Consider the following 115343-nt stretch of genomic DNA (forward strand, 5'->3'; position numbering starts at 1 on the left):
ATAAAACCCTCTACGAGTGGGTGGAGGATTTTCAGCGGCTCGGGCAGGTTGAAGTGATCGAAAAACGCCGCTGGACAGGCAAGCAACGACTGACCGAGCGTTACCGCATCGCTCAGCAAGTGCCGTTNCGCGACAGCGACGATGCCCTATTGGTGAATTGGTGCGAAATTGAGGTCATCGATGAACAAGGTCATATCGTTTACCGCAATGCGTTCGCCACGGATTACGCATTAGGCGCGCACAATGTGGCCGATATCGTCAGCGCCGGTCGTACGCGCTGGAAGATCGAAAACGAAAATAACAACACATTGAAAACCAAGGGATATAACTTCGCGCATAACTTCGGGCACGGTAAAAAGCACCTCGCGGCCTTGTTAGCCAGCCTGATCATTCTGGCTTTTCTGGTTCATACGTTGTTGCAATGGTTCGATCAATGCTATCGCTTGCTGCGTGAAGAATTGTCCAGCCGCAAGACGTTTTTTAACGATTTAAGGGCGCTCACCCGCTATTTTTGTTTTGATAGCTGGCAACATTTGATGGAATTTATGCTTGATGGCTTGAATATCCCCATTCCACACTGAGAGCTCTTATGGTTATCTGCTTAAATTGAGAATTGCTGAGTTAATACCGTATTGAAGAAATCCATGAGTGTACTGTTATAGAGGATATGAACCGGTCTCGGAAAATATTGAAAAGGTTTCTCGAATTGTGACAACACGGGTTTTTTTCAATCCGGTTATCTGTAATCATGCTGAGCAAGGAAAAATATAATAAAAAAAATTAACCGACCGAAGATCCAAGCGTTCTTAGGGTGGTTTAAAAATGTCGAATGGAATCGTTGGCTCTTAACAAAAACAGAATTGGGCACTATCGATCGATAACCCAAGGAGAGGTTAAAAATGAACATTCAATTTAAACAATGGTGGGGCGAGTTTCTTCGAGACGAAGAAGGTGCGAGCGGTATCGAATATGCGCTGATTGCCGCGATGGTTGCGGTTGCGTTGGTTGCATTCGTCCCCGGCATCAGCAGTGCCGTAAGATCAATTTTTGGAGAAATTCAAGACGTATTGACTACTAGTGCTGGTGCTGGTGGGTGAGCTAGTTCGTCGTTTTCGGCCGTGTTGAATTGATGCACGCAACCAGGTTTGGTCGTGGATTCACAGCATGAACCTATTAGCGGCGGCGTCGGTGCCGATTTGGATTTTAGGTGTGTGGGTTGTCGTTTGCGGCCTGTATGATCTTGTTCGACGCCGCCTACCCAATAAACTGACGCTCGGCGCACACTTGGCGGCGCTGGCCGCTTATGCGGTAATCGGGGAAGGTTGGCTGGGGTTGACTTTTATGTCGGCTTTGGCCGGCTGGGCCTTGGCGCTGGCCATGACCATGCCCGGCTATGTGTTCAAAAAACTCGGTGCGGGCGATGTCAAATTATTTGCCGCGATGGGCTTGCTCGGCGGCGTCGATGCGGTACTGATTACTTTTGTCGTGGCGGGGTTGCTGTCAGGCGTAACAGTCATCTTGTGGCTGACGGCCTACCGCTGGTCGTTTTTGTTGGTGCGCTTGGGTATTTCCCTTGCCGGGGTGCCGGAACCGAAAGGCAGATTCCTGCCGTTCGGTGCGGCACTGGCGGCAGGTTTCCTTGTGGCATTGTTTGCCGTCGCTTCCGGATTTTCGCTGTCGCTGCGCGGTTGAGCGGCTTCAACATAAAGGACTGGTCATGAGACAGGTAGCGAGTCCTATCGGAGATACCAACATCAAACCTCCTTCCGGCCGCTTGCGCGGCCAACGCGGCGCGGCGGCGATCGAGGCGGCGCTGCTGTTCGTCATTTTTTTCACGCTGTTTTACGCGATCGTCAGTTATTCGATTCCGATGATGATGATGCAGGTCTTCAATCACGCGGCGTCCGCCGGTGCCCGGGCGGGTGTTGCGGTGGAGCGGAGTTATTTCGACGATGAAGAAAATGCCGAAGCCGCCTATCTCACTGGCGTCGAAGCGAGGGTGCGCGATGTCGTCGAAGCGTTTCTGGATGATACCCTGCTGCCGTCCGCGCGCGCGAATGCCGATGTGAATCTCACATGGGACAATGATATCTTGATCGTGACCGTTAGATATGCCGGTTATCGAGCCAATCCGCTGGTGCCGATCTTGCGTTTTCCGGTCATCGGCGATGTGCCGAGAGTGCCCGACGATCTGATCGGCCGGGCCGCCGTGCAGGTTTTCTAAGCAAAAAATTCGCCACGCGCTTCCTGAGAACCCGAAGACGTAGGATGGGTAGAAGCGAAGCGGAAACCCATCATGGGACTATTCTCAGCACCCTTTTATATTTTCATGGCAATAAAGAGACCTGATTAGCAAGATGCTTCAGCTTGCTGAAGCCAATTGTCCGAGCAGTGGCCAGTCGTAGCCACTTCTGCGGGACGGGTTATTTAACCCGTCCCCAACGTTTCGGTTTGCCCTAAACATTTCGGCTAACTTCGGCCAAAGTCAAAACGTTTAGGACGGGGTTGCAAACCCCGTCCTGCTAGGGATATGCTGGTTTTTGGCCTTTAGCTGAAGAAACTTGCTAATCAGGTAAAGAGATACCTTTCGTATTTCGAATTTCGGCGATGCTTAAGGAGGCGCGGGAGCGATCGGTAAAGTTTTACCCGCATGGATGCTGACATAGAGCCTACATGGGCGTATTCACGGCGTCTTTTGTCGATCACCCCGGTGCCGAATTTTGATCTACGCTGGGTATAAAGTACGCGGGTTAATGTCGTAGAATAGGTGCCCGGCAAATTTTCCGTTTACAATGAGCCGTAAAAGCAAGCAGGAGTCGTCATGAACAGTACGGTGTTACGGGTATTGGCAATTTTATTGGCAATCGGAGCCGTTGCTATCGGTTATCTCGGCTATAAAGCCAGCCAGACTCCAGCGAAACCCGAACCGGCAGTTGTGGAGCAAGTTCAGCCGAAAGGCGAGGAAGTGGTTTTTGCGGCGAGGGATATTCCGGCCGGTCAGGTTATCGCCGAGGCGGATTTAACCACTGCAGTCGTGCCGACGCGTCCGGTGCGCTCTTTTGCATCGGCGGCCGAGTTAACCGGACGTAAAACCAGAGTCGATATTGCCGCCGGCGAAATGCTGCTCGGCAGTCATTTTCCAACGTATAGCCAATTGGCGCTGGCTCTGCGGCCCGGAGAGCGCGCGCTTGCCGTCAAAGTGGATGAGGTGATCGGTGCCGGAGGATTCATCGAACCCGGCGATCATGTCGATGTGTTGCTTTATTTGCGTAGCGACCGGGAAGTCGGCAACGATAGCTCGGCGCAAGTCGTATTGTCGGATGTGCGCGTGCTGGCTTTCGGCAATATGTTGAGCTTGCCGGAGCAAAGTGTGGATGAGGAGGATGCTCGGTCGAGCGGAAAGGATCAGGCCAAAGCTAAGGATGGCGCTAGTAAACCTGCATCGACGCGGCAAAAAAAGGACGTGGAACCCACCGGCAAAAAAAGTAAAACGGCCGTGCTGGCGATTGGTGAAACCGATACCTCGACGCTGATGCTGGCCGAATCCGGCGGTAGAATTCGGCTTGCCTTGCGAGGGCCCGAAGAAAGCGTTTCGCCGGTCGACGAAGAGGCTTTATTGCAAGCCGGTTTGTCGATTCCCCAACCGGAAGCCGCTTTGGATGAAAGGTATCAAGTGCTATTGAAAGATCTCGTTCGACGCGGGCGTCATGGTGAATACGAGGAGATGGGCAAAACGTATGAAAGCGAGGCAAAAGCCGATATAGTCATTCATAGGGGTAATACTCAAAGAGGCTACTCAACGCAAACTTTATCCTATCCGCCTTAGATTCAAATGTAGACCGAGGGAGGCGACGTAATTATTTATACCCATCGTAGATCAAAATTCGGCACCGAGGTGTTCGTCAAAGGACGCCGTGAATGTCGATTTTGCAGGAGCAAAAATCGACCAAACACCCCGGCGCCTCCTCGGGCACTGCCTAAATTTGAAGTACGAAAGGTATACGCCCCCTATCAATCCCACGCAGACCGCTCGCCGTTATACACAAGTATAAATATACCTATTCTGCAAAAAGTATCGACCGAGCGCTAAATGGTTGTGTTGTCCGGAAAGGCTATTGGTGTTTGAGCGTTAACGGCTCCGATAGTCGCGACGAAGGCGTCGCTCCCACAGAGAGCGGCGGACGCTCTGTGGGAGCGATCCCCTGATCGCGATTTCGAGGCCGAGAGAGTTAAGTCACAATAAATGGTATCGAGGTCTCATTGGCTAAGATTGCAAAAGGGTGATTTTTGACTTATGTATACCCATCGTAGATCAAAATTCGGCTCCGGAGTGTCCGTCAAAGGGCGCCCCATGACTATCGTTTGCAGGATAAAAAATCGACCTAACACCCCGGTGCTTCCTCAGACACTGCTGAAATTTGAAGTGCGAAAGGTATATAACGATGAGCGCAGAGCTTGGGAACGATAATTGCCGGGGGACTAAAAAATACGGAGGGAGAGACATGCTACCCTTAGCACGCTTGATCAATAATAATAACTAAATTTTAAAGAGCGAATTACCGATTACCAATGAATATATTGAAAGTTATATTAGCCGTGCTGCTTTTGGCGATAGGAGACGTTTCGGCTGCGGCTAAACTGAGCATCGATCTCGAGGTGGGCAAGCAGTGGCGCGCGCCTTCCGATAGAGCGATCAAGCGAGCCGCTATCGGTAATGACGAGATTGCCGATTTACAAGTCGAAGGCAATCTGTTGTTGGTGATGGGAAAAAAGCCCGGCAAAACGGATTTAATGGTGTGGTACGGTGATGACGCCGAACAACCGAGTCTGCAGGTCGAATTGTTGGTCGTGGCGTCGGCCGATTTGAAGCAACGCGCGGTTAGCCGGCTTGATAATGCCGATTTTCAAGTGCGGGAGGCCGGCGATAAACTTGGCTTATCGGGCGGTAGCCGCTCATTGGAAGATCACGCCCAAGTGCGCCAGGCTCTGGATACGAAAAGCGATGCAGCGATCGACGCCAGTGTGCTGGATTTCGAGACACAGGTGCAAATCGATATCAAGATCGTCGAAGTCAGCCGCAGACGCTTGCAGAACGCCGGCCTGTTTCTCGGCAAGAATACGGCCAACACGACGCTGGCCTTGTCCACGCCGGGCAATATGACCGGCGTTCAATCCGCCGGCGAAGGCGCTTTATCTTTGTTGAGCAGCGGTTTTTTTCCGCATGCCCAGGCCTTCAATTTTCTCTACGGGAATGCTACCGAAGGCATACTCGGTGTGGTATCCGTTCTCGAAAACAACGGTTTCGCTTATACATTGGCCGAGCCCTCGTTAATGGCGATGAGCGGGCAAAGCGCTAATTTTTTGGCGGGCGGTGAATTTCCTATTCCCGTTCCCCAAGGTGGCGCTCAGTCTGGCAGTAATACCATTGAATTCAAGGAGTTTGGGGTGCGTGTGTCGTTGACGCCGACTGTGCTGGATCGAAACCGTATCGCTTTAAAAGTCGCCCCCGAAGTCAGTGAGCTGGATTTTACCGCCGCTATTCAAAGCGGCGGCGTCGCGGTGCCGGCCTTGCGCGTCCGCCGAACCGATACCAGTATTTCGTTGGGCGACGGCGAGAGCTTCGTGATCAGCGGCTTGGTCAGCCAGAATACCATCGGCAGCGTCGATAAATTCCCATGGTTAGGTGATATTCCGGTTCTCGGCGCATTTTTTCGGTCCACACATATTGATCGCAACGATAGGGAGCTAATTATGGTGGTAACTCCGCATGTGGTGCAGCCGCTCGCGAAGGGCGCCGATTTGCCGCCGATGCCGGGCGAACGCTTCCGGAAATACGACCCTAATTTCTTCGAGGTATTTTTTAAAGAAACCGGAGAATTTAAAACTAAAACACCAGCACGCTCTGGATTTTCGGATTGACCTATGGCTGCTATTCGCAAACAAAGTTTCATTGCCGTTACCAACGATCAGGATCATATCCGCTGGCTGAATACGGTTTTCAAGGACGAAGGAGAGGTGGTTGTCGCCGATTCGCCATCCTTGGAGCGTGTGCGTCAAATTCTCGACTTGACCGGAGCTCAGGTCGTGTTCGTGTTATTGCATGCTCAATCTCACCGACAGGACGCGGCGCTAATAGAAGGCTTGGTGGCTTTTAAACCCATGCTCTCTGTTATCGCGATGGCGGAACAGGCCGATAACGAACTGATACTTTCGGCAATGCGCTCAGGCGCGCGCGATTTCATTTTGACCCTGAGCCGGCCCGGTGAAGTGATCAATTTGGTCAAGCGCTTGGCAAGTCGAGCGCCCGCACCCAATATCCCGACCGAATCGGTCGGCGCGATCACGGCGTTGGTTAGCGCCCGGCCCGGTTCCGACACGCCGATGCTCGCATTGCATCTGGCCTTGGCGATGCAGGGGGAGCGCACCGAACGCAATGCCTTGTTGATCGATCTCGGTAATCCGGCCGGAGACACCTTGACCTATCTCGGGCTAGCTTCGCCATACAGTTTCATCGACGCGGTGCGCAGTCTGCGCCGGCTGGATTCGATGCTGATCGATAGCGCGTTCGCCAAGCATGAAAGCGGGCTAAGTTTGTTGGCCTTACCGGAGGAACAAGGCGCGATGAGCGAGATTACTTCGGCCGATATCTATGTATTGCTCGGCATGTTACGCCGATATTTTCCTCGTATCGTGATCAATCTGGGCGGAGTGCCGCGGTCGGATTTTCTATATCTGTTGCTGAGCAATGCCGATAATACGCTGGTCGTGGTCGAACAGAGCGTCCCGAGTTGTAAGCAAAATATGCAGTTGGTGAAAAAAATGATCGAACATAAAATTCCGATGGATTCGGTCGAGTTGGTCGTCGACCGCTATTTGCCGCAATTGCCGCCCGATGCCGAGAGTCTGTCCCGAGGCTTTGGCTTGCCCTTGCAGGCTACCTTGCCGCCTTCGGGAATGGCGCGCCTGGCGATGATGAATTCCGGGGATAGTTTGTTTAAATGCGCGCCTCGCGACCCTTACACGTTGGCGATAAAAAAACTGGCGAAAAGAATCGTCAGTCGCGATAAAGTCGATGAGGTGCGAAAGCCCTATAAGGACAGGGGGTTTTTCAAGAACATATTGGCGCGGTTTGGCGCTAGCTAGGTAGGACTATCAGGCATGCCTTTCAAATATCCTCTCAATGACTACAGTTTAAAGCATACCGAGACCTATCAGGATCTCAAATACAGTTTGCATCGTTATTTGATCGATTGCGTCGAAGATGATGGCGTGCCGCTTAATGATTGGTCGCGCGAGCAAATTCGCGGATATGTTTTCGATCATGTGTCGCGTTACGCCGGACAACGGCAAATTGCCGTGACCAGTTACGATCTCGACGACCTGACCGAAGATATGATTAGCGAGCTAACCGGGTTCGGACCGCTCGAGTCGTTGCTGGTCGACGACAAGATCAGCGATATTATGGTCAATGGCGCGAAGAATATTTTTCTCGAGCGTAATGGCCTAGTTGAAAAGGCGGATTTGCGGTTTATCGACGACGATCATGTATTGCGCGTCATTCGCCGAATCATCGCGCCGCTCGGGCGTCGTCTGGACGAGTCGAGCCCTATGGTCGACGCCCGCCTGCCCGACGGCAGCCGGGTTAATGCGATCATTCCGCCATTGGCGATAGACGGCCCTTGTCTTTCGGTGCGTAAGTTTCGGAAAGACCCATTACGCGATTCGGATTTATTGGTATACGGTTCGATCAATGAAGCGATGCTGGAATTGCTGCGCAAGGCGGTGACTTACCGTTGCAATATTTTGATCAGCGGCGGTACCGGCACCGGTAAGACGACCCTGTTGAATATTCTGAGCCGGTTCATCGATGTCAATGAAAGGATAGTCACAATCGAGGACGCCGCTGAATTGCAGTTGGGCCACAGTCATGTGGTGCGCCTGGAAACGCGTCCGCCCAATGTGGAAGGCGAGGGCGAAGTCAAAGCGCGCGATTTGGTGCGCAATGCCTTGCGGATGCGTCCCGATCGCATCATTCTGGGCGAGGTTCGCGGCGAAGAGGTATTGGACGTGCTGCAAGCAATGAATACCGGGCACGACGGTTCGATGAGCACCGTGCATGCCAATAGCGCCAGGGATGCCCTTGTCCGGCTGGAAATGTTGTCGGCCTTGGCGAATTTTCAAGGTGGGATAGAAATTCTTCGGCAAATGATTGCCTGCGCAATCGATATCATCGTGCAAATTACCCGTTTTTCCGACGGCACGCGCCGTATCACATCGATAACCGAAGTTGGGGATTTGCGTGACGGGCAGATCATGCTCAACGAATTGTTCGGTTACGACCGGCTTCGTAAGTGTTTTACCGTGATCAACAGCCGCCCCTCCGGGCAGAAGTTCGAAGCCGATTCCGGCGCGGTTTACTCCGAGGGAGGAGGAAATTTTGCTTAGCCAGCAAATTATGATTTTCGCGCTGGCCGTCGCATTACTGGCCGGTGCATTGCTCATCTATTCGCGTAGTCAAAAGGAAGCACTCGTCGAGAAAGTGGGGCGGCGCATGGCCGAAGCCTCCGGAATGGAGGCGAAAGTGCTGTTGCCCCAGGAAAGCCGGCGCTTGCCATGGCTCGATCGCCTGTTTTGGCGAGCAGGAATGGAAGTTAAGCCTCGGCAGTTTGTTTCGGGTATCTTGTGTTTGTTGTTGATGGCTATCCTGACAGGCTTAGCGAAAGGTCTAGCGTTCGGCTTGGCGGTACCCTTGGCCGTTGTGGCGGTCGTCTATCTGTGGCTGGTATATAAAGCAAAAAAACGCATCCGGTTGATCTTGATGCAACTGCCTTTGTTTCTCGATCAAGTGCTTCGAGGGCTCGGCACCGGCCGAAGCATGGAAGGCTCGTTACGGCTGGCCGCCGAGGAAACGCCCGATCCGCTCAAGAGCATTATCGGCCGTATATTCCGCGCCAACGAATTGGGTGTCGATTTGGGCGAGGCGATTCAGGAAACCGCCAATCTGTACCGGATCGACGAGCTGTATCTACTGGCCTTGGCGATTAGGATCAATCGCAGTTACGGCAGCAGTGTGCGGGATTTGCTGCAAAGCGTGGCCAACATGATCAACGAACGCGAGGCGGTGCGGCGGGAGTTGCGGTCGTTGACCGGCGAAACCCGGGTAACCGCCTGGGTGCTGGGTTTGATGCCGCCGGGCATGGCCGCCTATATCATGATCATGAATCCGAAGTACTTGGAAACTATGTGGCAGGACCCGTCCGGGAAAATCATGCTGATCGTGGCGACGGGCATGCAAATAGCCGGAGCCGTTATCTTATGGCGTATGATTAAAAGCATATAGGAATCCTCGTTATGGCACTGTGGATGTATCTATCGATGGCTTTGCTGCTGGCGTTGTCGGGCGTGTTGCTGCTGTGGGCGGCAAATCGTTCCGGCAACGCATCGCCGGCTACGCAACGCCGGTTTAATGAATTGCTCAAGGCAGGAGTGCGTTCGGGAAGCTCCGAAGAAGGCTGGATAATGGCGTCGGCGGAACGCATGGGCGGTAAAACGCTGGGCAAAATATTCGTCGGATCGGACCAGGAAGAAATGACTCGGCTCTTGAAACAGGCCGGTTGGCACGCGCCGCGCAAACGCCTGGTGTTTTGGTCGGCAACCTGGTTAACACCGTTGGTCATGTTACTGCTTGCCGTGATTGTCGATGTCGTCGATGGTGACCTGGAAGGGCAGCAAAAAATGGCGTTGGTGTTCGTCGCCTTTGTGTTGGGCTTTCTCGCGCCGCGTTATCTCTTGCGCTACCGCGCCGCCGCGCGCCGTAATGCGTTGGCCCGGGAAATGCCTACCGCGATTTATTTATTGCGCATGCTGTTCGATGCGGGGCTTTCTACCGAACATACCATACGCGTGATGCACGAAGAAGGGCGGATTTTGATGCCCAATCTTTCGGAAGAATTAGTTGGTGTGCTGCAGCGCTTCGACGCCGGACACGATAGGGCCGAAGCCCTGAGCGAGATGGCCGCGCCGCTCGAGGTGAACGAGTTGAGCGATACGGTTGCGATCATCAAGCAAGTGACACGGTATGGCGGTAATATCCGCGAGTCGTTGGCAAACTTTGCGCAATTGATCGAAGAGCGTCAACAATCGGCGATGCGCGAATATGTCAATCGCTTGTCCGCTAAAATGTCGATCGTGATGATGATTTTTCTTTTTCCGGCCTTGCTGATTTTTCTGGCCGGGCCGGGATTTTTGGCTTTAGCGAGGGGGTTGATGAATGTTGCCGGGTGAACGTGTGCGCGTTGGCGTCTTGCTGAGTATTGTCGGAGCGGTGATGACCGGCTGCGGACTGTTGCCGCCCAAAGACGGTATCGACAGGGATCGGAATGATCAGGCTCAGGTTCTTGCGAGATCTTGCGGAGACGATCCCAAACCGGAGCAAAACGTCAAACTCGATTTGATCCGCCAGCTCATGGATGGCGGAAAACTTTACGCGGCATTGGCGCACTTGGACGAAACGCACTCGTCCTCGTTGCAGGCTGCTTACTTGCGTGCGGAAATTTTGCGCAGGACGGATCACGCGGACAAGGCCGAAACGTTTTACCGTAAGTTACTGAAAAGTTGCTTGGCGGGCAGGGGTTATCACGGGCTAGGGCTGATCGCCGGTAGAAAACAACGTATTAATGAGGCTATTTATTATTTACAAAAAGCCGCTGATGAATTGCCGGTCGATTTACGCGTACGCAACGATTTAGGTTATGCCTTGCTGCTGGGCGGCCGCTTCGATTCGGCTCGCGAAGAGTTTTTGACGGTTCTGGAGCTCGATGGCGGCGATCGTTTAGCCGCCAGTAACATGATCTTGCTGCTGTCGATGATGGGCAAGGAGCAGGAGTTACGGGTTTTTTCCGAGCATTTGCGCATGGACGCGGAAACGGTTGCACAGTTGCAGCTGCAAGCCGAGGGAATTAAGGCGTCTATGGAAGGTGAAAGGTGAAAGGTGAAAGGTGAAAGGGGAAAGGGGAAAGGGGAAAGGGGAAAGAGGAAAGGGGAAAGAGGAAAGAGGAAAGGGGAAAGAGGAAAGAGGAAAGGGGAAAGAGGAAAGAGGAAAGAGGAAAGAGGAAAGAGGAAAGAGGAAAGGGGAAAGGGGAAAGGGGAAAGAGGAAAGAGGAAAGAGGAAAGAGGAAAGAGGAAAGAGGAAAGAGGAAAGAGGAAAGAGGAAAGAGGAAAGAGGAAAGAGGCAAGAGGCAAGCGCGCCAAGATTTTTCGCGAAAGCTGAAATGGGGTCCGTCCGATTTCAGCAGCGAAAAATGACTTGGCGATTATTGCCTTCGGCGGCCCCGATTCGCCCTGCGTCCGTGCCACTACGCCACATCATCGTAAACTCGATGCGGCTCCGTAGCACTCCCACAAATGGCTTTACGCCGTGTCGCGATGCCTTGTATTTTGCCTCCGCCTGCGCTATTCGCGCAGACTCCGGCAAAACACCCGGCGCTACGGCTATCGGGGACTAAAAATCTTCACTTCGCTAGCGCTCCGTTTCCAAGATTTTCAGCGAAAGAGGAAAGAGGAAAGAGGAAAGAGACTTGGCAGGACAGGGTTTGTAACCCCGTCCTAAACGTTTCGACCGTGGCCAAAGCAAATAGAACGTATGGGGCGGATTGAATAACCCGCCCCGGTGTCGGTGAAGCCCCCTTGTGGGAGCGACGCCTTCGTCGCGATTTCGAAGCCGGGTGCGTTAGGTAGCAATAAAGGGTATCGAGGTCGCATTAGCTAAGATAGCAAGGGTAAGTATTCAGATCCCGTTGGCAAATAACGGTAATTCAGGTGTACTTGATGGCCTCCCCCTTAAAAAAGGCTATGTTCGCGTTAGCAGTTGAAACGATTCTCTTTCCTACTAAATAAACCACTTAGGAAATAGTCAATGATTGCTTTCCAATACACTGAGCGTGGAAGAGGGTACGATTACTCGCTTGACAGGACGCCGTGAATACGTCCATGTAGGCTTGACGGCAGCTATCCCTGCTGCCGACACCTGTCAATCGAGCAACCGTACCCTCCTTTCAGCCATTGGCGCGATATTGAAAAAAAAAGTTATTCAGAGTTGAATCCTTGGGGTTCATGTTGGCTTTAAGTTCAAAAGTATCAACTATTAACGCGAACATAGCCTTAAAAAAAGGGGACTGAATATTTACTGGCAAGGCGGTAATTACGATTTTTAGGACTCCTACGCTGGCGCGGTGGGACCGAGAGAAACTCAGATTATTAAAAGGGGGGAATGATGTCCATTAATTCGATCGCTGCGGGCTTGTCGCTGATATTTTTGTTTAACGCCGGCAGTGCACTTGCCGAATCTCCGAAGGAGCGTACGCTCGGAGAGGATACCCGGCGCTGGCTGGAACTGCAACGGAGCGGAAGCGTGGCTTCTTCGACGCGGCAGACGGTTTCGGGGCCGGTCGCGCACGAGATTCATAAGCGCTATGTCGAAAGCTTCACGCATACAATTCCCGAGTATTTCAAAATGAATCAAGACGGCATAAGCAGCGGTACTTCGAACTAACGATCATGAAGATGCTGTCATCACCCCGGATAATGAAAATGCTCAGGGTGGCGGGTCCGGTTACTCGCCAGACACCTGTCTCGCGAGCAACCGCACCCTTCTCGGAACCGACATTGTTTTTCATATCGAAAATTTAGATAAAGAGTCCCAATCTACGAACTTTCACAGTAATATTCGGCGCGAATGCCGTTGGAGCAAGAGTTGAGCAGTAACGCCATGCATTCGTTAAACAAACCTTGGGAAAGCCCCAGCCGCTGCGCACGATCGCTCGCTCGGCAACGAGGCGCCTTGGGTATTCTGGGTGCGATGGTATTGCTGCTGTCGATCTTGTTTACCGCGCTGGCGGTCGATACCGGGCGCTTGATGATGGAGCAGCGGCGCTTGCAGACCATAGCCGACATGGCGGCCTTGGATGCCTCCTCGCAATCCGGTTGGTGCGGCGACGGCAGTTTATCGACTGCGGAAGCGGCCGCGCAGGCCAGCGCGGCGCGTAATAATCATCCGGTGGCTGGCGACAGAACGTTAGTGGTTTTACTGGGTAATATTTCGCTGGGCGCGGGCGGCGTCAGGAATTTCGTGGCGGATAATCCGTCCACGGCGACGGCGGTGCGGGTGACTGCCGGCAATACCGTGCCGGCGAGTCTGTTCGCCGGCGGAATACTAGGCCGAGAGGCGACCTTACAAGCGACCGCGGTCGCGGAGCGCCGGGCATTGGCGGGGTTTTCCCTCGGCAGCGGATTGTTGTCGGTGAATAGTGAGAAATCGACGGTTCTCAATGCGTTACTTGGAGGGATTCTGGGATCTTCACTGGATCTGAGCGCAGTTTCTTATGAAAGCATCGCGAGTACTAATATTTCTCTTCTGAGTTTGGTGCAAGCGGCGGCCGGGGTTGGCACCGTCAATGAATTGTTGAAAGCGCCGGTATCTGTGGGCGATTTGCTGCAAATTTACGCGAATGCGGTGAGTGCTTCCGATGTCGCGGATGTGGAGGTGGCGGCGGCGATGCAGACATTGGCAAGTACTGCTATTTCCAATGCCGAACTGACTTTGGGAGACGTCTTGGCCGTGACCGCGCCGAATGTGGAGGAGGCTGCTTCGGCCGAGGTCAATTTGCTCGATCTGATTACCTCGACGGCCTTGATCGCCAATGGTAATAGTGCGCTAACGCTGCCGCTAAATTTCGGATTACCGGGAGGGCTTACGGTAAGCACCGTGCTGAATGTGATAGAGCCGCCGCAACTCGCCATCGGCCCGCCTGGAATGGATGTAGACGGCAATTGCCGCACCGAGGCGAAAACCGCGCAAGTCAGGCTGGGCTTAACGGCTCAGGGCTCGTTAGTCAAAAGCGTCGTGGGCGGATTGCTGGGTGAAGGGTTGCTGGGTAGTTTGTTGAACGGGTTGTTCAGTCTTTTGGGTGCGTTGTTGGGCTCGTCGGATTTGATCGATGTCGATGTTCTGATCAATTTAGCGGTCGAAATTGCCCAAGGCCGCGCCTGTCTGGAAAGCATTCAATGCATCGGGCTGGATAGCCCGAAGTCGCTGGTGACTATCGGCGTCGAGAAAGGCATTGCCAACCTCGATCTCGATGTTCTTGTGACGCTTAACCTAAAAGTGGTTAGGTTATTATTGTTCCCCAGTTATGAAGATATTCAGGTGCCGCTGAGTCTGTCATTAAATTTGAGCGATGCGATAGAGGAAAGTTTGCAATTTGAAGTCGGCCCCGGCGACCTGCCGCAGACTCAGCGGGCCGATAGCAATGTGGGACAAAGCTTGGCCAATGCGCTCGAAGACGAAAACTTGGTAAACGTTGCCGGTGTCGATCTGAACTCTTTAGGCATTGCCGCAGGTTTAGTTCGTATCATTTTGGCGGCCGTTGCGCCTGTGTTGGATGCACTGTTGAGTGTATTGGGGGTTGAGATCGGTTATGCGGATGTTAAGCTGATTGATCTGGATTCAGGCCGGCCTGACTTGTTGATATGAATTTTTTCCAGTTTCTACGGAAGATTGGGGGTGCCTTCGTGCTATGCAGGACGGGTTGAATAACCATACGCATCAAGCTAAACGCTACTCCCCGCCGCAGCTAAATCGCTATTGGCCGTACCTGCGCTTCAAACAAAGCGATGGGTTTCCGCTTCGCTACTACCCATCCTACAGAGTCACTGCCATTAAGTTAAGCCGTTCGTGGTGAGCCTGTCGAACCATGGACGGCTTAACTTATCGATCCAGGATTTTTCCATTCACCCTTCGACAGGCTCAGGGCGAACGGAAAAATCCTTAACTTAATGGCAGTGATCCTACAGAGTCGGAAGTTTAATGTAGGATGGGTAGAGCGGAGCGAAACCCATCATGGAACGTCATGAGAGCCATTATAACAAATCGCGGGTTTGGTTAATGGCTGCGTTATTACAACTCCGCCGTTTCAGGATCGTCTAGTTTCGGGTCATACCAGGTGACCCTGTTGCGTCCACTTTCTTTAGAGCGGTATAGAGCTTTGTCGGCTAGTTTTACCAAGTCTTCGGCCTTCATGTCTTCCCTCGCAAATGTTGTAAAACCTCCGAGGCTAATCGTGACATGGCCTAGCGTCGATTGTTCGTGAGCAATTTCGAGATCCTCGACGGCCTGACGCATCCGCTCGCCGACCGCATAGGCATCGTCACGCGCCGTTTTACTGAGCAGTACGACAAATTCTTCTCCGCCATAACGTGCTACCAGGTCGATGGCGCGCTTAACCGACTCGGCGAGCGCCCCCGCGACTTGCTCCAAACAGTCGTCTCCTTCTTGATGGCCGTAGTGGTCGTTGAATTTTTTGAAAAAATCGATATCCATAATGATCAAGGAAATCGGGGTCCCGTATCTAAGTGCGTGCGCCCATTCTTGTTGTAGAACGAAATCGAAGCGACGTCGATTCGCAAGGCCTGTCAATTTGTCTTGTCCGGCTTCGTTTTCCAAACCGAAGCGGGAAAGCAGGCCATCCATTAAATCGGAATGCAGTCGATAAGCGGAATAAAAGAGGCTGCCGCCCAGTATCAATACAGCGGGAATCGAGCTTAAGCCGGGCTCGTTGTCCATTACGATTAAAATACCAATTAATGGTAGCAAGATTCCGAATAAGAATGCCGCATAGACCGACGGCAAGGTGCTAAGCCTAGGCATTGCCGCAGCGGCGACAGCGCTCAGCATCATGAAGACGAATAAGCGGGTGTCTAACGATAGCAAGGGAAATAGGAGCGCGCTGACGCCAAGGCTTAATCCGGCAATGCCGGCCGCGACAATGTCGGGCACGATCGTGTCGCCCTTAATGGTATCGTCGGGAATATGGCGGAGCGCCTGGGTGCTTCTATACCAATGCCAAAAGCCGGCAAGCAAGGCAATAGCAAGCCAAGCCCCCCATATCGATAAGGGAAGTTCGAACCATAAGTATGCTGCAATAAGGCCGGTATGTGCACAGTGAACGGCAAGATCTCTTGTTGAATGCCGATAGAGATGCCGGATCAATTGTGTGGAAAGTCGATGAGGGTCGATCAAGTTCGTTTATTCCGTCGTAAAGCCATAGCGTAAAAGCAATTTTCGGGTAAGTATTCCGTCTCCCTCTTGGTAAAGGCGACTATTTAAATAAATTCCCCTCAATCCCCTTTTTTACAAGGGTGCGGTAAAAATCCAACTTGATTATACCTTTCGCACTTCAAATTTCGGCAGTGCCCGAGGAGGCGTCGGGGTGTGCGACAAAGGCTTTGCCAGCATGGAGCTGGCATAGAGCCTACATGGACGTATTCACGGCGTCCTTTGGCGGACACCCCGGCGCCGAATTTTGATCTACTACGGGTATAATAAGGGGCTGAACCATTACATTTTTAGAGTCGTAGGTTAACCATAAAACGCATTAAAGGAAATTAGCAAATATTGTACTCCGTTTATGCCGAGCAAAGTTGAGGCATGAATCGGCTACAATAATTTCACCGGGTGGACGGATCTCCAAAATACCGTTTATCTTTCGAATGATTTCAGGAAAACGGTGTTTGAAGCTTCGATTGATTATAAGGGGCGGTTGTTCGATAGACAGGTTTCGGCGGAAGGATTGATTTTGATCTTGCAAAGCCTGCATTCACGATATCCTCGCTACTACATAGTTTGGACATTCGCTCGGCTAACGTTCGGTAAACGACAGTTCGAGACATAACCCCAGCAATTCCCGGTTTGAGCAGTTTCGCCGATTTTAGGGTGTGGGGTATGCCTGTCGAGGAGCGCCGTAAACCCATCCATGGGGGCTTGGCGGCAGCTCGAACGCCAAGGATGGCGTGTAGTAGGGCACCAACAGTAGGCGCTTTAGGCGATGCAGGGCAGAAAAATGCTCCTGCATTTTCTGCATTCATTACATCCATGTAACTCAGCAATTGCCGAGGAGCAAAAATCCGCCCTGCTGCCGACATCCTCGCCAAGCATACCCCACACCCTTTTTGATCTCCAAATTGGGAATTGCTGACATAACCCGGAGCGAATGCCGCAAGTCTGCTTTATACTGTAGAACAAAACAACGATTCGAAAAGTGGCTAAAATTTGTCACCGTTATCGTAACGCCTTTAAGGTAATTAGTTAAGGCAATGATCTATAAGTATAAGTTAATTATGGTTTGTTTGTTGCTAGTTGATGAATTGAGATAAAAGGTTAAATATATGGCAGAAAAAAATCAAAAAGCGGAAGGCGAAAAGAAGTCGTCTAAGAAACTCATTATCATCATTTTGTCTGTCGTTTTGATATTGGCGGGGGCGGCGGGAGCGTATTTTTTTCTTGTCGACGATGATGCAGGAGATGTTTCCGAAGTTGAGGAAGCCGAATCAGAGCCAGCGGTTTCGACCGAGGTTTTTTATTACGATTTTAGTAAACCGCTGATAGTAAACTTTCCTGCGGGTTCGAGAATGCGGTTAATGCAGGTCTCGATATCGTTGCTGGTTGATAATCAAGAAGCCATAGAAGACTTAAAAAAACACGACCCTATGATTCGAAATAATATCTTAATGTTGATTAGCGCACAAAGCTCCGATGAGCTCAATTCTCGGGAGGGTAAGGAGACGCTTAGGCAGGCAGTGCGCGCGGAGGTGAGTGCGGTCTTGGAAAAAATGACCGGTAAACACCCTGTCAAGGAAGTGTTTTTTACTTCATTTGTGATGCAATAATTATGTCTACTGCAGACCTGCTTTCGCAAGAAGAAATCGATGCTTTGTTGCATGGTGTCGATGATGGCGAAATCGAAACCGAAACCGATGATGTAGAGGAATACTCCGGTGCGCGAACCTACGATTTTACCAGCCAGGAACGTATCGTTCGCGGCCGGATGCCGACGTTGGAGATGATCAATGAACGTTTCGCTCGCTATTTTCGAATCACCTTGTTTAATTTTTTGCGACGTTCGGCGGAGATTTCGATTTCAGGCATACAAGTACAAAAATTTTCCGAATATGTTCAGAGTCTGTTCGTGCCGACCAATCTGAACATTGTTAGATTTATGCCGTTGAAAGGCCGTGCTTTGATCGTAATGGAGCCGCGCTTGGTCTTTACCGCAGTGGATAATTTTTTTGGCGGTACCGGGCAGTTTTATAACAAAGTCGAAGGTCGTGAATTTACGCCGACCGAAATGCGGGTGATCCGTTTGTTTATCGATATGATTTTCAAGGATTTACAGGAAGCCTGGAGGCCGGTTTTGGCATTGCAGTTCGAATATTTGACTTCCGAGGTTAATCCGCAGTTTGCGAATGTCGTCAGTCCATCGGAGATTGTCGTGATTTCGACGATGCATGTCGAGCTCGATGGCGGCGGCGGGGATATCAATATCGTCATGCCTTACACGATGATTGAACCGATTCGGGAATTGCTCGATCAGGTGATCAGCGATCGGGGCGAGACGGACGGGCGTTGGCAGGAGTTACTGAGAAAAAGTGTGATGAATGTGGCCGTGACGCTCGATAGTTTGTTAATCGAAAAGAAAATGACGGTTAAGGACGTCATGCAATTGAAAAAAGGCGATGTGATACCGGTTGATATGCCGGATACTGTGCGGTTAAGAGCACAGACTGTTCCGGTATTTGAAGGTAAGATTGGCTTATCGGACGGTAATTACGCCATTAAAATTGTTAAAAAGGTAAACCCCGATTATGTTTGACGGTAAAAATTTCATGCCAATAACATACTGGAGCTATGAGTTTTGTAGCGGGTTAGGTAACTCGCTTAGGAATATGCACAAAATAACTTATACAAGTAGTAGGCTTTGTGGCGGTTTGGTGACTCGCTTGACAGGACGCCGTGAATACGTCCATGTAGGCTTGACGGCGGCGACTGATTGCCAAGGATGGCATGAATGCAGATTTTGCATTACGCCAGGGATGGCGTGTATTAGGGCAACGCAGGAGCAGTTGCCGAGGAGCAAAAATCTGCCCTGCCGCCGACACCTGTCAATCGAGCCACCAAACCCCCTTCCGACAGTTGTCTAAATTATTTCATGCTCGTTCCTTACCTTGCATTAAAAATAGGGAAGTTATTTATGACCGAATCCTTAGTGGTTTTCCACAGAAGGCGGCGAATGTCTTGTGGGAGCGATCCCCAGATCGCGATTTCGGGGTCGAGAATGCCAAATTACATTAAATGGCATCGAGGTCAAAAGGCTAAAATATGCTCTTACCCAAGCAGGAGCTCTCATCGTTATACATAAATTGTAGGGTACGCTGCGCGTACCAAAGCCGTGCCCTAATGGTTCGGTTGGCACATGAACATCGCGGGGTTACCATGGTACGCACAGCGTACCCTACGCAAATCACCTAGCGTTAGGTGACACTGCCATTAAGTTAAGCCGTTCGTGGTGAGCCTGTCGAACCATGGACGGCTTAACTTATCGACCCAGGATTTTTCCATTCACCCTTCGACAGGCTCAGGGCGAACGGAAAAATCCTTAACTTAATGGCAGTGAGCGTTAGGTGAGGGAGATCCGAGGGTGTTAAGTGACAATAAAGGGTATCGAGATTTCATTGGTTAAGATTGCAAAAGGGTATTTTTTGACTTATGTATAACGATGAGAGCTAGAGCTTGGGTAAGAGCGAAGATGGGATTTAGGAAATGGTTTTAAACAGAGATAGCGATAATGAGTGAACAAGACGATTCGGATATAGGTGACGATTGGGCGGCGGCGATGAACGAGCAGGCCGAATCCGAAGCAGAAACAAAAGGCGCCAAAAATAGCAATCATGTCGAGATGGCATCATTCGATCGATTCGATAATCAACCCCATGGAGCGGGTGAGATGGGGGAGACCGGCAATGAGATTCAAATGGATATCATTCTCGATATTCCGGTGACCATGTCGATGGAGATCGGCCGGACCCAGGTTAGCATCAGGAATTTATTGCAATTGAACGAAGGATCGGTGGTCGAGTTGGATCGGCTTGCGGGCGAGCCGATGGATGTTCTGGTCAACGGCACGTTGATTGCTCATGGGGAAGTGGTCGTGGTAAACGATAAGTTTGGGATACGCTTGACTGATGTGGTCAGCCCAACCGAGCGGGTTAAAAAGCTCAGTTGATGAATAGGTTTATCTTAAGCGTTTTGTTTTACGCATACCTTCCGTCGGTTTTTGCCGCGCCCGTATCCGAAGCTCCCGGAGTTGCGGTCAAAAACGTGGGTTTTCAAGACGTGTTGCAATGGGGCCTGGCGCTTATTTTCGTCTTGGCGATCTTTGGGGTTTTTGTTTGGTCGTTACGCAAATTGAGCGGCTTGCCGGTTAGCGGCGAAGCGAAAATGCGAGTGCTGGGCGGCTTGTCCCTCGGCATGCGTGAAAAAGTCGTTTTGCTGGAAGTCGGCAATAAACAGATGGTATTGGGTGTGACGCCGGGAAGGATAGACGCTTTATTGGTCTTAGACGGCGAGGATCGCCTGGTTAACGATCGTGGCGAACCAGGTGGCCCCAGCGTGTTTTCACAAAAGTTGATGCAAGCGATGGAGAGGCGCGGCAATGGCTAAATCTTTGCGGATCATAACAGGGTGGGGATTCGCGGTCGCCGTTCTTTTGCCGATGCCGCTGCATGCGACTGGAGTCGAGGCGTTTACGGTTACGACTAACGCACAGGGTGGCGAAACCTATTCGGTAACGATTCAGATCCTCGCGTTAATGACAATGTTGACGGTTTTACCGTCCTTGTTACTGACGATGACTTCGTTTACCCGGATCATGATTGTTTTGGGACTGTTGCGTCAGGCTTTAGGGACTGCGCAAGCGCCGAGTAATCAAATTTTGTTGGGTTTGTCGTTATTTTTGACGTTTTTCATCATGGCGCCGGTATTCGACAAGGTCAATCGCGATGCGATTCAGCCTTATCTCGAGGAAAAAATCGATGTATTGACCGCTGTCGAGAATGCGTCGGTGCCTTTTCGGCAATTCATGATTAGGCAGACTCGCGAATCCGACCTTGAAATGTTTCTCAGGATTTCCGGTCACGAAGAAGTCGAATCGGTCGACGATGTGCCGTTTTCGGTATTGTTACCGGCTTATGTGACTAGCGAATTGAAGACGGCTTTTCAGATCGGTTTTTTGATTTTTCTGCCTTTTCTGGTGATCGATTTAGTGGTTGCTAGCGTATTGATGTCGATGGGCATGATGATGTTGTCGCCGATGATTATATCTCTGCCTTTTAAGATTATGCTGTTCGTGATGGCAGACGGATGGTCGTTGATCATGGAAATGCTCGCGGCCAGTTTTTATGTGGCTTGATCATTAGGAGGGAGCGATGACTCCGGAAACGATTTATACGGTGAGCCAGGAAGCGATGTGGGTGGCGGTTAAGTTGACCGCGCCTGTGTTGTTGCCGTCATTGATAGTAGGCTTGATTATTGCGATGTTTCAAGCTGCCACGCAGATCAATGAAATGACATTGACCTTTATTCCCAAGCTCATCGCGATCGGTATCGTGATGATGGCGATGGGTCCTTGGATGTTGCAAATGTACTTGGATTATTTTCAGCAATTGATTCGTGATATTCCTGAAATGATTGGGTAAGCGATTGAATGTTACCGAAGCTCAATTATTGAATTGGGTTGCGTCGTTTATTTGGCCGTTGATGCGCATCGGCGCGATGCTAATCGCCGCGCCGTTGTTTAGCATGCAAGGCGTGCCGCCTCGAGTGAGGTTAGTCATTTCGGTGGGTTTGACTTGGATCGTTATGCCCTTGCTGCCTCCATTGCCCGATGTGCCTATGTTGAGTTATCAGGGTTTGGCTGTATCGATGCAGCAGATTTTAATCGGTTTGGTGAGTGGTTTCATCATACAGATGGTTTTTGGCATCGTGGTGTTTGCCGGGCAAACGATCGCTTATAGCATGGGCTTGGGGTTTGCATCGATGGTCGATCCGCAAAGCGGGCAACAGATTCCGGTGTTGGCTCAGTTTTATATTATCGTCAGTACGCTGATTTTTTTTGTTTTAGATGGGCATTTAATGTTGATTCGCATGGTGCTGGATAGCTTTAATACCGTGCCGATTGCCGTCGATGGGTTGGGGCAGGCCGAAATTTGGTCGATTATTGCATGGAGCAGTCGCTTGTTTGCCTCGGGTTTGTTATTAGCCTTACCGGTTATGGCGAGTTTGCTGATGGTCAATGTCAGTTTCGGCGTCGCGGCCCGTGCAGCCCCGCAGTTGCACATTTTCGCAGTGGGCTTTCCGGTTACGTTGATGCTGGGCTTGCTGCTGATCTGGCTGACCTTGCCGACTATGCTTCAACAATTTACCGGTGTCATGGCTGAGGGTTATGAGCTTCTAGAGCAGGTGCTGCGTCTGTAGCAGGTCGACATGGCAGAAGATACCGGTCAGGATAAAACGGAAGAACCCACGGCGAAGCGGCTTGAAGATGCTCGAAAAAAAGGTCAAGTCGCAAGGTCTAGGGAGCTCAATACTTTTGTGATGCTGGTCACCAGTTCGGTATTGCTGTTATTCATGGGCGGATATATCGGTCAAGGCATGATCGAGATTATGCAAACCCAGTTCCAATTGAGCAGGGAGGTTATTTTCGCGCCCGAAAGTCCGGTTAAGTATTTTAAGCAGGCCTTGCTCGATGCTTTCTGGCTCATCTCGCCGTTTTTGGCGGTATTGGTTGTCGCGGCGTTGATTGGACCCTTGGTTCTGAGCGGATGGGTATTCAGTTGGGAAGCGTTGACGCCGAAGCTGGAAAAACTCGATCCGATCAAAGGTTTAGCCCGTTTGTTTTCAAAAAAAGGGTTGATCGAGTTGTTGAAGGCGCTGATCAAATTTTTGTTGGTGTTCGGCGTTGCAATGATCTTATATAAGTCGTTTTTGAACGAGTTTCTTGGGTTGAGTGCAGAGCCCTTGGGGCAGGCTGTTCAGCATGCCTTGTCTCATATCGGTTTCGGTTTTTTGGTGTTGAGTGCGTCATTGATTTTGATCGTGATGGTCGATGTACCTTACCAACTCTGGGATCATCATGAAAAGTTGAAAATGACACGCCAGGAAGTGCGCGACGAAATGAAGGAGTCTCAAGGTAATCCGGAAATCAAAGGGCGTCAGCGTAGGATACAAATGGAAATGTCGCAACGGCGCATGATGGAGGAAGTGCCTAAGGCCGATGTCATCGTCACCAATCCGACGCATTTTGCCGTGGCATTGCAATACGATCAAAATTCGTCTGCTGCGCCGAAAGTCATTGCCAAGGGTACCGATCTGATTGCGGCGCAAATTCGCAATTTGGCGGCCGGTGCGAAGGTGCCGCTATTGGTTGCACCGCCTCTGGCTCGGGCTTTGTATTATTCTACCGATTTGAAACAGGAGATTCCGCAAGGCTTGTTTTTGGCGGTCGCGCAGGTGCTGGCCTATGTGTATCAGTTAAAAACAGCCAAGGCTTATGGTTGGGATGCACCGTTGCCGCCCCAAGATTTACCGATTCCTGAGGAGTTTCGAAGGGATTAGGTAGGGGTGAGCAGTTAGCAGTGAGTGGATAGTGAATGGTGAATGGTGAATGGTGAATGGTGAATGGTGAATGGTGAAGAGTGAATGGTGAAGAGTGAGTAGCGGATAGTTGGTAGGGTGCGCATCGCGCACCATTTCATCGTTCCCACGCTCTGCGTGGGAATGCAGCCCGAACCGCTCTGCGGTTCGAGGGCGATGGAGCGCTCCGACCTGGAAACCATTGGGTAAGTGTCTCCTTAAGTACTTATTCATCAAAGCAAATGCCACGACTAATCCGCCTTAACCGGGGTTGCCAGCTTTTGGCTCCTATTGCCTCGATCAATCTTAATTTATGCCGAGCGATTACCAAGACTAAATCATGGACCTTACCCGAATTTTAAATACCTTAAAAATGATAAGCGGCTCAGGACTCGGCGCGCCGCTGCTGATCATCATGATTTTGGCGATGGTGGTTTTGCCGTTGCCGCCGTTTTTGTTGGATTTATTTTTTACATTCAACATTGCCTTTTCTCTGATTATTCTGCTGGTCGTCATTTATATGCTGAATCCGCTGGAGTTTTCGGTGTTTCCGACGGTAATTTTGGTGGCGACTTTGATGAGGCTGGCATTGAACGTGGCGTCGACACGAATTGTCTTGCTCGAGGGACATCAAGGCGGTGCGGCGGCGGGTAAGGTGATCGAAGCGTTCGGCTCGTTTGTCATCGGCGGTAATTTCGCGGTGGGCTTGGTGGTGTTTTTGATCTTGGTTGTGATCAATTTCGTCGTGGTAACCAAAGGCGCGGGTCGGGTTGCTGAGGTGGGCGCGCGGTTTACATTGGATGCGATGCCGGGCAAGCAAATGGCGATCGATGCCGATCTTAATTCCGGATTGATTACGCAAGATCAAGCGCGTGAGCGGCGTGCCGAGGTAGCCGCCGAGGCCGATTTTTACGGTTCGATGGATGGCGCCAGTAAGTTCGTCAGAGGCGATGCGGTTGCCGGTATCATTATTTTATTCGTCAATATTATCGGCGGACTCGCAATCGGCGTGGGCCAACATGGAATGAGTTTTGCGGAAGCCGGCGAAATTTATGTGCTATTGACTATCGGTGACGGCTTGGTTGCTCAGATCCCTTCGCTATTGCTTTCGAGTGCGTCAGCGATCGTGGTGACGCGCGTCAAAGGCGGTACCGAAGATATCGGTCAGCAAGTCAGCACACAGCTTTTCGAAAACTCAAAAGCCTTATATATCACTGCCGGTGTAATGGGGACTTTGGGAGTTATTCCGGGCATGCCGAATTTAGTATTCATTCTGCTGGCCGGCTCGATGGCTGGTTCTGCTTATATGATCGACAGGCGTCAGAAGGTTTTGGCCAGTATCGAAACTAAGCGGGAGCTCGATGTTCGCCAAACCGTACCGGAGGTCAAGGAGTTGGGTTGGGATGATGTGATGCCGGTCGATATTATCGGCTTGGAAGTCGGCTATCGCTTGATTCCATTGGTCGACAAAAATCAAGGAGGGCAGTTGATGGCGCGGATCAAAGGCGTGCGTAAAAAGCTGTCGCAGGAGTTGGGCTTTTTAGTGCCTACGGTGCATATTCGCGATAATTTGGATTTGTCGCCGACGATGTATCGCATCACTTTGATGGGCGTAACGATGGGCGAAGCGGAGGTCTTTCCTGAATTGGAATTGGCGATTAATCCCGGGCAAGTTTTCGGTTCATTGAAAGGCAGGGAATGTCGCGACCCGGCATTCGGTCTGGAGGCGGTTTGGATCGAGGCGGGTCAGAAGGATCACGCGCAAACGTTGGGCTATACCGTCGTCGACCCCGGTACTGTTATTGCCACGCATTTGAGTCATTTGCTGCAAAGTAACGCGCATGAATTATTCGGCTACGAAGAAGCGCAACAGTTACTCGATAATCTTGCGAAAGTCGCCCCGAAACTGGTCGAGGATCTGGTCCCAAAAACACTGCCGTTGGGTGTCGTGGTCAAGGTATTGCAAAATTTACTGCAAGAGCATGTGTCGATTAGGGATATTCGAACGATTGCCGAAACTTTGGCGGAGTTCGGCGTCAAGAGTCAAGATCCCGATATCTTGACCTCGGCGGTCCGTGTGGCGCTAGGGCGATCAATCGTTCATGAAATCAGTGGGATACAACAGGAGTTACCGGTTATTACCTTGGATTCAGAGTTGGAACGATTGTTGCATAAATCATTGCAGACGGCGGGTGAAGGCGGTGTCGGCATTGAGCCGGGGCTGGCCGAGCAAATGCATCGGTCGCTGGAAGAGAGCGCTCAAAAAATGGAAATGGAAGGACAGGTTCCGGTTTTATTGGTTTCGTCCTATATTCGTCCCTGGTTGGCTCGCTTCGTCCGTCATTCGATTTCAGGCTTGCATGTATTGGCTTACAATGAAATACCTGAGGATCGCCAAATAAGAGTGGTTTCCACGGTTGGACAACGCGCCTAATTGACGGGGTAGTACAATGAAAATCAAACGTTTTTTTGCATCGGACATTCGCCAAGCGATGCGCATGGTTAAAGATGAGTTGGGTGCCGATGCGGTGATCATGTCCAATCGCTCGGTCGATGGCGGCGTGGAAATCGTCGCTGCTCGCGATTTTGACGAGCAACTCATTCATAATAAATTGCAAAAAGATGCGGCTGAGCGGAAAGCTCAAAACCCCGAAGTCAAACAGCCCCCGTTACAGGATTTTGCGGCTGAAAACAAATCGGCACAGATTATTAGTAGCACTCGAAAAAAAGGGGCGGACGGTTCGGTACCGCCGCGTCCGTTGCGTCGGGATTTTGACGAATATCTGGGTTATGCGGAAAAAATGCAAATAAATCGCCCGCGTCGTTTGCAGCCCGATCCGGTAAAGAAGCCGGCGCCGGCTGTATCGGCAAAAATAGAGGAAATTCCCAACGAGCCGGCACCTGCGATTCAGGAAAAAACGGTGATGTCGGCGCGGGCCGAAGAGCCAGTTCCGGTCGCTCGAGAAAACAGTGCGAACGATCAGCTTATCAAAGACATGTTTCAGGAATTGAAATCGTTGAAGATGACGATGAATAGCCGCCTGTCGGAAATCGGTTGGCGACAAAACAGTCAAAGCAATCCGGTGAGGGTCGAATTGTTGCATCGTTTGGTCGATATGGGGATTGCCAAAAATTTGAGTATGAAAGTCGCCGGTCGCTTGAATAATTATCAAACCATCGAGCCGGCGTTTAAGAAAGCTCAGGAAATGTTGGTTAACGTGCTGCCTGTATATAATGATACGCTTTTGGATTATGGCGGAATCGCGGCGTTGGTGGGGCCGACCGGTGTCGGCAAGACCACGACGATCGCCAAATTGGCTGCACGCTTCATTCTAAAACATGGGCCGAGACAGGTCGCGTTGATTACGACCGATAATTATCGTATTGCCGCGCATGATCAACTCAATACCTATGGCCGGATTCTCGATGTGCCGGTTCGCGTGGCGGCCGATGCCGAGCAGCTGCGAAATTTGATCGACGGCTTTGCCGATAAGCGTCTTATTTTGATCGATACTGCCGGAATGAGTCAGCGCGACCAACGCTTGGCCGAGCAAATCCAAACGCTGCAACACGATGACTTACGCATTCGACCTTATTTGGTGATGTCTGCCGCGACGCAATACAAAGCGATGAAAGAGATTATTCAAGCCTTTCAAATTTTTCAGCCTGAAGCGGGCATATTGACTAAACTTGACGAAGCAGCGACCAAGGGGGCGGCAATATCGGCATTAATCGAACAACGCATGCCGCTATCTTATGTTACCGACGGGCAACAAGTACCCGAGGATCTGCATGCGGCCTCGGCCAAGCAATTAATTGAGCAGTGCGCAGCAGAGTCGGATCAAGAAAGCGATTATAATGCGATACTTGATTATGACGACTGGGTGGCGCAAGGTTATGCATAATCCATTCGATCAGGCAGCCGGAATCAGAAGAATGAAAAAAACGAATCCCGTTAGGGTTATTGCAGTCACAAGCGGCAAGGGTGGTGTTGGAAAAACCAATTTGTCGGTCAACTTAGGTCTGGCATTGGCCGAACAAGGCAAGCGAGTTGCCTTGCTCGATGCCGATATGGGGCTTGCCAATGTCGACGTATTACTGGGAATGTATCCGAAATTCAATCTTTCGCATGTATTAAAAGGCGAAAAGACATTGAGCGAAATTATCGTGACCGGACCTTCCGGGTTGCAAGTGATTCCGGCTTCCTCGGGCTTGCAGCATATGTCCGACTTATCGACGGTCGAGCAAGCTGCAGTCATTCGGGCCTTTAGCGATATCGATCAGGATTTGGATGTGCTGATTGTCGATACGGCGGCGGGTATATCGTCCAGCGTTATTAATTTTGCCCGTGCTTGCCAGGAAGTCATTGTTGTCGTGTGCGACGAGCCGACCTCTTTAACCGATGCCTATGCTTTCATTAAACTCTTAAATCGTGATTACGGTTTGAGCCGCTTCCATATTTTGACCAACATGGTTCAAAGTGCACAGCAAGGCCAGAATCTTTTTCTAAAATTGACGAAAGTCACCGACCGTTACCTGGATGTAACGTTACAGTTTGCAGGTGCGGTACCTTATGACGAATATTTACGCAAAGCCGTTCAGCAACAAAGCCCGGTCGTAGCAGCCTATCCGCGCAGTAAATCATCGCTGGCCTTAAAAAATGTGGCAAGACAGATCAATAGTTGGCCGATTAAAGGTCAGGCGGGCGGTTATCTTGAGTTCTTTATCGAGCGCATGATCCAATACGGCGCACAAAAGGATGTTGCATGAAGGGAGCGGCCATGTATGCGTCGGTGCAATCGGGTGAGAAAGAAGACCTGGTACTGCGGCATGTGCCTTTAGTTAAACGGATTGCCTATCATTTATTGGCTAAATTGCCCGAAACGGTATTGGTTGAGGACTTGATTCAATCCGGAATGATCGGTTTGTTGGATGCGATCAAGCATTTCGATGCTTCGCAAGGCGCCAGTTTCGATACGTATGCCGGTATTCGCATTCGGGGTGCAATGCTCGACGAAGTTCGACGATCCGATTGGACGCCGCGTTCCGTTCATAAAAAAGCGCGCATGGTGAGCGATGCGATAAGACACATCGAAAGTAAAACAGGTCGCGATGCCAGCGATAGCGAGGTCGCCGAGTATCTGGGGATCAGTGCCGACGAATACGCACGCATATTGCAAGATACACAGTCTTGCCGTACCTTGAGCGTTGAAGAATTGTCCGAGGAAGGCGATGCGGCTTTTTACGAGGATCAGCCTTTAAAAAACGATCCGCTGAACCGATTAAGCCGAGAAAAATTCGATCAGGCTTTAGTCGAGGCGATACGAAGTTTGCCCGAGCGGGAACAGCTCGTGGTTTCGCTGTATTATGTCGATGAATTAAATTTACGCGAAATCGGCCAAATTTTAAATATTAGCGAGTCCCGCGTTAGTCAAATCAGCAGTCAGGCCATGTTGAGATTACGAGCGAGACTTGCGGACTGGCGTGAAGGCCATGATAATGGCGCCTGAATGAGGCTTCACAGGCATGAACGTTATGCCTATCGTAGATCTTTTGCGGTACCGGTTATGTAACCCGTACCGAGTGTTTCGTTTTGCCCTAAATATTTCGGCTTGCTCCGATCACGGTCGAAACGTTTAGGACGGGGTTGCAAACCCCGTCCTGCCAAAGGTTCGGTTGGCACATGGCATTGCGGGGTTACCATGTTACGCACAGCGTACCCTACGCGGCTGTGCTGTTTGATAAAATTGCGGATATTGAACATCAGTGGCTTCGAAATCGCGACGAAGGCGTCGCTCCCACAAGGGGTCGGATGCTCTGTGGGAGCGATCCCCAGATCGCGATTTCGAAGTCGGGAACGTTGGGCGACAAAAAATGGTATCGAGGCCTCATTGGCTAAGATTGCAAAACGGTAATTCTTGACTTATGTATAACGATGAGAGCTGGAGCTTGGGAAAGAGCGTGATGGGGGTTGGCCGTGCTATTGAAAAAGATATGCGATGCGTAGCATCAAACGTTAAAAAAGTTTTATTTATTAAGTTGAGTGGGTTGGAGACTATCCTTGGATAAAAATATGAAAATTCTCATTGTGGATGATTTTTCGACGATGAGACGTATTATAAAAAACTTGCTGAGGGACTTGGGTTTTACTAATACGGCCGAAGCCGATGACGGTAAAACCGCTCTGCCGAGACTAAAATCCGGAGGCATCGATTTTTTAGTGACCGACTGGAATATGCCGGGCATGTCCGGATTGGATTTACTGAAGGCCGTTCGAGCCGACCCGGATCTTGCCTCGTTGCCGGTTTTAATGGTTACGGCCGAAGCTAAGCGCGAACAGATTATTATGGCGGCTCAAGCAGGCGTCAATGGATATATCATCAAGCCGTTTACCGCCGCGACGCTCAAAGAAAAAATCGAAAAAATCTTTGAACGCATAGACAATTAGCTCTGAGGGGATTGAATGACCGATAAAGATCGCCTCAGTCAGGTTAAAAACCTGCTTAAGGCATTGGAGGAAGGAGACGAGCAAACGGCCGACAGAATTCTCGATGAAATAGCCGGGGTCCGCGAGAGCCAGTTATTTATTGAAGTGGGTCGGTTAACCCGGCAATTGCACGATGCCATGGTGCATTTTTCCGTGGATTCGAAAATCACCGAGATTGCCGCGCAGGAAATTCCGGATGCGAAGGAAAGACTGCGTTATGTCATTACAATGACCGAGCAAGCTGCGGATCAAACTTTGACCGTTGTCGAGGATATCGTCCCGGTTGCGCGAATGCTCAATGAGCAAGCCACAAAACTTGCCGAAAACTGGGAACGTTTTCTGATTCGAAAAATGCCCTTCGAAGAGTTTAAGGGCATGAGCCAGGAAATCACCGAGTATTTCAATGAGTCGGTTAAATCTCTGGAAATTATGCAAAACGGGCTCAACGATATTTTAATGGCTCAAGGATTCCAGGATATTACCGGACAAATCATCAGGCGCGTGATTGCGATGGTCGAAGACTTGGAAAACGGCATGGTCGATTTAATCCGTTTATCAAGCGCTAAAGCGGCTTCGAGAGAGGCGGCTATGTCGAGCGTCGAATTGCCCGGGCCGGTCGTGCCCGGTGTCGACGATAAACACAGCGAGGTGGCGACTAGCCAAGACGATGTCGACGATTTGCTATCCAGTTTGGGCTTTTGAGGATTGAATTATGGCGATTGATCTGGATGACGAAATTTTACAGGACTTTCTAGTCGAATCCGGTGAAATAATCGAATTATTGGGCGAGCAGTTGGTTCAACTCGAGCAAATGCCCGATGATTACGATTTGCTCAATGCCATATTTAGAGGTTTTCATACCGTCAAAGGCGGTGCCGGTTTTTTAGCGATAGACCCTCTGGTTGAAATTTGCCATAAAGCCGAGGATGTCTTTAATGTGCTTCGACAAGGCGATAGAAAAGTCGATCCTAAATTAATGGACGTCGTGCTTCAGGTGTTGGATATTGTTAACGAAATGTTCGGTCAGATTCGTGTTGGACAAGAGCCCCAACCGGCGTCGCAGACATTGCTGAACAAGCTTCAGACTTTTACGTTGCCCGGCAAAGCCGTCGAAGCCGAAGCGCTCGAACAATGGCGCGCGGAAGAACAAGAACAAGAGCCATCGCCTATTGCCGACGCCGATGAAATCGATATTGTCGAGAAAGAGTTCGAATCGATGCTGAACATGGCCGGCGAGGAATCCGCAGGGAATGCCGAAAATTCAAGCTCCGATGAAATCACCGAAGAAGAGTTTGAGCAATTACTCGACACTTTGCATGGTAAAGGCGCTTCGCCGACCTCGCCAAAAATAACGCAGAGCGAATCGCAATCGGCTTCGGCTGCCGATGAAATTACCGAAGATGAATTCGAGCAACTACTCGATGCATTACATGGCAAAGGCGGTTCGCCGACATCGCCCAAATCCGATCGAAGCGAAACCGCATCGAATGCAGAAGTCGAATCGGAAAACGCCGAAAAGGTATCGATGCCTGCCGACAAATCGGCGCCGGCGGCTTCGGATTCCGATGAAATTACCGAAGACGAATTCGAAAATTTGCTCGATCAATTGCATGGTAAAGGGCAGTTCAATCCTTCGGTAATTGCCGAAATCGGCGTTCAAGTTCCAAAGGCGACGGAAAAGAAACCTGCCGTCGAATCCGTTTCCGACAATAAAGACAAGCCGCCGCCTGCTGCTAAGCCGTCGCCCGCTATTAAGGAAATAGAGCGGCATGAGACTAAAGATCAAAAGCCCGCCGTTTCAAAAGCCGCTCCGGCGTCAACTCCGCAAGTCGAAACCACGGTCCGGGTCGATACTCAGGTACTCGACGATATCATGAATATGGTCGGTGAATTGGTGTTGGTCAGAAATCGATTGCAGACGCTTAAATCGGCATCCGATAGCGACGATCAGATGACCAAAGCCATTGCCAATCTGGACGTTGTGACAGCCGATTTGCAATTAGCGGTCATGAAAACCCGAATGCAACCGATTAAAAAAGTATTCGGTCGTTTTCCGCGCGTGGTCCGGGATTTGGCGCGTAGCCTGAATAAACAGATAAGGCTCGAATTGGTTGGAGAAGAAACCGATCTCGACAAGAACTTGGTCGAGGCTTTGGCCGATCCGTTGGTGCATTTAGTAAGAAATTCGGTCGATCATGGTATCGAAAGCCCGGAAGAGCGGGCAGAGGCGGGTAAGCCCGTCGAAGGAGTGGTAGTGTTGACCGCTTCGCAGCAAGGCGATCATATCGAGCTATCGATAAAGGATGATGGCAAAGGCATGAATGCCAATGCATTGCGGGCCAAGGTCGTCGAAAAGGGCTTAATGGATGCCGAGACTGCCGCTCGACTGGATCAGCGTGAATGTTTTAATTTAATTTTCATGCCCGGATTTTCGACTAAAACGGAGATTTCCGATGTTTCGGGGCGGGGTGTCGGAATGGATGTCGTAAAGACCCGCATTTCTCAAATGAACGGTACCGTCGAAGTCGATTCAAAGGAAGGCGTCGGTACCACGATTACCATCAAGGTGCCTTTGACGCTTGCGATCATGCCGACGTTGATGGTCAAGCTGGCCGATCAAGCCTTCGCATTACCGTTGGGTAGCGTGTTGGAAATTCTCGATCTGGATCTGCGTGTGACCAATGTCGTGGACGGACAGCAGGTCGTTATGGTCCGAAACAAAGCCCTGCCGCTGTTTTATCTCGGAGAATGGCTCGTGCAGGACCCGAATTATGTACTCAATAAACAAGTTTCCGCGCATGTCGTCGTGGTCAATGCCGGTGGCCGTCAAGTCGGTTTTGTCGTGGATCAATTAATTGGTCAAGAAGAAGTTGTCATTAAGGCTTTGGGCGCGAAACTGCAAGGCTTGGACGGACTTTCGGGGGCGACGATTACCGGTGACGGGCGCATTGCACTGATTCTCGACGTGCCCGGTTTAATGAAGCGATATGCGTGTTAATAATGATACCCATCGTAGATCAAAATTCGGCACCGGGGCGCCCGTCAAAGGACGCCGTAAATACATCCATGTAGGCTCTATGCCAGCATCCATGCTGGCAAAGCCTTTGTCGAGCACCCCGGTGCCTTCTTAGGCTCTGCCGAAATATGAAGCACGAAAGGTATAGAAGTTCATGGCCGTTAAGGTATTGATAGTCGACGATTCCGGATTTATTTGTAAAAGAATCAAGGAAATTCTTGAGGAGTCTAAAGATAGCGAGGGACGCGCCGAATTTGAGGTAATAGGTATTGCCAATAACGGTTTGCAAGCGATTAGGCTGACGGCTGCCTTGTCGCCCGATGTCATAACGATGGATATCGAGATGCCGTTGATGGACGGCATTACTGCGGTTAAGCGCATTATGGCGGAAACGCCGACCCCTATTTTGATGTTTTCGGCGATGACTCAGGTAGGTGCGCAAGCGACATTGGATGCCTTGCATGCCGGCGCGGTGGATTTTTTACCTAAGCGCCTGGATGAGATCGATGCCGACCGAGAAACGGCCAAACGCTTGCTCCGGCGAAGGGTACGCATGGTTGCCTTGCAAACCGGAAAAATAAAAACAAAAAGCAGCGTAGCGCTGACTAAGGATAAAATCGAACTAGCTGAAACATCGCTCGAAAAACCGACTAAGCACGAGGTTCAGCAAACAGCGAAACAATTCGGCGCATTACGCATTATGGTAATTGCCGCCTCGACCGGCGGTCCTGTTGCGGTGCAGAAAGTGTTAAGCCAAGTTCCGCAGTCATGCCCGTTGCCTGTGATCATTGTTCAACACATGCCGCAAAATTTCACGGCCAGTTTTGCAGAGCGGTTGGATCAATTATGCCGCATTAGAGTTAGGGAAGCACGCGATGGCGATACCTTAGAGCCGGGAACGGCGTTGGTTGCGGCGGGAGGAATGCAATTGGAACTGAAAGGCTCCGGCGTGCGTAAGTCGATTGTTCTGAGGCCGAAAATAGCCGGAGAAATTTACAGCCCATGTGCCGATATTACATTGGCTTCGGTCGCTCGGCATTTTCACGATGCCGTGTTGGCGGTGGTCTTAACCGGTATGGGGTCGGATGGTAAAGAAGGTGCGCGCAAACTCAAGCAAGCCGGTTCGATAGTTTGGGCGCAAAACGAAGAAAGTTGCACGATATACGGTATGCCTAAAGCGGTTATCGATGCAGGCTTGGCCGATAATGTTTACAGTCTCGATGAAATAGGTCGGCAATTGAGCCGGATTACCTAATGGATTATCTAAGTCTCATTGGCGTCGTGTTAGGTTTCGTGGCGATCGTCGGCGGTACGATAATGGACGGCGGGCATGCCGAAGCGCTATTAAACGGACCGGCTTTACTGATCGTTTTAGGCGGTACGTTAGGGGCTACATTGTTGCAATTTCCGCCGACGGTATTCTTACGAGGGCTTAATATCAGTTTATGGATATTCAAGCCCCGAAAACAAGTGCTTGAGCAACAAGTTAACAAAATGGTCGAATGGAGCGCGTTGGCCAGAAAAGAAGGCCTGCTGGGTCTGGAATCGGTTCTCGATACTGAAATCGATCCGTTCGCACTCAAGGGTCTACAGCTTTTAGTCGACGGTAGCGAACCGGAAGTGATTCGGGATTGTATGGAATTAGAGATTAATACCAGGGAGCTTAGCGATTTACAGGCGGCTAGAGTATTCGAAGCCATGGGCGGTTATTCGCCCACGATCGGTATTCTCGGCGCAGTGATCGGTCTCATTCATGTCATGAAAAATCTGGCCGAGCCGGGTTTGCTGGGATCCGGCATTGCAACGGCGTTTGTTGCGACGATCTATGGCGTTGGCTTTGCCAATCTGATTTTTTTGCCGGTTGCAAACAAATTGAAGATGCAAATTTTGACAATGTCGCAAGCTAGGGAATTATTGGTTGAGGGTATCGTAGCAATCGCCGAGGGAGAAAATCCAAAAAATATCGAATTGAAATTATCCGGTTTTTTAATTGAAGGTCGGGATTAGCTCGGAGGGTCTGATGCGGCGCAAAAAGAAAGAATTGGCCGAACCTGAAAATCATGAGCGATGGCTGATTTCCTATGCCGATTTTATTACCTTGTTATTTGCGTTTTTTGTCGTGATGTATTCGATCTCGTCGGTCAATGAGGGTAAATATAAGACACTGTCCGACTCGTTGGGCGAGGCTTTTTCGAAAAGGCAATCGCAATCGGCGATTTCCGGTAGAGAAGGCACTCCCTTTACCGTGGTGCAGCCGATTCAAATCGGGGAAGAGCCGATGACCGTTCAGCCGGTCGAGTTACCTCATCCGACTTTGGAAGAGGTTGAAAAAAAACATGAGCTTAGTGAGGAAATCCTACGTGAGCGGCGCAATTTGATCGAGGCGTCCGAACAAATGTCGGAAGTCTTGGCGCCATTTATCGAAAAGGATTTGGTGGCGGTTAAAAAACATGACTTTTGGATTGAGCTAGAAATGAATAGCGAGCTGTTATTCGCGAGCGGCGAGGCTGAGTTATCGCCAAAAGCGTTACCGGTTTTGAAAAAAGTTTCGGAAATTGTCAGACGTATGCCGAATGTCATCAATGTCGAAGGGCATACCGATACGGTCCCGATTAGTACCGTTAAATTCCCATCTAATTGGGAATTGTCTTCGGCGCGCGCGACTAGCGTAGTAAGGGAATTCGTCAATGAGGGGATAGCGCCGTCACGATTATCGGCGGTCGGCTATGGAGAATTTCATCCGATAGCCGATAACAGTAGCGAAGCAGGTCGATTTCAAAATAGAAGGGTTGTGGTGGTGTTGATGTCGCATGCTTTTGCCCGTTACGGCGCTAATGACGAAGAAAGAGCGAAATTACTGAATATCACACCGGTTACCGAAGCTGAAATAAACAATACTCAAGGTTCTCCATAGTGGTGGGGTAATTACCTTCCTCGTTCCCACCGCTCCGGCGGCCAAGGTATGGGTTCCCGCGGAAGACCGTGAGAACCGGAAAATCTTCGTGAACCGAGTTTTTTGCGGTGTAGCTAATGAATTTAGGTTGAAAGGCATTTTATGAAGGTCTGGACGGTATCCAATCAGAAAGGCGGTGTAGGCAAAACGACGACTGTCGTTACGCTTGGCGGTCTATTGTCTTCCTGGGGGTTTCGTACGTTATTGGTCGATCTCGATCCGCACGGTGCATTGACGAGTTATTTCAAAATGAATCCCGATGAAGTCAAGGCCAGCGTATACAATCTTTTTCATGATGCCAGTTTGAAAAAGAAAAACGCAGGGCCCGAGCCTTATATCGTAAAAACCAAATTCGACGGTTTGTTTGTGTTGCCGGCCGCGACCGCGATTGCGACATTGGACCGGCAAGTCGCATCGATGGGCGGCATGGGATTGGTAGTCAACAATGCCTTAGTCAAAGTAGCCGACCGGTACGATTACGTTATTATCGATAGTCCGCCAATGCTCGGTGTGTTGATGATCAATGCACTGGCTGCGTGTCAGCAATTAATCATGCCTGTCTTAGCCGAATTTTTAGCCGTCAAAGGGCTCGAGCGCATGATGCATACGCTCGATATGGTTTATAAATCACGTACCCATGCGCCTCGATACACGATTGTACCGACGATGTTCGATAAACGAACGCGCGCCGCACAAGAAAGCCTTAGAGTATTAAAACAGCAATATCCGGATTATCTTTGGAATTCGATCATACCGATCGATACAAAAATCAGGGATGCCAGCACGCAAGGTATACCGCTATCGATTTATTGGCCGGAATCGAAAGCCGTGGAAGCCTACTCGGCCCTGCTGGATTGCTTGTTATTGCATGATAACCAGCCAGTCAAAGAAGCGGCGACAGTTTAATGACGGGTTTCTACAATAACAATTTGGATGTCGAGCAACAGATTATTCATCAGGAGTTGGCGCTCGACAGTTATTTGAAAACCTTGCTGGAGGAAATGCCGACGGAAGAATCTGAAGTGATTATGCCATCGGTGCCTGAGATCAAAGCGTCCGTGCCGAAAATGCGCGTCGAATCGAAAATAAAGGAAAAAAGCGAGACCGTTGCCAAAATGCCGGCTTTGGTTGAACTACAATTGGTTCCAAAACCTACCATGCCGCTTGCTGTGATGCCGACATGGGCGCAATATGAATTCCAAGCCTTATTTTTTAGAATTGGCCAGCTCATTCTGGCAACTCCTTTGGTCGAATTATCCAGAGCCATTAAATTCGATAAGAGGATCACTAAAATCCCTGGGCAACCCTCGTGGTTTATTGGTTTGCTGGAAGACCAGGAGCGAAAAATCGGTATTCTCGATTCCGGACAATTGATTTTAGGGAAAGGTTATGCGAATAAACGAGATTTAATCGAACAGCCTTTTAAAAGCATGTTAATTACCCAGGACGGCAATTGGGGCTTGGCTTGCGACGAACTCTTGTCGATCGGTAAAGTGCGCCCCGAGCAAGTTCGTTGGAGAACTAACCGTAAGCAGCGGCCATGGTTGATCGGAACGGTAATCGAAGAGTTGACCGCCGTGATCGATGTCAAACAGCTGACGCCGCGAAGAAAGGTAAAAAGGTGAAAGGTGAAAGGTGAAAGGTTAAAGGTTAAAGGTTAAAGGTTAAAGGTTAAAGGTTAAAGGTTAAAGGTTAAAGGTTAAAGGTTAAAGGTTAAAGGTTAAAGGTTATCGTTCCCACGCTCCAGCGTGGGAACGCAGCCCTGGACGCTCCAGCGTCCAGTGACGACAAGAAAGATAGGAAAAAGCCGCAATACGAAGGTACCTTGGCAGGAAGGGATTTACTCCCTTTATGCTCAAAAATTAGCTAACTTCATGAAGGTATGGGGTGTGGCTAGCGAGGATGTCGGCAGCAGGGGTCTGCCGTCAAGCCCCCATGGATGGGTTTACCCAGCACCTAAATTCCATAGTCCATTGGCTATGATAACTATCTGGGATAATTTAGGTGCTGGGCGAACGGCTTCCTCGACAGGGATACCCCGCGCTCTAAATCCAGTGAGAATGCTCAAACTGGGAATTGCTGCTTGTGGAGTGGTACGTTGTGCTTAACTATAATCTTTAAATTTCGTGATTTTCGTGGACAAAATTCTTTTTATAGAGTGAAGGGTTAGTAGTTGGGCGGATACGGTTTGCAAAAAATAATAACTTTGAATAATGAAGCGGTGATCGCGAATGAGTGAATTCGATACGAAACAAAACAATCCGGTGATGCAATGGGTAACCTTTCGTCTCGGTGATGAAAAGTACGGCATCAATGTCATGCAAGTGCAGGAGGTGCTGCGGGTTGCAGAAATCGCTCCGGTTCCGGGTGCGCCGTCTTATGTGCTGGGCATCATTAACTTGCGAGGCAATGTCGTTACCGTGATCGATACGCGTAATCGATTCGGTTTAATGTCGAAGGAGACCGATGATAATTCGCGCATTGTCATAATCGAAACCGAATCGCATATTATCGGTATTTTGGTCGATAGCGTTGCCGAAGTCGTCGAGTTGAGATCATCCGATATTGAAACGGCTCCGAACGTCGGCAATGAAGATACTTCTAGGTATATTCAAGGGGTGACTAGCCGAGATAATGAATTATTGATTCTAGTCGACCTAAATAAGTTTTTAAGCGATGAAGAGAAAGCGGAATTGGATATGTTTTGAAGTTAATCGTAACTTGAAACAGCAACTTCCTTGAGCCGCGGCTAAGAGAGGCGGTCATGATCGAAATACAACCGATAGTACCGACATATCCGGTTATTAAACCGGCTAAAGTCACTAATGATGAAGATCGGCCGGATAAGAAAAAACAACAAAACGAGCAGGAAAAGGGTTCTGAATCGGAGCAGCAAGACGATACAGGGCCTGCTCAGCATATCGACGAAGTTGTTTGATGAATGAGATTTTATATGCCGGTCTTGCCGTACTGAGCGTTATGTCGATTTTGCTGGTATGGTTAACAGTCGATCATATTAAGCTTAAGCGCAGCTATCGAGCCTTGTCCGAACACCTGAATAATCATAATTTGGATATTGTCGGTTTATGTTCGGCATCGGTCGGTGTCGATAACCGATTAGCCGAGACTGCTGAATTACTCAAGGAATTGAACGAAAAAATCAACGACTTTGAACAAAGAGAGGAAGAAGCGAAGCCTTATCACGCGATCATTCAAAAGGTGCGAAGCGGCGCAGATGCGGCTGAATTGATTCAAAAATTCGGAATTAGTCGTGATGAGGCCGTATTATTGATTCGGTTGCATGGGGCTAAATAAAAGGCATTTTGTCGACGAAACGCGCGAAAATATTTAATTAGTCGTAGGGTACGCATCGCGTACCTTTTTTATTCCGGGGAATTCCGGAAGGCGTGCGCAATGGTACGCGGTGCATTCTTCACGCGGGGCGGGTTATTCAATCCGCCCCAAACGTTTTGACTTGCTCAGGATACGGTCGAACCGTTAAGAACGGGATTGCAAGCCCCGTCCTGCTAAGCTCTGTGATAGTACGGCCATGGATGACGGGCTGAGATATACCCTTTGCTAGTCAAATTTCGGCGTCGGGGTGCCCGTCAAAGGACGCCGTGAATACGTCCATGTAGGCTCTATGACAGCATCCATGCTGCCAAAGCCTTTGCCGAACACCCCGGCGCCTCCATACGCTAATGCCGAAATTTGAAGTGCGATAGGTATACAACCGTCTACTCCGAATGTCGGCAATTCCTGCCGACATTCTCGCCAAACGCACCGATCGTTTTAACTTTATTGAACTTTGATCAGTTCAACATCGAATATGAGTGTGGCATTAGGGCCGATCGCGCGACCGGCGCCGCGTTCGCCATAAGCCAAATCTGAGGGTATGTAAAAACGGTACTTAGCGCCTTCCTTCATTAATTGCAGTCCCTCGGTCCAACCGGCAATGACTCGGTTTAACGGAAATGTGGCCGGCTCGCCTCTGCCATAGGAACTGTCGAATTCTTCGCCGCTAATTGTTGTGCCTTTGTAATGAACGGTTACATTATCGGAGGCTTTTGGGGTGGCGCCGCTTCCTTCGCTCAAAACTTCATATTGAAGGCCGCTCGCTGTGGTTTTTATGCCTGCTTTTTTGGCGTTTTCGGCAAGAAAGGCTTCGCCTGCTTCTTTATTTTCCTGTGGGGTGGTCGCATTGGCCATTGAGAACATCGTAAATCCTATAATTATAGCGGTAAAAACTGAAAAAACACGGATATGCAGTTTAGTCACAGATTTTTTCCTCCTGTCGTGAGTTATAAGGAAGTGTATCCATTTATGGAGAAGTTGCGAGAAAAAGTCAATAAGCTTGAACTCTTAATCCCAATATATAGTAGCTAATCCTTCTAGCTCAGATGTGAGTATGTTAGCGCCTTCTATCTCCAATACCGGTTTGTCCTTTTTTTTCCGGTGATGCCGCTTGTTCGCAACTACGAACAAGCGGCATAGTTTACCAAAAAAACCAGCTCTTGCTTTCAAATTCGTTCCGGCATGAATTTAATTGCGAATCGTAAATACGGGCTTTGCGGTCGACTTTTTCTGCAACTTTTAATAACCAAGGTTTTTGCAAAAACGTTTGACGCCGGAATCCCGTATGACCTTCGTGATAGGCCAGGTATAGTTGCCGAGCGTTCGATTTAGCTAGTCCGAGCCTTTTATGGCTCATGTGATTGTACCAACCGACAAAATCGACCGCATCGGCAAAGTCGTCGCGGTCGGCTCTCCAGCGACGGTTATATTTTATATAGTCGCCCCAAGTGGCGTCCAATGCTTGAGCATATCCATAGGCACTACTTTTTCTAAACCAAGGGATGAATCCCAATAACTTCCGTCTTGGCGGCGCGGCATCGGCAACGAAGCGAGATTCTTGATGTATGATCGCCATTTGGACAGGAATAGGGACCCCCCATTTTTGATAAGAGGTTTTTGCGTGTTTGTACCAGTTGCTTTTTTCTCTGAAAGTTTCGCAAATGTTTTCAGTGTTTTTTGGCGGAGCAGTGGTGCAGGCTTGTAAAATAAGAAACGAGATAGCCGTTAAAATTATTTTTAACGATCGAATGGATAGCAGCATAAAAAAATAGACAATCAAATTCTGAAAGACGAGATTCGAAGCGAAAAATGAAAATAATAGTCTACACTAGTCATTATTTAATTTAATTATAAGAGCACAAGGCTTGCCCTTTACGATTTGGAAATACAAAATAGCGCTGTTTATTTTCCGGTTATTGTCAGCAATTTAAGGGTAATTATTCACACACCCCTATCGTTCCCACGCTCCGGCGTGGGAATGAAGATCGAGACGCTCTAGCGTCTCGTACCGCTGGAGCGGTACTCAGGCGTTCCCACGCAGAGCGTGGGAACGATAATTTCCGGGGGACTGAATAGTTACATTTAAGACATTGCCGAAATTTGAAGAGCGAAAGGAATAGATATCGGTTTCTTTCGGCTCCATAGCTTCAATAGCGAAAGTCGTACAAAAATGTAATGAATGTAATATAGGTTAACAATGCCATACGAAAAACGCCACTATCGGAAAAAACTGACCTCCCATGGATTAATTTACCTGGATGGGGACGAACTTCCGATTACCTTGAGCAACATCTCGATCACAGGTCTTTTGGCTGAATTGGAAGATCATGAACGAATTAATGATGTTGAAGGCTTGTTCAAAACAGTAAAGATATCGCCTATCGTCGATATCTACCTGCAAGAAATGCGACTTGCCGGCGAAGCCGAAATTGTTCGAGCCGATATGATCGATGGTCGGATTTATTTGGCGTTGGATTTTAGAAATGTCGAGCACGATGTAGAAAATTTGTTTTATGTAAGACATGCCTACAGGAAAAAATTAGAGGCGCCAGGGCTCATAATCCTTAACGGCCATAATTATCATTTCAACACGATTAATGTATCGGTAGACGGCTTAATGGTTACGTTACCTGAGCGAATTGACGTGGAACCGGGGGCAATCGCCGCGTTCAACTTCAAAAGACTCGACCTGCTCGGCGAAGTTAAGGTCGTATGGGTGACTTATCAGGACGGGAATACCCTATTAGGTTTGGAATACAATTACTTGGAAAAAACCTTTGTTGAAGGTATTCCGAGATTCTCCCCCCGCAATCCGGGCGTGGTTAAAGGATAGTTGAAGGATATCCTGCAAACGGATGGTCGGCTCAAACTTTTCATGTTTGAGCAGCTTTGCGCAATAATCAAAAATACTTGCTAGAGCCATTATCAAACGGCTTGCGTCGCCCCCAAAACTCCTCGGCCATGTTCATGGCGCGTTCTTGACTGTCTGCTTTACCTAGCAGCTTCAAAGCGATCGCCGTGGTACCGATAACGGCCGCTTCGCCGTATTCGTCCTCGATATCGCCTTGCCAGACTGCAGCGAGCTGCTTAGGATCGAGCGTTTCTGATTTAACATGGCGGCGTTCGAACATTCTCGGCCATTCCTCATCGTATAATTCGCCATGCTTAACGCTTTGTACTAGGCAATCGGCGTCGGGATTGCGTTCGACTTCGCCGCTTTCGCCTTTGAATACCGCGACATGAAGGTCGTTTAATAACAAAGCGGCTTCTTGATGCACCGGGCGGTAACCCGGGTGAAAAATCGCCTGAATGCTGTGTTTGACATTAAAAGGATTCAACATTCTGGCGAGCGTGTGTACCGGGGAGCGCAAGCCCATGATCGGACGCAATTCGATGATTTCATGAAGTTTCGGGCAGAAGTATTCCAGCGGCAAATAACTGAAGCTCCGCTCTTCGAGTTGTTGTCGCGCTTCTTGTAAAGAGGCGGCGTGCTCGATGCCGAGGTATTTCAGAGCATCCTGCGTATAAATCCGACCTTCGGTATGACCGCCGGCGCCGTGCATGAAGACTTTGACGCCATTTTCCGCGAGCAATAATGCCGACAACAAAAACCAGGGGAGGTGGCGTCGTTTGCCGGCGTAGGAAGACCAATCCAGGTCGGCGGGACAAGTGTTGCCGGTTTGGCTAAAAGTTTCGCGCGCGGCTTGAATGAAGCCGGCCAGCTCTTCAGGGGTTTCTTCTTTAACCCGCATCAGCATCAAAAATGCGCCTAATTGCACGGGTAGCACTGCGCCGGCCAAAATCATGCGCATCGCTTGATAGGCCTCTTCTCGAGTCAGCGGGCGCGAGCCTTTTTTGCCTTTACCGAGAATGCGGATATATTCAGCGAAAGGATGTTCTTGTGTTGTCATGGCGGATTACAATCCAACTACGATATAGTGATCGATCAATAACGCGGCAAACATCAGCATTAAATAAATAATCGAAAAACCGAATGTTTTCATTGCCGTTCTGTCGTCTTTGTGTCGCATCATCAAAATAGCATAATAAATAAAGCCGAGGCCGAGAGGAATTGCGGCGAAGAGATAAATCAGCCCGCTCATGCCGGTTAAATAAGGCAGCAATGTCACTAATAAGAGCAGCACTGTATACAGTAATATTTGCAGTCTGGTGAATTCGGGACCGTGTGTAACCGGTAACATCGGAATTTTAACTTTGGCGTATTCTTCGCGCCTGGCAATCGCCAGAGCCCAAAAATGCGGCGGTGTCCAAACGAAAATAATCAAAAACAAAAGCAACGAATAAGGGTGAACTTCGCCGGTCATCGCGCACCAGCCCAAAACCGGAGGTGCTGCGCCGGCCGCGCCTCCGATCACGATGTTTTGCGGCGTCATGCGTTTTAAATACACGGTATAGATAATGGCATAACCGATTAGCGACAATAAGGTTAAAAATGCGGTCAGCGGATTAACCAAGAAGCCTAATAAAAGCATCGATAATAAGCCGAGCAGCGATGCGAAAACGATGACATTCATTGAGTCCAACGAGCCTTTCGGCAATGGGCGGTTTTGCGTTCTACCCATTAGAGCGTCGGCATTCTGATCGAGATAGTGATTAACGGCCGCGGCGGATGAGGCGGCGAGTCCGATACCAACGGTGCTGTAAATCAAAGTGTCGATGGGCGGTATGCCCGGCACGGCCAGCAACATGCCGACCACGGCAGTAAAAACGATTAAGGCAACTACTTTGGGTTTGCACAGTTCAAGATAGTCACGCCAGGAGAGCAGGGCGGATGGGTTAGTCATTATCGAAAATATTCCAACATTTATATTAAGATATACTTCGCGCGGTCACATTTTCGGCTTTTATGGCAATGCTATTTTGTTTGGTAGCAAGGCGCGAAAACAGGCGCATAGCAAGCTATGTAACTGTTTTCGCAACGCAGCTACCGGACAAAAGAGCGCGTCAGAAAGCCGAAAATGTGACCGCGCGAAGTATAGAATACAGTGAACTATTGATTTATCAAATAGTCGGACGCGTTAACCTTACTACAGAGAGGATGTTATGAAGTTGCAAATTGCGAGTGCGGTATTATCCGGCATGTTCTTGTTGCCGGCACAAGCGGCGGTTAAAGTACACGAACGGATTTTAGACAATGGTTTGAAAATCCTGGTCAAAGAGGATCACCGCTCGCCAGTCGCGGTTTCCCAAGTCTGGTACAAAGTCGGTTCCAGCTACGAGCCCGGCGGCATTACCGGCATTTCTCATATGCTCGAACACATGATGTTCAAGGGTACCGACGAGCTCAAACCCGGCGAATTTTCCCGAATCATCGCGGCCAACGGCGGCAACGAAAACGCTTTTACCGGTCGCGATTATACGGCTTATTTCCAGACGATGGAAAAATCCCGTTTAGAAGTCAGCTTCAAACTGGAAGCCGATCGGATGCGTAATCTCAAGCTACTGGATGAGGAATTACAAAAAGAACTGCAAGTCGTTTACGAAGAGCGTCGGATGCGCACCGACGATAAGCCTCGATCCAAAACCCAGGAGCATTTCGCCGCACTGGCTTATTCGAACAGCCCCTACAAAAATCCGATTATCGGCTGGCCGACGGACATAGAGAACTACACGATTGCCGATCTCGAGGCATGGTATCAAAAATGGTATGCGCCGAATAACGCCACATTGGTCGTCATCGGCGATGTCGAACCGAAAACGGTGTTCGCATTGGCCGAAAAATATTTCGGACCGCTCAAGCCCAGCGATATCAAGCCGGTCAAACCGCAAACCGAAGTCGAGCAACTTGGCATACGGCGCATGATCGTCAATTTGCCCGATAAATTGCCGTATCTGGTCATGGGTTATAAAGTCCCGGTGCTGAACACGGCCGAACACGAGTGGGAAGCCTACGCATTGGAAGTGATGGCGGGCATTTTGGACGGTGGCAGTAGTGCGCGCTTGGAGTCCGGGTTGGTCAGGGGCAAACAGATCGCGGTGGCGGCAGGGGCCGGCTATAACTTGAGTTCCAGACTCGATGAGTTGTTCATGTTTGACGCGACGCCCGCACAAGGGAAGAGTCACCAAGAATTAGAAGCGGCCTTAAAGGAAGAAATCGAAAAACTCAAGTATGAGTTGGTGCAACCGGAAGAATTGCAGCGTATTAAAGCGCAGGTGCTCGCGAATGCTACCTACGAGCGCGATTCGATGTTTTATCAAGGCATGCAACTGGGTATCAATGAAACCGTCGGTTTAGGTTGGCAAAAAGCCGACGAATATGTCGACAAAGTCAATCAGGTAACCGCCGAACAAGTGCGCGAGGTCGCTAAAAAATATTTTACCGATAACAACCTGAGCGTGGCCTATTTAGTGCCGCAACCGATCGCTGAACAAACCGGCAATGAAAAACTTAAGGAGAGCAAATAATGCGTATCGCTTTGATCAGTCTGTTATTGATACTGACAGGACAGTCCGCTTGGGCGGCAACAAACATTGAACACTGGACAACGAAACTGGGGGCTAGAGTGTATTTCGTACCCGCTCCGAATCTGCCGATGGCCGATATCCGGGTCACTTTCGATGCCGGCAGTGCGCGTGACGGTCAGCAATTCGGGATCGCTGCGTTGACTTCAGGATTATTAGATACCGGTGCCGGCGATTGGAATGCCGACCAGATTGCACAGCGTTTCGAAAGCGTCGGCGCCCGTTTCGGAACCGGCGTATCCCGCGATATGGCTTGGTTGTCGTTACGGACTTTGACCGAGCCGAAACTATTCGACAAAGCGGTCGATACGATGCAAACCATCCTGACTCAACCGCGTTTCGAGGAAGCCGATTTTCAGCGCGAAAAACAGCGCACGCTGGCCGGTTTAAAGCACCGAGAATCTTCGCCGTCAACCTTGGCCGATATTGCCTTTTATAAAGCGGTTTATGGACAGCATCCCTATGCGCATCCGAGCGCCGGCGAAATTGAGACCGTCGAACCCTTGAAAGCGGAGGATCTTAAGAACTTTTATCGTCAGTACTATGTGGCGGCCAATGCGATGGTGGCCATCGTCGGCGATTTGAGCCGAAAACAAGCCGAACAAACTGCCGAGCAATTATTGGCGACATTACCTGCCGGACAGAAACCCGCCGAATTGCCGGAAGTGGCGATGCCCAAGCAAGGCCGCCGCGAACATATCACTTTTCCTTCCGCGCAAACCCATGTCATGAGCGGTCTGCCGGGAACGTACCGCAATGACGACGACTATTTCGCGTTATATGTCGGCAATCATATTCTTGGCGGCGGCATGCTGGTTTCGAGATTATTCGAGGAAGTCCGGGAAAAACGCGGACTAGCGTATAACACTTACAGCTATTTTGCACCGATGTACCGCAAAGGGCCTTTTGCGATGGGTCTGCAAACGCGGACCGATCAAGCCGACAAAGCGTTGGAAGTCTTGAATCAAACCTTGACCGAATTCATCAAGGACGGGCCGACCGAGGAAGAGCTCACCGCAGCAAAACAAAACATCACGGGCGGTTTCGTCATGCGTTTCGATACCAATAGCAAAATGATTGGTTATGTTGAAATGATAGGATTTTACGGTCTGCCGCTCGACTACTTGGATACCTTCCAGGAAAAGGTGAATGCAGTGACCGTCGAGGCGATCAAGGACGCTTTTCAGCGGCGAGTCGATTCCGAATTGTTGCAAACGATTACCGTCGGCGAAGCGCAATAAATCCGTGCAAAACAAGCTAAGAATCATCGCCGGCGAATGGCGCGGTCGCAATCTACGGTTTACCGACGCACCGGGACTGCGCCCGACGCCGGCCAGAGTTCGGGAAACCTTGTTCAATTGGTTGAGAGGCGATATTTTTGGCAGCCGTTGCCTGGATCTCTATTCAGGCAGCGGCGCGCTGGGTTTCGAGGCGGCGTCGCGAGGCGCAAAATCGGTCGTGCAGGTCGAAAGTAATCCGCAGGCTTGTCGGCATCTAAAAGAAAATACCGTTGTTTTATCCACCGACCGAATCAAAATCGTCAATCAGGATGTCTTCCGCTACTTGGCCGGCGACGCCGAATCGTTCGACCTGGTCTTTCTCGATCCGCCTTTCGGCAAAGGTCTCGCGGTACAAACCTGTCAATGGCTCGAAGATAAAGGCTGGTTGTCCGCGCGGGCTAAAATCTACCTTGAAACGGAAACCGGGCTCGATCTCACCGGCATGCCCGAAAACTGGCGACTTCTGAAAGATAAAACGGCCGGCGAGGTCGCGTATCGGTTATACGAACGGTTTACTGAATAAGATTTCCTGATTATATATAAGTTTCAACGCTCGCTGCTTCATGCTCTTCATGGTTATTTCGCTATATTGAATACTTTCAAAGTCTCTCCATCTCGGTGGTATTAATCGTATTAGGATTCGGTCGTAAATAACTTTCCTATTTATACCCATCGCACTTCAAATTTCGGCATTGACGCATGGAGGCGCTGGGGTGTTCGGCAAAGGCTTTGGCAGCATGGATGCTGTCATAGAGCCTACATGGACGTATTCACGGCGTCCTTTGACGGGCACCCCGACGCCGAAATTTGACTAGCAAAGGGTATATTTCTCGACTGGCGTCCAATATCGAAAATCATTGATATCAAGCAAGCGGGTAAAGCATCCTGATTCTGGGTTGAAATAGCATATCTTCGATTTATTAAACTTTATTCAAAGCAATATTCAAAGCAAAGCAATCATGTCTGAACTCAACGAAACATCTATGAAGCGTCCTGTTCAACAGGTTTTAAAACGAATTTTTTCCATCCTGGCGGCGCTATTGGGTATCGGACTGATTTTATGGCTCGATAGCTGGTTCATGAATCATTCGGACATGCCGTCATTGAGTCGAGACATGGGCTATGGTTTATTGTTCGTCGTCGGTTTTTTGACCAGTTTTCATTGCGTCGGAATGTGCGGGCCGCTGATTGTCGGTTATTCGGCCAAAAGCGCAGCACAAGGACACAAGTCGCATTGGGCGCATTTGCTGTACGGCATCGGCAAGACTCTGTCATATACCGCCATTGGCGCTCTGTTCGGCGCTTTCGGTGCTGTCGTCGCCTTCACGCCGTATACGCAGGGGGCGGTCGGTGTCGCGGCCGGGATTTTTTTGATTTTGTTCGGCTTACATATGCTGGATTGGTTTCCTTCATTGAGCCACTTCCGTATCAAAACCCCTGGTTTTGTGATGCGTTTCATCGGCAAGGAATACCGCAAGCATAGTAATCCTTTCGTCATTGGACTTCTGAACGGTTTGATGATTATTTGCGGACCTCTGCAGGCAATGTATGTCATGGCGGCCGGCACCGGCAGTTGGACAGAAGGCGCGGTATTGTTGTTTTTTTTCGGCCTCGGCACGCTGCCTTTATTGATGGGCTTCGGGTTTCTGACCAGCTTGTTGTCGGTGAATTTGACGCCGAAGTTGCTGAAAGCATCCGGCGCGATTGTGATGGCGTTGGGTGCAATTATGTTGAATCGAGGCTTGGCGGTTACCGGTACCGGCATGGATTTCAATACGATGTTGGCGCGGGCTTCGCTGCATTTTTCGCCGGTTGTTGCCGAGACTCAAGAATTCCCGACTGAACAGATTATTCATATGGACGTGCTGAGGAGCGGTTTTTCGCCCAATCAATTTACTTTGCGTAAAGGCATACCGGTTAAATGGGTCATCGATGGCAAGGAGTTGACGGCGTGTAATAACGCGATCGTCGTGCCCCAATACGGATTGGAAGTCAAGTTGCAGCAAGGCGAACAAACGGTCGAATTTACGCCACCGGAAAGCGGTGTCGTGCCGTGGAGTTGTTGGATGGGCATGATACCCGGAACTTTTATCGTCGTGGATCAGGCCGCCGTCTCGGCTGAGACCGAGCAGGGCAGGGCGGCGGTCGTCTATCAAACGATTCGAAGCAATATGGTTTCAGCCTGGCACGAGGTGAAGCTATTTTTCAAAAACGATCAGCCTGATCATTGATTTATGCTGCAATGGATTCGAAGCCGGAGTTTTATTTGCGACAATTATTTTATACCCGTCGTAGATCAAAATTCGGCGCCTAGGTGTCCGCCAAAGGACGCCGTGAATACGTCCATGTAGGCTCTATGCCGGCTCCATGCTGGCAAAGCCTTTGTCGGACAACCCGGCGCCTCCTCGGGCACTGCCGAAATTTGAAGTGCTAAAGGTATATGTATAAGATCCTAACATACTCCCTTTTGACTTAAAAACCGCCTAAGAATAAAAGCAGCAATTCCTAGTTTGAGCAGTTTCGCCGATTTTAGGGTGTGGGGTATGCTTGTCGAGGAACGCCGTAAACCCATCCATGGGGGCTTGGCGGCAGCTCCCTGCTGCCGACATCCTCGCCAAGCATATCCCACACCCTTTTTGATCTCCAAATTGGGAATTGCTGGAATAAAAGGCATGGGATATGTCTATCGAGGACCGCCGTAAACACATCCATGGGGGCTTGACGGCAGATCTCCCTGTTGCCGACATCCTCGCTAGCCACAGCCCATACCTTCATAAAGCTAACCATTTTTTGAGTACAAAGGGAGTAATAAAACCGCAATCGTTGCCGAAGTACAAAAATACGTGTGATTTATAAAGTATGTGAAATGACCTATTAAACTGTGTTAAATAACGCAGTTAATTTTTAACGTTAGAGTTTTTTTGTAGCTAGCGATTCGCTCAACGCATTGAAAAAATTGGGCTAGGCAAAGAATGTTCGATAGTAATAAAAAAGGGCATAGAAAATGCCTTTATAAAGTGCCGATCAGTTATTATCCTAAGATTTTTGGTAAAAATTGTTTTAAAACTTATACTTAACTCCAATTTCCGGGGCTGTTTTAGTGTGTCAGGAGGTATCGGATCTTTGAAGCTATATGAGCATCGGTTCTGCAGCGAGTCTCCAGGTATTTCGGTTTCCTGTATATCCCGGCAAGCGCAAGTCAAGTCAAGTCAAGTCAATCCAGTTCTGATCGATGGTGTGCGATAAAAGCACGGTGAATACATTTGTTTCCAATTTGATCGCCATAATGAATGCTTAATTTTGAAATAGTGTCGTTCCTATTTTTTGTTGGGCGCCTCATTTTTTAATTACGCTGAAGTACATTTAACGAGCCTATCTTTTGAGTCTTATGAAGTTTAAAAAATCTATTTCCGCAAATTTAATCGCTATACCTATAACGCTTCTGGCTTCTCAACCTTTAATTGCCCAGGAGGCGGAGAAAGACGAAGAGAAACAGCCGAAAAAAGAAACCGTCGAACTCGAACGCATGGAGATTCGCGGCGAGATCATTCGTCCGAACATGACCGGCGTGTTGCCGGAGCAGGGCGGTATTAATGATGCTGCACATTTGCTGATGCGTGTGCCAGGTGGTAATGTCAACGGGCTCGGCCCCTTGTCCGGAATTGCCCAATATCGGGGATTGTTCGGCGACAGAGTCAATGTCGATTTCAAGGGCATGAACTACAAGCCGGCTTGTACTAATTCCATGGATGCACCGTTGAGTCATGTGCCGGCGGCTATGACCAGTCTGTTGAAAGTTTATCGAGGCATTGCTCCGGTTAGCAGCGGTATCGAAACGATCGGCGGCGCGATCGTTCAGGAAACAAAGCGTCCGGAGTTTACTGAGGATGGCGAGTTGTACGATTGGACCGGTAAATTTTCGGCGGGCTACAATAGTGCCAACGACGGCTGGTATGGCGCCTTATATAATGGCGTGGCGACCGCGAATCATCGTTTACATGCATACGGTAGTAAGGAATTCGGTAACGATTTCAGATATCCGGGCGGTAAAAACGTGCCTACCCGCCATGACCGCGAAGCGGCCGAAGTCGGCTACGGCTTCCGTTACGAAGAGCATGTCGTCGATGTCGATTTTAACTATAACCATACCCGTCCGACCGGTACACCTGCGTTGCCGATGGATATCATTCTATCCGAAGGCGGCATATTGACCACGAGCTATTCGGGACGAATCAACGATGTTGTCGGCATCAAAGCGGCTTATAACTACCAGGATATTCGGCATACGATGAATAACTTTAGCCTGAGGCGGCCGCCGGTTACCGGAAAACGTTTGTCGACCAATGAAGCGGACGGTTTCGGTTACCGACTGGCGATCGATTTTCCGCTATTGTCGGGTCTAATGACGGTCGGGGCCGACGGAGATAATGCCAATCATGATGCATTGGTGACAAATCCAGATGTTCCGGACTTTTTCATTCAGAATTTTTATGGCGCCGAGCGAGATCGTTACGGTTTTTTTGCTGAATGGAATGTTTCGCCGGTTCAAGATTGGACTGTTGAGTTGGGTGCTCGCGTCAATCACATCGAAATGAATAGTCGCAATATTTCGACGAGCATGACATCGATTCCGAATCCAGTTATGCGCGGACATTGGCAAACCATTGTTAACGACTTTAATAATCAGAGTCGTGAAAAAACCGATTTCAATTATGATTTGACGGGTATTATTCGCCACAACTTGACGGATGAATTGGAAGTGGAGTTGGGCTTCGCTCGTAAGACTCGTTCACCGAGTTATCAGGAACGCTACCTATGGGCGCCGTTCGAAGCGACCGGTGGCTTGGCAGATGGCTATCGCTATATAGGCGACTTGAACGTGAGTCCTGAAAAATCCTATCAAGGCGAACTAGGCATTACTTGGCGAAAAGGTTCGTTTTATTTTGCGCCGCGGGCATTTTATCGTTACGTTGACGACTATATTCAAGGCGTGCGCGCCACCAATGCATCGGCCATTGCGATATCTAATGCACAAGATGCTGCGGCCGGGATTCCGCCGGCTCAAAGAATGCCTTTATTGCAATATGCGAATATCGATGCGATTCTTTATGGGACCGATGTCGAAGCCGGTTTTCGCTTAATGGATAATTGGCGGGTCGACGGCATAATCAGTTATGTCAAGGGCGACCGGGCCGATGCCGACGATAATCTTTACCGTATCGCGCCCCTAAATGGTTTGGTTTCATTGTTTTATGACGACGAGAGATGGAGTCTTGGAACTGAGGTCGTCGGTTATTGGCGTCAAGGGGACGTTTCGAAGTTTAATGAAGAGCCTAAAACATCCGGTTATGCATTATGGAATATTCGCGGCCAGGCGGAACTCTATAAAGGGTTACAGGTTGGCGCGGGTGTCGAAAACCTGCTCGATAAAGAATATCGTGTGCATCTGAACGGCTTGAACCGCGCAGCGAATAATATCGAAAACGGTACGAACATAGGCGACCGCTTGCCCGGCATTGGTCGTAATGTTTATGTAACGTTGTCGTATGAATGGTAAGCATAATATCTGTATACCAACCGTTCGGCTTTTATAGATATAGCACTTCGAAATAGCGGAGAAGCGGAGCGAATATCCTCGTTATCTTCTGTTTGCTCGAATCTGCTCCCTATTATATACCCATCGTAGATCGAAATTCGGCACCGAGGTGTTAGTAAAAGGACGCAGTGAATACGTCTATGTAGGTCCCTCATCTAGCTTAGGTGAGGGACCGGGCACTCCAAAGCGCCAACTTAGTGCCTATTCTATGGTGCGTTTATGGCTTTATTCGTCATATCGGTATGGGTTGTCGATACCCATGTTGCATGGAAGTGGTGCTACGCATTGCCAACCGTGGCCCTGGATTCCGCCAATCCCTGGCGGAATGACGCGTTCCTTCCTTAAGTTGGCGCTTATGACCGGGCACCCCGGCGCCTCCTTAAGCAATGCCGAAATTTGAAGTGCGAAAGGTATAATTGAAAAGTTTGTGAAACTCTGCTTGGCCGGCGGCTGTCAATCGAATCTCTTTTCGTTCCGCAAGATCAGCGCTGGCTAAAAGCGCCTAAAGGTGCTTTCGTCAGTTGGCATAAAACTCTACATTACTGACCTGACAATTCGTTGTAAAACCGCTATCAATAACCTCGCGGTGTTTTATGTTATTTTGTATCATTCCTTTGTATTTTCTTCTCGTGCAATAAAAACCATGAATCATTTTTTACGAAGTTTGTTCGCGCTAAGCGTTATCGTGTTTAGTGCGCAGACCCCCGCGCAACGAGCCGTCGATCAAGCCTTGCAGGAACAACTTTCCGCGCAGCAACAAGGTGCTCAAGTTCAAAAACGCATCGACAAACTGGACGATCAGACTCAAGCCATGTTTGACGAATATCGCAACGGAGCCGTCCGGCTGGAGGATTTATCGGCATACGTCGCACAGATGGAGCGATTGGTTGACGATCAAAAAGCCGAAATGCACAGAAAAGAAACCCAAATGCGCGATATCGTCGAAATGCAGCAGCAGATCGTGCCGTTTCTGCAGCGCATGATCGACGTGCTGGACGAATTCGTTAGCCTGGATTCACCTTTTTTGCCTGAAGAACGCTTGCAACGCCTGCAGCAATTAAAGCAAATGATGCACCGCTCCGATGTCTCAGTTACCGAAAAATATCGGCGTATCATGGAAGCCTACCGTGTCGAGGCCGAGTACGGACATACCTTGGAGTCCTATCAAGGCGCCTTGAACGGCGAAGGCGAGCCGCGCTCGGTCGAGTTTTTACGGCTGGGCCGTGTCGGTTTGTATTATCTGACGCTCAAGGGCGACGAAGGCGGTTTCTGGATGCCGTCCGAACAAAAGTGGCTTGCGCTCGATGCCGCGCAACGCGATTCGCTTGAGCAGGCGATTCGTGTCGCGAAAAAGCAAACGCCACCCGATTTGCTGATGCTGCCTGTCGTGGCGCCGGAGGTTAAGCCATGAAGCAGGTTAAATGGATTTTGGTTCTGTCGCTTTTTGGATTTCTAAGTCCGGTTTATGCCGTCTCGACCTTGGATGAGTTGGTTTCTAAAGTCCGCCGGGAGGCTGCCAAAGACATTCGTTTCGATCAAGAACGCGAACGTCGTTTCATTCAGGAGCGCGATCAGCAGCAAGCCAAGCTGAATAAACTGCGTAACGAATTGGCCGCCGCCGATCAAAAAGCAGAGAAACTGCGTAGCTCGTTTCAAGAGAACGAAAACAAGTTGGCCGAGATGGACGGGCAGATCGCTTCTCAAGCCGGCGAGTTGAACGAATTATTTGCGATGGTGCAGCAAAACGCCGCCGAAATCGGCTCGTTACTGGACCGTTCGATGATTTCGGCGCAATATCGGGATCGAGGCGAGTTTCTGAATAAGATCATTCAACGCGAATCGGCGGTGTCGATGGAAACCTTGCAAAGCCTCTGGCTCGTTTTGATCGATGAAATGCATGAAACCGGCAAGGTCAGTCGTTTTACCGGTCCTGTTATTACTTTGGACGGCGAGGAAAAACAGCAAGCGGTGACGCGTGTCGGCGCGTTCAATGCCGTGTCGGAAGGCAAGTTTCTGCGTTTCTTACCGGACGGGCATAAATTAGTCGAGCTCGCCCGGCAGCCCGCGCCGCGACATCAGCGCATGGCTTTCGAATTGGAACAAGCCCAGGAGGGTTGGCGCATGATGGCGGTCGATCCGTCGAAAGGCGCGATTTTAGCCTTGTTGGTGGAATCGCCCGACTTGATCGAGCGCATCAATCAGAGCGGCGCGATCGGTTATTTGATACTGGCGATCGGCGCCGCCGGCTTGTTGATCGTGTTGTGGCGCGGTGCGGTTTTGTCGATGGCGTGGCTGCGCATCAAAGGCCAATTGCTCAAGGACGAGAATCTCGACAATAATCCATTGGGTAGACTCAGAAACAGCATCGTTTCGGTGCAGGCCAGAAGCAGCGAAATTCTAGCTGCGCGTCTCGATGAAGCGGTCGGCCAGGAAAGCAGTCGCTTGTTTTTCGGTTTGACGGCTCTGACGGTATTCGCCGCGGTGACGCCGCTGATGGGCTTGCTCGGCACCGTGATCGGTATGATCGAAACGTTTCAGTCGATTTCGCTGTTCGGTACCGGCGATCCGAAATTGATGGCCGGCGGCATTTCTTATGCCTTGGTGACGACGCAGCTCGGTCTCGCGGTCGCGATTCCGTTATTGTTGATGCAAAGTTTCTTGCATGCCCAGGCCAATCGTATCGTCGAAATTCTCGATCAACAAAGTACCCGATTGTTCGAACAATACGAGCAACCGGCAGCCGAGCGTTAAAGACTATGGAAAAGGTGCTGAGTTTTTTCGATCAAGGCGGCGGATTGCTTTGGGCGATTCTCGTGGTATCGGTGTTGATGTGGACGTTGATATTGGAACGGTACTGGTTTTTTTATTTTCAATTGCCGCGCTTGCAGGCCGAATTATTGGATTATTGGCGAAATCGTTCGGCTTCGCGGCATTTTTGCCAGCAACGCTTGAAGGAAGGCTTGGCTTCGCAATATTTTTCGCAAGTGTTGCGCGGACTCAAGACGGTTGACATTTTGACGCAAATCTTGCCGTTACTCGGGCTGCTTGGGACCGTGTCGGGGATGATCAAGGTTTTCGAAGTGATCAATGCGTTCGGCGCCGGCAATGCGCGCGGCATGGCCGCCGGCATATCGGAAGCGCTGATCACGACGATGGCGGGCTTGATTACGGCCTTGTCGGGTTTGTTCTTCGCCGCCAATCTCGAATCCCGCGCCAGACGCGCGCGCGAGAAATTTACTTCCCAATTAACCGAATGATGAGATTACGCTAATGCAACGTCAACATACTCGCCAGCCGAGTTTCGGAGCCGGGCTCAATGTGACGCCGTTGATCGATATGGTGTTCATTCTATTGATTTTTTTTGTGGTCAATTCGTCGTTCGTCAAGGAAACCGGCGTCGAGGTCGATCGCCCGACGGCGCAGACCGCCGAACGCCAGGATCAGGCAGGCATTTTGATCGCCGTAACCAAAGACGGCGAAGTCTGGATCGAACAACAACAAGTCGACGTGCGAGCGGTGCGCGGTCATGTCGAACGCTTGCACGCCGAATCTCCCGAAGCCTCGGCGTTAATATTGGCCGATAAGCGCTCGGAAACCGGAATCGTCATGCAAGTCTTGGATCAGGCAAGGCTAGCCGGAATCGCCCGCGTCGCGGTGGCCGCAAGCGAAGAGTTATGAGACTGGCGCTGACATTCACGGCTGCATCGGCGATCAACTTGCTGCTGTTTTGGATCATGATCCAATTGGTTACCGCCGAACAAGACAAGCAATGGATTCGAACCACCGATTCGGCATTTTTCGACTTTATTCGGCAAAGGCCGGAGCCGGAGGCGCTTTCGCGTTCGCCAAGAAAAACGCCGCCGAAACCCGAGCCGCAAAAACCGGAAACCTTCTCCGAGCCAATGCCTCAGCAAAGTTCTCCGGCTGCTGATTTGCGGGCTTTACCCTTGCAGGTGCCGGCATTGAGAGTCGATGTGCCTGCAAGTCCTCGGATGAATGTTTCGGGCCCGACCCTGCCGGCCGTGATCAGCGGCGGACAAAGCAAGACGGGCAAGCTCGGAACTGTCCCGGGAACCGGGCGCGGTTCCGCTCCGGTTGCACCGTCTTTCATCATGGCCGATGAGTTGACGGCAATATCTCGTGTTCAACCTAACTATCCTGATCGATTACGTTTTCGCCGAGTCGAGGGCGAAGTTCTCATTGAATTTACGGTAACGACCGAAGGGGCCGTGACCGATCCGGTCGTAATTCACAGTAAGCCTTCCGGTGCTTTCGACCGGGCTGCATTACAAGCGGTTCGGCGCTGGCGTTTTCAGCCGCGTCGAGATGAGCAAGGTAATTCTGTGTCGGTACGCGCTCGGCAACTTTTTGCATTCACGTTAAATTAATGAATAAACAAACTTACTTTCGATTGCTTAGGACCGGTTTTTTAGTTGGGTTGACTCTGTTTAGTGCGCTGGCGGTTCAGGCCCAGGAAAAGGCTGTTAGCGAAGAAACTTTCAAGGTCCTTAAGGAGGCCGATGAGGCTTTGCGTAAAGGGCAATCCGAGCAAGCCTTGCGTCAGTTGAGAACAATCCAAAGCCAGGTTGCCGGCAAGCCTTACGACCATGCGGTCGTTCAGCAATATCTAGCTTATGCCTATTCCGGAGCGAACGATTTTCGCGGTGCCAGGCAAGCCGCTAACGCGGCCCTAAACAGTAAACTGCTCGATGCCGATGCGGAGCATGGACTTCGTAACATTGCCGGTCAAGCGGCTTTTCATTTGGAAGCCTATCGGGAGAGCGTGACGCATTTGGACCAGTGGCTGCAAAGAGAGCCGAGAGCCGATGCGGATATTTATTATATGGTGGCCTATGCCGCCTATCGTGCGAACATGTCCCGTTCGGCAACCCGTCATTTGGAAAGAGCCGTGGCGCTAAAAAAGTCGCCGCCGGCCGAGTGGATTCAATTATTGTTGTCGCTTTATGTCGAAAGCAAAGACTATTCGAAAGCCGAACCGCTTGTTAAGCGCTTGATCGCCGATTCGCCCAATAAACGTGAATGGTGGCGTTATTTAAGCGGTCTCTACGCCCAACAAAATCGCCATGACCGGGCAATATCCACAATGATGTTGGCGTATTTTATCGGTGAAGTCCGGCAAGAAGACGTTTTGAATTTGGTGAAATTCCATGCCCAACAAGGTTATCCGTCTAAGGCGGCTCGATTGCTCGAAACGGAAATCGAGAATAAGCGGGTTTCTCGCAATTATGAAAACTTGAAACTCTTGTTTGGTTGCTGGCAATTGGCACGAGAACACAATAGAGCTCGACAGGTTTTAACCGAGGCGGCGGCGATCTCTCCAAACGGTGAAGATTATCTGTTATCCGGGCGTATCGCGATGCAACGCGGCGATTGGACAATCGCCAAGCAGGAGTTTCAAAAAAGCTTGCGTAAAGGCGGTTTAAAGCGCAAGGCGCATGCGCGTTTGTGGCTGGGTATCGCGGCCCTCAAGTCTCAAGATGAAACGCTGGCTCGTCATTCGTTGGAAGCGGTGCTGAATGTGGCCGATGTCAAGCAAGAAGCGGCGTATTGGTTAAAGCGAATAGAGCGTGGAAAAAAACGGCATGAACATCATAAACATCATAGACATGGAGAGGGGTTGGGGGAGTCTTGAATTAGGGGAAAGAGGAAAGAGGAAAGAGGAAAGAGGAAAGGGGAAAGGGGAAAGGGGAAAGGGGAAAGGGGAAAGGGGAAAGGGAAAGGGGAAATTAGGCCTTGACAAATGGATTAAATGCCGAACCATTCACCATTCACCATTCACCATTCACCATTCACCATTCACCATTCACCATTCACCATTCACCATTCACCATTCACCATTCACCATTCACCATTCACCATTCACCATTCACCATTCACCGCTTAGCTAAGTTCTAACAACCAAACCGCTGCCCAGCGAATTGCGATACGCTGAAATCGACGGTAGCAATGCCAGTGAGAACGAGACCGCTAAAATTCCAAGTAAATATTGGAAAGTAAGCGGCGTAAACGGATTGATGCCGATGAACAGGCCGTATTGTTCGCTGAGTTCCGCTCGAGTAGTCAATAGGGCAATGCAAAGGGCTGTGCTGCCGACTAGAATTCCGGTTATTGTGATAACCAACGCTTCGATTTCGATCAGAAAAAACAACGACCCGGCATGTGCACCGATTGCGCGCAGCACTGCCATTTCACGCTCGCGTTCTTTCATCGAGGCCAACAGCATCGTCGACAGTCCCATAAGCGTTGCAAACAAAACCAGTATCGAAATCAATTGCAGAATGTTTTCGAGCGCGCCTACCATTTGCCATAGTTCCATCAGCGTGATGCCCGGCATGATGCCGACTAAGGCCTCGTCTCGGTAGTTATTGATTTCCCGTTGCAGTGAAAACAATGAGATTTTCGAGTTTAAACCGACCATGAAGGCGGTTATCGATTTCGGTGTTAAATCATGTTTGAGCGCGTCTTCGGCGCCAATCGAACGGCCCAGTATGCGCACGCCGCCTTGCCAATCGATATGTATCGCTTCGATGCCCGCCAAGCTAACATAAACCGCTTGGTCGACCGGCGTCCCGGTCGGGGCGAGAATGCCGGTCACAATAAACGGTTTGTCGTCGTGTTTGCTGAACCCGACTTTAGCGATGCCGTGCGCCAGCGTTATCGATTGGCCGGGTTGGTAGTCTAGCGTTTTGGCGACTTGTGCGCCGACTACCGCCTCGTAGACGCCATCGAAGGCGCGGCCAGATCTAAACACCAGGTTTTGCTTTTGCCCATAATGAAAATGCTCGAAAAAATCCCGGCTGGTACCTACCACGCGGTAGCCTTTATGCGAGTCGCCGAGCGAAATCGGAATACTCCAGGCTACTTCGGGTTTTTGCGAGAACTCCCGGTAGCTTTGCCAAGAGATATTGTTCGAAGCATTGCCGATATGAAATACCGAGTAAAGCAGCAAGTTCAATGGGCCGGTGCGGGCGCCGACGATCAGATCCACGCCCGAGACCGTTTTACTGAAGCTGCTCTTGGCTTCGCTGCGAATATGTTCGACGCCCAGCAATAGAAAAACGCCGACCGCGATCGATAACACGGTCAGCGTTACGGTGAGTTTTCGGTTCCAAAGGCTGGCAATGGCCAGTTTTAAGATCATGCTTTCGTTTCTCCGGCTTGCATCAGATCATGTAGGCTGATTTCTTGGTCGAAATAGTGCCCCAGCGATTTATCATGACTGACAAAAATAACCGTGGTTCGATTCAGGGCGGCCGATTCGAGTAAAACGCGCATGAATTCATCGCGCGTATCGCTGTCCAAAGAAGAAGTCGGTTCGTCAGCGATAATCAATTCTGGATGGTTTATCAAGGCTCTGGCGACCGCGACGCGTTGTTGTTGTCCGACACTCAGTTGGCTGGCTTTTCGCTTAAGAATCGACCGATCCAGACCCAAACGGTCGGTGAGTTCGGCAATCGAGTCTTTATTTAAAATCGGCCGGTGACCGAATTTAACGGCCAGTTCGATATTTGCTTCGACAGACAGATAGGGCAGCAGATTAAACTGCTGAAAAATAACGCCGATATGGCGCGCACGGAAGCGGTCGCGGGCCATGCCGCCGATACGGGCCAAGTCGGTGCCGAGGATTTTAATTTGCCCGCTTGTCGGAACGAGTATGCCGCTGATTAAGCTCAGTAAGGTTGATTTGCCGGAGCCCGATGCGCCGTGCAAAAAAATACGCCGGCCCGGTTCGACACGCCACTCGGCAATCTTCAATACCGGTGCATGGCGTTTATGCCAACTGAAAGAGACGTTTTGGAGATCGAGTGCATAGTCGAAATCTGTCATGCGGGTGCGAGAGTGTGTTGCTAAAAGCTATAATGTTACACGAAATCACTATAGGTTACTTTCCGATGAAAATAGTTCATACCTTGTTAAACCTCATCTTGTGCTTGGCGTTGGCGATGCCGGTTTTGTCGGTGTCGGCGGATAGTTATAAGACCCTCGAATGGACCGACTTGATGCCGCAAAGCGATTTGGATGCCCTAATGAACGGACCGGAGATCATGCACGATACGCCGGAAATCCCGATCGATTCGCAGATTTCGAATCAAGTGCGTCAAGCCATCGAACAGGCGGCGGACAGTGCCTATCAAAAGGCTTTGGTTTCGACCGACGTGAGGTCGGAATTAAACGAGACTAAAGTTCGGATCCCGGGTTTTATGGTGCCTTTGGAGTTTAACGACAAACAGCAGGTTACCGAGTTTTTCGTCGTGCCGTATTTCGGGGCTTGTATCCATGTTCCGCCGCCGCCGCCCAATCAGTTGATCCATGTCGTCTATCCTAAGGGCTTTAAATTGCAAGATCTCTATATGCCTTTTTGGTTTCAAGGCGTATTGAAGACCGCTCTATTCAGTAAGGATGTTGGTACCGGCAAAGCCGTATCGGCCTATTCGATGCAAGTCGCAACGATCGACGATTACGAGGAAGAATAGATTCTATTTTATTCGATCGAAAAAATCGTCGATTGATTATTCAAGAGTGCCGAGCCTTGCCCTTTGCTACCGACCCAGCGAACTCGAATGGCTTCGAAACCGGGAAAATGGTCGAATAACCGTGTGCTGACAGAGCCGATAACTGAGGCATCTTGGCAAGATAAGCTATAAGTGGCGTGGAATTCGGAATGTTCTTCCCGTTTGCCATGTTCCGGTTCTTCTTGATCGGCATTATCGAAAGGCCCACGGATATGCGTTTCGGTTACGCGGCATTCGCCTTTTTCGAACGATACAATGATTTCGACGTCATTCAATAACGCCAAAGCCTTTTGCAATTCGAGTTGCTGCGCATCGGTTCGGGGCTTATGTTCGAAGCCGATTAAATTGACCGCCGGGGATTCGAATTCGATTAACACGGTATCGTTCTCGATGACAATATTCAGTTCGGCGGCGCCATGAGTATGAGCATCATGATGGCGATTTTCAGCCAAACTGGGACCGGAAAATAGGCAAAGCGACAGGAGTGGGATTAAGAATCGGCTTTTCATAGGCAATACTGTTTTGGGATAAACGAAATGATTGAAGCGGATACGCGCCTCGCTTGGCTTGCTCTAGGAAGTTATGTTATATCATGCGTATTGCTAGGCAATCGATTATCATCAAGCGGAATCAAAAATGCAACCAACAACGGATAGATATAAAGTAAACGAATATAAATGCGGCGGCAATACTTGTGTTCGGGAAATACAGGTATTTTCAAAGAGTCAATTCGTTTAGCTGACTTTTTGTCGCGAAGAAAATATGTCACGAAGCCGATTTGAAAGACTATGACAACGATTGATACAATCGTTCGATACAAAAACGCCCGTTAGAAACGGGCGTTTTTTAAATCGGACTTAAGCAGGTGTTACGTTCTCTGCTTGAGGGCCTTTTTGACCTTGGCTCACTTCCATCGTGACCTTTTGGCCTTCACGCAAAGTTTTCCGGCCGGTGCCGTTGATTGCGCTGTGGTGAACGAAGACATCTTTGCCGCCTTCTTGTTCAATAAATCCAAAACCTTTCTCATCATTGAACCACTTAACGGTACCTGTAACTAACTCGGACATAACACTCTCTTTTACTTGTAATGTGCCATACCAGGATGGCGTTGAAATAAACGGTTCTTATAATAAAGCCGGCTAATCAGGAAAGCAATTTAAATTTCAGTCTGCGTTATAAATTATTACTAACTCTACTATTGGATTAAGAAATTAACTTGCTGGAATCGGCTGAAATTTGAAGTGCGTACGCTATGCATGGAGAAAATGCAGCAATTCCCAGTTTAAGCATTTTCGCCGATTTTAGGGTGTGGGGTATGCCTGTCGAGGAACGCCGTAAACCCATCCATGGGGGCTTGGCGGCAGCTCGAACGCCAAGGATGGCGTGTAGTAGGGCAATGCAGGGCAGAAAAATGCTCCTGCATTTTCTGCATTCATTACATCCATGTAACTCAGCAATTGCCGAGGAGCAAAAATCTGCAAGCGCCAAGGATGGCGTGAATGCAGATTTTGCAGGAGCAAAAATCTGCCCTGCTGCCGACATCCTCGCCAAGCACACCCCACACCCTTTTTGATCCCCAAATTGGGAATTGCTGGAGAAAATGAGAAGTGTATTGCAGTTTTTATGTTACATTATAACATTATGTAGGCGGTTTGATGTTACTGCAGCATTTTTTCATTCTTGTTTTTATTTGGAGTCTTTTAAAATGAAAAGCTTAAAACTCTTTTCGATCGGCCTTTTGGCCTTTTTTATAAGTTCGAATGTATTGGCGCATTCGGATGTCGAAATAACATTACAAAATAATAGAATCGTTGTCGATCCCGATAATGAAGCGGTATTGTTTGGCATTCATAAATTGTTCGAAGCCGAGTTTGGCGAATTAGGCAATCCTTATGGAACCGATGATCCGGGCTTAGATGTATTCGGTTTACATCCAAACAGTCTGTTTTGGTATAAAGTCGAAGGCACTTTGAAAAAATGGGATGTTAATTCATCGAGCTGGTTGTCATTCGGTTTCGATGAGCAGATATCCATCACAAAACACGATCATACTAATATCGTTTCAGCAGCGGAGGGTATCGCCGGACAAGGCTTAATTGGTTCAGTTAATTCCAGTGGCGGGCTACATACGCATCTCGATTTTCAAATCAGCAAAGCCGGCGGCGGTAACCCCGATGACGGTGCTTATCTTCTGGAATTATCGTTGTTCGACACCACAAACGATGAAACCCCAACACCTATTAGCTCGGCTTCCGATAAGTTTTATCTGGCATTTCATTTGAATGAAGCGGGAACTTTCGGTGATGAGGCGTTTGATCAGGCGATCGGGAGGAGCCCTCATCATAACGAAGGGACGCTTGTTGAGAAAAGTGTAATGCTAGGCAATCTGATAGGTAACGCAAGAGGCGGAGAAATTACAAGCCTAAGAGGGGATGTTTTACGCCACACTTATCGGTGTGTTGATGGTTGCGGTCTAGAATCTCCCGTCTTAGAACCGGTTGCCATCGCGAAAGATAAATTGAATCTGAGAAGAGCGCGTAGGCTTCAAGTGGAGGAAGGCGCTAGCGTTAGTGATGCAGTGAGTGCAATCATTCATAATTTTACAAACCATACGCTCTTATGCACCGCGCCTATGAAGGCCGAGGGTAATCGTTGTGTACCGTCTTCGCATGACCATGATGACCATGATGATCATGCTACTAAAGTAGTTGTTTTACAAGGTGGCAACACAATCGAAGAATTGGAAAAGGAGATAACCGGCTGGGAGCGAAACCGGCAGAGGGAAAATTTCTTTTATGTTATTGAATATGAATATAATTCAGATGGGTTCGTGACTCATCGAGTTGAATATGTCGCCGCTTGGCGAGAAGGCGGCTCGCGTTATTATGAAAATCGCAAGTTGGATTCGAAAGGCTTTTCGATAATCGAATTGAGCGATAGACAAATTGCGGTTTCTATTAATGCATCTGATGAAGTTAGAGAAGAAAATGATCACGATCACGATCACGATCACGACCACGACCACGATCACGATCACTAACTCGGATTATACTTCGTGGTGTCATAAATCGGCTTACCACTAAGTTAAGAACTTTTCCATTCGCCCTGAGCCCTTCGGCTGTCCTCAGGAGAGCCTTGTCGGAGGGTGAATGGGATCGTCCGAGTCGATAAGGGTTTGGTCGCAAATAACTTCCTTATTTTACGGAGGGTTCGGTTGCTCGATTGGCAGGTGTCGGCGGCAGGGCAGATTTTTGCTCCTCGGCAATTGCTCCTGCATTGCCCTAATACACGCCATCCATGGCGTAATGCAAAATCTGCATTCATGCCATCCATGGCAATTAGTCGCCGCCGTCAAGCCTATACCTTTCGCACTTCAAATTTGGGCAGTGCCTGAGGAGGCGCCAGGGTGTGCGGCAAAGGCTTTGCCAGCATGGAGCTGGCATAGAGTCTACAGGGGTGTATTCACGGCGTCCTGCCAAGCGAGTTACCGTACCCTCAACAAAGCGTATAGTTCCAGGACGTTATTTATCACGAAATCCTTAGTTAAACTGTCCATGGTTCGACAGGCTTGCTGCGAACGGCTTAACTTAATCGCATCGGCTTTTAGGCCACGAAACGTATGCGTGTTTTAATGACTTCATTTTTTACGGTTGCTCTGCTTTTTTTCTCCGGTATTGCGGGTTTGGGTTATCAACTGGTCTGGACGCGCATGTTTGCGGTCGGTCTGGGGCACGAGTTAACTTCTATGTTGGCGGTCGTGGCGGCATTCTTCGGTGGGTTGACCGCAGGCGCTTTTTTATTAGACAAGCGGGTCAGCGTCAGCCGGCGTCCGGCTTTGTGGTATGCCGGTCTGGAATTGACCATCGGCCTTTGGGCATTGCTTAGCGCATTTGTCATTCCCATAGTCAACGATTGGGCGCGAGCTTGGCTTGGCGTCGAGCCGGGCTTACTGCATTTTTGGGGCGTTGCCTTTGTGGTGCCGTTTTTTGCTTTACTACCGGCAACTCTGGCTATGGGGGCAACGCTGCCGGCAGCCGATCGCTGGTTAGCGCAAATCAAAGCCGATCCGCGTCAAATAGCGCTGGCGTATTCGGTTAACACGGCCGGTGCAGTGTTGGGCGTGCTGGTTGCAAGCTATGCCTTGATGCCGCTATTAGGATACCGTCATACACTGCTTGCATTGGCATTTATCAATGCTTTGGTCGCATTATCCGCCGGATTGTTTTACTTTCGAAAGCCTGAATTATCGCTTCCCGAAAAAACGAAAGTCAAAAAGACGCATAAGCAACCGCCGCCGCTGTTTTGGCGCTTGTTGATCACAGGGTTTTTGGGTATCGCCTATGAAGTCGTCACGGTTAGGGTGATGGCTCAGGTGCTCGAAGGTACCGTATACAGTTTTGCCGCGGTGCTGGCCGTTTATTTGACCGGCACCGCAATCGGCGCCGGGCTTTATCACCACTACGGTCGCAATCGCGATGGCGATCGTCTGTTGACCAGTTTGTTATTCTCGTTGAGTTTAGTTTGTCTCGCCGGACTTTCGGCGCTTTATCTAACGCATGGTTTATATTGGTGGGTTAGAACCGGCCTCGGCGATAGTTTAGGTGCGGTGCTGTTGGCCGAATTGACCGTGGCCTTGCCGGTGCTGTTGCCGCCGACTTTGATCATGGGCGCCTTGTTTAGTCATCTAGCGCAATCGGCCCGACACGCTACAGGTGGCGTCGGTTGGGCCTTAGGCGTCAATATGGCCGGCGGTTTGGCGGCTCCTTTGGTCGCAGGCGTCGTTTTGGTGCCGCTGCTCGGTGCCCAATGGACATTGATCGGCATTGCATTGGCTTATTGGCTGCTATTGCCTAATTTTTCGATGTTATCCCGCTGGGCTTATGCGCTACCGGCAATCCTTGTTTTGCTGTTACCCGGTCGTTTGCAGATCGTTACCCTAAGGCCCGGCGAGTCGGTATTAGAGTACCGGGAAGGCGCGATGGCCTCGGTGGCCGTGATCGAGCAGCAAAACGAACGTAATCTTCGCGTCAACAATCGCTTCCAAATGGGCGGAACAGGCGTTCGCGCCCAGCGTCTGCAACGCATGCAAACTCATGTGCCGATGTTGTTGCATCCGAAGCCGTCCGATGTTCTGTATCTCGGCGTAGCGACCGGCGTAACGGCGGGTGCGGCGCTGACTCACCGAGAATCTCGCATCGATGCGGTCGAGTTAGTACCGGACTCCTTGGCATTATTGCCTTATTTTTCGCCGTACAATGCCGAATTGCACAAGAATCCTCGTGTTCGTCTTTATGCGTCCGATGCCAGACGTTATGTTAGAACGTCACATCAGCAATATGATGTTGTGATAGGCGATTTGTTTCATCCTGGACGCGACGGTGGCGGTTTGCTTTATACCCGTGAACATTTTCAAGCGATAGAGCAGCGATTGGCGCCTGGAGGCTTGTTCTGCCAGTGGTTGCCTCTGTATCAAATGGATGAAACGATGCTGCGCACGGTGATCAAAACTTTTCAATCGGTGTTCGGTAGAACCGAGGCTTGGTTGGCAGGTTTCGATTTGGGGTACCCCTCGCTGGCTTTGATTGCATTGTCCGGGGATACGGCCCGTCCCGAAGCAATCGAAAGCACGATCGGCTTCAATCAAGCTTTACGACAGCATCTGCATTTGGCGGCGGTGCGAAGTTCCGTGCAATTGGCGGGGCATTATTTAGCCGGGCATCACGCGCTGGCCGATTATGCCGGCGATGCGCCGATCAATACCGACGATCGCCCCGTTATTTTATTCGATGCGCCGAAGTTTACTCTAAAACGCGGCATTGCCACGTACGCCTCCTTCGAAGCTTTGTTAAACTACTTAGAGTTAAAAGAATTAAGCGAGTTGCCGTTTTTCACGCGCAAATCCGATGCCGAATTTACTGATAGGCTCGGTGCCTTCATCAAGGCGCGTAACCTTTATTTTGCGACGATGATCGATCACAACGACGACGAAGCCAGAGCATTGAGCGGCTATTTGCAATCGGTTGAAACCAGCGCCGATTTTACATTGGCTTACGCCCAAATCGTCAGCATGGCGATCGGCAAAGCCCAAAAAGAACCGGAAACCGCGCGTCAATGGCTGGAAAAACTGATTACGCTTCGTCCTGAAATTCCAGGCGCAAGAGATGTGCTTTACCGTTTGCCGGGTCTCTGAACCATGAAACTTCCCACCGTCATTAATTGGATAGCGTTAACGCTGAGCATTTTAACGTCGAGCGGCATGCTTTGGGCATCCGAAGCGGATGACCCTGAAAACGGCGAGACTGTTTTCGAAAGTGCTGAGCAAGACTCGATGGAAACAACCGAAAGCGCCGAGCCCGAAACCGGCGAATTCGATGTGGAACTTGAAAAAATGGTCATCGAAGCCATCGCGCCGACGGCCGATTCGACATCCGAATTATCCGATATCGATTTACGCTTGAAGTCGGCGAGTACCTTAGGCAAAACCTTGGAACGCGAACTGGGGGTTTACAATGCTTCGTTCGGTCCCGGAGTCGGCCAGCCGATCATTCGTGGCATGGGCGGCCCTCGAGTGCGAGTAATGCATGACGGAATCGGCTCGCACGACGCGTCGGCGATGAGCCAAGATCATGCGGTAGCGGCCGAGTCGTTACTGGCCGATAGTATTACGATACACAGGGGGCCGGCTACCTTGCGCTACGGTAGCGGCGCAATCGGGGGGGTCGTCGATGTCAAGCATAAGCGCATCCCCGATAGCGTGCCGTTAAAACCGATCGAAGGCACCGCGGAGTATCGCTACGACCACAATCCCAAAGAAAATGCCGGTATGGTCGGCATCGATGCCGGCAAAGGCAACGTTGCCGTCCATCTCGATTATTTTCAACGCGGTAACGAAAATACACGGATTCCGGGATTCGCATTGGACGAAGCGGCGCTTCGTAAACAATTGAAAACCGATGCGCAGTTAAATAACAGCAAGGGCGAAATCAAAAATACCGACGGGGAAAGCCGAGGCGGTTCGGCTGGGATTTCCTGGATCGGCGATCTCGGCTATGTCGGCACCAGTTACAACCATACTTATAAGGCATACGGTTTACCGCCGGGCGATCCGGGCGGTCATAGTCATGTCGGGGTTGTGCCGGGGGCAAGCAATCAAGGCGAGGCGATGCGTTTTGAAATGGAACAGCGGCGTTACGATGTCGAGGCCATGTTGTTCAATCCGATTCCCTACATCGAGTCGGTCTCGGTCAAGACCGGTTATGTCGATTACGAGCATGAAGAAGGCGAGCCCGGATTTTCGGTCTTATTTACCAATGAAGTCTTAGAAACCCGTTTCGAGCTCGAGCATCGATTGCTCGATCAGTGGTCCGGCTTTTTGGGCTTGCAATGGCAAGATCGAGAATTTTTGGCCGAAAACCTGGTTCCCCAGTCGCAAATCGATTCGTTGGGATTGTTTTTTACCGAAAAGCTGGATGTTTTGGATGAGTTGACATTGGAGTTTGGTGGACGGTATGAACGACAGGTTACCGAGCCTAATGAAAAAATGCTCAATCGGAATTTGTTCGGGCAACCGGTTCAGGTGCCGACACGAAGATTGACGCATAATCCGAGTTCGTTGGCTGCGAGTATTACTTACAAACCTTTCGACGGCGGTTCGATCTATTTGGCATGGCAAAACTCGGAGCGCGCTCCCGATATACAAGAAATGTATTCGCTCGGGCCGCATCCGGCCAATCGTAGTTTCGATATCGGTCGATTGGATTTGGCGGTTGAACGTGCTAGTAATCGTGAAATTGGGATTCGTTACGACGATGCCTTGATTTCATTGCAAGGCAATGCCTACCAAAAGGATGTCAAGGATTTTATTTATCAAGAAAACCTGGGGCTTTTCTATCAACTCGATACGAACACCCTAAAAGCGTCTTGCTCAGATGGACTTAGAGGCTGTTTTCCAATATACGGGTTTCGCGGCGACGATGCGGAATTTTACGGTTACGAAGCGGAAATTAAATTTCACCCGTCGTTCGATTGGGGCACACCGCATTTAACGCTGTTTTCCGACTACGTTCGCGGGCGTTTCAGAGATAGAGCGCTTGGCGATGTACCTCGCTTGCCACCGCAACGTTACGGTTTCGAAGTCGGATTGCAAAAAAACGCCTTTCAGGGAGCGCTACGATTTACTCAGGCCTTGGCACAAGACAGACCCGGAAACGATGAAACCGTGACGCCTTCTTATCACCGTTTCGATATCGACGTTTCTTATGACTGGCATGCGGACTCGGGACAAAGAGTCCTTCTGTTCGGAAAGGCCTCGAATTTAAGCGATTCGCCGATCCGAAATTCCACGTCATTTTTACGCAACATCGCACCGGAGCCCGGAATGAGTTTGGAAATCGGGTTTCGCGCTTATTTTTAGAGCCGACTTACCGAAAACGGAAGCTCGGATAGTTAAGTAGTTATTCGTGTTAACGATCGGATGTTATATTATTGCGCGTGTGGTGGTAACAATTTATCGATTGCATGATTATCCATTTAAGTGAAAGGCCAACTAGAGGCCAGGGGAAAACAATGATAACGCTGAACAAACCAAGCATTTGGCATAATTGGTTTCTGGTCGCTATTTTATTTATGTCGCCTAGCCTGGCGGTCGCTTCATTTCATCAGGATATCGAGGTATTCGGTACCGGTAATTCGATACAGGCCGGTTTCTGCTCTAATACGGCTCTCGGTTGCAGCATTGTCGGTGTCGAACATTTGGGTCTTCCGCCCAATACCCTGCCGACTGATTTTGCAACCGGTAAAGACATTTATGTCAGCGCCTTTAACCATATTGTATTTACCGGGCGGCATGAAACCGCCGATCCCGGATTTCAGTCGCCGATCGGAGGTCTTTTGAGTCAAGAGCTCGTGAGTTACGAAGCGATAGGCCGATTGGAATTTTGGAATCCTGCGTCTGGTACTTGGGGTCTTGCTCCGGAAAATGTCAAAATTCGTTTGGCGGGCGGCTTGAAAATCAATCAAGTGGCTGACCAATCTTGCGGGTTAGTGTTTTGCCCTCCTAAGATAACAACACAATCGAGTTTTTCGATCTACACATCCAATGGGATAGAAGGTGAAACATCGTTGATTGTGGGTCAGGCATCCAATAACGGATCATTTCATTCCCATCTCGATTGGTTTTTGGAAACCTCCGCGGGAAGCGCTAACGGAGGCCCGCAAGGGGCATATTTAGTGGAAATGCGCATGTTTTCGGATAAACGCCAAACGCCTTCCGATCCTTTTTATATCTTATTTAATAACCAATTATCCTCCGAGGAATTCCAATTGGCTGTTTCTCAGCGTGTTCTAGGAACCGGTAATGGTGAAGGGCCCGAGCCAACGCCCGAACCCGAACCGGTTGCATGGACAGAATTGGACCTGCCTGTATCGGACGCGCTCGAGGAGGAGCCCGGTCAGTCGGTGCGGATCGGCGAACGAATTTATTTACTGCCTCACTCCGGCAGCGGCGTGTTTGAGGTATCGGGCGAGCTTCTGTCCGGTAACAAAAACCCTGTAATTGCCGATGGAAAACTCTATGTATTCAATAATGAAAAAACTCTGATCTATGAATATCAAAATGGACAATTCCACGAACCGTCCGAAGAAGCAGACAGCATACCGATATACCGCAGCGAGGCGTCTATAGTGAGCACAGATAGGGGTATCTTCGTATTCGGCGGTAAAGAAACAAGGCCGAACGGCAAACAGAGAATGAGCAACCGGCTTGACCACTTCGATCCGGAAACAAAGGAGTGGCAAAGACTGAGGAACATACCGGGCGTTAATCAGCGTGAGGGCGCTGCCTTGGCCGAGGTCAACCTTCAAGACAATCCATTTATTTATCTAATGGGCGGCGGTGTGTTAGACCGGCAAAGATTGACGGGAGCGTTTGCCGTTTACGATATCATTACAAATCGCTGGCAAACGAGAGGCATGACGCCGATACCGACACCGAGAGCATTCACTGCCGGTCTACCGGCGCCGGTGTTGGATGGAAAAATCTACCTGATCGGCGGACGCTCCGTTAATAGCGTCGGCGGCTTGGTTAAGTCGGATAAAGTGGAAATTTATGATCCGGTATCCAATACTTGGCAAGTCGGACCGAACTTGCCAAAAGAAATATCCGAGCCGGTATCGTTTACGGCCGATGGGAAAATTTACGTCATCGACGGCAGTCAAGAGCATGCGGAATCGAAGATAACCGCATGGGAGTTGGATGATGTCTGGAAACCCTGGTTGGAAGAAAATCAAACCTGCGATTTAGATGGCGATGGGCAATTTACTAATCGAGATGTCAATTTGTTTGCTCGCGCTTGTCGAGCCGGAACCGCATACTGGAATTGCGATTTAACTGAAGGCAGTCCTTCTATTGCTAGAAATATTAGGGAATATCGACTCCAATGGCGGGAATACAGGAACAAGGCTTGTCCATAGGCATCGGGGTCATAAGCTATGTGCATCAAGCTAAAACGGTCAACCCGCACGCTTTCCCAATTTCCGGACTCATCGCTATAGATAAGTCATGTATTACCCTTTTGCAGTCCTAGACAATGTGACCTCACTTCTGCGGGACGGGTTATTTAACCCGTCCCCAACGTTTCGGTTTGCCCTAAACATTTCGGCTAACTTCGGCCAAAGTCAAAACGTTTAGGACGGGGTTGCAAACCCCGTCCTGCTAGGGATATGCTGGTTTTTGGGCTTTAGCTGAAGAAACTTGCTAATCAGGTTGTAATTTGACATTCTCGGCCTCGAAATCGCGATCTGGGGATCGCTCCCACACCCTAAAATCGGCGAAACTGCTCAAACTGGGAATTGCTGGCCTCTGTGGGAGCGACGCCTTCGTCGCGACTTTCGAAGTCGCTGATGCTCGACACCCACGGCTTATGTCGAAGTCTTCGAAGCGGCCTAAATTTAATGCAAGGGCGATTTTAATCGCCCTAGGCGAATGAGAACTGACTCCTGCAAAAAACTTGGGCAAATCAGGAAGTTAATTTTAGCGACATCCTTAGCTTGATGCGTATGGGTCATAAGCGCCAAATTATACCCATCGCACTTCAAATTTCGGCATTGACGCATGGAGGCGCCGGGGTGTTCGGCAAAGGCTTTGACAGCAGGGATGCTGTCACAGAGCCTACATGGACGTATTCACGGCGTCCTTCGGCGGACACCCAGGCGCCGAATTGTGATCTACGACGGGTATATAATCTCTAGAAATACTTCATGGGCTTCATGGTTAAAATGACAAATTTAGTTTTGCGAGGGTATACGAAAAAGGCCCTTGCCGCGTATTGCGGCAAGGGCCTTTTTCGTTGAGCGAAGCGGTTACTTATTAGCCTGGAATAACGTTCGCTGCAGTCAGGCCTTTAGGGCCCGATTCGATTTCGAATTGTACCGATTGTCCGGGGCTCAATGTTTTAAAACCTTCTCCCTGGATGACTGAATGGTGAACGAAGACGTCTTCCGTACCTTCCGACGGTTCAATAAAGCCGAAGCCTTTCGTGTTGTTAAACCACTTTACAGTGCCTGTTGCCATTTTTTAAAACTCCTACTGATATTAACTTACTGTGTGACGCAGAACGACCTGATTGATTGCCGGACATCAACCTACTCCCTTTTGGTCGAAAAACCGTCTAAGAATAAAAGGTATGGGATGTGTCTATCGAGGATCGCCGTGAACCCATCCATGGGGGCTTGACGGCAGCTCGAACGCCAAGGATGGCGTGAATGCAGTTTTGCATGGAGCAAAAATCTGCAAACGCCATGGAAGGCGTGAATGCAGATTTTGCAGGAGCAAAAATCTGCCCTGCTGCCGACATCCTCATTAGCCACACCCCATACCTTCATAAAGTTAACTAATTTTTGGATATAAAGGGAGTAAAACAGGTAGGCGTTCACTCAAGATCGGTTTTCTGATCGGGCAAAATTGTAGCTTTTTTTAAAGCCTAATACCATTAAAGGTTTCGGTACATGCCGTCCAGCACTAGTGCATTCGGACTGACCATGCCGATAACCTTGCCGTTTTCGATAACCGGCGCGCGAACTAAATTGTAGTTTGCAAACAACCGTGAACAAAGACGGATATCCATATCGGGCGAGACTTGAATCACCGGGCAGGCCATGATCTCATAGACATTGACGCGATCCGGCGCTTTATCCTTGGCCAGGACGTGCCGCGCGATATCTCCCGACGTGACCAGGCCGTATTCGTCGAATTCATGGCGTTTATTGACGACCAGGACAGAGGTTTTCTGCGACTTCATCAGCTTCAATGCATCGCTGACTGTGGACGAGCCTTCGATCGTTGAAAAGTCGGTTTTCATGACGTTTCTGACATGAATGATTTTAGTTTTATCGATCATATTTCATCTTCCAGTTCTTGGGTTAATTGTTCGACTTGATGCATGACGCCGATCGCATCTTCAACATCGATTTTAAAAGCAATGCCTGTGCCTGATGTGGCATCGAATTCGGCGGCTTTTGCTATTTTTTCGAGGATATGGCGGCTCAAATGTTCCTCGACCAAAAACATCAATACATCCCGTTGAGTTTCCAGGGTTAGGCCGAAAAAGGTCTTGGATTGCTTCATGCCTTCACCGCGGGCATGGTTGATCACGGTTGCGCCTTTAGCGCCGCTTTTACGTGCGGTATCGAGTACGAGATCGGTTTTCGAGTCTTCAACAAAGGCGATGATTAATTTGAAACGCATGGTTTTCCTCGGTTAATTGGATGGGCTTTTATTGGATGAATGTCGTTTTTTATTCCGCCATTCGGCGAGCTGTGCATAAGTTAATACGGCTATGACCGCGAACAGACTGGCGAATGCAATTAAGCCGAAACCGTCAAGCAACGGGTTACGGCCCGGAACCGTTGTTGCCAAGCCAATGCCAAGCGCCGTGACTAGCGGTACGGTTACGGTAGATGTCGTGACGCCGCCGGAATCGTAAGCTAATCCTACTATTAACTTAGGAGTTAGGATTGTTTGAATAATAACAATCACATAGGCCCCAATTATAAAAAAATAAAGTTCCGTTCCATTGACAATTCGAAAGGCTCCCAAGGCAATACCGAAGGACACACCCAATGAAACGGCAATGCGTAAGCCCCAAGCGCGTATCGCGCCGCCGGAAATTTCCTCGGCTTTAACCGCGACTGCCAATAGTGAAGGTTCGGCTAATGTTGTTGCAAACCCGATACTTCCGGCAAATAAATAAACCCAAAAATAATTCCGCCAATCAGCTACTGTCGTATTGGGTGGTATGCCGAGAAATTCCGGTGCTGTTAATTGCGTGGCCATTAATTCGCCCAACGGAAATAAAGCCATTTTTAAACCGTCCATGAAGAAAGTAATGCCGATTAATACATTCACGAAACCGAGCAAGGTCTTCATCGGATGCAGGATGGGTTTACGAATCACTAAAACTTGAAAGCCGATAATGATAGCGGTAATCGGAGCCACATCACGGCAAGTTTTGAGTAAATCTTCACTAAAATGAATGAGCCAATCAATCATGACACAATTCCAAAAGCCAGAACGAATATGATCGGGCTTAACGACGCAAACGAGATCAAACCGAAACCGTCGGTCATCGGATTGCGGCCTTTGATTGAGCTAGCCAGACCGACACCTAAGGCGGTCACTAAAGGAACCGTAATCGTCGATGTCGCGACGCCTCCCGAATCGTAAGCGACGCCTATGATTTGCGCGGGTGCAAAGGGCGTCATGATAATAACGATGCAATACCCGCTGATGATCAAATAATGCAGCGGCCAGCCGCGGATGATTCTCAATACGCCGAGTAGAATCGCGAAACCGACCGAAACTGCCACGGTTAAACGAAGTGCGAGTGCGTAACTGTCTTTGGCCTCGGCGGAATTTTCGATGATATTGCCTTTTCCTGCGATATTGGCCGCTTCGCTTGCTACGGCAATCAATGCCGGTTCGGCCACGGTCGTGCCGAAGCCGAGGCAGAATGAAAAGATTAGCAACCAAAACAAGCTGCCTTTTTTGGCAAAGGCATAAGCCATTGATTCGCCGATCGGAAACAGGCTTTGTTCAAGGCCGAGCATAAAAAAAGTCAAACCCAGGATGACGAACACGGAGCCGAAGATCAAGTCGAGTACATCGGGAATAGGTTGCTGTATGACCGCGATTTGAAAAACCAATATGACGACCAAAATAGGGGCTAAATCCAAAAAACTGCTGAAGATCTGTCTGACAAAACGATTATTGCGCAAAAACATGATTGCTCCTTGTAGATACTAAGATTCTATCGTAATGGATGCGGGTAAGGCTAGTTTGGGGGAGAGGAAAGAGGAAAGAGGAAAGAAGAAAGAGGAAAGAAGAAAGAGGAAAGAAGAAAGATGAAAGATGAAAGATGAAAGATGAAAGATGAAAGATGAAAGATGAAAGATGAAAGATGAAAGATGAAAGATGAAAGATGAAAGATGAAAGATGAAAGATGAAAGATTATCGTTCCCACGCTCCAGCGTGGGAATGCAGCCCTGGACGCTCCAGCGTCCAGTAACGACAGAAACGAGCTGAAATACTTTAACGCGAACATGGCCAAAAAAAGGTAATTTTTCCTGGAGATCCAGGGAAAACTCATTAAAATTACTGTACAAACAGCAGCTTAGCGCGGTATCGATCATTCCAGGCTGCTTTGAGTCTTTTCTTTTTCATGCTGAGTTTAGATTCCTCTTGCTGGAACAGATTGCCTTTCAGGCCCAAACAGTAATCACCGCCTTGATCGACGATTTGCTCAGCAATCGTGCGCTGGCAGCCCATGGCATCAATGGTCACAATACAACCTTTGAGTTCCAGCAAAGCCAATAGCTTCGGGATTGCGGTAATTTCATTCGACTTTTCTTCGGTCGCTTCTTGGCCGAGCACTAATCCATTCGCACAACCCCAGGCACTGACCATGTGCAACGGATTTTGGCCTCGTTTGCGGTCATGCGAACGGCGTGCGGTTTTGCCATCTATCGCAATCACTTCATCGGGTATCACTTCGCGAATGGCGTTCACCCAATCTATAAAGCAACGTTGAAATTCTTTCGGTGACAATCGAGAAATGACATACGCCAAGCAATCATGCGATGGAATGCCATTCTTTAACGGTACAAACTGCCTTAACCAATCTAATTTATTATGGCCAAACTCTTCAATGGCTTCCCAACCCTCAGCACCGCTTAACGAGGCGCAAACAGTGAGTACAATGATATCCATCAACTGATGAAGTTTCTTACGTTCAAATCGGGGATCAGTCATGTTGGAAAATTGCTTAATTTCCCGAATCCGGAATGATTTTAAGTTATTAAATATGAATAATATATTTGACTTTACGCATGTGTTTCGACAGTCTAATTCGTTCCTCAGCCTACACCGCTCATGAAGGTCCTGCATTCGCCCCGAAAAATGAGACGAGGGCGTCGCTCCCGCCTTTATTTTCAAGCTAAGAAGAGACTATCAACTTGCGTGACCTCCTGCGTCTGTAAATCTAAGTAGAGAAAAAATGTGATCGAGTGTATGCTAGGTCGCAAAACTTTACCGTAGGCCGTAAACGGCTGTTTTTCTTGCGGTCCAAAGTTTCGCTAAAGGAGTTGTCCGTACCTCTCATGTAGCGCCTGGAAACGGCGTTCGGTTGCTCGATCGACAGGTGTCGGCAGCAGGGCAGATTGTTGCTCTTCGGCAACTGCTGAGTTTGCAAGGATGCAACGAATGCAGAAAATACATTACGCCATGGATGGCGTGTATTAGGGCAATGCAGGGCAGAAAAATGCTCCTGCATTTTCTGCATTCATTACATCCATGTAACTCAGCAATTGCCGAGGAGCTTTTTTCTGACCTGCATCGCTGCGCCTACTGTTGGCGGCCTACAACACGCCATCATCCTTGGCGTTCGAGCTACCGTCGATCCTACATCGACTGATTTACGGCGTTCTGTCGAGCGAGCAACGAACCCTAGATAAAAGTCATGAGTTCGGGAACGCATTTGTCGGAAAATCCCAGCTGAGAATATTTTGCACTTACGCCAAGCAAGCCCCGGACTTTCGCCTCGTTGGTTTTTACGGCAAACGGCGCTATGCGGTATTCTGAGTCACGACGATCGGTTGACGCGGTCGAACGAGGGCATGCTTGGCTTCAGGGCAGATCTTTGAATCCATCGAAGCGGTAGGGATTTGTTTAAACCAGTTTTCCATGTTTTTTACCCAGGCAGTTTATTATGTCTAAAAAATTCGCTTCGATCACATACCAGCTCCGCTCCGGCAGTTACTCCATTGATAATCTAAGGTTCCGGCCAGGTGACAAGTTAATCTACTCATCGGGCATTGCTGTTGCTATCGAGAATAACGCCCCGAACGACGGTTTCATCAATGTTGTAAGCATTTTCAACCGGATAGAAAGCTGGGTTCGCCTAAAGGTACCTCGATACAAAGACGGCCCCGTTACCGATATTGCTTCCTTCAATGAAGTGTTCGGTCCGGGAAGCCTTACTTTCGACCCCGCCATCACGCAAGCGCAAGCCAAAGGGAAAACGGTGACCCTGCAAGGTAATGCGGGTCCGGGCATAGACAGTGTCGCTATTTTTGCCGAAGGCGCTGAAACAACGCTGGGCTTTGCCTCGGTCACTAACGGCATATGGTTTTTTACGATTCCCGAACTCGAGGTCGGCACCCATACCTTTTTTGCCCGAGGCGTTTTCCCTGACGGCGAGCTTGGCGAAGATTCTTTAGCCAAGGAAGTGACCGTCTTGGAGCCCATTCCTCTTACCTTCACGCCGAGCCATTCAGAGATTTTTGAACTTCCAGGCACTCTCAACACCGTCACATACACGATCTCGGGCCGCGCGGGAACGACGTTACAACTGGCGCTCTCCCCGGATAGCGAAGCGAGTGAAGACGATGTTTCGATAACGGGTTTATCGGACGATAATCAGTTGACTTTGGGCGTAAATGGCACGGCAACCTTCTCGGTAACCGCTCTTCAGGACAATGAAACCGAGATCAGCGAGCTACTCCGGTTTTTGGTCAGCGATGTCGACGACCCGAGTAATAACGTTACGGCCGACGTCACCATTCGAGATTTTCTACCTCTGACCTTGACGCCTAGCCTGACCGAAATTTTTGAACAACCGGAAGCGCCGAATACGGTTCTCTATACGATTACAGGATTGCCGGGAACACGGGTTCAATTGGCGATTACAGAAGACAGCATCGCCGATGCCAATGACATTCTGAGCACGAATCTACCGGACAACAATCAATTGGTACTGAACAATCAAGGCCTGGCGACTTTTTCGGTTACGGCGCGTCAGGATGATTTACCGGAACTCGCCGAATTGCTTCGCGTGTCTGTTTTCGATCTCGACAATCCTACCAACAACACTTCGGCCGATGTCACCATTTTCGATGTCACGCCGCTGTCGATCAGTACCGACCGGTCCACGATCTTCGAACAACCCGGCTTACCCGATACCGTGGTCTATACGATTACCGGCACGCCGGGCCTGACCGTCCGGTTGGCGATCGCGCCGGACAGCGTCGCCGATGCCGCCGACATTCTGAGCACTCATCTGCCGGACAACAACCTGTTGACCTTGAATGACAGCGGCACCGCCACCTTCTCGGTCACGGCCCGGCAAGACGACACGCCTGAATTCGACGAACTCTTGCGCGTGAGCGTCACCGAAATCGATAATCCGACTAGTGTCGTCTTCGCCGATGTCACCATCAGAGACTTGACTCAACTGACGATCACGCCCGATCAATTGCGGATATACGAACAACCCGGCGCGCCCAATACCGTGACCTATACCATAACCGGGTCGCCTGGAGCCGCCGTGCAATTGGCGATTGCGCCAGACAGTGTCGCCGACACCGATGACATTCTGACCACCAATCTGCCGGACAACAATTTGTTGACCTTGAGCGACGACGGTATCGCCACCTTCTCGGTGACCGCCCGGCAAGACGACATCACCGAACTCGACGAGCTTTTGCGCATTAGCGTCACCGATATCGATAACCCGATCAACACCGCGATCGCGGAGGTCACGATCAGCGATACCACCCCGCTATCGATAACGCCCGATAGGACCGAAATATACGAGCAACCGGGCACGCCCAATACCGTAACTTACACGATAAGCGGAGCGCCCGGCGCCACCGTGCAATGGGCGATCGCCGAAGACAGCGTCGCCGATGGCGATGACATTCTGAGCACGAATGACAATCAATTGGTGCTGAATGCGCAAGGCCTGGCGACTTTTTCGGTCACGGCGCGTCAGGATGATATCCCGGAACTCAGCGAACTGCTTCGCGTATCCGTCTTCGATATCGATCATCCGACCAACAGCGCTTCGACCGATGTCACCATTGTCGATGTCACTCCGCTGTCGATCAGCACCGACCGGTCCAAGATCTTCGAACAACCGGGCCTGCCCGATACCGTGACCTATACGATAAGCGGAGCGCCCGGCGCCACCGTGCAATTTGCGATCGCCGAGGACAGCGTCGCCGATGCCGATGACATTCTGAGCACGAGTCTACCGGACAACAATCAATTGGTGCTGAACGCGCAAGGCCTGGCGACTTTTTCGGTCACGGCCCGGCAAGACGATCTAACGGAACCCAGCGAATTACTTCGCGTCGTTGTCTTCGACCTCGATCATCCAGAAAACAGCGCTTCGGTCGATATCACCATCAGCGATTTCACGCCGCTGACGCTTACCCCCGATCGCTCGAGGATATACGAACAACCCGGCGCGCCCAATACCGTGATCTATACGATAGCCGGAACGCCCGGGGCTACGGTAAGACTGGCGATCGCCGAGGGCAGCACCGCCGACGCCGACGACATTCTGAGTACCCATCTGCCGGACAACAATCTGTTGACCTTGAACGACGACGGCATAGCCACCTTCTCGGTCACGGCTCGGCAAGACTACATCGCTGAAATCGACGAACTCTTGCGCGTCAGCGTCACCGACATCGACAACCCGAACGACACCGCGACCGCGGAAGTCACGATCAGCGATATCACCCCGCTGTCGATCACGCGCAATAGGACCCAAATATACGAGCAACCGGGCACGCCCAATACCGTGACCTATAGGATAACCGGAACGCCCGGCACCGAGGTTCAACTAGAGATTCCAAGCAATAGCGTCGCGAAAGCGGATGATATTTCCAGCGCTCACCTGCCCAACAACAACCGTTTGACGCTCGATGCCAATGGCGTTGCGACATTTTCAGTGACCGCCGTGCAAGACGACCTGTTTGAAGGCAACGAACTTTTTCGCGTGCTCGTCAGGGATGTCGAGCATCCCAATAACACGGCCTCCGTGAGCATCACGATCCGTGATTATATGGAGCTGACGATTACACCGGATCGCACCGAAATTCATGAGTTGCCGGGATCGCCGAATACGGTGACCTACACCGTCACGGGCCTGCCGGGCTCCGATATCTCGATATCGAGATACGGCGAAGCCAGCAGCGCCGATGGGCAGGATTTTGAGCTGTCGGCCGTGACGGTAGGCACATTGATAGACGATAGCGAAGCACCGGATACATTCATTATTCAATTGAATGCTAACGGCGAGGCTCGCTTCGTGATCAGCGCAGTTCAAGATTTCATATCCGAAGACCCGGAAACATTGGTTCTGCGCGCCAGCGAACTCAATAATCCGAACAACGTCGCGCTCTCCGCTACACTCGTCATCCAGGATACCGATCCGTTCAGGCTTACAGTCAACAACGACAACCTGACCGGCACCGATAACAACAACGAGTTTGATGGCTCTCTCTTTTTCAGTGATTTATACGACGGCTTGGCCACGCTGAATACCGGCGATATCGTCGACGGGGGCTTAGGTGACGATACGTTATACGCCGATCTGCTCGCCGGCGCCGTTGCGCCGACGTTAATCAACATAGAAGAAATCATCTTATGGGGAGTTGAAGAAGGCGCGATATTCGACATCCGTAATTCGACCGGCATTGTCTCGATAAGCACCGATGACGACGGCTATTTTGTTACCGTCACTGCCGCCGATTCGACAGCATTCAACGATATCACGCTTTACGGTGCAATGAATTTGGATTTGACCGGAGATTACAGTCCTGTATCAGACGCGCATTTGCAAATTTGGGGAGATTTATGGGTCAATTCCTTGAGCAAACAAGTCATCGATCTCTCGAATCAAAGCGATAATCTTTATATAGAGTTTCGCTATAGTTCGGCCGATGAATTGACCCTGCCGATTTCAGGCGAAAGCGAAGATTTTTACGGGGTGGTGCTCAGTTACACCAACGCAACATATTCGGCCCCCATCTCTATCACTAACTTCACTGTCGACAGAGATCTGATAATTTTCGATCAAACGCAGGGCTTGAGCTTTTTCGCCGCTTTGCCGGGTGGAGATTTGACCGAGTATTTTATTGCGGACTATTTCGATTCCGAGATTCCCGAGCTGGCTGATCCGACCGATATCTATTTGATTTACGACTTGGACAGCGGAAGATTGTATTACGATGCCGATGAGGGAGGAGATGGGCTACCTGTCGAAATTCTGCAATTGATAGGGGAGCCGGTGTTGTCTGCCGCTGATTTATGGTCATGGCCAATCCCCTAGTTCGACTCACGTCCAATGACCCGGTCCAAATTAATTTGATAGTAGGCGACATTATGTTCACTCAACAAGGCCTTTTTTTTCAACGAAAACCCTGCACGATGCTTCGTCAACTGGCTTGGTTTCTGCTCGTCGTTTTACTCGGCAGTTTCAGCCTCAGTCATGCGGCAATCGTAGCGCCCGCATCAGTCAACCTCTTGACCGGTCAAGCAGCCAGAATCGTCCTTGCCAATCAAGGGGAAACGATCCGAATCACGCGAGGACCCGCCAATGGCGCCTTAGTCAATAACGGCGACGGTTCGGTCAGTTACACCCCCAATAGCGATTATATCGGCGCCGACAGCTTTTCCTTCGCCGCCGACTTTGCCAATGAACCGATCACCGGCTCCGGGACCGTCAGCTTGAATGTGAGGTCCATCGAATCGATGGCGCCGTTCTCGAATGAAAGTCAAATACTCAAGGTCATCAGCAAATCGAATGCGCCCGAATTGAGGCGATTCTACGAAAACTTCACCCGCCTGGACCCATCGACTCAATTCGAAGTGCTGCAATCGATAACGCCTTTGCAAACTGCTGCGCAAATCAACTCGGCGGCGATGCAGTCGAACATTCAGATTCGCAATTTGCTGTACCGTCTCGACGAAGTTCGGCAAATGCACCGGCACGAACAAGAAACGGGCGGCATTAAGCTGAGCGCGAACGGTCGTACCTTCAGTTTGGCCAGCCTGTTTCCGTCGCAAGCCCAAGGCGGCGGCGCCGGCGACGAACCGGAAAGCGGCGATTTGCTCGACAACCGCCTGAACGTTTTCGTCAACGCGCAATACAACAGAAACGATAGAATCACGACCGACTTGGAAGTCGGCTCGGACTCCGATGTTTTCAGCATCACCATCGGCACCGATTATCGTTTTACCGATGCATTGATACTGGGCGCCGCCTTTGGATTTAGCGATACCGACACGGATTATCAACGTAGAGCCGGTAACTTATTGAACCGAGGCTACAGCGCTTCGGTCTACGGTTCTTATTTCATCACCGACAACCTCTATCTGGACGGTATCTTCACCTATACGGGCAATGCTTACGACTCGCAGCGGATGCTGTTGATACCCGACGCGCTAGGGAACATTGCCCGGCAGAATAGCCGGGCCGACTTCGGCGGCGACCAACAACGCTTCAGCATCGGTTTGGGCTATGATTTACCGATAAAACAATGGACCTTGGGCGTCAAGGCGAGGACCGAATACGGCCGCATGAACATCGATGCCTATCGGGAAAAAGGACCGACCGGTTTGAATCTACTCGTCGACGAACAATTCAATGAATCGGTGCTCACGGTGCTGGGATGGCAAGTCAGCTATGCCTATAGCGCGCCCTTCGGCGTGCTGCTGCCGCATTTGGGCTTCGATTGGGAACACGAGTTCAAAAACAACAGCCGGGACATGGTCATGCGTTTTGCCAACGACCCGTCATTGCCTTTTGTGATCAGGACCAATAACCCCGATCGGGATTATTTCATTTTTCGCGCCGGCATGAGCGCGATTTTGGCGAACGGTATCTCCTCGTTCGCCCAATATGAAACCTTGCTGGATCAACGTTACGAAACGATGCATACTGCACGCATCGGGGTCAGATGGGAGTTTTGATTTCCGGCTTTTGGAAAGGGAATGAAATAACGACGCCCTTTTCGCGCCTGCCCAAGCTCAGCTTAGGAACGAGCATGAAATAACTTAGACAACTGTTGGAAGGGGGTTCGGTGGCTCGATTGACAGGTGTCGGCGGCAGGGCAGATTTTTGCTCCTGCAAAATCTGCATTCATGCCATCCATGGCAATCAGATTCCGCCGTCAAGCCTACATGGACGTATTCACGGCGTCCTGTCAAGCGAGTTACCGAACCGCCGCAAAGCCTACTACTTGTAGAAGTTATTTTGTGCATATTTCTTAGACAACGGTTGGAAGGGGATTTGGCCAGCATTCCCAATTTGGAGATCAAAAAGGGTGTGGGGTATGCTTGGCGAGAATGTCGGCAGCAGGGCAGATTTTTGCTCCTCGGCAATTGCTGAGTTACATGGATGTAATGAATGCAGAAAATGCAGGAGCATTTTTCTGCCCTGCATCGCCTAAAGCGCCTACTGTTGGTGCCCTACTACACGCCATCCTTGGCGTTCGAGCTGCCGGCAAGCCCCCATGGATGGGGTATACGGCGTTCCTCGACAGGCATACCCCACACCCTAAAATCGGCGAAACTGCTCAAACTGGGAATTGCTGGGATTTTCCGTGCCCGTGCAAACGCCTCTAATTCATAGGCCCGTTCCTGGAGATCTGCTGGGAGCTCTTGCAAAAAGTCATCAAAAAGCGTACCTGTTAGCTGTAGCTGCTTCATAGGGATTTTCACTTTCGTCGGTAAAAATACTCTAGGTTGTGGTCGTCCCTTTTTTTCAAATATGAATCAATGTATTGCGTCTTAAGTTGGCGTTTATGGGAATGCAGCCCTGGACGCTTCTGCGTCCAGTAACGACAGAAACGAGCTGAAATGCTTTTTCTCGGATTAACGCGAACACGGCCAAAAAAAGGTAATTTTTCTCGGCGAGCTTGAAAAACAGCCGGTTACCCTCCATGTTAGGAGTAATATAAAAATTCACCGTTGAGGTAAACAACATGAGAATGGATAAACTGACCAGCAAGTTTCAGATGGCGTTGGCCGATGCGCAAAGCCTGGCTTTGGGCAAGGATCATCAATTCATCGAGCCGGCCCATGTGATGCTGGCTTTATTAAATCAGGACGGCGGCAGTATTCGGCCGCTGTTGTCGCAAATCGGCGCAAACCCGAATATCGTACAGGCCGAATTGACCAAGGTGCTTGAACGCACCCCAACCGTTTCAGGAATCGGCGGCGACGTGCAGATTTCCAACGAATTGTCGCGCTTGTTGAACGTGACCGACAAGCTCGCGCAAAAACGCGGCGACAAATTTATCTCGAGCGAATTGTTTTTATTGGCTGCCTGCGAAACATCGGGCGCTCTGCAAGATATCCTAAAAAAAGCCGGCGTGACCCGAGCGGCTGCGGAAAAAGCCATAGACAATGTCCGTGGCGGACAAAACATCGACGATGCCAACGCCGAGGAGCAACGTCAAGCATTAAGCAAATACACGATCAATCTGACCGAGCAAGCCGAACAGGGTAAGCTCGATCCGGTGATCGGTCGCGACGACGAAATCCGCCGCACGATACAAGTCTTGCAGCGTCGCACCAAAAACAACCCGGTATTGATCGGCGAACCCGGCGTCGGCAAGACCGCGATCGTCGAAGGCTTGGCGCAGCGCATCGTCAACGGTGAAGTGCCGGAGGGCATCAAAGGCAAACAATTGTTGTCACTCGATATGGCGGCGCTGATCGCCGGCGCAAAATTCCGCGGCGAATTCGAGGAACGGTTAAAAGCGGTGTTGAACGATATCGCAAAACAACAAGGCCAGGTCATTCTGTTCGTCGATGAATTGCATACGATGGTCGGTGCGGGCAAGGCGGAAGGCGCGATGGATGCAGGCAATATGCTTAAACCCGCTTTGGCGCGCGGCGAATTACATTGCGTCGGTGCGACCACCCTAGACGAATACCGCAAATATATCGAAAAAGACGCGGCCTTGGAGCGCCGTTTCCAAAAAGTCTTGGTCGACGAGCCGAACGTCGAAGATACCATCGCGATCTTGCGCGGCTTGAAGGAGAAATACGAAGTGCATCATGGCGTCGATATTACCGATCCCGCGATCGTCGCGGCCGCAACGCTCTCGCATCGTTACATTTCCGACCGGCAACTGCCCGACAAGGCGATCGATTTGGTCGATGAAGCGGCAAGCCGCATTCGCATGGAAATCGACTCGAAACCGGAGGCGATGGATAGGCTGGACCGGCGTTTGATTCAATTGAAGATCGAACGCGAGGCATTGAAAAACGAAACCGATGAAGCGTCTAAAAAACGTTTGGAAAGCCTTGAGGAAGCGATCGAGAACCTGGAAAAAGAATATTCCGAGTTCGACGAAATTTGGAAAGCCGAAAAAGCCGCGCTGCAAGGCACGACCGCGATCAAGGAAAGACTGGAACAAGCCCGTTTGGAATTGGAAGTTGCCAGTCGCGCGAACGATCTGAGCCGCATGTCGGAATTGCAATACGGCGTGATCCCTTCGCTGGTCAAGGAATTGGATCTGGCGTCGCAGGCTGAAATGCAGGAAATGAAACTGCTTCGCAATAAGGTAACCGATGAAGAAATCGCCGAAGTCGTCTCGAAATGGACCGGTATTCCGGTCTCGAAAATGATGGAAGGCGAGCGCGATAAATTATTGCGCATGGAAGAGCAGATCCAAAAACGGGTGGTCGGACAAACCGAGGCGCTGATCTCGGTTAGCAACGCGATTCGCCGTTCGCGCGCGGGTCTCTCCGACCCGAACCGGCCGAACGGTTCGTTCCTGTTCTTGGGGCCGACCGGCGTCGGCAAAACCGAACTGTGCAAGGCATTGGCCGAATTCTTGTTCGATACCGAAGAAGCGATGGTGCGCATCGACATGTCCGAATTCATGGAGAAGCATTCGGTCGCGCGTTTGATCGGCGCGCCTCCGGGCTATGTCGGCTACGAAGAAGGCGGTTATTTGACCGAAGCGGTGCGGCGCAAGCCTTATTCGGTAATTTTGCTCGACGAGGTCGAAAAGGCGCATCCGGACGTGTTCAACGTGCTGCTGCAAGTGCTCGACGACGGCCGCTTGACCGATGGGCAGGGCAGAACGGTCGATTTCCGCAATACCGTCGTCGTGATGACGTCGAACCTCGGTTCGGACCGAATACAGGAGTTGGCAGGCGAAGAAAACTATGCGGCGATGAAATCGGCGGTTATGGAGGTAGTCGGCTACCATTTCCGTCCGGAGTTCATCAACCGCATCGACGACGTCGTCGTGTTCCATCCGCTCGGCCGCGACCAAATCCGGTCGATTACCGATATTCAGATCCGTTATCTGCGCAAACGTTTGCTCGATCACGATATCGATCTCGAGTTGAGCGAGGCGGCGCTGGATAAACTCGGCGAAGCCGGATTCGACCCGGTTTACGGCGCAAGACCGCTGAAACGCGCGATACAACATCAATTGGAAAACCCGCTGGCGCAAGAGATTCTTGGCGGAAAATTCGGTCCAGGCGACAAAATTGTTGTCGATGTCGAAGGCGGGACATTGGCGTTTTCGAAAGTGGCTTGATTCCTTGAGGCCGGTCGGGCTTAGGAAACAGCAGTAATATATAATTTTTATACCCCTCGTAGATCAAAATTCGGCGCCGGGGTGCCCGTCAAAGGACGCCGTGAATACGTCCCTGTAGGCTCTATGCCAGCTCCATGCTGGCAAAGCCTTTGCCGAGCATCCCGGTGCCTCCTTAGACACTGCCGAAATTTGAAGTGCGAAAGGTATATCCCGAACTAAGGCTAATTACGAGTCATCGCCGTCGTCTACCAGCGTTTTTGTTTTATCGCCGGTGTAAGGCAATGTCACCGCTTGTTTCGGGAGTAATGCCAAGAAATTGTCGCGCGCGACTCGGTGAGCGGTGGCTTCGTTAAGAGCATCGAGAAATGGGTTGTATGCGTGCAAGGCCTTGCCAATATTCCCGAAACGGCCTACTGCATCGGAGCCGAGCATAAAGCGGTCCGGATATTTTTCGATTAATTCGAGCCATTCGCTATCCGGCTTGCCGTTTTCATCCAGTAGATAATGATTCAACAAGCTCCAGGATAGGTCGATATATAAATGGACATGTTTATTCAATAGTCGATCGAGTAACCCGACGATAAAATCCAGTTTCATTCTGCGGTTGATCGCCATGCTGACGCCGGCATGTGCCCAAATGAACTTGGTATCTGGGTAAGCGCTCAGCGCTCGGGTCATTTCTTCGACATAGAGCGGTTCGTGTTCTCTTTGAGAGGTCACGTTGCTATGTATCATCACTGGCATATCCAAACGGGCGGCCAATTCATAAATGCGAGGTAATCCGCCGCTATCGGCACGTACCGGATTACCTAGATTGAGTGCCGTTAAATCGTCGTGGCGAGTCATCACTTCGCCTATTCCTTCCCAGAGTCCCGGATAGAGACGAATCATGCGCTCGATATGATCGACCGCATTCATGTCGTTGGGATTGAATGCGCTGATAAATGGATGAATGCGTTGGCGATGTGCCGGCGGAAGATCTTTGACGGCCTCTGCGACAATAACGTCCGAGGCACTGTACCAATAGGTCGGCGCGTCGTCACCGAAGACATAGCGAGGTTCCTTCGGTTCGTTTTCATCCCATTTTTTGGTGACCGGTAGTCCGGTTAACATGACATGATCGATACAGGCTTGATCCATCGCGGTCAACAAAGCCTGAATGCCTTCGCTTCGTTGAAAAAAATTGACAAAGTGAATGTGGGCGTCGGAATAGCAGTAATGGCGCTCTGATTGAGCATGCCCGGTAGTTGGTGCCAGAAAGAAGTAGAGAAATAACGGAAAGATTATTAATGATGGCATGGGTAAATGTTCCTTGTCGTTATCATCGATTGAGGATGATAATATTTCCGGTTTTTTATACTGCACGATCTTGTGAAATTAATGTTTGAGTCATTTTTCCAGCGTTTGCAAGTATGCAAGTTCTTGATTGTGTGGAAAAGGAAGGGCGAATACGAGATGAGGAAATCAACAGTAAAGATATCATGCAACTGTTTTCGGCTTGCAAAAGCCGGTTGCTTTTAAACATTTAATTGAAAGATAGACAAAGCCAAGCCACGACCCCATCAAGGAAATACAGAATATTCCGAAAATGGTCGCGGCACCTTGAAGTCCACGCTTAGCTTAAAGCCCATGCAATGACTCGCCGATTGGATGTATACCCATTCGTAGATCAAAATTCGGCACCGGGGTGTCCGCCAAAATACGCCGTGAATACGTCTATGGAGGTTCTATGCCAGCTCCATGCTGGCAAAGCCTTTGTCGGACACCCCTGCGCCTCCTCGGGCACTGCCGAAATTTGAAGTGCGAAAGGTATAATTGCTCAGTCCCCTGCATCCATGTGGTCGTCTTTTTCAAGAGGGACTGAACAATTACGATTGGTTTACTTAACCGGTCGGGAATTACCGAATATATGCTCGGATAATTCGGGATTATTCTGCAGCATTGCAATGACTTCGCCGTATTGTTCTATCGACAAGCCCGTTTCCTCCACGGCTTCTATCATTTTTTCCTGGGCTTTCATTTGTATTGCCTCGGCTTCTTGCTGATTGGTGACGGTGCTTAATTCTTGCGAGAATTCTTGTCGGATCGATAATAATGCCGAATGGGCCTGATTGAACTTCTCGAGCGTTTGCGGATCGATTTTTACCGATTCGGTTGCGATAGATGGGTTTGCAACTTCGGGAGAGCTTGTCTCTTGCGCGTGAATGGCGGTTGCCGTCGTTAATAAAACAGTGCAGATAGTCGCGATAGAATGGATTTTAAAAGTCATAGGTTCTCCTATTTAGCTGAAAATAACGTAACGGTTTGTAAGGCCAAGCCGATCGCCTCTAAATCCATCAAGTCACGGCGATAGGCCGTTTGGACTCAGGGGTATGACCTTAGAAATAGCCGGTTACGATTACAAAGCAACCCCTCTTCGGAATCGCTTGGATGGTTTTCAGTCATTGTCATTTTAGAGGTGAGACGTTCCAATTTTTTGGAGTTCCGCCAAAATGAGAATGGCTGCCGAGCGAAAGCATGTTGAGTTCAAGCGGATTGAACCCTAGTCGAAAGTTATCAAAACCTAACGAGGCTTAAGCCCAATTAACACTGAGTCAATGTTGTATTTGAGACAGTGGTTTCCTGTGACTATTATCAACTCGTTAAGTTTCATCGAATTTAAATCAAGCAAGTTGAAAAGTCGCTGCGGCGATTATTGGAGGGTGGTATAGACCTGAAGTAAAATACTTTTGCGACTCATAAAGCGGTTAACGCATAGTCGATTGAAAGCATCAGAAATCCAACAATATCGGCATAATCACATATTTGTCATAAAAACGTAACATAGCTCCTGCTAAAATCGGAATTTTATTGACCTGTAGAAGCATATGAGTAGATTGAGCGTTTTAGTCGTCGAAGATGAAGATGCTATCCGAGAAATGCTGGCGATGGTATTGGAGCAGTCCGGTTTCGAAGCGAGTCAATGCGCCGATGCCGAAGTGGCTAATTTGATTCTTCAGGAACGCACTCCGGATTTGATCGTGTTGGATTGGATGTTGCCCGGCATTAGCGGTATCGAATGGGCGAGACGTCTTAAGAAAGACCAATTTTACCGGGAAATTCCGATCATTTTATTGACCGCTCGAGGCGAGGAAGAAGACAAAGTGCGCGGACTCGAAATCGGTGCTGACGACTACATGACGAAACCGTTTTCTCCGAAGGAATTGGTTGCAAGAATACGTGCCGTGCTGCGTAGAACCGGTAAAATCCAAGACCTAGCGCAGATTACGCTGGGCGACATGATTCTCGACAGCGAGCAGCACCGGTTGACGATAGGCGATAAGCAACTGGATGTTAGCCCGACCGAATTCAGATTGATGCAGTTTTTCATGACGCATCCGGACAAGGTCTATAGCCGCACGCAATTGCTCGATCAAGTTTGGGGGCGCAGTGTTTATATCGAGGAGAGGACCGTCGACGTGCATATCAGACGATTAAGAAAAATATTAGCCGAATACGGACGGGAAGAACTAGTGCAAACTGTGCGCGGATTCGGCTACCGATTCTCTCTCATTAGCTAAAACCCAATGAATCCATGGATTAGGGAAATTGCAACATTATCGCTACTGTTGCTTGCCGCAATCATTGTCGGTGTTTTGGGGAAAATTCTTGTACCGATTCTATTTGTGCTATTGGTGAGCATTTTGATTCGGCAGTTCTATCAGATTTATCGATTCGAAAAATGGATAGACAACGGCGGTAGCGGGAAATATCCGAAGTCGACCGGTATTTGGGAGGCTATTTACTTCCACGTTTATCGCATGAAAAAGCGCGAAAAAAAGCGCAAGAAAAAACTCGGAAAAATGGTCGATCAATTTCGTAAATCGACCGAGGCCTTGCCGGATGCTGCTGTTGTACTGAGTCCTAACGATGAAATCGAATGGTCCAACAAAGCGGCGATGAAAGTGCTGGGTCTCGACAAATCCGATAAAGGTCAGCGGATACCTAACTTGATTCGTTTTCCCGAATTCACCCGCTATTTGGATAATCGCAAATACGACGATGTGATCGTACTTCCTTCTCCTGTCGACCCGAATGTGATGCTTTCAGTACGAGTCGTACCTTATGGTGCCGGGTTACGATTGCTGTTGGCGCAAGACGTTACCCAGCTGAAAAAAATGGAAATCATGCGCAAGGATTTTGTCGCGAATGTGTCTCATGAGCTGAGAACGCCGCTGACGGTACTGAAAGGGTATTTAGAGACGATCAAAGACATGGATGACGGCGAATCGGGATTGTTAAGCAATTCGATCACGCAAATGCAGAGTCAGACCGAGCGCATGGAGCATCTAGTCGACGATTTATTATTGTTGACGCGACTAGAAACTCAGAAAAAGAAGGCGAAATGCGTCGATATTCCAGGTTTGCTAAGTAAAATATGTAGCGAAGGCGCTAGTCTGAAAAATTCATTCGGGCGTATCGATCTCAAACTGGAAAGCCAAGCCAAAATAATCGGTGTGGAAGAGGATTTACGTAGCGCCTTTACCAATTTGTTAGTCAATGCTTTAAAGTATTCGTCCGAAGACTCCATTGTCAATGTGCGTTGGTATGAGCATCAGGGCTGCCCGAGGCTCGATGTGCAAGATCATGGCGAAGGTATAGCGGCTTTAGAAATCCCAAGAGTTACCGAGCGCTTTTACCGGGTCGATACCAATCTCAGTAAAAAACAAAGCGGGACCGGTTTGGGTCTAGCAATCGTCAAGCATGCGCTGCAAAATCATGAGGCTAAATTAGAAATAAAAAGCGAAGTCGGGAAGGGAAGTTGTTTTAGTTGCATTTTTCCCGGCCGTTTGGTCTGCACAGATGAGAAGGATGTTGTTGCGTGAGTTCCAGAATTACGGTTGTTTGGTAGTCGTTTAGCCCCCTGTTCCCATTACACCAAAACCGGCATAGGTAAACGAGAATAGGATTGGTTTTTACGGCGGTCCTCGCTCGATAGACACATCCCATACCTTTTATTCTTAGACGGTTTTTCAATCAAAAGGGAGTAAGCGCGCGGTATCGATTACGTTCGCCAGTAACGCGACTACGCGGCTTTCTTGTGTCGTCCGCGAACCGAAATTGATTTTGCGCAGCAATACCCAGTGCCGCAAGCTGTGTTCTCCCAAATTGTTGGTCAATGGATACGCAGGCGTTTCGATCAAGCGCAAGCTCCTGAGTTTTCCAGCAATTCCCAATTTGGAGATCAAAAAGGGTGTGGGGTATGCTTGGCGAGGATGTCGGCAGCAGGGGCAGATTTTTGCTCCTCGGCAATTGCTGAGTTACATGGATGTAATGAATGCAGAAAATGCAGGAGCATTTTTCTGCCCTGCATTGCCCTACTACACGCCATCCTTGGCGTAATGCAAAATCTGCATTCACACCATCCTTGGCGCTTAGCTGTCGCCAAGCCTCCATGGACATAGGTATCTACACAAGTATACAGCTTTATAAAACAATTAGTTAAGTTAATTTCTCTGTTATCTAGGATAAAAAAGTAGACTAAAAACTTCAATTTTTAGTCCCTATTTTCATAAAAAACCAGAAGAAACTTTATAACAGCATGATTTTAAAAAATAAAGATGTGTAGATACTTATGCTCCATGGATGGGTTTACGGCGTTCCTCGACAGACATACCCCACACCCTAAAATCGGCGAAACTGCTCAAACTGGGAATTGCTGTGAGTATTCAATTCGACACCTGCGGCTGCGCGGACGTTGTATACTCATCGCAGATCAAAATTCGGCGCCGGGGTGCCCGTCAAAGGACGCCGTGAATACGTCCATGTAGGCTCTATGCCAGCTCCATGCTGGCAAAGCCTTTGTCGAACACCCCGGTGCCTCCTTAGTCGCCTGCCGAATTTTCAAGTACGAAAGGTATAGCGTTTTTATCTGGATGCGATTGGTATTTCTCGAGTAAATAGTCCCTCAACCAAGTTTCGCTGTCAACATCGGACCGGAGGGTATCGTCGATTTTTAGCAGGCGTTGTTTCAACAAATGACGCGGCGTCAACAGCAGTTCAATATCGGACATTGCAACGAACTTGTCCGGATGGGTATTGTTGCCGTTCATGATGTTGAAAAGCTGATGTTTCTTTAATGACAGGCTGTCGATTAAATCTTCGCGGATATCAAGCATCAATGGCAGCAAATCGCTGCCGGTAAAGTCGTCTTCATGCAAGCATCGGAGCCGTTTTAGCATGTAGTTGATCGCGAAGCGGTAAATATCCGACTCCCGGACGTAAAACCTCGATGCTGTGACTTGAACAGCGTTACGAAGACTGTTTTCTATTCGTAGGGAAATGATGTGTTTCAGTTCGCTCAATTTTACGATCCTTAATTGTAACTATTCAGCATGAGTATTCTGCTTAAATTATTAGCAAAATTGCTTAACCCATCGACCAGGATTAATAACTCGGAAAATTTTGGTGCTGGGTGAATGCGTCCTAATATGCTCTGACTGCAACTGTATAATACCGTTCTGTCGCAGTCGGTTTTATTCTCATCGCAGATCAAAATTCGGCGCCGGGGTGCCCGTCAAAGGACGCCGTAAATACATCCATGTAGGCAAAGCCTTTGCCGAACACCCCGGCACCTCCATAGGCTAATGCCGAAATTTGAAGTGCGAAAGGTATACTTTCCAAGTTACTCGTCCAATGGGCGATTCAAGGGGTTTATGTAACCGTATGATAAATTACGTATATTTCGTAGGTTGACTGCAGGATTTAGGAAAAATCAATACCTGACAACATTCTTGGTCGAACCATTATATCTTTCGCACTTCAAATTTCGGGAGTGCCCTAGGACACCCCGGTGCTGAATTTTGATCTACGATGGGTATACCGAAGGCTTACATGGAAATTAGATAGCTTCTTCTATCTAAATTTAATATTAAATTATTACAATTTTGTGACAAAGACTAAATGTGACAAGTTGGAAGGATATGCAATTTTATGCCTAGACAGAGAAGTTAGTGTTTAAAGCCATATTTAATGTTAGAGGAATAGTGTTTCCAAATCTTCAACCTAAATCCTGCAAAGCCAAAAAAGAAGGCGAAACAGGCATTAAATCAGTACAGAAGGATCGTTATATCTATCGCACTTAAAAGTTCGGCATTAGCGTATGGAGGCGTCGGGGTGTTAGGCAAAGAGCCTACATGGATGTATTTACGGCGTCCTTTGACGGGCACCCCGGTGCCGAATTTTGATCTACGATGGCTATAGAGCGACCGGGCTGATCGAGCTCTTGAATCGCATCGAAGATTACGTTAGGAAATTTGCAGCCAAGCGTTGGAACGCGTCTTATGGAGTCAAGCAGCCCCTGCCGCGGCAGCCCAATCAATTGCTATCCTTCAAAAACGTGCGCCGGGCGATAAAAATCGCCGACAACGGCATCGCCAATCCCAGGAACATCACGATGAAAAATAAGCTGCCTAATTGGCTGTAATCGGCGGCGGTGACGGTCAAGCCGGTTGTAGGATCTTTGATTTCGCGGCTGATCACGAAAAATTGATTGAGCGCCTTAGTCAGTAATTGAGACAGCGATAGCGCCAAGTTGACGAATGCGGCCATGACCGCGAAATAGGTCGCCTTGAGTCTAGGCGGTGCGGAGTTGGCGATCCAGGCCAGCATCGGAATCATCGCGATCTGTCCGAGGGGAGATTCCAGCGCGGTATCGATTAAGGCAATGAAGCGCGCATCGACCACGCCGCCGGTATGGGCCTGGGTCCATTCATGAAAGCCGTAAAACAGCGCGATATTAGGTAAATACAGCGCACTCAACACTATCGTCAAGACCGCAATCACATGGGTAATCGGGCGTTCGGCCATGAAGCGCCGGAATAGAAACATGCCGAACAGTGTCAGTCCGCTAGTGACTAACGATAGTTGTGCAAGAAACTGTTGATCGAAGGTGAGCACATCGATCATCCACCACGTTTCGCCTGCGCCGGTCGTCGGCACGGCCCGAAAGGCGAATATCACGAAAGCGATGCCGTACAGCTGATTGCGTTGAGTGGGCTCCAGGTCCAGCGTCAGGCGCCAAATCAAAAACATGACGATAGCCAGCGAACCGATGAAGACGATCGCATCGCTATTCGGAATATCGCTCAAACCCATTAAGACCGCGAACAACACGAAACCGAGTCCGCCGCCGAGAATCCAGCAGTTGATTTCGGGCAATTCATCTTCGGGCCGGGCCAGCAAGCGGTCAATTTCTTCGCGTTCATAACCTTGCGCCGCCAAGCGCCATTCCTGTTGAGATCGCAGATAGGCGGACAGCAATACCCCAGCTATCGAAATCAAGGGTATGACCAAGGCCCAACGATAAACCGCCAAATACACCGCCGCTTTTTCGGCGTCGTCCATCAAGTGTACGTCATCGAACAGAATGACATTGGCGGCCGCGACCAGCATCGACCCGCCGATAATGGCGACTCGGCCCAAGGTCTGCATCGTCGTGTGCGCTAATTTGATTTGCGCTTCGGGTAGCGGGCTGCCTTGTTCGTCGAAACGCGGCACCGCTTCGACCGTCATCGCATCGGCCACGGTATCCTGTACGACATAACCGATCGGCGCCAGTAATACCGATAAGACAAACCAGGTTTCGGCGGGCAGGATATGCGTCATGAATTCCCGGTCAGCCAAGAGATTGATCATGATCAGCAAGCTAGCCGCGATCAGCGCCGCGCCGAGATAGATCAACTTGGCTTTATGCCGCCACAGCAAATCGACTAAATGGCCGACCGGCATTTTCAATGCCCACGGCAGCATCACCCAGAAGCCCAGCATCGCCAAAAACTCGGCCGATAAGCCGAGATATTCCTTGACGAAAAAAGTTCCGACGATGCCTGTCAAGCCGGATACGCCGGCTGCTAGATAGACCATTAACGGCGGAACATAGCTAAGGCGCATTTGTCGAGCCAGATCGTAAACATTGCGGTCCAGCCAGTTTTGCCATTGGCGTTTCGGTTTTGTATTCATAAGTTCATTGTCGATGAGAGAGACGTTATGCAAGGCTTAATCCTAACTCGGACTTGCCCGGAGCCAAAGCGGAAATAGTTTTCGCCATAAAAGTAAAAACGATAGAGACTTAGATCCTTGTGGGAGCGACGCCTTTGTCGCGATATCGAAGCCGAGGTCGTTTACATGATCTATATCTTTTTCGAAGCCTGCAACGTTTAGCCGCCTTTTGTTCGGAACTTGGCGTTGCGGCTTCGATTCCGTTGTTCGTTTTTTAGCATTGTCGTCTTCGACGATCGCGATCTGGGGATCGCTCCCACACTGGGCTTGTAATCTTTTGTTGAATCTTTTGTGGGAGCGACGCCTTCGTCGCGATGTCGAGGCCGGTGTCGTTTAAGTTATCTATATCTTTTTCGAAGCCTGCAACATTCAGCCGCCTTTTTTTCGGAGCTTGGTGTTGCGGCTTCGATTCCGTTGTTCGTTTTTTAGCATTGTCGTTTTCGACGATCGCGATCTGGGGATCGCTCCCACAGCACTAATTATTTGGCAGGACGGGGTTTACAACCCCGTCCGAAACGTTTCGACTTTGGCCGAAGTAAGCCGAGATGCTTGGAGCAAACCGAAACATTGGGGACTGGTTAAATAACCCGTCCCGCAGGCTACGCGGAGAATTGGAGGCTCATCCAGACAAAATAGCCATTGAAATTGATCATTTCCTATTGCTACTTATACCCTTTGCCGGTCAAATTTCGACGCCAGGGGGTCCGTCAAAGGACGCCGCGAATACGTCCATGTAGGCTCTGTGACAGCATCCCTGCTGTCAAAGCCTTTGCCGAACACCTCGGTGCCTCCATACGTCAATGCCGAAATTTGAAGTGCGATGGGTATACTTGAATAAAACCAACCGACATCCTTGACATCAGTGACTTACGATGCGGTATTATCGACTCGATTCCAAAGCCTATTTAATATTAGTATTTTCTTATATACTAGCCGGCATGATTCACATTACCTCAACGGAAAGCCATTATGCTTGAATTGACCAAAACAGCCGTTCTGGCTTGCTTACTGATACTGCCGCAAACGCATGTTTACGCGCAATCTTCGGAACTCGAACGCCGGCCGACTTACACCTTGGAAGACGTCATATCGCTTGCATTGCAAAACAATCCGGATTTACAAATCGCTCATGAGCGTATCGGCCAAGCTCAAGCGCAATTGGGCGAAGCATTCGCCGCGTTTTACCCGCAAGCCCAAATACGTATGTCTTACGAACATACCGACAATCCCTCGCGGGCGTTCGGCATGATCATATCTCAGCGGCGACTGAATCTCGACGGCTCGACCAATTTCAATCAACCGGGCGGAACCGATAATTACCGGCCCGAAGTCGTTGCAACCTATTCATTGTTTCGCGGCGGCCAAGACTACCAAGCGGCCAAGGCCGCCGAACTCGGCGTCGAAGCGGCACAATTGCAAGAGTCGGCCGTCCGCAATCAATTAATCGAAGCCGTGACCTCGACCTATTACGGCCTGCTTGCAAGCTCCGAGGCACATAAAGTCGCATTGAATTCAATCAAGGCGGTCGACAGCGAACTGCGGCAAAGCAGAAACCAATACGATGCCGGCGCGCTATTGAAATCCGATGTCTTATCGTTGGAAGTGCAATTGGCCGAAACCCAAGACGCCGAGATTCAAGCCGCGAATGCGATCGAACTGACTCGGACCGGACTCAAAACGCTGCTGGGCCTTAATGCCAACGAATCATTCGAATTCGAGCAAGTCTCGGCGGGGCTACAAATTCTGGAAAATCATGAATCGTTCGACGATTTACTCAACCGCGCCATCAAGGAGCGTCCGGAAATCGCCGCGGCTTACAAACGAGTCGAAATCGCCGAACGCAAATTGAGCGCGGCCAAAGGCGCGCATCTGCCGCGCGCGAATGCGTATGTCAGCTATGGCTCGGACAGCAAGAATATCGATTTTTCCACTAACCGCGACAATGTCACGGCCGGCGTCATGGTCGAAATGGATTTGTTTAACGGTTTCGGTACCAGCGAAGCCGTTAAAAAAGCCGAGCACCAATTGAACGAAGCGCAAAAAGCGCATACCCAGACCAAGCTCGCTATCGAAAACGAAGTCAAAACCGCGCATTTGAAATTCAGGGAAGCGCTGGCGCGTCTCAATGTGACGCGAGTGGCCATCGCGTCGGCCGAGGAAGCCTTGCGCTTGGTCAACCAACAACGCCAAGCCGGCGCCGCCACGGTCACGCGCTATATCGAAGCCGAAGTTGCGCGCGACAAAGCGCATTCACGCGATATCGCGGCACGTTTCGACGCGCTACGCGCCGAAGCCGAGCTCAAAAAAGCGCTGGGGAGTTGGAGGTGAATAGTGAATAGTGAATAGTGAATAGGGGCTGTTGCCGTTTTGTAATGTACCCTTGAATTTCAATAATTCCGCCTCATAACTCGTTTATTTTTAGCCAAAAATAAGCAAACTATGCCGCGACAAATGTTAACGGATGAACGGTGGGAAAAATTGAAGATGACTATGTTGAAAATGGGAATATATGACAAACCCTTTCTTCGGCAAACAACCGAAGGGATTTTCTATCGTTTGCGCGTAGGTTGTCCCTGGCGAGATCTACCCAGTGCCTTTGGTAACTGGAATGCTGCTTATAAACGCTTCAATGAATGGTCTCGTAAAGAAAAACTGATGGGTATTTTTAACGAACTGATCGTTGAGCCTGACTTGGAATGGCAATTTATTGATGGCAGTATTGTGAAAGCTCATCAGCATAGTAGCGGTGCGGCACATGGGCAAGAATCAGCGATTGGTAAGTCGGTGGCGGGCAATACAACCAAAATCCATATGGCTGTTGATGCCTGTGGTCTTCCCATCCACTTTACACTGACAGGTGGCGAAGTTCATGATTGTAAAGAAGCGCCAATCTTAGTCGCTGAACTGCCTAAGGCAGACTATATCGTTGCTGACAAAGGCTATGACAGTGAACCACTCCGTGTTCAGATTAAAGAAAAAGGAGCTGTTCCTGTCATTCCAAGAAAAAAGAATTCAACCGTAGGGAATGATGATATGGATTGGTGTCTCTACAAATATCGTCACCTCGTTGAAAATGTGTTTGCAAGACTGAAACATTTCAGAGCTATTGCTACACGATATGACAAGCTAAAACGAAATTTTGAAGCTTCTGTGGCCTTAGCTTGCGCTTTTTTATGGTTACCTATGTGAAACGGCAACAGCCCCTAGTGAATAGTGAATAGTGAATAGTGAATAGTGAATAGTGAATAGTGAAATGATGTGACTTTTCTAACATTTGTCAAGCACCGATTTCACCTTTCACCTTTCACCTTTCACCTCATTCAAACGCCAACCCCGCTTGCCGCCAAGCTTTAGCTCCGCCTTCAAGATTGTACAAATTACGATAGCCTAGCTCATAGAGAGACCGCGCGGCCGCATTGCCCATAGGTCCGCCTTCGCAATACAAGTAAAGAGCGGTGTTTTTATCGGCAGGCAATTTATCTTGGTATCGCTCAACCTCGTTGTAAGGAATGAAAAGATTAGTTCCTTTGATATGCTGCTGTTCGGGAATGTGAACATCGATTAAAACAATAGACTCATTTTGCATGATTCGATTGAGTTCATCAGCACTGATCATGGTCAAATAATCAGGTTTTTGAAAGGCGCAACCGGCGACGATAGCGATAATCATGATCGAAAATAACAATGTTTTCTTAGTCAAGATTCGGAGTTTCATAAACAATGACCTATTTAAAAGAGTAAAACGGCATTTAACCATAAAAACTCGGCTGGGCGCGAAGCGGTTTCAAATGACGGGTATTACTACGCTTCCGGCGCTCCGCATTGTCTTTTCACCTTATCGTTACAACGCTCTGCGTTGGAATGCAGCATGCAACGCTCCAGCGTTGCGAAACCGGATATCCCGCTTGAGTTGAAACAAATAACAAGGATGATTAGGGCTGTGGGAGCGATCCCCAGATCGCGATCGTCGAAGACGACAATGCTAAATAACGAACAACGGAATCGAAGCCGCAACGACAAGCTCCGAAAAAAAGGCGGCTAAACGTTGCAGTCTTCGAAAAAAGACAAAGACAGCTTAAACGACACCGGCCTCGACATCGCGACGAAGGCGCCGCTCCCACAAAAGATTTCAATAAAAGATTACAACCCCAGTGTGGGAGTGATCCCCAGATCGCGATCGTCGAAGCCGACAATGCTAAAAAACGAATAACGGAATCGAAGCCGCAACGCCAAGCTCCGAAAAAAAGGCGGCTAAACGTTGCAGTCTTCGAAAAAAGACAAAGACAGCTTAAACGACACCGGCTTCGACATCGCGACGAAGGCGTCGCTCCCACAAAAGGTTTCAACAAAAGATTACAACCCCAGTGTGGGAGCGATCCTCAGATCGCGATCGTCGAAGACGACAATGCTAAAAAACGAACAACGGAATCGAGGCCGCAACGCCAAGCTCCGAAAAAAAGGCGGCTAAACGTTGCAGGCTTCGAAAAAGATATAGATCACGTAAACGACCTCGGCTTCGACATCGCGACGAAGGCGTCGCTCCCACAAAAGATTCAACAAAAGGTTGCTATGCGGGTATATACCTTTCGCACTTCAAATTTCGGCAGTGCCCGAGAAGGCGCCGGGGTGTCCGACAAAGGCTTTGCCAGCATGGAGCTGGCATAAAGCCTACATGGACGTATTCACGGCGTCCTTTGGCGGACACCCCGGTGCCGAATTTTGATCTACGATGGGTATAAATAAAAGCCATGCGGATTTTGAGTTTTTAGACCCTGCCCGCGAGTGATACAATGCAGCTTTCCAACCACGCCATTACCTAGGATGTCAGTGGATTCCGAACTCTCCCCCTTTCTTGACGATGCGCCGCCCGAGAGGCTACGCGAAATTCCCTATAACTATACCTCTTTTTCCGACCGAGAAATCGTCATTCGATTGCTCGGCGAAGAGAATTGGCAGGTCATCGAGTCGCTACGCGGCGAACGCATGACCGGCCGTTCCGCGCGGATGCTGTTTGAAGTGCTCGGCGATATTTGGGCGGTTCAGCGAAATCCCTATCTCGAGGACGATTTGCTGAACAACCGCAAACGTCGCAAGGCTCTGCTCGACGCCTTGCGCCACCGTCTGCGGCAAATGGAAAAGCGCCATGCCGAATACGAAAACGAATATCCGGATCGGGCCCGGCGCGTGGCCTTGCTGATCGAAGCGACGCATCAGGCCGTGAACGAATTCGAGGCGCATTTCGACCGTACCCGAGAAATGCGCCGCAAGGCGCTTGCCTTGTTTTCGAAGCATACGCACAAAGACAACATCGGTTTCGACGGCTTTGCCCGTGTGTCTCATGTGACAGATGCGACCGACTGGCGGGTCGAATATCCGTTCGTCGTGTTGTATCCGACCAGCGAAAAAGAAGTCGGCCAATTGGTGCGCGATTGCATCAAACTCGGCCTGACCATCATTCCGCGCGGCGGCGGCACCGGCTACACCGGCGGCGCGGTGCCGCTGACCCCTTACTCGGCCGTGATCAACACCGAAAAATTGTTGGACATGGGGCCGATCGAACCGCAATCCCGATTGCCGGGCGTCGAACAATCCTATGCGACGATACATACCGGCGCGGGCGTCGTCACGCGGCGCGTAATGGACATGGCCGAAAACGCCGGCTTGGTGTTCGCCTGCGACCCGACTTCGGCCGATGCTTCGTGTATCGGCGGCAATGTCGCGATGAACGCCGGCGGCAAAAAGGCCGTGCTGTGGGGGACTGCGTTGGATAACTTGGTATCCTGGCGCATGGTGACGCCGGACGGCAATTGGCTCGAAGTCGAGCGTATCCATCACAATTTCGGCAAGATTCACGACCAGGAACTCGTCACCTTTGCCTTGAAGCGTTTCGATGCCAAAGCCAAGGAATTGTTGTCCGAAGAGCGGCTCGAGATTCCCGGCGCGAAATTTCGCCGGGACGGCTTGGGCAAGGATGTGACCGATAAGTTTCTCGGCGGCCTGCCGGGCATACAAAAAGAAGGCTGCGACGGCATCATCACGTCGGCGCGCTGGATATTGCATAAAATGCCGGCCTATACGCGCACGTTTTGCCTGGAGTTTTTCGGCCAGGTCCGCGACTCGGTGCCGGCCATCGTCGAGATTCGTGATTTCCTGGCGGCCTTGCCGAAAAGCGGCAGCGACCGGGTGATGCTAGCCGGGCTCGAACATTTGGACGAACGTTATGTCAAGGCCGTCGGCTATGCCGGCAAGGCCAAGCATCGCGGTCGGCCGAAAATGGTGTTGATCGGCGACATCGTCGGCGACGACGATCATCAAGTCGCCTTGGCGGCTTCGGAAGTCGTCAGATTGTGCAATGCGCGCGGTGCCGAAGGCTTCGTTGCGGTCAGTCCCGAATCGCGCCGGACCTTCTGGCTCGACCGGGCGCGCACCGCGGCGATCGCAAAACATACCAACGCGTTTAAGATCAATGAAGACGTCGTGATACCGCTGCCGCGCATGGGCGATTATTGCGACGGCATCGAACGCATCAACATCGAATTGTCGTTGCGCAACAAACTGCGTTTGTGCGATGCCTTGATCGATTTGTTCGAAGGCGATCTACCCTTGCGTTCCTATGAGGACGGCGTCGATAAAACCGATTTGATCGGCGAACGGCGCGGTCATGCCTTGATGGTGGTCGCCGAAGTTCGCGAACGTTGGCAATGGCTCTATGATAATTTGGACTTGCCGTTGCCGCAGGCCGAGGCCCTTTTTTCCCAATACGGCATCGTTGCCGGCGAATTGACCAACCTGACCGAGCAGCCGACCTTGTTTCACCGACTGCAGGATTATTCGCTGCGGGTATCCTGGAAACAGGAATTGCTGCCGCGCCTGAAAGAGATATTCGTCGGCGACAATTTCCGGCCGGTCGTCGAGCGCATCGAGGCGGCGCATAAAGAGGTGCTGCGAGGACGGGTATTCGTGGCGTTGCACATGCATGCCGGCGACGGCAACGTGCATACCAATCTGCCGGTCAACTCCGATAATTATGAGATGCTGCAAGAAGCCAACGCGGCAGTGGCGCGCATCATGGCCTTGGCGCGTTCTTTGGGCGGTGTGATTTCCGGCGAGCACGGCATCGGTATCACCAAATACGAATTCCTGACCGACGAGGAGCTGGCCGGTTTCCACGATTACAAACAGCGTATCGATCCGGAAGGCCGCTTCAATCGCGGTAAATTGATGCCCGGTTCCGATCTGAGTTCGGCTTATACGACCTCGTTCAATCTGATGGGCTTCGAGTCGCTGATCATGCAACAAAGCGACATCGGCGCGATCTCCGATTCGGTCAAGGATTGTTTGCGTTGCGGTAAATGCAAGCCGGTATGTTCGACGCATGTGCCGCGCGCGAATTTGTTGTATTCGCCGCGTAATAAAATTTTGGCGACGTCGCTGTTGATCGAGGCTTTTCTGTACGAAGAACAGACCCGGCGAGGCATTTCGATCACGCACTGGAAGGAATTCGAAGACGTCTCCGATCATTGCACGGTGTGCCATAAATGTTTCAATCCATGCCCGGTCGATATCGATTTCGGCGATGTGTCGATGAACATGCGCAATCTATTGCGCAAAATGGGTAAGCAAAGCTTCAACCCGGTCAAGACCGCGGCGATCGCGTTTCTGTCGACCGGCCGGCCGAGTAGCGTCAAGCTGATGCGCAAACTATTGATCGAATGGTCTTATAAAGCGCAGCGCTTGGGTAACTTCTTCCTCAGGCCATGGGGTAGGGCGCAGCTCAAGCGGCCGCCGTCGTCGACCGGCAAGCCGGCGATGAAAGAGTATGTGATTCATTTCACGAACCGGAAAATGCCCGGCAAGTTGCCGTCGAAAACGTCCAGAGCCCTGCTCGGCATCGAAAGCGATCAAATCGTGCCGATCATCCGCGACCCGGGCAAAACCCGTACCGATTCCGAGGCGGTGTTTTATTTTCCGGGCTGCGGTTCCGAGCGCTTGTTTTCGCAAGTCGGTCTTGCGACGCAGGCGATGCTCTATGAAATCGGCGTGCAGACCGTGCTGCCGCCGGGTTATTTGTGCTGCGGTTTTCCGCAGCGCGCGGCCGGTCAATTCGACAAGGCGCAGCAAATCACGACCGACAACCGCGTGTTGTTTCACCGGGTTGCGACCACGCTCAATTATCTCGATATCAAGACCGTCGTGGTCAGTTGCGGCACCTGTCTGGATCAATTGGTCGATTACGAATTCGACAAGATATTTCCCGGTTGCCGCATGATCGACATTCACGAATATCTGCTCGAGAAAGGCGTGAAACTGGAGGGCGTCAACGGCCGTCGTTATTTATACCACGACCCTTGCCACAGTCCGATGCAACAACAGGATGCGATGAAGACCGTCAACGGTCTGCTCGGCGCGCCGGTCAATAAATCCGAGCGTTGTTGCGGCGAATCCGGAACCTTAGCGGTCGCGCGCCCCGATATTTCGACACAAGTGCGTTACCGTAAATCGGTCGAACTGCACCGCGACACCGCGAAACTCCGCGCCGACGATTATGACGGGCCGGTCAAGATGTTGACCTCGTGCCCATCCTGTCTGCAAGGCTTGCAGCGTTACAAGGGCGACGTCGATCAGCTCGAAGTCGATTACATCGTCGTCGAAATCGCCCGGCATGTTCTCGGCGAAGATTGGATGAAAAGCTATATCAAGCAAGCGGCCAAGGGCGGGATCGAGCGGGTGTTGGTTTGATTTTGGTTAGCGGTCAGTAGGATGCGGCCGTAGGATGGGTAGCAGCGAAGCGGAAACCTATCGCTTTCTTCCGCAGGACGGGTTATTCAACCCGTCCCCAATATTGCGGCTTACCCTAAGCATTAAAGGGTGATTAGTGCTGTGGGAGCGATCCCCAGATCGCGATCGTCGAAGACGGCAAGGCCGAAAAAAGCACAACGGAATCGAAGTCGCAATGCCAAAGCTCCGAAAAAAAGGCGGCTAAACGTTGCAGGCTTCGAATAAAGACAAAGACAACTTAAACGACGCCGGCCTCGACATCGCGACGAAGGTGTCGCTCCCACAAAAGTTTTTTTGCTTCGGCATGACGGGGCTGGAAACCCGTCCTGCCAAAAAAAGTAACCTCTCAAGCCTCAATCTATTATGGGCAAGAGGGCGGTTGTGGGTCGGTAATCGGCAACGATCGGCGCGGTATGATTAACGGTTCTCGTTTGGTCCGATGCGTTAGGGTGATGCTCCGGAAAGCCGCAGGGGCTCGAGTCGCACGCACGGGGCAATAAAGGCGTTGCAAATAGCGGCAACGAAGGCCCATAGTAGCTCATGACAGTACCGAATCTCCGATCAATCCCCCAAGCATAGGAGTAAGGGAATTTGCCTGCCACGTTGGAGAACTCTCTGTCATGAACCAAGCCGAAACTGTGGCCGACTTCATGTGTGAAGGTTTCGGTACCGCAATAACTTCTCGTATTCGCGTCTTTGGACTGGCCGTCGCTAACTGTCGCGAAGGCAAAGTTCGGAATGCCGCCGCCGCCATTTGCAAAACCGATATAGGCTTCGCCGCAACTGCCGGACGTTTGACCATATAAGGGCCTAAACAGCAAGACCACATCGGCGCCGTATTGATTGCGTAACGCGGCAGTTCCGCTAAATGCGCCTCGATCAAAGGCTAAATCCGTTAAGGCCCTGGAATTGCTGTTGCTTTCAATATAAGAGGTCGCCCGGGTATGCACTAATCTCAATTCCATCTTGATGCCCGAGTCCAGGAGGGCCTGGTTAGAAAGGTCGACCAGAAATTGAATGCGTTGCCTTGCGTATTCGGCGGTTTGTTTGCCGGTCGTGTACAAGACCATTAAATCGACAACGGTATTAGCGGTCTCATTCGGCGGATCTATGGGCTTGTCTAATGGCGTGTCGTTGGGGGAGTCTAATGCCGCCAAATATTCGGCATAGGCGGCTTCGGCGATTTTTGCATCGGCTTCCGCGTTATCGGCAAGAGATTGCTTTCTTAAGTAAATTCTATGCAGCCGATTCGCGATTCTGGCTGCCTTTCTATGCTCGACAAGCGTTTTTCTCAATTCGCGCCTAGCGGCTCTAAGTTCTACTCTGGCCGCCCTAAGCGTCAACCTTGCCGGTCTTATCTCTTCTCTCGATGCGGTATCCGCACGAGACTGATTCAACGCCAATCTGGCTGTTAGACGGTTTTCCTTCGCTTGATCAAAGCTGTCACGCAAGATTTCGACTTGTCGAGCCGTTTGTTCAACATAATCTCTCTGTTGCTCATACTCCGCCAGAGCGCTTTCTGCCTCGGACGCCAATTGGTCGGCTCTTGCCCGGGCCAGTTCGGCCGACTCTTTTAATCCCTCGACGCGCAGTAACGGCTGATTGTTCATGACGGTCAACAAAGACTCGGGCGGCGGTAATGCTTCATTGTGTTCATGACGTCTTACTTTTTGCAAACCGGATCGTTCGAGATCGACAAGCACAGTGAGGCCTTCGGCGCTGTCGATGAGATATTCGCCGTCCGGCGTATAAACATTACCGATAACCCCCGACTCGCCTTGCGAAACAAAAAACCGGTAGCCTTTGCCCTCCTCGGCCAGATAGCCCATCCAGGTGCGGGTACCGTTTTGGTGCTCGATCTTATTGTCGTGTTCAATGCTATATTGCCCGATAGGCAAATCGAGCATCAATTGCTCTCCGATTGCAATGCCGTTCAATGTCTTCATCGGCAAATCAATCGGCATGACCGAGCCGGGATTATAGTGACGGTATTTGTTAGGTACTTTGTCGGAATAAAACGGCGCAATCACAATCGGTTCGACTTCGGCGATTTCTTTGTCGGGGTCGATAAAATCGCTTCCGTTTCGGCCGGAAATGATGACTTTTTTCACGGAATCGTGATCGAGTTCAATAGAGTAGTTATAACCCTGAAGGAATTGCTCGATTGCGATTTTCCAATTATCGGCAGCCAATTTTTGTGTGATGGTATCGTTTTTGACCGAAAAATCGATTTTAAAAACAATGCCGGATCGGTTCGCTATTTGCGCGGCTGCCTCGTGCAAAGACTTGTCTTTAATAACATGATAAATTTCATGCGGCGTTTCTTTTATCATAAGATCGGCCATGTCGCCATTTCCGTTAAATGACAAAAAAAACAAACAACAAAATACGAAACTGTCTTTTAAAAGCATTTTCATGTCATTCAATTTCGGCACCATATTAATCTTAAGCTATACTTCTTGCGGTCTTTTATTACAAGCTATTTTATTCGGCAACCAGGCAGGAAAATAGCACCAACTCCCAATTTGAGAATAAAAATCAGCCCCCCTCTTTGAAAAAAAAGAGGGGTTAGGGGAGATTTTTTAAATAAATCCCCCTCAATCCCCCTTTTTCAAAGGGGGAGGCCAACAATTACGCCTGAATTGCGGTAATTTGCCAACGGGGTCTGAATACTTACAAAAAGGGTGCGGGTGTGCGTGGCTAAGATGTCGGCAGCAGGGCAGATTTTTGCACCATGCAAAATCTGCATTCACGCCATCCTTGGCGTTCGAGCTGCCGCTAAGCCCCCATGGATGGGTTTACGGCGTTCCTCGACAGGCATACCCCACACCCTAAAATCGGCGAAACTGCTCAAACTGGGAATTGCTGGGGAGTTGCTGCTAAGTATGAATTTCTAGCAAAATATGTGACAATAGCCGATTAATATTTGGGTCAATAACCACAATATGAAAGTAACAGTAAAATCCGACTTAGAAAAGGCGCTAAAGTTATGCAAGAGCGCTTTTCTATCCGCAGCCGGTTTCAGCATGCTCATCAATTTTTTAATGATCACCCCGTCGATCTACATGTTGCAAGTCTACGACAGAGTAGTTTCAACGGGAAATAAATCGACCTTAATCATGTTAACGCTGATTGTTTTGGGGCTTTTTATAACCTTAGCCGCCTTGGAATGGGTCAGGTCGCAAATATTGGTCAGAATCAGCACGCGCCTGGAAACCTTGTTAAACCAGCGTCTTTTTCAGGTGGCATTCAAGCAAGCGCTCTTGTCCGGAGGGCAAAGAGCCACAACGCAACCCTTGGACGACTTGACCGGCTTGCGTCAGTTTTTAACCGGCAACGGATTGTTCGCATTTTTCGATGCGCCGTGGATGCCGATTTATCTTGCTTTGCTATTTATGTTTCACCCGCTATACGGATGGTTTTCGGTTGTTACGGCTATCATATTATGCTTGGTAGCTTTCGCTACCGAAAAGGTTACGACAAAAACCTTAAGCGAAGCCAATAATACGTCAATTGCCACGCGCAGCATGCTTAATAAAAATCTGCGCAACGCCGAAGTTATCGAATCGATGGGTATGCTGGAGAACATTCGTCGGCGCTGGATGAGCGGAGCGGTTAAGGTGTTAGACTTGCAGGCCGTTGCCAGCTCGCGTGCAGGCGTATTGACATCGCTGTCGAAATTCATTCGTATGTCGTCCCAGTCATTGATTTTGGGATTAGGTGCATACCTCGTCATAGAGCGCGAAATTTCCCCGGGCTTGATGATTGCCGGCTCCATTCTGATGGGCCGGGCATTAGCGCCTATTGACTTGATGATCGGTACCTGGAAAGGGTTTATTAGTGCTAGGGGGCAATACGAACGCTTGAACACGATCCTATTACAAATTCCGGCCGATAACGAACGCATGCAATTACCCGATCCTAAAGGCAGCATACAACTGGAAAATGCGGTTGTCGTGCCTCCGGGCGCCAAAGTTCCCGCGCTTAAAGGTCTCAATGTGACGATTGATGCCGGCGATATCGTAGGTATAGTAGGGCCCAGCGGTGCCGGCAAATCAACCTTGGCCCGTGCAGTTCTGGGTATCTGGCCCACGGCTAACGGCGCGATACGAATGGATGGCGCCGAAGTCTTTCAATGGGATCGTGAACACCTAGGGAGTTTTATCGGGTATTTGCCTCAAGATATCGAGTTATTCGAAGGCACAATCAGCGAAAACATTGCCCGTTTCGGAGAAATCAACCCGGAAAAAGTGGTCGAGGCTGCTAAAATGGCTGATGTTCATGAGCTGATATTGCAACTTCCGGAAGGCTACGATACTGTAATTGGCGCTAGCGGGGGTAGCCTTTCCGGGGGGCAGCGACAACGGATCGGTTTGGCTAGGGCTTTGTATGGCAGCCCTGTGTTAGTCGTGCTGGATGAACCGAACTCCAATCTCGACGAACAAGGTGAAAGCGCCTTGGGAGAGGCATTGGTCCAGCTTAAACAAAAAAAGACCACTGTATTGATCATTACCCATCGTAACGCTGCTTTAGCGAAAGCCGATAAATTGCTAATCTTAAAAGAGGGCGCATTAGTGGCGTATGGTCCTAAGGAACATGTTGTTGCTTATCTGCAACAGCAATCTGCCGGAACAGTAACGAAATTAAACAAAACATAATATCCGATGACCGAAAATTCCGCTTTAATAAACTCCGAACCCACGGCGCTGCATACCGATGATAAGCCCATTCGTCTGATTGGTGTCATTATCGTCCTGGCGACATTCGGCGTATTCGGCGGCTGGGCGGTTTTAGCTCCCTTGGACAGTTCCGCTCTCGCCCCAGGAATCGTCGTAGTCAAATCGTACAAAAAGACTGTGCAACATCTCGACGGCGGTATTGTTGCCAAAATACTGGCGCAAGACGGCGATTTCGTAGAGGAAGGGCAGCCCTTGGTAATCCTGGACGATACGCAGATCAAAGCCCAGCTTGGCATTGCGTACAGCCAAAAAATAAACTTAGCGGCGCAAGTAGCTCGTTTGCGGGCAGAACGTGATCAGTTGCCCGAAGTCGTCTACCCGGAGTTTCTCGATGTATCGGACGACCCCAGAGTAATAGAAACGAAACAAGCCGAAAATCATGTCTTTCGGGCACGAAAAAATGCATACCAAGGCGAAATCGCCGTGCTGGAACAGCGGATTGGTCAAATCAAAAGCAAAATAAACGGCTTGAAAAATCAGATTGCCAGCAAAGAGATCTTGGTCAAATCCTATGCCGGAGAGATTAAAGACTTACAAGAATTGTTAGCGGAAGGTTTTGCCGACCGGCAACGCTTGCGAGATCTTGAGCGTAGCCATGCACAACAAACCGGCGAAATCGCCCAATTACATGCGGAAGCTGCAAGCAACGAAATACTGATCGGCGAAACCCGTTTGCAAATATTGCAAACCCAGAAACAATTTCAACAAGAAGTGACTGCCAAGCTGAGTGAGGCTCAGGCCGGATTGAATGACGCGGAAGAAAGAGTCACCGCAAACCGAGACAAACTCGACCGAATTGTCATTAAATCGCCGGCGGCAGGTATGGTATTGGGATTGTCTGTACATACCGAAGGCGGCGTGATCGTAGCGGGGGAACCGATATTGAATATCGTTCCGAAAGACGTCGATCTGATTGTCGAGGCCAAAGTGTCGCCGATAGATATTGACAGGGTTAGTGTGGGGCTGCAGTCGGAAGTTCGGTTTAGCGCATTCAAGCAAGCGACGACACCCAAGATGGAAGGACGTGTAATCCACCTGTCCGCCGACAGTTTTACCGATGAAAGAACCGGAGAGTCCTATTATCAGGCGCATATCGAGCTGACCCCGGAAAGTCAAATAGACCTGGGCGAGCTGCAATTGTTGCCGGGCATGCCGGTAGAAGTACTCATCAACACCGGCGAACGCACCTTATTTGAATACCTGGCGCAACCGATTACCAATGCTTTTGCGCGTTCATTCATTGAAGACTAAAGCGATGAACAAACTTAAATATGGCTTAGTGTGCGTGCTAACCGCAAGCGCATTTAACGCCGGAGCCGAAGATTTACTGACGATCTACCGCCAAGCGCTGGAAGCAGACCCTCAACTCCGTTCGGCGCAATTGCAAGTTGAAATCGGCTCGGCGCAAAAAGGCCAAGCCTTAGGGCAAATGTTGCCGCAGATCAACGGTACCGCTAACTGGTCGAAAAATGAACAAAAAATATTTGCCCAAGGCGGGGCTATCAACAACAGCTACCCGGGCACGCGCTATTTTTTATCGCTTAACCAAACGCTGGTAGATTTCGCCAAATTTTGGGATTGGCGCCGGGCGTCCAAGGTAGAAGATCAGTATGCCGCGGAAGCCATAGAAGCGCAAAACGAATTGCTTCATAAAGTCGTAGAGCGCTACTTCGATTGGTTGCAAGCGGATGACGAACTCAACTTTGCCCGCAGTGAAAAACAAGCTACAAAAAAACAGCTGGAACAAGTGCGTAAACAATACGCCAAGCAAATGCTAAAAATAACCGATGTTTACGCGTTAGAGGCTCGACTGGACCAGCTTGAGGCAGAAGAAATCATCGCCGAATCCAAACTCGTTAAAGCCGAAGAAAGCCTCCGCGAACTGACCGGCGTGCATCCGAGCCAACCGCACGGCTTACAGGACAATGTCGAGTTCAACAAGATAGATGGCGACTTAAAAGATTGGATAGCCATGGCCCAAAGCCAAAATCCGGCAATGATGGCCAAAACCATCGCGATTGAAGCGGCCGAAAACAATGTCGCGGTACAAAAATCGAAATACATGCCGGTCGTCGATCTGCAACTGAACTATTTTGATACCGACACCGGTTTCCAAAGTACCCAGACACCGCAGATTCAAACGCAAGTGGCCGCGATCAATGTAAATGTCCCGTTATTCTCCGGCGGCACCACTACGCATCAACTGTTCGAGGCGCAGCACAGATTAGAGCAAAGCAAAAACGACAACGAGGCGACTTTACGCGCCTTGATCAAAGAAACCAGCGATGCCTTTCTCAGTTCAAACGCCAGCGTTAGACATATCAAGGCCGCCCAAAAAGCTCTGGAGTCGTCGGTCAAGTCTCGGGAGTCCATGGAGCGCGGTCTTTTTTACGGTGTCGTCACCGTAAGCGACCTGATCCAAGCGCAGCAAAGCGAATACATGTCCAAGCGGGACTTATCAATAGCGCGCTATACCTATATCAAAAACCGAATCCGTTTCTTACGATCCATAGGTTCGGTCAATGAAAACAATATATTCGAAATCAACGAATGGCTGGACATGGCCGAGCAGGAAGTCAACGCCTCCCCAGTGTCGACCACCGCAGCCCTTCCGCATGCAAACGATGATAAGCCGAACCTGAAAGAAGCAAGCCGACAAGACACGCCGGCAAAAGAAATGGCGCAAAGGCCGCAAGACGAGCCGCAAATGGAATGGGACAACGAAACCATGGAAAGGGTCTTACACGAAATCAAAAATTCGCAGAACCTGCAAAACAGCGAAAATCGCACCGAATAAAAAACAAAATTCGAGCGTGTATTCATGATGGGGTTCGCTCTGCGCTACCCAATCTCCATTAGCGGCATATTAAACTTACGATGCCGTAGGATGGGTAGCAGCGAAGCGGAAACCCATCGCTTTGTTTGAGGGCGGGTACGGTTATGATAACGCCGCCCATGACCAATCCGCGATTTGTTAAAATGACTTTCGTGGCGTTCTATGGTGGGTTTCGCTTTGCTCTACCCACCCTACATAGCTTTAAGTGCGAAAAGGTATCAGAAAGGCGTTCTTCAAATACCTCAAAAAAACTCAAAATCGGCAACAGTCAAATTAGCCGCAGTAAAAGTACCCGCATCAACAATCCCCACCTTGACGATGGGTTCCGCTTTGGAATTGTTTTCGGCATCGTAATAGAGAATCCCGGTTTTAGTATTGTAAACGAGAAACGAAGCCGTGTCGGTGTGAGCCTTTCTTAGTCCCGGGCCGCTGATGAAATTGATGTTTCCGTTTTGATTCGGGTCTAACCCCGAATATATCGTGGAACTTAGTTTGATGATGTCGTTCGAAAAATCAACGATAAAATCTCGATTTTTTGCACTGGGAGGGGTATCGAAAACAAAAGTATCCGTTCCCGGTCCGCCGCTTAGTCTGTCTCGGCCTAATCCGCCGTAGATGATGTCGTCGCCGGCTCCACCGAAAATCTTATTATTGCCGTCATTGCCTTTCAGGATATTATTGTTGTCGTTACCGACCAGCTTAAAATTACCTTTTCCGGTCAGCGTGACGTTGTCAATATACTCCAGTCCCTTGATCGGGCCTCTGTGCGGTTGGCTCAAATCAATGCCGGACGCGACCTGTAAAGTATTATTGCCTCCGGTATCGAATATAACGAGCCGGTTTCCTAGCGCGATATATAAATCGTTGCCCAGGCCGCCTTGTAGGATATCCGGTTCGCCTCTAGTATTGCCGCCGATCAAAATATCGTCGAAGTTGGTGCCGGTGAGAACGTTCGCGGTAGTCGTGTCTCTATCTTCTACTGTGATACCAATACCGGTGCTGCCTCCTTGATCAATATCGCCGATAAGAGGGATAACATCGCCGCTACTGAATTCCAGCAGCCCAACGCCTTGAATCGAATAGGCCTGGCCTTCGCCAAGTAGCGTGTAGTTGCCCGGCGTGCCGCTTAACTCATAGTCGTTGATCGATCCTTCCAATCTCAAAATATTAGACCCGCCGCCGCCGATAATCACATTATTGCCGGGGCTACCAATAAATATGTCATTACCGGGTCCGCCGATCAATATGTCGTCTCCCGCACCGCCGTCCAGTGTATTATTGCCGCGACCTCCGCGAATGACGTCGTTGCCATCGCCCCCGACCAAGACATCATTCCCGGCGCCGCCGCTGATATCGACGCCGACTGTTCCGTTGGTAATAATCGTATCGTCCCCGCTACCGCCGGACAGTGAGCGGCCTAAAGGAATACCTAGCGCATTGTAGCGTTGCATGACGATTTCGGTGGCGGCATCGCCGTCTTGAAATACGCCTTGTTGATGGCCGTCTTGGTATTCGGCTTCCCAAGATACGACGAAGCCGCCGTCGCTCAAGCCGATGACGGTCGGTTGTTGCTGCGAATCGTGCACGGTAGTGTTGACTTGAAACTCCCCGCCCACTTTAGTGCCGTTGGCGTTAAACCGTTGGCCGTAGACGCCCCAATAACTTTCGTCTTGCAACATGGATTGCCAAACCACGACGAATCCGCCGCCGGTCAGCGCCGCGACCGCCGGGTGGGTTTGGTCGTAGGTCGTGAAGGTGTTGACATGAATTTCATCGGTTAAAACCTGACCGTTTGCATTATAGATGCGAGCAACGATACTGAAGTCATGTGCGTCAAGAGGATTAGGTGCTCTGGGATAAGCATCGCGCGGCGCTTGCCAGACCACGACGATGTTGCCGTTGTTCAGCTGTGCGGCGGTCGGAAATTTTTGCTGGCTTGCGTGTTCGTTATAATCCGGGTTACTCACAGATTTCGGTGTTTCAATGGTCGCATTGATGACGATTCCGCTGTCGTCGGCAGTCAAAAAGCCTTTAAATTGCCCGGCGTTATCGAATCGTTTGGCAAAAATCAGCATTTGTTCGGTTCCGCTGCTGATCGCTTCGTAGCCAATGATGTAGCCTCCGCCAGTAAGCGCCGTCACAAAGGCATCCGATCCGCCCGAGTCGCTGATTTTGGTTTCCCAACCCAACGGGTTGCCGAATTTATCGAAAAGTTGACTGAATACGCCGGTTTGGTTGGGTGTGCTTCCCATGGGGATGCCGTTGTTTTGCAAAGAGTCGCCTTGGTTGGTAGAGCTCCAGGCTACGACGAAACGGTCGTTTTGCAACACCGCTATGGCCGGCAAGCCTTGGTCGTCGGTTATCGTATCGTTGGCACGAAATATGTTAGAAGGCGATTTGCCGTCGGCATCGAACAATTGCACGTAAACCCCGCTGCCGTCGGCATCCGGTGCCGACCAGGCCAGGACGATACTGCCGTCGGAAAATAATGCAGGGCTAACATTGGCACCTTCGCCGATGCCCGAAAGGATTCTTTGCTCGATCCCAATTCCTCTGCCATTCGTGTCGAACTTTCGAAAGTAATAACCGTCAGGCCCTTGCCAAAAGTTAATGAAGCCGCCATCGGGATACGCCAGCAGAGTGGATGCATTTTGTGCGCCGGCTGTTAGGGTGTTGACCAGGGTTTCTTGCGATAGCAGTATTTGTTTGTCTAGAAAAATAATTTTTTCGATATTGATTAATCGATTCGATCCGTCGCTCCCATTGATATGCGTGACAATCACCTCATTTTCGTTAACTTCAATAGTATAGTCAGTAGA

The 115343-nt window shown here is 50.0% G+C and carries 89 protein-coding genes (1 of these 89 only partly in view); 65 read left to right on the top strand and 24 right to left on the bottom strand.

Features of this window, described 5'->3' with window-relative positions; genetic code table 11:
* The first annotated feature begins 899 nt into the window (after positions 1–899).
* From METBU_RS0121680 to METBU_RS24960, 13 genes are all read left to right on the top strand, one after another.
* Positions 900–1097: a Flp family type IVb pilin gene (locus METBU_RS0121680; RefSeq protein WP_017842613.1), complete on the top strand. Its 198-nt coding sequence runs from the start codon at positions 900–902 to the stop codon at positions 1095–1097.
* 67 nt (positions 1098–1164) lie between these two features.
* A complete protein-coding gene (locus METBU_RS0121685; RefSeq protein ID WP_017842614.1) occupies positions 1165–1692 on the top strand; it encodes a prepilin peptidase in 528 nt (175 codons plus the stop codon).
* A gap of 25 nt (positions 1693–1717) precedes the next feature.
* On the top strand, positions 1718–2224 hold the full coding sequence (locus tag METBU_RS0121690) for a TadE/TadG family type IV pilus assembly protein (RefSeq protein ID WP_017842615.1): 507 nt from the start codon (positions 1718–1720) through the stop codon (positions 2222–2224).
* A gap of 597 nt (positions 2225–2821) precedes the next feature.
* Entirely contained in the window at positions 2822–3826 is a 1005-nt protein-coding gene (cpaB, locus tag METBU_RS0121695; RefSeq protein ID WP_017842616.1) for a Flp pilus assembly protein CpaB, read from the top strand.
* A 743-nt stretch (positions 3827–4569) separates the two neighbouring features.
* Positions 4570–5919 carry a type II and III secretion system protein family protein gene (locus METBU_RS0121700; RefSeq protein ID WP_017842617.1) on the top strand — a complete coding sequence of 450 codons (1350 nt, stop codon included), beginning with the start codon at positions 4570–4572 and terminating at the stop codon, positions 5917–5919.
* 3 nt (positions 5920–5922) lie between these two features.
* Positions 5923–7143 carry an AAA family ATPase gene (locus METBU_RS0121705; protein ID WP_017842618.1) on the top strand — a complete coding sequence of 407 codons (1221 nt, stop codon included), beginning with the start codon at positions 5923–5925 and terminating at the stop codon, positions 7141–7143.
* A gap of 15 nt (positions 7144–7158) precedes the next feature.
* Positions 7159–8445: a CpaF family protein gene (locus METBU_RS0121710; protein ID WP_017842619.1), complete on the top strand. Its 1287-nt coding sequence runs from the start codon at positions 7159–7161 to the stop codon at positions 8443–8445.
* Entirely contained in the window at positions 8438–9340 is a 903-nt protein-coding gene (locus tag METBU_RS0121715; protein ID WP_138767197.1) for a type II secretion system F family protein, read from the top strand. The genes METBU_RS0121710 and METBU_RS0121715 overlap by 8 nt, the downstream gene beginning before the upstream one ends.
* A gap of 11 nt (positions 9341–9351) precedes the next feature.
* The gene (locus METBU_RS0121720; protein ID WP_017842621.1) at positions 9352–10284 is read left to right on the top strand and encodes a type II secretion system F family protein; all 933 of its coding nucleotides are present in this window, start codon (positions 9352–9354) and stop codon (positions 10282–10284) included.
* Positions 10271–10987, top strand: a complete 717-nt coding sequence (locus METBU_RS28325) for a tetratricopeptide repeat protein (RefSeq protein ID WP_017842622.1) — start codon at positions 10271–10273, stop codon at positions 10985–10987. The genes METBU_RS0121720 and METBU_RS28325 overlap by 14 nt, the downstream gene beginning before the upstream one ends.
* Before the next feature lie 3 nt (positions 10988–10990).
* A complete protein-coding gene (locus METBU_RS28330) occupies positions 10991–11269 on the top strand; it encodes a hypothetical protein (RefSeq protein ID WP_175421697.1) in 279 nt (92 codons plus the stop codon).
* Between the two features lie 1002 nt (positions 11270–12271).
* Positions 12272–12550 (top strand): DUF3613 domain-containing protein, encoded by a 279-nt coding sequence (locus METBU_RS0121735; protein WP_017842624.1) that lies wholly within the window; start codon positions 12272–12274, stop codon positions 12548–12550.
* 216 nt (positions 12551–12766) lie between these two features.
* The gene (locus tag METBU_RS24960) at positions 12767–14530 is read left to right on the top strand and encodes a TadG family pilus assembly protein (protein WP_175421696.1); all 1764 of its coding nucleotides are present in this window, start codon (positions 12767–12769) and stop codon (positions 14528–14530) included.
* Between the two features lie 423 nt (positions 14531–14953).
* Here the strand turns inward: METBU_RS24960 and METBU_RS0121745 are convergent, their stop codons facing one another.
* Positions 14954–16075: a GGDEF domain-containing protein gene (locus METBU_RS0121745; RefSeq protein ID WP_017842626.1), complete on the bottom strand. Its 1122-nt coding sequence runs from the start codon at positions 16073–16075 to the stop codon at positions 14954–14956.
* A gap of 1145 nt (positions 16076–17220) precedes the next feature.
* Here METBU_RS0121745 and METBU_RS0121755 point away from each other — a divergent pair.
* The 23 genes from METBU_RS0121755 (at position 17221) to METBU_RS0121875 (ending at position 39292) form a co-directional block, all read left to right on the top strand.
* Positions 17221–17721 (top strand): flagellar basal body-associated FliL family protein, encoded by a 501-nt coding sequence (locus tag METBU_RS0121755; RefSeq protein ID WP_017842628.1) that lies wholly within the window; start codon positions 17221–17223, stop codon positions 17719–17721.
* Between the two features lie 2 nt (positions 17722–17723).
* Complete coding sequence (gene fliM, locus METBU_RS0121760) at positions 17724–18704, top strand: flagellar motor switch protein FliM (RefSeq protein ID WP_017842629.1); 981 nt, start codon at positions 17724–17726, stop codon at positions 18702–18704.
* 972 nt (positions 18705–19676) lie between these two features.
* Entirely contained in the window at positions 19677–20114 is a 438-nt protein-coding gene (gene fliN, locus METBU_RS0121765) for a flagellar motor switch protein FliN (RefSeq protein WP_017842630.1), read from the top strand.
* Complete coding sequence (gene fliO / locus METBU_RS0121770; RefSeq protein ID WP_017842631.1) at positions 20114–20551, top strand: flagellar biosynthetic protein FliO; 438 nt, start codon at positions 20114–20116, stop codon at positions 20549–20551. The genes fliN and fliO overlap by 1 nt, the downstream gene beginning before the upstream one ends.
* The gene (gene fliP / locus METBU_RS0121775; protein ID WP_017842632.1) at positions 20544–21299 is read left to right on the top strand and encodes a flagellar type III secretion system pore protein FliP; all 756 of its coding nucleotides are present in this window, start codon (positions 20544–20546) and stop codon (positions 21297–21299) included. The genes fliO and fliP overlap by 8 nt, the downstream gene beginning before the upstream one ends.
* Before the next feature lie 16 nt (positions 21300–21315).
* On the top strand, positions 21316–21585 hold the full coding sequence (gene fliQ / locus METBU_RS0121780; protein ID WP_017842633.1) for a flagellar biosynthesis protein FliQ: 270 nt from the start codon (positions 21316–21318) through the stop codon (positions 21583–21585).
* A gap of 4 nt (positions 21586–21589) precedes the next feature.
* On the top strand, positions 21590–22363 hold the full coding sequence (gene fliR / locus METBU_RS0121785) for a flagellar biosynthetic protein FliR (protein ID WP_026130377.1): 774 nt from the start codon (positions 21590–21592) through the stop codon (positions 22361–22363).
* Positions 22364–22372: 9 nt separating this feature from the next.
* A complete protein-coding gene (flhB, locus tag METBU_RS0121790) occupies positions 22373–23503 on the top strand; it encodes a flagellar biosynthesis protein FlhB (RefSeq protein WP_017842635.1) in 1131 nt (376 codons plus the stop codon).
* A 358-nt stretch (positions 23504–23861) separates the two neighbouring features.
* The gene (flhA, locus tag METBU_RS0121795; protein ID WP_017842636.1) at positions 23862–25955 is read left to right on the top strand and encodes a flagellar biosynthesis protein FlhA; all 2094 of its coding nucleotides are present in this window, start codon (positions 23862–23864) and stop codon (positions 25953–25955) included.
* Between the two features lie 16 nt (positions 25956–25971).
* The gene (flhF, locus tag METBU_RS0121800; protein ID WP_017842637.1) at positions 25972–27426 is read left to right on the top strand and encodes a flagellar biosynthesis protein FlhF; all 1455 of its coding nucleotides are present in this window, start codon (positions 25972–25974) and stop codon (positions 27424–27426) included.
* Between the two features lie 31 nt (positions 27427–27457).
* The gene (locus tag METBU_RS0121805) at positions 27458–28291 is read left to right on the top strand and encodes a MinD/ParA family protein (protein WP_040575948.1); all 834 of its coding nucleotides are present in this window, start codon (positions 27458–27460) and stop codon (positions 28289–28291) included.
* Positions 28288–29031: an RNA polymerase sigma factor FliA gene (locus METBU_RS0121810; RefSeq protein WP_017842639.1), complete on the top strand. Its 744-nt coding sequence runs from the start codon at positions 28288–28290 to the stop codon at positions 29029–29031. Before METBU_RS0121805 ends, METBU_RS0121810 begins: the two co-directional genes overlap by 4 nt.
* Positions 29032–29594: 563 nt before the next feature.
* Positions 29595–29969, top strand: a complete 375-nt coding sequence (gene cheY, locus METBU_RS0121825) for a chemotaxis response regulator CheY (protein ID WP_175421695.1) — start codon at positions 29595–29597, stop codon at positions 29967–29969.
* Positions 29970–29984: 15 nt separating this feature from the next.
* A complete protein-coding gene (locus METBU_RS0121830; protein WP_017842643.1) occupies positions 29985–30710 on the top strand; it encodes a protein phosphatase CheZ in 726 nt (241 codons plus the stop codon).
* Between the two features lie 10 nt (positions 30711–30720).
* Positions 30721–33006 (top strand): chemotaxis protein CheA, encoded by a 2286-nt coding sequence (locus tag METBU_RS0121835; protein WP_017842644.1) that lies wholly within the window; start codon positions 30721–30723, stop codon positions 33004–33006.
* A gap of 172 nt (positions 33007–33178) precedes the next feature.
* Positions 33179–34279 carry a protein-glutamate methylesterase/protein-glutamine glutaminase gene (locus tag METBU_RS0121840; RefSeq protein ID WP_017842645.1) on the top strand — a complete coding sequence of 367 codons (1101 nt, stop codon included), beginning with the start codon at positions 33179–33181 and terminating at the stop codon, positions 34277–34279.
* Positions 34279–35031 (top strand): flagellar motor protein, encoded by a 753-nt coding sequence (locus METBU_RS0121845; protein WP_017842646.1) that lies wholly within the window; start codon positions 34279–34281, stop codon positions 35029–35031. The genes METBU_RS0121840 and METBU_RS0121845 overlap by 1 nt, the downstream gene beginning before the upstream one ends.
* 13 nt (positions 35032–35044) lie before the next feature.
* The gene (gene motD / locus METBU_RS0121850) at positions 35045–35938 is read left to right on the top strand and encodes a flagellar motor protein MotD (RefSeq protein ID WP_017842647.1); all 894 of its coding nucleotides are present in this window, start codon (positions 35045–35047) and stop codon (positions 35936–35938) included.
* Positions 35939–36079: 141 nt separating this feature from the next.
* Complete coding sequence (locus tag METBU_RS0121855; RefSeq protein WP_017842648.1) at positions 36080–36883, top strand: ParA family protein; 804 nt, start codon at positions 36080–36082, stop codon at positions 36881–36883.
* Positions 36883–37602 (top strand): chemotaxis protein CheW, encoded by a 720-nt coding sequence (locus tag METBU_RS0121860; RefSeq protein WP_017842649.1) that lies wholly within the window; start codon positions 36883–36885, stop codon positions 37600–37602. The genes METBU_RS0121855 and METBU_RS0121860 overlap by 1 nt, the downstream gene beginning before the upstream one ends.
* Before the next feature lie 606 nt (positions 37603–38208).
* Positions 38209–38685, top strand: coding sequence for a chemotaxis protein CheW (locus METBU_RS0121865; RefSeq protein WP_017842650.1), 477 nt, complete (start codon positions 38209–38211; stop codon positions 38683–38685).
* Positions 38686–38741: 56 nt separating this feature from the next.
* The gene (locus METBU_RS28335) at positions 38742–38915 is read left to right on the top strand and encodes a hypothetical protein (protein ID WP_017842651.1); all 174 of its coding nucleotides are present in this window, start codon (positions 38742–38744) and stop codon (positions 38913–38915) included.
* Entirely contained in the window at positions 38915–39292 is a 378-nt protein-coding gene (locus METBU_RS0121875) for a DUF2802 domain-containing protein (RefSeq protein ID WP_017842652.1), read from the top strand. The genes METBU_RS28335 and METBU_RS0121875 overlap by 1 nt, the downstream gene beginning before the upstream one ends.
* A 483-nt stretch (positions 39293–39775) precedes the next feature.
* On the opposite strand, the gene METBU_RS0121880 is transcribed toward METBU_RS0121875, so the two are convergent.
* Entirely contained in the window at positions 39776–40195 is a 420-nt protein-coding gene (locus METBU_RS0121880; RefSeq protein ID WP_175421729.1) for an FKBP-type peptidyl-prolyl cis-trans isomerase, read from the bottom strand.
* Positions 40196–40472: 277 nt separating this feature from the next.
* On the bottom strand, positions 40473–41093 hold the full coding sequence (locus METBU_RS0121885; protein WP_017842654.1) for a transglycosylase SLT domain-containing protein: 621 nt from the start codon (positions 41091–41093) through the stop codon (positions 40473–40475).
* 435 nt (positions 41094–41528) lie between these two features.
* Between METBU_RS0121885 and METBU_RS0121890 the strand changes: the two genes are divergently transcribed.
* On the top strand, positions 41529–42164 hold the full coding sequence (locus METBU_RS0121890; RefSeq protein ID WP_017842655.1) for a PilZ domain-containing protein: 636 nt from the start codon (positions 41529–41531) through the stop codon (positions 42162–42164).
* 67 nt (positions 42165–42231) lie between these two features.
* Here the strand turns inward: METBU_RS0121890 and METBU_RS0121895 are convergent, their stop codons facing one another.
* The gene (locus METBU_RS0121895; RefSeq protein ID WP_017842656.1) at positions 42232–43242 is read right to left on the bottom strand and encodes a glycosyl transferase family protein; all 1011 of its coding nucleotides are present in this window, start codon (positions 43240–43242) and stop codon (positions 42232–42234) included.
* A 6-nt stretch (positions 43243–43248) separates the two neighbouring features.
* Positions 43249–44139 (bottom strand): heme o synthase, encoded by an 891-nt coding sequence (gene cyoE / locus METBU_RS0121900; RefSeq protein WP_412768473.1) that lies wholly within the window; start codon positions 44137–44139, stop codon positions 43249–43251.
* A 256-nt stretch (positions 44140–44395) separates the two neighbouring features.
* On the opposite strand from cyoE, the gene METBU_RS24970 reads away from it, so the two are divergent.
* From METBU_RS24970 to METBU_RS0121965, 11 genes are all read left to right on the top strand, one after another.
* Positions 44396–45757, top strand: coding sequence for a M16 family metallopeptidase (locus tag METBU_RS24970; RefSeq protein ID WP_017842658.1), 1362 nt, complete (start codon positions 44396–44398; stop codon positions 45755–45757).
* The gene (locus METBU_RS0121910; protein WP_017842659.1) at positions 45757–47055 is read left to right on the top strand and encodes a M16 family metallopeptidase; all 1299 of its coding nucleotides are present in this window, start codon (positions 45757–45759) and stop codon (positions 47053–47055) included. The genes METBU_RS24970 and METBU_RS0121910 overlap by 1 nt, the downstream gene beginning before the upstream one ends.
* 4 nt (positions 47056–47059) lie before the next feature.
* Positions 47060–47617: a 16S rRNA (guanine(966)-N(2))-methyltransferase RsmD gene (rsmD, locus tag METBU_RS0121915; protein WP_017842660.1), complete on the top strand. Its 558-nt coding sequence runs from the start codon at positions 47060–47062 to the stop codon at positions 47615–47617.
* A 436-nt stretch (positions 47618–48053) separates the two neighbouring features.
* Complete coding sequence (locus METBU_RS24975; protein WP_235726437.1) at positions 48054–49325, top strand: sulfite exporter TauE/SafE family protein; 1272 nt, start codon at positions 48054–48056, stop codon at positions 49323–49325.
* Between the two features lie 1157 nt (positions 49326–50482).
* The gene (locus METBU_RS0121935; protein ID WP_017842664.1) at positions 50483–52651 is read left to right on the top strand and encodes a TonB-dependent receptor plug domain-containing protein; all 2169 of its coding nucleotides are present in this window, start codon (positions 50483–50485) and stop codon (positions 52649–52651) included.
* 682 nt (positions 52652–53333) lie between these two features.
* Positions 53334–54101, top strand: coding sequence for a DUF3450 domain-containing protein (locus METBU_RS0121940; RefSeq protein ID WP_017842665.1), 768 nt, complete (start codon positions 53334–53336; stop codon positions 54099–54101).
* Positions 54098–55441, top strand: coding sequence for a MotA/TolQ/ExbB proton channel family protein (locus METBU_RS0121945; protein ID WP_017842666.1), 1344 nt, complete (start codon positions 54098–54100; stop codon positions 55439–55441). Before METBU_RS0121940 ends, METBU_RS0121945 begins: the two co-directional genes overlap by 4 nt.
* Positions 55442–55446: 5 nt before the next feature.
* A complete protein-coding gene (locus METBU_RS0121950) occupies positions 55447–55947 on the top strand; it encodes a MotA/TolQ/ExbB proton channel family protein (RefSeq protein WP_014149449.1) in 501 nt (166 codons plus the stop codon).
* A 13-nt stretch (positions 55948–55960) separates the two neighbouring features.
* A complete protein-coding gene (locus tag METBU_RS0121955; protein WP_014149448.1) occupies positions 55961–56368 on the top strand; it encodes an ExbD/TolR family protein in 408 nt (135 codons plus the stop codon).
* Complete coding sequence (locus METBU_RS0121960; RefSeq protein WP_014149447.1) at positions 56365–57078, top strand: energy transducer TonB; 714 nt, start codon at positions 56365–56367, stop codon at positions 57076–57078. Before METBU_RS0121955 ends, METBU_RS0121960 begins: the two co-directional genes overlap by 4 nt.
* On the top strand, positions 57078–58343 hold the full coding sequence (locus METBU_RS0121965) for a tetratricopeptide repeat protein (protein ID WP_017842667.1): 1266 nt from the start codon (positions 57078–57080) through the stop codon (positions 58341–58343). Before METBU_RS0121960 ends, METBU_RS0121965 begins: the two co-directional genes overlap by 1 nt.
* 252 nt (positions 58344–58595) lie before the next feature.
* On the opposite strand, the gene METBU_RS0121970 is transcribed toward METBU_RS0121965, so the two are convergent.
* Together METBU_RS0121970 and METBU_RS0121975 are read right to left on the bottom strand one after the other, a co-directional pair.
* Entirely contained in the window at positions 58596–59852 is a 1257-nt protein-coding gene (locus METBU_RS0121970) for an ABC transporter permease (RefSeq protein ID WP_017842668.1), read from the bottom strand.
* Entirely contained in the window at positions 59849–60538 is a 690-nt protein-coding gene (locus METBU_RS0121975; RefSeq protein WP_017842669.1) for an ABC transporter ATP-binding protein, read from the bottom strand. Before METBU_RS0121975 ends, METBU_RS0121970 begins: the two co-directional genes overlap by 4 nt.
* Positions 60539–60603: 65 nt before the next feature.
* On the opposite strand from METBU_RS0121975, the gene METBU_RS0121980 reads away from it, so the two are divergent.
* Entirely contained in the window at positions 60604–61185 is a 582-nt protein-coding gene (locus METBU_RS0121980; protein ID WP_017842670.1) for a DUF3299 domain-containing protein, read from the top strand.
* Positions 61186–61193: 8 nt separating this feature from the next.
* On the opposite strand, the gene METBU_RS0121985 is transcribed toward METBU_RS0121980, so the two are convergent.
* Together METBU_RS0121985 and METBU_RS0121995 are read right to left on the bottom strand one after the other, a co-directional pair.
* Positions 61194–61676, bottom strand: coding sequence for a DUF2796 domain-containing protein (locus tag METBU_RS0121985; protein ID WP_175421694.1), 483 nt, complete (start codon positions 61674–61676; stop codon positions 61194–61196).
* 405 nt (positions 61677–62081) lie between these two features.
* On the bottom strand, positions 62082–62291 hold the full coding sequence (locus tag METBU_RS0121995; RefSeq protein ID WP_014149441.1) for a cold-shock protein: 210 nt from the start codon (positions 62289–62291) through the stop codon (positions 62082–62084).
* 185 nt (positions 62292–62476) lie between these two features.
* On the opposite strand from METBU_RS0121995, the gene METBU_RS28340 reads away from it, so the two are divergent.
* From METBU_RS28340 to METBU_RS0122020, 5 genes are all read left to right on the top strand, one after another.
* Positions 62477–62797 carry a hypothetical protein gene (locus tag METBU_RS28340; protein WP_017842673.1) on the top strand — a complete coding sequence of 107 codons (321 nt, stop codon included), beginning with the start codon at positions 62477–62479 and terminating at the stop codon, positions 62795–62797.
* Positions 62798–62929: 132 nt separating this feature from the next.
* A complete protein-coding gene (locus METBU_RS0122005) occupies positions 62930–64264 on the top strand; it encodes a hypothetical protein (RefSeq protein ID WP_017842674.1) in 1335 nt (444 codons plus the stop codon).
* Between the two features lie 591 nt (positions 64265–64855).
* Entirely contained in the window at positions 64856–67414 is a 2559-nt protein-coding gene (locus METBU_RS24980; RefSeq protein ID WP_175421692.1) for a fused MFS/spermidine synthase, read from the top strand.
* Positions 67415–67417: 3 nt separating this feature from the next.
* Positions 67418–69637 carry a TonB-dependent receptor gene (locus tag METBU_RS0122015; protein WP_017842676.1) on the top strand — a complete coding sequence of 740 codons (2220 nt, stop codon included), beginning with the start codon at positions 67418–67420 and terminating at the stop codon, positions 69635–69637.
* A 152-nt stretch (positions 69638–69789) separates the two neighbouring features.
* Complete coding sequence (locus METBU_RS0122020) at positions 69790–71694, top strand: Kelch repeat-containing protein (RefSeq protein ID WP_017842677.1); 1905 nt, start codon at positions 69790–69792, stop codon at positions 71692–71694.
* Positions 71695–72589: 895 nt separating this feature from the next.
* Here the strand turns inward: METBU_RS0122020 and METBU_RS0122025 are convergent.
* The 6 genes from METBU_RS0122025 to METBU_RS0122060 all read right to left on the bottom strand — a co-directional run bounded on the left by METBU_RS0122025 (position 72590) and on the right by METBU_RS0122060 (position 76663).
* Positions 72590–72793, bottom strand: a complete 204-nt coding sequence (locus METBU_RS0122025; RefSeq protein WP_014149436.1) for a cold-shock protein — start codon at positions 72791–72793, stop codon at positions 72590–72592.
* A gap of 418 nt (positions 72794–73211) precedes the next feature.
* Positions 73212–73619: a CBS domain-containing protein gene (locus METBU_RS0122035; protein ID WP_017842679.1), complete on the bottom strand. Its 408-nt coding sequence runs from the start codon at positions 73617–73619 to the stop codon at positions 73212–73214.
* The gene (locus METBU_RS0122040; protein WP_017842680.1) at positions 73616–73966 is read right to left on the bottom strand and encodes a P-II family nitrogen regulator; all 351 of its coding nucleotides are present in this window, start codon (positions 73964–73966) and stop codon (positions 73616–73618) included. Before METBU_RS0122040 ends, METBU_RS0122035 begins: the two co-directional genes overlap by 4 nt.
* 12 nt (positions 73967–73978) lie before the next feature.
* Positions 73979–74770 (bottom strand): DUF1538 domain-containing protein, encoded by a 792-nt coding sequence (locus METBU_RS0122045; protein ID WP_017842681.1) that lies wholly within the window; start codon positions 74768–74770, stop codon positions 73979–73981.
* Positions 74767–75501: a DUF1538 domain-containing protein gene (locus METBU_RS0122050; RefSeq protein ID WP_017842682.1), complete on the bottom strand. Its 735-nt coding sequence runs from the start codon at positions 75499–75501 to the stop codon at positions 74767–74769. Before METBU_RS0122050 ends, METBU_RS0122045 begins: the two co-directional genes overlap by 4 nt.
* 370 nt (positions 75502–75871) lie before the next feature.
* Positions 75872–76663 carry an ISAs1 family transposase gene (locus tag METBU_RS0122060; RefSeq protein WP_412768464.1) on the bottom strand — a complete coding sequence of 264 codons (792 nt, stop codon included), beginning with the start codon at positions 76661–76663 and terminating at the stop codon, positions 75872–75874.
* A gap of 820 nt (positions 76664–77483) precedes the next feature.
* Here METBU_RS0122060 and METBU_RS0122070 point away from each other — a divergent pair.
* Both METBU_RS0122070 and METBU_RS0122075 read left to right on the top strand, forming a co-directional pair.
* Positions 77484–81896, top strand: coding sequence for a hypothetical protein (locus METBU_RS0122070; RefSeq protein WP_017842686.1), 4413 nt, complete (start codon positions 77484–77486; stop codon positions 81894–81896).
* A 53-nt stretch (positions 81897–81949) separates the two neighbouring features.
* On the top strand, positions 81950–83539 hold the full coding sequence (locus tag METBU_RS0122075) for an autotransporter domain-containing protein (protein WP_017842687.1): 1590 nt from the start codon (positions 81950–81952) through the stop codon (positions 83537–83539).
* Here the strand turns inward: METBU_RS0122075 and METBU_RS0122080 are convergent.
* Positions 83523–83708, bottom strand: a complete 186-nt coding sequence (locus tag METBU_RS0122080) for a hypothetical protein (protein ID WP_017842688.1) — start codon at positions 83706–83708, stop codon at positions 83523–83525. The two genes, METBU_RS0122075 and METBU_RS0122080, sit on opposite strands and share 17 nt — an antisense overlap.
* Before the next feature lie 844 nt (positions 83709–84552).
* On the opposite strand from METBU_RS0122080, the gene clpB reads away from it, so the two are divergent.
* Positions 84553–87132: an ATP-dependent chaperone ClpB gene (gene clpB, locus METBU_RS0122100; protein ID WP_017842692.1), complete on the top strand. Its 2580-nt coding sequence runs from the start codon at positions 84553–84555 to the stop codon at positions 87130–87132.
* A gap of 225 nt (positions 87133–87357) precedes the next feature.
* Here clpB and METBU_RS24985 read toward each other — a convergent pair whose 3' ends face one another.
* The gene (locus METBU_RS24985; RefSeq protein ID WP_051056292.1) at positions 87358–88431 is read right to left on the bottom strand and encodes an amidohydrolase family protein; all 1074 of its coding nucleotides are present in this window, start codon (positions 88429–88431) and stop codon (positions 87358–87360) included.
* Between the two features lie 580 nt (positions 88432–89011).
* Entirely contained in the window at positions 89012–89401 is a 390-nt protein-coding gene (locus tag METBU_RS24990; RefSeq protein ID WP_017842694.1) for a DUF4168 domain-containing protein, read from the bottom strand.
* A gap of 598 nt (positions 89402–89999) precedes the next feature.
* On the opposite strand from METBU_RS24990, the gene phoB reads away from it, so the two are divergent.
* Both phoB and phoR read left to right on the top strand, forming a co-directional pair.
* On the top strand, positions 90000–90692 hold the full coding sequence (gene phoB, locus METBU_RS0122125) for a phosphate regulon transcriptional regulator PhoB (RefSeq protein WP_017842696.1): 693 nt from the start codon (positions 90000–90002) through the stop codon (positions 90690–90692).
* Positions 90693–90698: 6 nt separating this feature from the next.
* Positions 90699–91997, top strand: coding sequence for a phosphate regulon sensor histidine kinase PhoR (gene phoR, locus METBU_RS0122130; protein WP_017842697.1), 1299 nt, complete (start codon positions 90699–90701; stop codon positions 91995–91997).
* Between the two features lie 147 nt (positions 91998–92144).
* Here phoR and METBU_RS27810 read toward each other — a convergent pair whose 3' ends face one another.
* The 3 genes from METBU_RS27810 to METBU_RS0122150 form a co-directional block, all read right to left on the bottom strand.
* Positions 92145–92315: a hypothetical protein gene (locus tag METBU_RS27810; protein ID WP_235726438.1), complete on the bottom strand. Its 171-nt coding sequence runs from the start codon at positions 92313–92315 to the stop codon at positions 92145–92147.
* Between the two features lie 681 nt (positions 92316–92996).
* A complete protein-coding gene (locus tag METBU_RS24995; protein ID WP_235726439.1) occupies positions 92997–93476 on the bottom strand; it encodes a hypothetical protein in 480 nt (159 codons plus the stop codon).
* A gap of 1012 nt (positions 93477–94488) precedes the next feature.
* On the bottom strand, positions 94489–96132 hold the full coding sequence (locus METBU_RS0122150) for an MFS transporter (protein ID WP_017842700.1): 1644 nt from the start codon (positions 96130–96132) through the stop codon (positions 94489–94491).
* Positions 96133–97140: 1008 nt separating this feature from the next.
* Here METBU_RS0122150 and METBU_RS0122160 point away from each other — a divergent pair.
* Positions 97141–98499 (top strand): TolC family protein, encoded by a 1359-nt coding sequence (locus METBU_RS0122160; RefSeq protein WP_017842702.1) that lies wholly within the window; start codon positions 97141–97143, stop codon positions 98497–98499.
* 111 nt (positions 98500–98610) lie between these two features.
* Complete coding sequence (locus METBU_RS0122165; RefSeq protein WP_026130384.1) at positions 98611–99360, top strand: IS5 family transposase; 750 nt, start codon at positions 98611–98613, stop codon at positions 99358–99360.
* A gap of 127 nt (positions 99361–99487) precedes the next feature.
* On the opposite strand, the gene METBU_RS0122170 is transcribed toward METBU_RS0122165, so the two are convergent.
* Positions 99488–99886: a rhodanese-like domain-containing protein gene (locus tag METBU_RS0122170; protein ID WP_017842704.1), complete on the bottom strand. Its 399-nt coding sequence runs from the start codon at positions 99884–99886 to the stop codon at positions 99488–99490.
* A gap of 1106 nt (positions 99887–100992) precedes the next feature.
* Here METBU_RS0122170 and METBU_RS0122185 point away from each other — a divergent pair.
* Positions 100993–104910 (top strand): DUF3683 domain-containing protein, encoded by a 3918-nt coding sequence (locus METBU_RS0122185; RefSeq protein ID WP_026130385.1) that lies wholly within the window; start codon positions 100993–100995, stop codon positions 104908–104910.
* A gap of 392 nt (positions 104911–105302) precedes the next feature.
* Here METBU_RS0122185 and METBU_RS0122190 read toward each other — a convergent pair whose 3' ends face one another.
* Entirely contained in the window at positions 105303–107294 is a 1992-nt protein-coding gene (locus METBU_RS0122190; RefSeq protein ID WP_017842708.1) for a zinc-dependent metalloprotease family protein, read from the bottom strand.
* A gap of 600 nt (positions 107295–107894) precedes the next feature.
* Here METBU_RS0122190 and METBU_RS0122200 point away from each other — a divergent pair.
* Genes METBU_RS0122200 through METBU_RS25000 form a run of 3 tightly spaced genes read left to right on the top strand, consistent with a single transcriptional unit; the run spans position 107895 to position 112485 of the window.
* Entirely contained in the window at positions 107895–109607 is a 1713-nt protein-coding gene (locus tag METBU_RS0122200) for a type I secretion system permease/ATPase (protein WP_017842710.1), read from the top strand.
* Positions 109608–109613: 6 nt separating this feature from the next.
* Complete coding sequence (locus tag METBU_RS0122205; protein WP_017842711.1) at positions 109614–110939, top strand: HlyD family type I secretion periplasmic adaptor subunit; 1326 nt, start codon at positions 109614–109616, stop codon at positions 110937–110939.
* Between the two features lie 4 nt (positions 110940–110943).
* Positions 110944–112485, top strand: a complete 1542-nt coding sequence (locus tag METBU_RS25000) for a TolC family outer membrane protein (RefSeq protein WP_138767192.1) — start codon at positions 110944–110946, stop codon at positions 112483–112485.
* A gap of 281 nt (positions 112486–112766) precedes the next feature.
* Here METBU_RS25000 and METBU_RS0122215 read toward each other — a convergent pair whose 3' ends face one another.
* A protein-coding gene (locus METBU_RS0122215) for a calcium-binding protein (RefSeq protein WP_017842713.1) crosses the window boundary here: on the bottom strand, positions 112767–115343 show its 3' portion. Its footprint extends 105 nt past the window's final position; 2577 of the gene's 2682 nt are visible here — the last part of the coding sequence; its start codon lies off the right edge, out of view; the stop codon is at positions 112767–112769.

Source organism: Methylotuvimicrobium buryatense 5G, assembly GCF_000341735.1.
Lineage (GTDB): Bacteria > Pseudomonadota > Gammaproteobacteria > Methylococcales > Methylomonadaceae > Methylotuvimicrobium > Methylotuvimicrobium buryatense.

Coding starts and splice junctions, on each gene's coding strand:
- METBU_RS0121680 (WP_017842613.1), top strand. CDS start 900: ATGAACATTCAATTTAAACAATGGTGGGGCGAGTTTCTTCGAGACGAA.
- METBU_RS0121685 (WP_017842614.1), top strand. CDS start 1,165: ATGAACCTATTAGCGGCGGCGTCGGTGCCGATTTGGATTTTAGGTGTG.
- METBU_RS0121690 (WP_017842615.1), top strand. CDS start 1,718: ATGAGACAGGTAGCGAGTCCTATCGGAGATACCAACATCAAACCTCCT.
- cpaB (WP_017842616.1), top strand. CDS start 2,822: ATGAACAGTACGGTGTTACGGGTATTGGCAATTTTATTGGCAATCGGA.
- METBU_RS0121700 (WP_017842617.1), top strand. CDS start 4,570: ATGAATATATTGAAAGTTATATTAGCCGTGCTGCTTTTGGCGATAGGA.
- METBU_RS0121705 (WP_017842618.1), top strand. CDS start 5,923: ATGGCTGCTATTCGCAAACAAAGTTTCATTGCCGTTACCAACGATCAG.
- METBU_RS0121710 (WP_017842619.1), top strand. CDS start 7,159: ATGCCTTTCAAATATCCTCTCAATGACTACAGTTTAAAGCATACCGAG.
- METBU_RS0121720 (WP_017842621.1), top strand. CDS start 9,352: ATGGCACTGTGGATGTATCTATCGATGGCTTTGCTGCTGGCGTTGTCG.
- METBU_RS28325 (WP_017842622.1), top strand. CDS start 10,271: ATGTTGCCGGGTGAACGTGTGCGCGTTGGCGTCTTGCTGAGTATTGTC.
- METBU_RS0121735 (WP_017842624.1), top strand. CDS start 12,272: ATGTCCATTAATTCGATCGCTGCGGGCTTGTCGCTGATATTTTTGTTT.
- METBU_RS24960 (WP_175421696.1), top strand. CDS start 12,767: ATGCATTCGTTAAACAAACCTTGGGAAAGCCCCAGCCGCTGCGCACGA.
- METBU_RS0121755 (WP_017842628.1), top strand. CDS start 17,221: ATGGCAGAAAAAAATCAAAAAGCGGAAGGCGAAAAGAAGTCGTCTAAG.
- fliM (WP_017842629.1), top strand. CDS start 17,724: ATGTCTACTGCAGACCTGCTTTCGCAAGAAGAAATCGATGCTTTGTTG.
- fliN (WP_017842630.1), top strand. CDS start 19,677: ATGAGTGAACAAGACGATTCGGATATAGGTGACGATTGGGCGGCGGCG.
- fliO (WP_017842631.1), top strand. CDS start 20,114: ATGAATAGGTTTATCTTAAGCGTTTTGTTTTACGCATACCTTCCGTCG.
- fliP (WP_017842632.1), top strand. CDS start 20,544: ATGGCTAAATCTTTGCGGATCATAACAGGGTGGGGATTCGCGGTCGCC.
- fliQ (WP_017842633.1), top strand. CDS start 21,316: ATGACTCCGGAAACGATTTATACGGTGAGCCAGGAAGCGATGTGGGTG.
- flhB (WP_017842635.1), top strand. CDS start 22,373: ATGGCAGAAGATACCGGTCAGGATAAAACGGAAGAACCCACGGCGAAG.
- flhA (WP_017842636.1), top strand. CDS start 23,862: ATGGACCTTACCCGAATTTTAAATACCTTAAAAATGATAAGCGGCTCA.
- flhF (WP_017842637.1), top strand. CDS start 25,972: ATGAAAATCAAACGTTTTTTTGCATCGGACATTCGCCAAGCGATGCGC.
- METBU_RS0121805 (WP_040575948.1), top strand. CDS start 27,458: ATGAAAAAAACGAATCCCGTTAGGGTTATTGCAGTCACAAGCGGCAAG.
- METBU_RS0121810 (WP_017842639.1), top strand. CDS start 28,288: ATGAAGGGAGCGGCCATGTATGCGTCGGTGCAATCGGGTGAGAAAGAA.
- cheY (WP_175421695.1), top strand. CDS start 29,595: ATGAAAATTCTCATTGTGGATGATTTTTCGACGATGAGACGTATTATA.
- METBU_RS0121830 (WP_017842643.1), top strand. CDS start 29,985: ATGACCGATAAAGATCGCCTCAGTCAGGTTAAAAACCTGCTTAAGGCA.
- METBU_RS0121835 (WP_017842644.1), top strand. CDS start 30,721: ATGGCGATTGATCTGGATGACGAAATTTTACAGGACTTTCTAGTCGAA.
- METBU_RS0121840 (WP_017842645.1), top strand. CDS start 33,179: ATGGCCGTTAAGGTATTGATAGTCGACGATTCCGGATTTATTTGTAAA.
- METBU_RS0121845 (WP_017842646.1), top strand. CDS start 34,279: ATGGATTATCTAAGTCTCATTGGCGTCGTGTTAGGTTTCGTGGCGATC.
- motD (WP_017842647.1), top strand. CDS start 35,045: ATGCGGCGCAAAAAGAAAGAATTGGCCGAACCTGAAAATCATGAGCGA.
- METBU_RS0121855 (WP_017842648.1), top strand. CDS start 36,080: ATGAAGGTCTGGACGGTATCCAATCAGAAAGGCGGTGTAGGCAAAACG.
- METBU_RS0121860 (WP_017842649.1), top strand. CDS start 36,883: ATGACGGGTTTCTACAATAACAATTTGGATGTCGAGCAACAGATTATT.
- METBU_RS0121865 (WP_017842650.1), top strand. CDS start 38,209: ATGAGTGAATTCGATACGAAACAAAACAATCCGGTGATGCAATGGGTA.
- METBU_RS28335 (WP_017842651.1), top strand. CDS start 38,742: ATGATCGAAATACAACCGATAGTACCGACATATCCGGTTATTAAACCG.
- METBU_RS0121875 (WP_017842652.1), top strand. CDS start 38,915: ATGAATGAGATTTTATATGCCGGTCTTGCCGTACTGAGCGTTATGTCG.
- METBU_RS0121880 (WP_175421729.1), bottom strand. CDS start 40,195: ATGTTCTCAATGGCCAATGCGACCACCCCACAGGAAAATAAAGAAGCA.
- METBU_RS0121885 (WP_017842654.1), bottom strand. CDS start 41,093: ATGCTGCTATCCATTCGATCGTTAAAAATAATTTTAACGGCTATCTCG.
- METBU_RS0121890 (WP_017842655.1), top strand. CDS start 41,529: ATGCCATACGAAAAACGCCACTATCGGAAAAAACTGACCTCCCATGGA.
- METBU_RS0121895 (WP_017842656.1), bottom strand. CDS start 43,242: ATGACAACACAAGAACATCCTTTCGCTGAATATATCCGCATTCTCGGT.
- METBU_RS24970 (WP_017842658.1), top strand. CDS start 44,396: ATGAAGTTGCAAATTGCGAGTGCGGTATTATCCGGCATGTTCTTGTTG.
- METBU_RS0121910 (WP_017842659.1), top strand. CDS start 45,757: ATGCGTATCGCTTTGATCAGTCTGTTATTGATACTGACAGGACAGTCC.
- METBU_RS24975 (WP_235726437.1), top strand. CDS start 48,054: ATGTCTGAACTCAACGAAACATCTATGAAGCGTCCTGTTCAACAGGTT.
- METBU_RS0121935 (WP_017842664.1), top strand. CDS start 50,483: ATGAAGTTTAAAAAATCTATTTCCGCAAATTTAATCGCTATACCTATA.
- METBU_RS0121940 (WP_017842665.1), top strand. CDS start 53,334: ATGAATCATTTTTTACGAAGTTTGTTCGCGCTAAGCGTTATCGTGTTT.
- METBU_RS0121945 (WP_017842666.1), top strand. CDS start 54,098: ATGAAGCAGGTTAAATGGATTTTGGTTCTGTCGCTTTTTGGATTTCTA.
- METBU_RS0121950 (WP_014149449.1), top strand. CDS start 55,447: ATGGAAAAGGTGCTGAGTTTTTTCGATCAAGGCGGCGGATTGCTTTGG.
- METBU_RS0121955 (WP_014149448.1), top strand. CDS start 55,961: ATGCAACGTCAACATACTCGCCAGCCGAGTTTCGGAGCCGGGCTCAAT.
- METBU_RS0121960 (WP_014149447.1), top strand. CDS start 56,365: ATGAGACTGGCGCTGACATTCACGGCTGCATCGGCGATCAACTTGCTG.
- METBU_RS0121965 (WP_017842667.1), top strand. CDS start 57,078: ATGAATAAACAAACTTACTTTCGATTGCTTAGGACCGGTTTTTTAGTT.
- METBU_RS0121970 (WP_017842668.1), bottom strand. CDS start 59,852: ATGATCTTAAAACTGGCCATTGCCAGCCTTTGGAACCGAAAACTCACC.
- METBU_RS0121975 (WP_017842669.1), bottom strand. CDS start 60,538: ATGACAGATTTCGACTATGCACTCGATCTCCAAAACGTCTCTTTCAGT.
- METBU_RS0121980 (WP_017842670.1), top strand. CDS start 60,604: ATGAAAATAGTTCATACCTTGTTAAACCTCATCTTGTGCTTGGCGTTG.
- METBU_RS0121995 (WP_014149441.1), bottom strand. CDS start 62,291: ATGTCCGAGTTAGTTACAGGTACCGTTAAGTGGTTCAATGATGAGAAA.
- METBU_RS28340 (WP_017842673.1), top strand. CDS start 62,477: ATGCATGGAGAAAATGCAGCAATTCCCAGTTTAAGCATTTTCGCCGAT.
- METBU_RS0122005 (WP_017842674.1), top strand. CDS start 62,930: ATGAAAAGCTTAAAACTCTTTTCGATCGGCCTTTTGGCCTTTTTTATA.
- METBU_RS24980 (WP_175421692.1), top strand. CDS start 64,856: ATGACTTCATTTTTTACGGTTGCTCTGCTTTTTTTCTCCGGTATTGCG.
- METBU_RS0122015 (WP_017842676.1), top strand. CDS start 67,418: ATGAAACTTCCCACCGTCATTAATTGGATAGCGTTAACGCTGAGCATT.
- METBU_RS0122020 (WP_017842677.1), top strand. CDS start 69,790: ATGATAACGCTGAACAAACCAAGCATTTGGCATAATTGGTTTCTGGTC.
- METBU_RS0122025 (WP_014149436.1), bottom strand. CDS start 72,793: ATGGCAACAGGCACTGTAAAGTGGTTTAACAACACGAAAGGCTTCGGC.
- METBU_RS0122035 (WP_017842679.1), bottom strand. CDS start 73,619: ATGATCGATAAAACTAAAATCATTCATGTCAGAAACGTCATGAAAACC.
- METBU_RS0122040 (WP_017842680.1), bottom strand. CDS start 73,966: ATGCGTTTCAAATTAATCATCGCCTTTGTTGAAGACTCGAAAACCGAT.
- METBU_RS0122045 (WP_017842681.1), bottom strand. CDS start 74,770: ATGATTGATTGGCTCATTCATTTTAGTGAAGATTTACTCAAAACTTGC.
- METBU_RS0122050 (WP_017842682.1), bottom strand. CDS start 75,501: ATGTTTTTGCGCAATAATCGTTTTGTCAGACAGATCTTCAGCAGTTTT.
- METBU_RS0122060 (WP_412768464.1), bottom strand. CDS start 76,663: ATGCAGGACCTTCATGAGCGGTGTAGGCTGAGGAACGAATTAGACTGT.
- METBU_RS0122070 (WP_017842686.1), top strand. CDS start 77,484: ATGTCTAAAAAATTCGCTTCGATCACATACCAGCTCCGCTCCGGCAGT.
- METBU_RS0122075 (WP_017842687.1), top strand. CDS start 81,950: ATGTTCACTCAACAAGGCCTTTTTTTTCAACGAAAACCCTGCACGATG.
- METBU_RS0122080 (WP_017842688.1), bottom strand. CDS start 83,708: ATGCAGATTTTGCAGGAGCAAAAATCTGCCCTGCCGCCGACACCTGTC.
- clpB (WP_017842692.1), top strand. CDS start 84,553: ATGAGAATGGATAAACTGACCAGCAAGTTTCAGATGGCGTTGGCCGAT.
- METBU_RS24985 (WP_051056292.1), bottom strand. CDS start 88,431: ATGCCATCATTAATAATCTTTCCGTTATTTCTCTACTTCTTTCTGGCA.
- METBU_RS24990 (WP_017842694.1), bottom strand. CDS start 89,401: ATGACTTTTAAAATCCATTCTATCGCGACTATCTGCACTGTTTTATTA.
- phoB (WP_017842696.1), top strand. CDS start 90,000: ATGAGTAGATTGAGCGTTTTAGTCGTCGAAGATGAAGATGCTATCCGA.
- phoR (WP_017842697.1), top strand. CDS start 90,699: ATGAATCCATGGATTAGGGAAATTGCAACATTATCGCTACTGTTGCTT.
- METBU_RS0122150 (WP_017842700.1), bottom strand. CDS start 96,132: ATGAATACAAAACCGAAACGCCAATGGCAAAACTGGCTGGACCGCAAT.
- METBU_RS0122160 (WP_017842702.1), top strand. CDS start 97,141: ATGCTTGAATTGACCAAAACAGCCGTTCTGGCTTGCTTACTGATACTG.
- METBU_RS0122165 (WP_026130384.1), top strand. CDS start 98,611: ATGCCGCGACAAATGTTAACGGATGAACGGTGGGAAAAATTGAAGATG.
- METBU_RS0122170 (WP_017842704.1), bottom strand. CDS start 99,886: ATGAAACTCCGAATCTTGACTAAGAAAACATTGTTATTTTCGATCATG.
- METBU_RS0122185 (WP_026130385.1), top strand. CDS start 100,993: ATGTCAGTGGATTCCGAACTCTCCCCCTTTCTTGACGATGCGCCGCCC.
- METBU_RS0122190 (WP_017842708.1), bottom strand. CDS start 107,294: ATGGCCGATCTTATGATAAAAGAAACGCCGCATGAAATTTATCATGTT.
- METBU_RS0122200 (WP_017842710.1), top strand. CDS start 107,895: ATGAAAGTAACAGTAAAATCCGACTTAGAAAAGGCGCTAAAGTTATGC.
- METBU_RS0122205 (WP_017842711.1), top strand. CDS start 109,614: ATGACCGAAAATTCCGCTTTAATAAACTCCGAACCCACGGCGCTGCAT.
- METBU_RS25000 (WP_138767192.1), top strand. CDS start 110,944: ATGAACAAACTTAAATATGGCTTAGTGTGCGTGCTAACCGCAAGCGCA.